General features: G+C 44.8%; 86 protein-coding genes (1 of these 86 only partly in view). 35 read left to right on the top strand and 51 right to left on the bottom strand.

Annotation, left to right across the window (positions count from 1 at the left end; all coding sequences use genetic code 11):
* A protein-coding gene (locus LEP1GSC052_RS01235; RefSeq protein ID WP_040912637.1) for an EAL domain-containing protein crosses the window boundary here: on the bottom strand, positions 1-1260 show its 5' portion. Its footprint begins 339 nt before the window's first position; the window shows 1260 of its 1599 coding nt (coding positions 1-1260); its start codon is at positions 1258-1260; its stop codon lies beyond the left edge, outside the window.
* Between the two features lie 1222 nt (positions 1261-2482).
* Between LEP1GSC052_RS01235 and LEP1GSC052_RS01240 the strand changes: the two genes are divergently transcribed.
* The 6 genes from LEP1GSC052_RS01240 (at position 2483) to LEP1GSC052_RS01265 (ending at position 10557) form a co-directional block, all read left to right on the top strand.
* Positions 2483-3595 carry an AraC family transcriptional regulator gene (locus tag LEP1GSC052_RS01240; RefSeq protein ID WP_010572319.1) on the top strand — a complete coding sequence of 371 codons (1113 nt, stop codon included), beginning with the start codon at positions 2483-2485 and terminating at the stop codon, positions 3593-3595.
* A 359-nt stretch (positions 3596-3954) separates the two neighbouring features.
* Positions 3955-5103, top strand: coding sequence for a helix-turn-helix domain-containing protein (locus tag LEP1GSC052_RS01245; protein ID WP_010572318.1), 1149 nt, complete (start codon positions 3955-3957; stop codon positions 5101-5103).
* A gap of 345 nt (positions 5104-5448) precedes the next feature.
* Positions 5449-7533: a putative Ig domain-containing protein gene (locus LEP1GSC052_RS01250; protein WP_020985375.1), complete on the top strand. Its 2085-nt coding sequence runs from the start codon at positions 5449-5451 to the stop codon at positions 7531-7533.
* A gap of 25 nt (positions 7534-7558) precedes the next feature.
* Positions 7559-8074 carry an Lcl C-terminal domain-containing protein gene (locus LEP1GSC052_RS01255; protein WP_010572316.1) on the top strand — a complete coding sequence of 172 codons (516 nt, stop codon included), beginning with the start codon at positions 7559-7561 and terminating at the stop codon, positions 8072-8074.
* A 557-nt stretch (positions 8075-8631) separates the two neighbouring features.
* On the top strand, positions 8632-9750 hold the full coding sequence (locus LEP1GSC052_RS01260) for a helix-turn-helix domain-containing protein (RefSeq protein ID WP_010572315.1): 1119 nt from the start codon (positions 8632-8634) through the stop codon (positions 9748-9750).
* Positions 9751-9858: 108 nt separating this feature from the next.
* Entirely contained in the window at positions 9859-10557 is a 699-nt protein-coding gene (locus tag LEP1GSC052_RS01265; protein WP_010572314.1) for a TetR/AcrR family transcriptional regulator, read from the top strand.
* 717 nt (positions 10558-11274) lie between these two features.
* Here the strand turns inward: LEP1GSC052_RS01265 and LEP1GSC052_RS01275 are convergent.
* The 6 genes from LEP1GSC052_RS01275 to LEP1GSC052_RS01310 all read right to left on the bottom strand — a co-directional run bounded on the left by LEP1GSC052_RS01275 (position 11275) and on the right by LEP1GSC052_RS01310 (position 19931).
* Complete coding sequence (locus tag LEP1GSC052_RS01275) at positions 11275-11676, bottom strand: hypothetical protein (protein WP_010572312.1); 402 nt, start codon at positions 11674-11676, stop codon at positions 11275-11277.
* Between the two features lie 124 nt (positions 11677-11800).
* A complete protein-coding gene (locus tag LEP1GSC052_RS01280) occupies positions 11801-13519 on the bottom strand; it encodes an EAL domain-containing protein (protein ID WP_010572311.1) in 1719 nt (572 codons plus the stop codon).
* Positions 13520-13834: 315 nt separating this feature from the next.
* Positions 13835-15460 (bottom strand): sensor domain-containing diguanylate cyclase, encoded by a 1626-nt coding sequence (locus tag LEP1GSC052_RS01290; protein WP_010572310.1) that lies wholly within the window; start codon positions 15458-15460, stop codon positions 13835-13837.
* Positions 15461-15827: 367 nt separating this feature from the next.
* On the bottom strand, positions 15828-17402 hold the full coding sequence (locus tag LEP1GSC052_RS01295) for a sensor domain-containing diguanylate cyclase (protein WP_010572309.1): 1575 nt from the start codon (positions 17400-17402) through the stop codon (positions 15828-15830).
* A 586-nt stretch (positions 17403-17988) separates the two neighbouring features.
* On the bottom strand, positions 17989-18729 hold the full coding sequence (locus LEP1GSC052_RS01305; RefSeq protein ID WP_040912695.1) for a FecR family protein: 741 nt from the start codon (positions 18727-18729) through the stop codon (positions 17989-17991).
* Positions 18730-18824: 95 nt separating this feature from the next.
* A complete protein-coding gene (locus LEP1GSC052_RS01310) occupies positions 18825-19931 on the bottom strand; it encodes a helix-turn-helix domain-containing protein (RefSeq protein WP_020985364.1) in 1107 nt (368 codons plus the stop codon).
* A gap of 141 nt (positions 19932-20072) precedes the next feature.
* Here LEP1GSC052_RS01310 and LEP1GSC052_RS01315 point away from each other — a divergent pair, with 141 nt between their 5' ends.
* Positions 20073-21836 carry a C45 family peptidase gene (locus LEP1GSC052_RS01315; protein ID WP_051185340.1) on the top strand — a complete coding sequence of 588 codons (1764 nt, stop codon included), beginning with the start codon at positions 20073-20075 and terminating at the stop codon, positions 21834-21836.
* Positions 21837-21850: 14 nt separating this feature from the next.
* Positions 21851-22234: a nuclear transport factor 2 family protein gene (locus LEP1GSC052_RS01320; RefSeq protein ID WP_020985499.1), complete on the top strand. Its 384-nt coding sequence runs from the start codon at positions 21851-21853 to the stop codon at positions 22232-22234.
* 4 nt (positions 22235-22238) lie between these two features.
* Here LEP1GSC052_RS01320 and LEP1GSC052_RS01325 read toward each other — a convergent pair whose 3' ends face one another.
* Complete coding sequence (locus LEP1GSC052_RS01325) at positions 22239-22943, bottom strand: Crp/Fnr family transcriptional regulator (protein ID WP_040912698.1); 705 nt, start codon at positions 22941-22943, stop codon at positions 22239-22241.
* Positions 22944-23086: 143 nt separating this feature from the next.
* Between LEP1GSC052_RS01325 and LEP1GSC052_RS01330 the strand changes: the two genes are divergently transcribed.
* Positions 23087-24094, top strand: a complete 1008-nt coding sequence (locus LEP1GSC052_RS01330; RefSeq protein ID WP_010572301.1) for an MBL fold metallo-hydrolase — start codon at positions 23087-23089, stop codon at positions 24092-24094.
* Here the strand turns inward: LEP1GSC052_RS01330 and LEP1GSC052_RS01335 are convergent.
* The 4 genes from LEP1GSC052_RS01335 to LEP1GSC052_RS01355 all read right to left on the bottom strand — a co-directional run bounded on the left by LEP1GSC052_RS01335 (position 24091) and on the right by LEP1GSC052_RS01355 (position 26829).
* Complete coding sequence (locus LEP1GSC052_RS01335) at positions 24091-25368, bottom strand: RNA polymerase sigma factor (RefSeq protein ID WP_010572300.1); 1278 nt, start codon at positions 25366-25368, stop codon at positions 24091-24093. The genes LEP1GSC052_RS01330 and LEP1GSC052_RS01335 overlap by 4 nt on opposite strands.
* A 69-nt stretch (positions 25369-25437) precedes the next feature.
* Positions 25438-25776, bottom strand: a complete 339-nt coding sequence (locus tag LEP1GSC052_RS01340; protein WP_010572299.1) for a YciI family protein — start codon at positions 25774-25776, stop codon at positions 25438-25440.
* Between the two features lie 19 nt (positions 25777-25795).
* On the bottom strand, positions 25796-26191 hold the full coding sequence (locus tag LEP1GSC052_RS01345) for a DoxX family protein (RefSeq protein WP_010572298.1): 396 nt from the start codon (positions 26189-26191) through the stop codon (positions 25796-25798).
* Positions 26192-26418: 227 nt separating this feature from the next.
* Complete coding sequence (locus LEP1GSC052_RS01355) at positions 26419-26829, bottom strand: hypothetical protein (RefSeq protein ID WP_010572296.1); 411 nt, start codon at positions 26827-26829, stop codon at positions 26419-26421.
* A 188-nt stretch (positions 26830-27017) separates the two neighbouring features.
* On the opposite strand from LEP1GSC052_RS01355, the gene LEP1GSC052_RS01360 reads away from it, so the two are divergent.
* Positions 27018-27881 (top strand): alpha/beta hydrolase family protein, encoded by an 864-nt coding sequence (locus LEP1GSC052_RS01360; RefSeq protein WP_010572295.1) that lies wholly within the window; start codon positions 27018-27020, stop codon positions 27879-27881.
* Between the two features lie 235 nt (positions 27882-28116).
* Here LEP1GSC052_RS01360 and LEP1GSC052_RS01365 read toward each other — a convergent pair whose 3' ends face one another.
* From LEP1GSC052_RS01365 to LEP1GSC052_RS01385, 5 genes are all read right to left on the bottom strand, one after another.
* On the bottom strand, positions 28117-28614 hold the full coding sequence (locus tag LEP1GSC052_RS01365) for a MarR family winged helix-turn-helix transcriptional regulator (protein WP_010572294.1): 498 nt from the start codon (positions 28612-28614) through the stop codon (positions 28117-28119).
* 50 nt (positions 28615-28664) lie between these two features.
* The gene (locus LEP1GSC052_RS01370; protein ID WP_010572293.1) at positions 28665-29990 is read right to left on the bottom strand and encodes an amidohydrolase family protein; all 1326 of its coding nucleotides are present in this window, start codon (positions 29988-29990) and stop codon (positions 28665-28667) included.
* Positions 29991-30115: 125 nt separating this feature from the next.
* Positions 30116-31333, bottom strand: a complete 1218-nt coding sequence (locus LEP1GSC052_RS01375; RefSeq protein ID WP_010572292.1) for a HupE/UreJ family protein — start codon at positions 31331-31333, stop codon at positions 30116-30118.
* Between the two features lie 10 nt (positions 31334-31343).
* Positions 31344-32183, bottom strand: coding sequence for a peptidylprolyl isomerase (locus LEP1GSC052_RS01380; protein ID WP_010572291.1), 840 nt, complete (start codon positions 32181-32183; stop codon positions 31344-31346).
* Positions 32184-34403 carry a DUF3604 domain-containing protein gene (locus tag LEP1GSC052_RS01385; RefSeq protein WP_010572290.1) on the bottom strand — a complete coding sequence of 740 codons (2220 nt, stop codon included), beginning with the start codon at positions 34401-34403 and terminating at the stop codon, positions 32184-32186.
* Positions 34404-34688: 285 nt separating this feature from the next.
* On the opposite strand from LEP1GSC052_RS01385, the gene LEP1GSC052_RS01390 reads away from it, so the two are divergent.
* The 4 genes from LEP1GSC052_RS01390 to LEP1GSC052_RS01405 all read left to right on the top strand — a co-directional run bounded on the left by LEP1GSC052_RS01390 (position 34689) and on the right by LEP1GSC052_RS01405 (position 39576).
* Positions 34689-36113: an OmpP1/FadL family transporter gene (locus LEP1GSC052_RS01390; protein WP_020985484.1), complete on the top strand. Its 1425-nt coding sequence runs from the start codon at positions 34689-34691 to the stop codon at positions 36111-36113.
* An 11-nt stretch (positions 36114-36124) separates the two neighbouring features.
* Positions 36125-36913 (top strand): hypothetical protein, encoded by a 789-nt coding sequence (locus LEP1GSC052_RS01395; protein WP_010572288.1) that lies wholly within the window; start codon positions 36125-36127, stop codon positions 36911-36913.
* A 21-nt stretch (positions 36914-36934) separates the two neighbouring features.
* Positions 36935-38677: an alkyl sulfatase dimerization domain-containing protein gene (locus LEP1GSC052_RS01400; RefSeq protein ID WP_010572287.1), complete on the top strand. Its 1743-nt coding sequence runs from the start codon at positions 36935-36937 to the stop codon at positions 38675-38677.
* A gap of 83 nt (positions 38678-38760) precedes the next feature.
* Positions 38761-39576 carry a helix-turn-helix transcriptional regulator gene (locus tag LEP1GSC052_RS01405; protein WP_010572286.1) on the top strand — a complete coding sequence of 272 codons (816 nt, stop codon included), beginning with the start codon at positions 38761-38763 and terminating at the stop codon, positions 39574-39576.
* 60 nt (positions 39577-39636) lie between these two features.
* Here LEP1GSC052_RS01405 and LEP1GSC052_RS01410 read toward each other — a convergent pair whose 3' ends face one another.
* Positions 39637-40803: an adenylate/guanylate cyclase domain-containing protein gene (locus LEP1GSC052_RS01410; protein ID WP_244265263.1), complete on the bottom strand. Its 1167-nt coding sequence runs from the start codon at positions 40801-40803 to the stop codon at positions 39637-39639.
* A 235-nt stretch (positions 40804-41038) separates the two neighbouring features.
* Here LEP1GSC052_RS01410 and LEP1GSC052_RS01415 point away from each other — a divergent pair, with 235 nt between their 5' ends.
* From LEP1GSC052_RS01415 to LEP1GSC052_RS01430, 4 genes are read left to right on the top strand one after another with little or no spacing between them, the layout of a single operon-like run.
* Positions 41039-42079 carry an MBL fold metallo-hydrolase gene (locus tag LEP1GSC052_RS01415; protein ID WP_040912704.1) on the top strand — a complete coding sequence of 347 codons (1041 nt, stop codon included), beginning with the start codon at positions 41039-41041 and terminating at the stop codon, positions 42077-42079.
* Positions 42080-42084: 5 nt separating this feature from the next.
* Positions 42085-42510: a YeeE/YedE family protein gene (locus tag LEP1GSC052_RS01420; protein ID WP_010572283.1), complete on the top strand. Its 426-nt coding sequence runs from the start codon at positions 42085-42087 to the stop codon at positions 42508-42510.
* On the top strand, positions 42507-42944 hold the full coding sequence (locus LEP1GSC052_RS01425) for a DUF6691 family protein (protein WP_010572282.1): 438 nt from the start codon (positions 42507-42509) through the stop codon (positions 42942-42944). The genes LEP1GSC052_RS01420 and LEP1GSC052_RS01425 overlap by 4 nt, the downstream gene beginning before the upstream one ends.
* A gap of 12 nt (positions 42945-42956) precedes the next feature.
* The gene (locus LEP1GSC052_RS01430) at positions 42957-43763 is read left to right on the top strand and encodes a sulfite exporter TauE/SafE family protein (protein WP_020985446.1); all 807 of its coding nucleotides are present in this window, start codon (positions 42957-42959) and stop codon (positions 43761-43763) included.
* Positions 43764-43769: 6 nt separating this feature from the next.
* Here LEP1GSC052_RS01430 and LEP1GSC052_RS01435 read toward each other — a convergent pair whose 3' ends face one another.
* Positions 43770-44693, bottom strand: a complete 924-nt coding sequence (locus LEP1GSC052_RS01435; protein ID WP_010572280.1) for an NAD(P)/FAD-dependent oxidoreductase — start codon at positions 44691-44693, stop codon at positions 43770-43772.
* A 166-nt stretch (positions 44694-44859) separates the two neighbouring features.
* On the opposite strand from LEP1GSC052_RS01435, the gene LEP1GSC052_RS01440 reads away from it, so the two are divergent.
* A complete protein-coding gene (locus LEP1GSC052_RS01440) occupies positions 44860-45777 on the top strand; it encodes a LysR family transcriptional regulator (protein ID WP_020985377.1) in 918 nt (305 codons plus the stop codon).
* Between the two features lie 22 nt (positions 45778-45799).
* On the opposite strand, the gene LEP1GSC052_RS01445 is transcribed toward LEP1GSC052_RS01440, so the two are convergent.
* The 3 genes from LEP1GSC052_RS01445 to LEP1GSC052_RS01455 form a co-directional block, all read right to left on the bottom strand.
* Positions 45800-46360, bottom strand: coding sequence for a heme-binding beta-barrel domain-containing protein (locus LEP1GSC052_RS01445; RefSeq protein ID WP_010572278.1), 561 nt, complete (start codon positions 46358-46360; stop codon positions 45800-45802).
* A 129-nt stretch (positions 46361-46489) separates the two neighbouring features.
* The gene (locus LEP1GSC052_RS01450) at positions 46490-47968 is read right to left on the bottom strand and encodes an adenylate/guanylate cyclase domain-containing protein (RefSeq protein ID WP_010572277.1); all 1479 of its coding nucleotides are present in this window, start codon (positions 47966-47968) and stop codon (positions 46490-46492) included.
* 80 nt (positions 47969-48048) lie between these two features.
* Positions 48049-48678, bottom strand: coding sequence for a TetR/AcrR family transcriptional regulator (locus LEP1GSC052_RS01455; RefSeq protein WP_020985389.1), 630 nt, complete (start codon positions 48676-48678; stop codon positions 48049-48051).
* A gap of 86 nt (positions 48679-48764) precedes the next feature.
* On the opposite strand from LEP1GSC052_RS01455, the gene LEP1GSC052_RS01460 reads away from it, so the two are divergent.
* Positions 48765-50348, top strand: coding sequence for a phytoene desaturase family protein (locus LEP1GSC052_RS01460; RefSeq protein ID WP_020985425.1), 1584 nt, complete (start codon positions 48765-48767; stop codon positions 50346-50348).
* A 135-nt stretch (positions 50349-50483) separates the two neighbouring features.
* On the opposite strand, the gene LEP1GSC052_RS21575 is transcribed toward LEP1GSC052_RS01460, so the two are convergent.
* Positions 50484-51221 (bottom strand): hypothetical protein, encoded by a 738-nt coding sequence (locus LEP1GSC052_RS21575; protein WP_010572273.1) that lies wholly within the window; start codon positions 51219-51221, stop codon positions 50484-50486.
* 279 nt (positions 51222-51500) lie between these two features.
* On the opposite strand from LEP1GSC052_RS21575, the gene LEP1GSC052_RS01470 reads away from it, so the two are divergent.
* From LEP1GSC052_RS01470 to LEP1GSC052_RS01485, 4 genes are all read left to right on the top strand, one after another.
* Positions 51501-51845, top strand: coding sequence for an ArsR/SmtB family transcription factor (locus tag LEP1GSC052_RS01470; RefSeq protein ID WP_010572272.1), 345 nt, complete (start codon positions 51501-51503; stop codon positions 51843-51845).
* Positions 51842-52360, top strand: a complete 519-nt coding sequence (locus tag LEP1GSC052_RS01475) for an SRPBCC domain-containing protein (protein ID WP_010572271.1) — start codon at positions 51842-51844, stop codon at positions 52358-52360. Before LEP1GSC052_RS01470 ends, LEP1GSC052_RS01475 begins: the two co-directional genes overlap by 4 nt.
* 33 nt (positions 52361-52393) lie before the next feature.
* Entirely contained in the window at positions 52394-53152 is a 759-nt protein-coding gene (locus LEP1GSC052_RS01480) for a helix-turn-helix transcriptional regulator (protein WP_020985383.1), read from the top strand.
* A 70-nt stretch (positions 53153-53222) separates the two neighbouring features.
* Entirely contained in the window at positions 53223-55112 is a 1890-nt protein-coding gene (locus LEP1GSC052_RS01485) for an AMP-dependent synthetase/ligase (protein WP_020985487.1), read from the top strand.
* Between the two features lie 653 nt (positions 55113-55765).
* Here LEP1GSC052_RS01485 and LEP1GSC052_RS01490 read toward each other — a convergent pair.
* The 6 genes from LEP1GSC052_RS01490 to LEP1GSC052_RS01515 all read right to left on the bottom strand — a co-directional run bounded on the left by LEP1GSC052_RS01490 (position 55766) and on the right by LEP1GSC052_RS01515 (position 77577).
* The gene (locus tag LEP1GSC052_RS01490; protein WP_010572267.1) at positions 55766-58960 is read right to left on the bottom strand and encodes a SpoIIE family protein phosphatase; all 3195 of its coding nucleotides are present in this window, start codon (positions 58958-58960) and stop codon (positions 55766-55768) included.
* Between the two features lie 40 nt (positions 58961-59000).
* Positions 59001-64979, bottom strand: coding sequence for a carboxyl transferase domain-containing protein (locus LEP1GSC052_RS20645; RefSeq protein ID WP_051185348.1), 5979 nt, complete (start codon positions 64977-64979; stop codon positions 59001-59003).
* A gap of 21 nt (positions 64980-65000) precedes the next feature.
* Complete coding sequence (acpS, locus tag LEP1GSC052_RS01500) at positions 65001-65405, bottom strand: holo-ACP synthase (RefSeq protein WP_010572264.1); 405 nt, start codon at positions 65403-65405, stop codon at positions 65001-65003.
* A gap of 18 nt (positions 65406-65423) precedes the next feature.
* A complete protein-coding gene (locus LEP1GSC052_RS01505; protein ID WP_244265264.1) occupies positions 65424-75377 on the bottom strand; it encodes a type I polyketide synthase in 9954 nt (3317 codons plus the stop codon).
* A gap of 144 nt (positions 75378-75521) precedes the next feature.
* Positions 75522-76661: an acyl-CoA dehydrogenase family protein gene (locus LEP1GSC052_RS01510; RefSeq protein WP_010572262.1), complete on the bottom strand. Its 1140-nt coding sequence runs from the start codon at positions 76659-76661 to the stop codon at positions 75522-75524.
* A gap of 64 nt (positions 76662-76725) precedes the next feature.
* Complete coding sequence (locus LEP1GSC052_RS01515; protein ID WP_010572261.1) at positions 76726-77577, bottom strand: 3-hydroxyacyl-CoA dehydrogenase NAD-binding domain-containing protein; 852 nt, start codon at positions 77575-77577, stop codon at positions 76726-76728.
* A 349-nt stretch (positions 77578-77926) separates the two neighbouring features.
* On the opposite strand from LEP1GSC052_RS01515, the gene LEP1GSC052_RS01520 reads away from it, so the two are divergent.
* Entirely contained in the window at positions 77927-78718 is a 792-nt protein-coding gene (locus LEP1GSC052_RS01520) for a helix-turn-helix transcriptional regulator (RefSeq protein ID WP_010572260.1), read from the top strand.
* Between the two features lie 374 nt (positions 78719-79092).
* On the opposite strand, the gene LEP1GSC052_RS01525 is transcribed toward LEP1GSC052_RS01520, so the two are convergent.
* The 7 genes from LEP1GSC052_RS01525 to LEP1GSC052_RS01560 form a co-directional block, all read right to left on the bottom strand.
* On the bottom strand, positions 79093-80328 hold the full coding sequence (locus LEP1GSC052_RS01525; RefSeq protein WP_156892083.1) for a hypothetical protein: 1236 nt from the start codon (positions 80326-80328) through the stop codon (positions 79093-79095).
* 83 nt (positions 80329-80411) lie between these two features.
* Positions 80412-81737: a hypothetical protein gene (locus tag LEP1GSC052_RS01530; protein ID WP_010572258.1), complete on the bottom strand. Its 1326-nt coding sequence runs from the start codon at positions 81735-81737 to the stop codon at positions 80412-80414.
* 52 nt (positions 81738-81789) lie between these two features.
* Positions 81790-82452, bottom strand: coding sequence for a hypothetical protein (locus tag LEP1GSC052_RS01535; RefSeq protein ID WP_156892084.1), 663 nt, complete (start codon positions 82450-82452; stop codon positions 81790-81792).
* A gap of 83 nt (positions 82453-82535) precedes the next feature.
* Positions 82536-83486 (bottom strand): spermine/spermidine synthase domain-containing protein, encoded by a 951-nt coding sequence (locus tag LEP1GSC052_RS01540; RefSeq protein WP_010572256.1) that lies wholly within the window; start codon positions 83484-83486, stop codon positions 82536-82538.
* 23 nt (positions 83487-83509) lie between these two features.
* Positions 83510-83935, bottom strand: coding sequence for an adenosylmethionine decarboxylase (speD, locus tag LEP1GSC052_RS01545; RefSeq protein WP_010572255.1), 426 nt, complete (start codon positions 83933-83935; stop codon positions 83510-83512).
* A gap of 1310 nt (positions 83936-85245) precedes the next feature.
* Positions 85246-85959, bottom strand: a complete 714-nt coding sequence (locus LEP1GSC052_RS01555) for a class I SAM-dependent methyltransferase (RefSeq protein ID WP_010572252.1) — start codon at positions 85957-85959, stop codon at positions 85246-85248.
* Positions 85956-87296: a hypothetical protein gene (locus LEP1GSC052_RS01560; protein WP_010572251.1), complete on the bottom strand. Its 1341-nt coding sequence runs from the start codon at positions 87294-87296 to the stop codon at positions 85956-85958. Before LEP1GSC052_RS01560 ends, LEP1GSC052_RS01555 begins: the two co-directional genes overlap by 4 nt.
* 108 nt (positions 87297-87404) lie before the next feature.
* Between LEP1GSC052_RS01560 and LEP1GSC052_RS01565 the strand changes: the two genes are divergently transcribed.
* The 4 genes from LEP1GSC052_RS01565 to LEP1GSC052_RS01580 all read left to right on the top strand — a co-directional run bounded on the left by LEP1GSC052_RS01565 (position 87405) and on the right by LEP1GSC052_RS01580 (position 93693).
* Complete coding sequence (locus tag LEP1GSC052_RS01565; protein WP_010572250.1) at positions 87405-89417, top strand: methylmalonyl-CoA mutase family protein; 2013 nt, start codon at positions 87405-87407, stop codon at positions 89415-89417.
* A gap of 23 nt (positions 89418-89440) precedes the next feature.
* Positions 89441-90394, top strand: coding sequence for a P-loop NTPase family protein (locus LEP1GSC052_RS01570; protein ID WP_205872861.1), 954 nt, complete (start codon positions 89441-89443; stop codon positions 90392-90394).
* A 129-nt stretch (positions 90395-90523) separates the two neighbouring features.
* Complete coding sequence (locus LEP1GSC052_RS01575) at positions 90524-92344, top strand: transglutaminase-like domain-containing protein (protein WP_020985498.1); 1821 nt, start codon at positions 90524-90526, stop codon at positions 92342-92344.
* 116 nt (positions 92345-92460) lie between these two features.
* Positions 92461-93693, top strand: a complete 1233-nt coding sequence (locus LEP1GSC052_RS01580; RefSeq protein WP_010572246.1) for an ankyrin repeat domain-containing protein — start codon at positions 92461-92463, stop codon at positions 93691-93693.
* Between the two features lie 253 nt (positions 93694-93946).
* Here LEP1GSC052_RS01580 and LEP1GSC052_RS01585 read toward each other — a convergent pair whose 3' ends face one another.
* The 3 genes from LEP1GSC052_RS01585 to LEP1GSC052_RS01595 all read right to left on the bottom strand — a co-directional run bounded on the left by LEP1GSC052_RS01585 (position 93947) and on the right by LEP1GSC052_RS01595 (position 96077).
* Positions 93947-94507, bottom strand: coding sequence for a hypothetical protein (locus LEP1GSC052_RS01585; RefSeq protein ID WP_010572245.1), 561 nt, complete (start codon positions 94505-94507; stop codon positions 93947-93949).
* 227 nt (positions 94508-94734) lie between these two features.
* Positions 94735-95247, bottom strand: coding sequence for a VOC family protein (locus LEP1GSC052_RS01590; protein ID WP_010572244.1), 513 nt, complete (start codon positions 95245-95247; stop codon positions 94735-94737).
* A gap of 179 nt (positions 95248-95426) precedes the next feature.
* Complete coding sequence (locus LEP1GSC052_RS01595; RefSeq protein WP_040912714.1) at positions 95427-96077, bottom strand: NADPH-dependent F420 reductase; 651 nt, start codon at positions 96075-96077, stop codon at positions 95427-95429.
* 251 nt (positions 96078-96328) lie between these two features.
* Between LEP1GSC052_RS01595 and LEP1GSC052_RS01600 the strand changes: the two genes are divergently transcribed.
* Positions 96329-96838, top strand: a complete 510-nt coding sequence (locus tag LEP1GSC052_RS01600; RefSeq protein WP_010572242.1) for a hypothetical protein — start codon at positions 96329-96331, stop codon at positions 96836-96838.
* Positions 96839-97056: 218 nt separating this feature from the next.
* Complete coding sequence (locus LEP1GSC052_RS01610) at positions 97057-97878, top strand: acyl-CoA desaturase (RefSeq protein ID WP_020985438.1); 822 nt, start codon at positions 97057-97059, stop codon at positions 97876-97878.
* 167 nt (positions 97879-98045) lie between these two features.
* Here LEP1GSC052_RS01610 and LEP1GSC052_RS01615 read toward each other — a convergent pair whose 3' ends face one another.
* Together LEP1GSC052_RS01615 and LEP1GSC052_RS01620 are read right to left on the bottom strand one after the other, a co-directional pair.
* Positions 98046-98537, bottom strand: a complete 492-nt coding sequence (locus tag LEP1GSC052_RS01615) for a hypothetical protein (protein WP_020985405.1) — start codon at positions 98535-98537, stop codon at positions 98046-98048.
* Positions 98534-99454, bottom strand: coding sequence for an ATP-binding protein (locus LEP1GSC052_RS01620; RefSeq protein WP_010572240.1), 921 nt, complete (start codon positions 99452-99454; stop codon positions 98534-98536). Before LEP1GSC052_RS01620 ends, LEP1GSC052_RS01615 begins: the two co-directional genes overlap by 4 nt.
* 211 nt (positions 99455-99665) lie before the next feature.
* On the opposite strand from LEP1GSC052_RS01620, the gene LEP1GSC052_RS01625 reads away from it, so the two are divergent.
* The 3 genes from LEP1GSC052_RS01625 (at position 99666) to LEP1GSC052_RS01635 (ending at position 103470) form a co-directional block, all read left to right on the top strand.
* Positions 99666-102065 carry a SpoIIE family protein phosphatase gene (locus LEP1GSC052_RS01625; RefSeq protein WP_010572239.1) on the top strand — a complete coding sequence of 800 codons (2400 nt, stop codon included), beginning with the start codon at positions 99666-99668 and terminating at the stop codon, positions 102063-102065.
* A gap of 164 nt (positions 102066-102229) precedes the next feature.
* The gene (locus tag LEP1GSC052_RS01630; RefSeq protein WP_010572238.1) at positions 102230-103129 is read left to right on the top strand and encodes an NAD(+)/NADH kinase; all 900 of its coding nucleotides are present in this window, start codon (positions 102230-102232) and stop codon (positions 103127-103129) included.
* Positions 103126-103470: an STAS domain-containing protein gene (locus LEP1GSC052_RS01635; RefSeq protein WP_010572237.1), complete on the top strand. Its 345-nt coding sequence runs from the start codon at positions 103126-103128 to the stop codon at positions 103468-103470. The genes LEP1GSC052_RS01630 and LEP1GSC052_RS01635 overlap by 4 nt, the downstream gene beginning before the upstream one ends.
* An 11-nt stretch (positions 103471-103481) precedes the next feature.
* On the opposite strand, the gene LEP1GSC052_RS01640 is transcribed toward LEP1GSC052_RS01635, so the two are convergent.
* The gene (locus LEP1GSC052_RS01640) at positions 103482-105119 is read right to left on the bottom strand and encodes a PhoX family protein (RefSeq protein WP_020985416.1); all 1638 of its coding nucleotides are present in this window, start codon (positions 105117-105119) and stop codon (positions 103482-103484) included.
* Between the two features lie 126 nt (positions 105120-105245).
* Here LEP1GSC052_RS01640 and LEP1GSC052_RS01645 point away from each other — a divergent pair, with 126 nt between their 5' ends.
* Entirely contained in the window at positions 105246-105743 is a 498-nt protein-coding gene (locus LEP1GSC052_RS01645) for a hypothetical protein (protein WP_020985490.1), read from the top strand.
* On the opposite strand, the gene LEP1GSC052_RS01650 is transcribed toward LEP1GSC052_RS01645, so the two are convergent.
* From LEP1GSC052_RS01650 to LEP1GSC052_RS01690, 9 genes are read right to left on the bottom strand one after another with little or no spacing between them, the layout of a single operon-like run.
* Positions 105724-106305 carry a hypothetical protein gene (locus tag LEP1GSC052_RS01650; protein WP_010572234.1) on the bottom strand — a complete coding sequence of 194 codons (582 nt, stop codon included), beginning with the start codon at positions 106303-106305 and terminating at the stop codon, positions 105724-105726. The two genes, LEP1GSC052_RS01645 and LEP1GSC052_RS01650, sit on opposite strands and share 20 nt — an antisense overlap.
* Positions 106306-106321: 16 nt before the next feature.
* Entirely contained in the window at positions 106322-108151 is a 1830-nt protein-coding gene (gene htpG / locus LEP1GSC052_RS01655) for a molecular chaperone HtpG (protein WP_010572233.1), read from the bottom strand.
* Positions 108148-109812 carry a BatD family protein gene (locus tag LEP1GSC052_RS01660; protein WP_010572232.1) on the bottom strand — a complete coding sequence of 555 codons (1665 nt, stop codon included), beginning with the start codon at positions 109810-109812 and terminating at the stop codon, positions 108148-108150. Before LEP1GSC052_RS01660 ends, htpG begins: the two co-directional genes overlap by 4 nt.
* Positions 109806-110528, bottom strand: a complete 723-nt coding sequence (batC, locus tag LEP1GSC052_RS01665; protein WP_020985458.1) for a TPR repeat-containing protein BatC — start codon at positions 110526-110528, stop codon at positions 109806-109808. The genes LEP1GSC052_RS01660 and batC overlap by 7 nt, the downstream gene beginning before the upstream one ends.
* 22 nt (positions 110529-110550) lie before the next feature.
* Positions 110551-111594, bottom strand: a complete 1044-nt coding sequence (gene batB, locus LEP1GSC052_RS01670; RefSeq protein WP_010572230.1) for a VWA domain-containing protein BatB — start codon at positions 111592-111594, stop codon at positions 110551-110553.
* Positions 111591-112529 carry a VWA domain-containing protein BatA gene (gene batA, locus LEP1GSC052_RS01675; protein ID WP_020985395.1) on the bottom strand — a complete coding sequence of 313 codons (939 nt, stop codon included), beginning with the start codon at positions 112527-112529 and terminating at the stop codon, positions 111591-111593. The genes batB and batA overlap by 4 nt, the downstream gene beginning before the upstream one ends.
* Positions 112526-113413, bottom strand: coding sequence for an LB_053 family protein (locus tag LEP1GSC052_RS01680; RefSeq protein WP_020985493.1), 888 nt, complete (start codon positions 113411-113413; stop codon positions 112526-112528). The genes batA and LEP1GSC052_RS01680 overlap by 4 nt, the downstream gene beginning before the upstream one ends.
* Complete coding sequence (locus tag LEP1GSC052_RS01685; RefSeq protein ID WP_010572228.1) at positions 113410-114240, bottom strand: DUF58 domain-containing protein; 831 nt, start codon at positions 114238-114240, stop codon at positions 113410-113412. Before LEP1GSC052_RS01685 ends, LEP1GSC052_RS01680 begins: the two co-directional genes overlap by 4 nt.
* 23 nt (positions 114241-114263) lie before the next feature.
* Positions 114264-115253 carry an AAA family ATPase gene (locus tag LEP1GSC052_RS01690; RefSeq protein ID WP_010572227.1) on the bottom strand — a complete coding sequence of 330 codons (990 nt, stop codon included), beginning with the start codon at positions 115251-115253 and terminating at the stop codon, positions 114264-114266.
* Positions 115254-115343 lie beyond the last annotated feature (90 nt).

Here is a 115343-nt window from a genome sequence, read left to right on the forward strand (position 1 = left end):
TTCGATGATGAGCGCCGTTTCTTCGTAACGACTTTCCGTCATTTCCAAAACGATCGAGTTCGGAATCAGATTCAACTTTGAAAAATAAGAAATCAAGTTATCCGCAAATTCCGGATTCTTCAACTGAAACGGAGAAACATTGATCGAGATCAAAGGATTGGAGGACAAGGATTCGTTTTTTCGAATCTGCGAAAGATCCCAAAGCGCGTTTTGAATCACCCAAGCTCCGATGGAGCTGATCAAACCCGATTCTTCCGCTAAAGGAATAAAAACGTCCGGACTGATCATCCCCTTTGCGGAATGATTCCAACGGGAAAGAGCTTCCAAAGAATGAAGTTCCTTCGTTTTCGCGTGAACGATGGGCTGATAATACAAAAGAAGTTCTTTTTTATGAACGGAATTTCTAAGAGACAAATACGTAGCGATCAAATTGGAAGAATCGTTTTGGTTCTGTGTCGCATAACGGCTGAACGGATAATCGATCACCTTTTTCAGGTTCGCTCGCAGACCTTTCAGAATGTAAAGCGGGCTTATGGCCGTTTCCGCCGTATGAAATCCGCCGATCGAAAGTTTGAGATGAAACTCGTGGTTATCGATTTGAATCGTATTCTTCATATACGAAATCAAACTCGAAGGAATCCAATTGATATCCACGTCCGGTTTGTTGATCTGATATGCGAAAAAGATCTGATTTGTGGAAATACGAAGTCCCACGTTTTGGCTGTTCGTAATCGTTAAAAACTCGGTATGAAGATCCAAAAATACGGCTTCGTAGATCTGCGTTTCGTATTTGTTCAGAAAGGGATGATTGTAAATTTCGATGTTTACGAGATAAAAATACGTCTTTTCCAGTTTAAGAGTGCGCACCAGATCGTGTTTTAAGGACCGAAATCTTTGGATTCGATTCTTCTCCGTGTGGGAAAGATTCCGAGTCGTAGATTCGATATGCGCGAGAACATAACCGCCCTTCGGGTTGATTTCAAAATTAACCTTGTAGATCAGATCATTCTTAGATCGGACCATCAATTGAATTTTTCGATCGTTTTTGAATTTTCGAAACGCAGAGATATTGGAATGAATATTGCCGTAATCGATGAATCGTTCGACCGTTTTCTTGAGTTTCGGATCCGAGTCCAACAGAGGATTGTAATGCGGTTCCGAATACAGTTGTTTCCCGTCAAAGTCATACAGAGAATAACTGAACACGTCCGCGGGATGCGGTTTATTCTCTATATAAAGATCGCTGTATTCGGAGATCATGGACTCATTATATAGTAGAAGTTGATTCTTTCTTTTCATCTTATAACCTAAATTTCAAAAGAATTTTAGGATAAATTTTCACCTTATAATACTTACGTTTTATCGTTTTCACTTTTTGCATAAAGGAGAATGAAAAGAAAGAATTGAAGGATTCAAAACGAAGGACTTTTGCGTCTTTGTTTGAACGTTTCTTTCTTTGTGAGTGTGGATCACTCACCCAAAACGAGTACGTAGATAAGTCTTACTCACTAGAATTTTTCAAACATCGTCCTTCGAATCGACTTTTTTCTAAGATGAAAACTTTTTTGAGACCCTTCCTAAGCAGAATCGGTCGGGACCTATGCGGAACTCGAGATCGTCAGCCTCAGCATCAAGGGACCAACAAAATCGAAACGCTTTCATCGATGTCTTTTTAATTTTATACAACTTACAAAGTATAGAAGAAATTCGATTCTTCTTTCCGACTCTTTCATTTCAAATTTTAAAAGTAGGACTCATTCTTGCTTTTCTTTGTCGCAAATCGGCTTCGTTTCAAAATTAATTTTAGAACGTTTAAAAAATCAGCCGATATCTTCTTACCAAAATATAACCTGAAATAAGCGGATTCTTTAATTCGACATGATTCTGTGTATTCAGCTATAGAGTTTTTGAAAATGAAAAGAAATCATTTTTCTGCAATTCATTTAACAATAGAACGTTATATACAACTTCTCATCATTCTTTGTCGGAAGATCTGCACTGTTTTCCAAGTTCGTTTAACATTTTAAGAAATTCTAAAATAAATTTTGAAAGCATGAGAATTGAAAACACTGAGTTTGTTGTTCGCTTTTGAACATCAATTTAAAAATTAATTATTATTTTTTACAATACATTGATTTTATATTATAAATCGGATAATTAGAAGCAATGAGAATGCTACGCTTGCAAATATTTTACATACAAAAGAAACGATTTATCTCTTGATTCGTTCTTATATCGATCCGTCATTAATAAGAATAAAAGTATTCAGGAATATTCAAAATTTCTTTTACAATTTAGATGTCAATTTCACTCTCGCATATAGAATGATTCATTTGTTATGAATTTGAATGGACCAAATTGAATTCAGTTTAAAAATGAATCTATTGATTGGAATATGGTGAGTTCACTTGACTATTAATGAGAGATGAGCTTTAGTTTTCGAAACAAATAAACAAAGAAAACATAAAGTGAAGAATGGATTATGGTGAATATTTTAGATTCAATGTTAAATGAAGAAATCTTATTGAGCTTAATAAGATTTGGAGCGGGCTTTTCTTTAGTCCTAGGGATTGGAAGTTGGATACGCGCGAACAGACAAATCGACTATCTGGTATCGTTGGTTTTAATACTAACCGCGATTTTTCAGTTTGTGGATGAATCCAGTTTGAGTTTATTCACACAACCTTGGATTCGAAAGTTCCTATTTTTAGTCGATATCGTAGCGTTAGCCGCGAGCGGAACCCTCGTGTTTTTGATTTCCACGATGATTTTTAAGAAGTATTCCGAACTTCCTTTGATCTTCTATTGGAATCTTGTGGGACCGTTTATTCTCGCGTTGCCGATCGCAACTTTCTACGAACAACAGGGCGGCAAAGAACTGGAATTCTTTCTATTTGCGGCCGATTTGTTCGTTTTCGTCTATTTCGTGATCGCGGTCGCAAACGTGTTTATCGATAAAAAATACGAGGCTTCTGCGATGAGCTTCCGAACGATTCTCACTTTGGTGATTTTGATTTCTCTTTGTATTCCCTTGGAGATCCTCGGAATCGTGCTTCAAAGCAAATCTTTGATCCTATTGTCCAGCGTTCACACTTCGTTTGCGGTGGTTTTCTATTATTTCCTTACTTTGATTTACCCGAATCTATTGGATTTTCTTTCCTTAGAACCCGGTAAAAACCTAGTAAAACGTTCCCTTCTCCACGACGTAGACATAAACGCGCTGGAAGAAAAACTGGCCCGCATCATCAAGGAAGAAAGAATTTATTTAGACGAAGACATCCGTCTTCCCGACGTTTCCGAAGAACTCGGGATCTCCGTTCATCAGCTTTCTTTCTTTTTGAACAATCACTTAGGAAGTAACTTTAACAATTACATCAACCGGTTCCGAGTGGAAGAAGCGAAGTCCATGCTTCTCAACGATCCTTCCCGCTCCGTGGTTTCGGTGGGAATTGCGGTCGGCTTCAATTCGAATTCTTCCTTTTATAAGGCTTTTCTAAAAGAGACCGGAATGTCTCCGAAACAATTTAGGGAAACACAACCCAAGGTGATTCACTTTCAGTCTTCTACTACGGCGGATATTCAATTTAGAAGCTGAGAATTCTTTCCAAACAAAAATTCCATCAATCTTCATCGGCGACGGAGCGTTTCCCTCCGTCCATTCTTCCGTTTTGTCCTTCTGATCTTCGCATTTTTGAAAAATCGATTCGTCTTGGGACCGTTCGGCGATGATTTTACTTCAGATTAATTTTAATTCTAAAATAGAATATAGAAAATTCATGATATTTATAATTTTCCGTCTTTTAAATTATATTTGCCGATGACCTCTCGAGAATTTGGAGGTTATAATAAAAATGAACGGAAATAAGGCAACGTTTGAAACCTTATTTTCGCAGAAATTCCATAAACTCGACTTCAAAGTTTATAAAACTCCTCTAATGGAAGGAAACAATTCGAATGTTCAATTCAAATCTACTCGCTGATATTCTTCTTCATACGCTCTTTTCGGAAACAAATTTATTCTACGTGCACGCCGCCGGGGTCGGAACGGGAATCGTAATGGCGATCGCCAAACTTTATTCCGGAAAACGGGACGAGTTCAGCAAATCCTACGGAACGATTCTTCTCAGCGTAAGCGTTTTCTTGATGGCAAACAACCGAGTGATCTTTCCGCAGGAAACGGACCCGAGACTCACGCAAGATCCGGTGTTTTTAGGAATTTATTTCGGATTGGTTCTTTACGCTTCGTCCGCGGTTTTGATCTGCACGATGTTCATTCTGGATCGTCTTCAAAATCCTTGGCAGTATTGTAAAAAGATTCTCGCGATCATTCCGATTGCGATGATCGCTTCGTTTGCGATTCCCGGAACGATTTACATTTGTATCTGTGATTCCATCGCGATTTTGATTACGCTTTATACCACGGCTTGGTCGATTCGCGAAATTCTGTCTTCGAAAGGAGAAAGAGTTTTTTTCAATTTTCCGTTTATTACCGCGATGATCACCGTTTCTTTGATTTTGGATCTGATCGGAACACTCAAGAACTCCACGAGAATGCTTCTATTTTCCGAGCTGATTCCCGGAATCATGATCGCGTACATCACGTTGATCGAACGATTCTACCCCGTTCTTTTCAGCCGGGCGTACGGGGGAGAATCCGCCAAAACCTTAATGGACAGCCAGGCGTTTTTGGATTCTCCCGTGGATGCGCTCATCGAGTCCGAGGGTTTGACCGAATCCGGAAGAAACATTCTAGAAGGAGTGGAATTGGAAAAGATCGAGGAAAGAATCAATTCCTTTCTGCAAGTTCGGGGTTATGCGGACGAAGAGCTTCGTTTGCCGGATTTCGCCTCGTATTTGGGACTTTCCACGCACCAAGCCTCGTATTATCTCAACAAACATATGTCGATGAAGTTTGCAGACTTCCTCAATATGAACCGAATCGAAGACGTTAAGCGAAACCTCCGCAATAAATCGCATATGAATCTTTTGCAAATCGCCTTAGAATGCGGGTTTAACTCGGCTTCTTCCTTTCACCGCGCTTGCGTAAAATTTACAGGAAAATCTCCGAGAGAATTTAGAAAGTTGATCAATTCTCAAAGCTGAGTAACGTGTCTCCGTTTAGGATGGGGTTCTTGAAGCACTTATGCCAAATAAAATCCATCAATTTATAACACGGGCAGAATTGAATCCGATTTTAAGATAAGGTTCTTATTAGAGAGAAAGACAGTGGTTGGATACTTCGTCGTAGAACGCAAAAACGACGAGTGAAATTGAAAACGATCTCAAAGCGATGTTCGACGGGCTTTGTATCTTCGGAGAAAAATTCTAAATTTGGAATTCTTTGTCGGACGTTCTTGCGTATTTTCAGAAATTCAACCGCGCGCCTTTGCTTTTTCGAATCGTTGATTGAGTTCGTATCTTTTTGAGGCAAACGACGTGAGGAATTTTATGAAACCAGAAAAATACCGATTCAGCAAATCGAAAGAATTGACTGAAGTCGTTCTAGTTTCGTTTTCAAAACCGCTTCCGCGAACGATTCGTCGTAGTTTCATTTCCATTCTTCGCTTTTTTGTTTTTATTTCTTTTACAGGTTGTATCGGAAACGGAAATCATTCTTGGGGTTTTAAGGGAATCTTCGGTCCGATGAATCTCTTTCAAACTTCCAATGCGCCTCTGTTTCTCAATTATTCTTCGAGTCCTTATGTTCTGACCAAGGACATTCCGGTTGCGACGATTCAACCGACAACAAGCGGTTCCATCGATCAATGTTCGTCCAGTCCCGCGCTTCCGACCGGGCTTTCTTTGGATTCTGAAACCTGCGAAATCTCGGGAACGCCTACGGTCAACCAGCCCGCGACCAGCTATACGATTACGGCTTCCAACGCGTCGGAAACTAAGAACAGTTCGATTTTGATCACGGTGAATATGAATCCGCCGGCCGCCTTAAACTTTGCGGCGAGTCCGTTTACGTTTACGGTGAATTCGGCTCTTACGACTATCCATCCGACTTACACGGGCACGATTACAAGTTGTACTTCCAACATCGCGTTGCCGACGGGACTTTTTTTGGGAGGCTCCGATTGTTCTTTATATGGAACTCCTTCGCTGATACAAGCCGCTTCGAATTACACGATCACGGCATCCAATCCGTTTGGAAATACGAGCACGACGATTTCGATCGCAGTCAATGCGGCTCCGCCTGCGGCCTTGAATTATGCGGGAACTCCTTTTGTTTTGACCCAAAACGCGACGATTGGCACGGTCACTCCTACTTACACGGGAACCGTAACCGCTTGCAATTCGGACATTGCTTTACCTGCGGGCCTTTCTCTCGACTCGGTTTGTCAAATCACGGGAACGCCGAACACGATTCAAGCGGCGACGGATTATACGATTACGGCGAGTAACGCCTATGGAAACACCAGTTCTACGATTCGAATTACGGTCAATCTCGCTCCACCTTCGGCTTTGAATTACGCCGCGAGCCCTTTTATTCTTACGGAGAATTCTACGATCACTCTCACTCCAACGGTAACAGGAACCGTCACGAGTTGTACGTCGGACATTTCTCTTCCGACCGGACTTTCCATCAACGCGACCACGTGCGCGATTTCGGGAACGCCGAACGGAACTCAAACCGCGACAAACTATACGATCACGGCGAGCAACGCCTATGGAAGTACTACAAACACGATTTCGATTGCGGTCAACGCGGCGGCGCCTTCAGGACTTACCTATTCACCGACAACCTTGGTTTTTTACAAGGGTGTGAATTCTTCCATTGCACCGACGGTCACTGGAACCGTTACAAGTTGTTCCTCGGGTTCCACTCTTCCCAACGGACTTTCCATCAACACAACCACTTGTGCGATCTCAGGAACTCCTACAAATTTTCAAGCCGGAACGAATTATACGATCACCGCGAGTAATTCTTCGGGAAGCACAAACGCTTCGATCGGAATTCTCATCTACGGCAATCCTCCGATCAAAACGATGCAGAGCACTTGTTGGAACACCGCGGGAACCTTGGACGCGGGTTGCACCGCGGCGACTTCGGACGGTCAAGACGGTAAACTGCAAAAAGGAGTGAATCCGAGTTTCACAAACCAAACCGTAAACGGAAACGAATATATCGTAATCGATAACAACACCGGTTTGATTTGGACGACTTGTCACTTCAACAAGGCGAACGCGGATTGTTCGGGTGGCACCACCGCTTATTACAATTTAACGGGCGCGATCAACGCCTGTCTCGCGCTAAACGCGGGAGCGGGTTATGCTAATCGAACGAACTGGAGATTGCCGAAAATTTCCGAAATCGAAACCTTAGTCAATTTCAACGCGGCGACTTCTCCGAGAGCGTTTACCACCGCGTTTCCCGGAACCTCGGGCGGTTACTACTATTGGAGTTCCACCGTTTATTTACCGGATACGACCAAGTCCCTGGTTTTATACTTTTCCGACGGAGGAACCACTTGGACCGACAGCGCCCCCGTAGGCGCACTGGCTCGTTGTGTTTCTCCGGGGCCTTAAAAAGAATGCACAGGAGTTCCTTGTTATGATCTCGATCCGCACATTCAATCAACGGAAGAATTTTCATTCTTTCATATTTTATAATTTTCTAATGTTATTTTTAGTCTTGGCGGTTCCCGCAATCAGCGCCGCTCCCTTTGTGGACAACGGAGACGGAACCGTAACCGACATAGGCAACTCGCTTATTTGGCAAAAATGTACCAATAACCTTTCCGGAGCCGATTGCACGTTGGGAGGAACCACTCAGTTAAATTGGAGCGACGCTCTCACCTATTGCAACGGTCTCAACTTAGCGGGAAGAGTCTGGAGATTGCCGAACATCACGGAACTTCGAACGATCGTAGATCATTCCTTCGGAGTTTCTCCCGTGATAGACAGCACAACGTTCCCCGCTACCGCGACACAATACTATTGGAGTTCGACGACGTATGTGCTTGCAACGTCGCAAGCTTGGTCGATCAACTTTCAATCCGGATTTACGGCCGGAACCAACGGAAAGAATTACGTTTTGTTTGTTCGTTGTGTTACTTCGCCTCCTTGAAAAAGAATTTAGAATGCTTGTCGTTTTAGAACAATTTTAAACTGAACTCAAATTTATTAGATTCTTATCCCAAACACAAGGCCGATCCGACGAAATTCAGTAACACTCACCTCTTGTCGCATTAAAAAGTCGAAAAACCATACGATTAAAATGCCGATCTGGCATGAAGTAAACTATTTGTCAATTTTTTAGTTTACTTAAACACCCTTTTTCAAGAGATGGCTATTAGAGTCACTCCTTAAGGACGGTTTCTCAAACGAAACAACCAAAGGAGATGAATCGAGTTATAAAGAATCGATGGAACACAATGTCATCTTGTCGCATTAGCAAAACCGATATTACGCACATCATCGGGCTTATGAATCGGGATGATTCATTTCGAAATCGATTTGCAAATTATATATTTCATTTTGTTCAAAACTCGAAAAGACGATTTGAAACCGCTCTCATTCAAATGAAAAAGAAAAACAACGTAAAAAAAGGAAGGGACCGAATCGGAGGTTCCCGATTTGAAAATATAAAATTCGAATCCAACAAATTTAGAGAGCTAGTCGTTTATGAATACACTCATTCAAAATTTTTTAGTCCGTTTCAACGTTTCGAAAATCCGATCGAACTTCGAAAACAGCGCGTCCTATAAATCAAAGATACAAAAACTGATCGAAAAAAACGTCTTTTCCGCGTTCGTTCTGTTCTTCGGTTTATATTTAGCGATTTGGAATATTACGGTTCCTGAAATCACTGGAATCGGAGATTTGCCCAGACTGAAACTACTCTCTCTCATTTCCGCATCCGCTGTTTATTCCTGTCTATTGTTAAGACTTGTCGTACATACGATTCTCGGGTTATCGGTCAGCTGTAGATCCATTCTCAGGAGCGCGGCAATATCGATCGGAATCTCCTTTGCGTTTCTCATGTATTTCGAAGGTTCTCTTCAAATGGTAATCACCGGAGAATTATTGTGCCTCACGATCTGCGGGTTTACAACCTTGGAAACCGGTTGTCTGATCCGTTTTCGCAAACTCAAAAAGGAATATTATTATCTTTTGCCGATTCTGATCGGAGTGGAGATCGCGATCGTCGGGGATCTTCTCGGAATTACGTTTTACAATTCATACTGGAACAGTATTTCATACTATACTTATATACTTTGTATATTCGTTCTTTATCTGATCAAAAGAAGAATGAAGATCCAAAATGGAAACGGCCCGTTCACATTCGCATCGGAGACGACGAATCGAATCCAAGTTCCGAACGCAATTGAAGGTCAAACGTCGATGACCGCAACTCTCGAAACGAACGAAATCCGCCTCGAAGAAAAAAATCTGCTCAAAGAAGACGACTTAAAACGCGCCGAAGAAAGAATCGAGGGATTTATCCGCGAGAAACTATATGCGGACGAGAGCATTCGACTGATCGATCTTTCCGCGTATTTGGGAATCAGCTTACACCAGGCTTCTTTTTATCTGAACAATCACAAGAACATCGGCTTTTCCGACTTCATCAATCAAAACCGGATGAACGACGCGCATAGACTGCTCGTGGAAAAACAGAATATGAATTTGTTGGACATCGCCTTCGAATGCGGATTCAATTCTTATACTTCCTTTCACAGAGCGTGTAAAAAATGGACCGGAAATTCGCCCAAAGGACTTAGAAAAAAAGCGCTTCTATAATAAGTCCTTTGAGAAAACCCTGTTTAAGATTCGGGCTAAAAACCGGAGAATCGTTTAGATTCGACGTCCAATCCTAGTAGCGGAGAGGACGAGCGGAATCCTCTGAATATGATCGAAAGAATTCTTGAAAAAACGTTACACTTGTTTCTTTCATCCGGTTTTGCTAAAACGAACACGGATGAAATTGCCAGGAACATAGGGATCAGCAAACGAACCCTCTATCGTTATTACGACGCCAAGGATAAACTGATCGACGCCGTATTCGCCTTTCTGCGCGAGAAGGTAACGAAACAACACGAAGCGATTCTCAAAGATTCTTCCAAAAGTCCGAGCCAGAAACTCCGAGAAATTCTACTGATCATCGCCGAACTCGGCGCGAGAATGGGAAAGTCCTTCGCTAAAGACATCCAAAACGTGCGCCCCGATCTCTATGCGACGATGAGCGCTTATCGAAGACAAAGAATCGGACGATTGGCCGATATCGTCAAAGAGGGCCAAGCAACGGGAGAATTTAGAAAGGAAATCGACGCCGAACTGACAATCGACGTACTGATTGCGGCCTTGGACGGAATCATCAATCCGACTTATCTTCTTGAATCCACGTTTTCCGTTTCGACCGCGTTTGAAACCGTCTTCAATCTGTTCTTACAGGGAATCGAAAGCGGAAAATCGAATCTGCTCGAGGTAAAAAAGACGATCCCCGACTTCGGATCGAATTCGGATTCTCCCCTTTTGTTGTTTCAAATTTTAAACTTCGACGATCTTACGATCGATTCGACCGATTTCGCGGAACTGCCAAAGCGCTAAAGATAAAAAAAAATCTACCTGGCTAATGAATGCAAACTAGCCAAATAGATTCAGTGCTTTGTTTATGGAGATATAGGAGCTAAATCGATCGTTCGGCATTTTTTAAAGCGAAACGTCTATGTTTATGAGTATATTAGAATTTTCTTTTTAAATCTCCCCTATTTATAAACTGAATTCAAGAATGCAAGAATGCGATTTATACGGGATTTAGTTCGAAAAAACTCGGCCACAAAAAAATAAATTTCTTCCTAAGCGCTTCATTCTTTTTACAAATGAAGACGGAAAACGATCTGTGAAATGATCATTTCATTTTTCTTTTGTTAAACGACAAAGTGAATCATAAAAAGAAGAATGTCCGGAACGGTTCCAGCGCGCGTTTGATCTGGAAACGATCTAAAAAGTCGAAAGAAGAACGGAGAAATGGAAGAGCAAGATCCTAACGCGCGAAAAATCCAAAAAACGTACTCTTACACAGAGAATCAAAGCGGCACGAAGGTTTGTGAAATGGAAACGAAAAGAAAGAAGATCGACGAGGTGAGCGAAAGTGATTCTAAAATTATCTATCTGGCTCGTTATTTCGAACGGAACCAGATAGATGAGTGCAATAGAGTGAGTTCCCTTCTACAAGAATTATAATAACTTATATCCGAAGAGTTATCTCTTCAATATATAAGATGAATAAAATAAAATTGAAACTCTATCCATTCTTACCAAAAATTAAAGACCGAATTCTTGAATCAAAGAATCCAACTCCAAGGCTCTTTTGAGATCGTCAAAGCTCGTCACGGGATCCACTTCTTTGAGCTTATTGTAATTCATTACCCAATTGTAAACCTTCGAATCTTCGGTCATGATAAAATACCGATTGAATTTTTCCGAAATCGTATGCAGAATTCCCGTAAAGGCGCGTATAAATTCCGAATTGAGATTGGCGACTCTTCGAATGTCCAAGACCAACATTCCTTCCATTTCGTAAAAAATGGAACTCAACTTGGCGGGCATTCCCTTTAAGGTTTCGTGATTGACCACGCCCTTAAATTCTATCACTAAAAGTTTATAATGGATCGAATTGACCCGCATTTCCTTCGATTCGTATTCAACAGTTATGGTCTGATTCATTGCAACTCCCGAAACATGAACGATTCTTTGCCTTGACCCGAGCAAAAAGAATCTCTTTGTGTTATAGGAAGTGTAACAAATTACTTAGCAAAAAGCTTTTCAGCTTATAGCCTGAAGAAAAGAATCATACAAGATCCAAAATAGAATCGTTAAAGACAATCTCCTCCGCCGGTTCCATCAGATAATATCCCTGTGAGTAGTCGATGTTAAGCGACATCACTGCCGCCAATTCTTCTTCGTTCGATACGAATTCCGCGACCACTTGAGCGCCGATCGTATGGGCCATTTCCGTAATCGCGGAAGCCAATCGATACGAGGTTTGATTTTCGTGAATTCCACGGATGAACTTTCCGTCGATCTTGATGAAATTCGGTTGGATCTCGATCAACCTTTCGAAGTTGGATTGCTCCACTCCAAAGTCGTCGATCGCGATCTTACAACCGATTTCCTTGAGCTCCTGAAGAGAACGAGTCGAATTGGAAGATCCGTTCCAACGATCATTCTCCAGAATTTCAAAAATCACACGATCGGAAGAAATTCCGTAATAAAGAAGCCGATTCATCACCCAAAGCGGAAAGCCTTTCTTTTCCAGATCCGATTCGCTGATATTGATGGAGAAAGAATAGTCCGGATGTTTGGAAAAATAACGAAACGTTTTTTCGACCATCAAAGGCGTGAGAAGACGAATCAATCCCGTGGACTTGGCGATCGGTATAAAAACGCCGGGATTGTAGATCTGTGTTCCTTCGAGGATTCTCGCCAAACATTCGTATTTCGTAATTTTCTTAAGTTTGTTATCGTAGATGCCTTGAAAGTATGGAACGATGTTGCCCGCAAAAAGAGCCTCGTTGAATTTTTTTCCCAACTTGAGGTTCGCATAAATCCGATCCACCTTATTGGTCGTTTCCGAATAGGAAACGTATTCCACGGAAGAATCGTTGCTCGCGGTCATCATCGCCAATCTCGCCTTGTCGTAGACGTCCGATTGATCCGAGGAAACTCCGATGGAAATTTTGATCTGAAAAGAGATCCCGTCTACTTCGATACATTCGGAGCGCAGAAAAATCCGAAAGGCGCTCAGCAAAGAATGGAACTTATCCTCGTCGATCTTCGTAAGCACGGCGACCATATTGTCGTATATATGAAAGATTTCTCCGCTATGACCCACGAAAGAATGGAGCAAGGATAGGAATTCGCTTAACATTTTGCGGTATGTTTCGATTCCGAAATTCTCCGCGATCGATCCGAACGATTCGATTCTCATCAAAGCCATACTCGAAGATTCTTCGTCCACCAATCTACGATCGATTCTTCGTTTTAAATTTTCGAAGTTCGGAAACAAGGTTTCCCGGTTGAATAGATACGTTTCCTCCAACTTGGAACTGAGTTCGACCACCTTGCAGTTTTGAAAATACGCCTTTACCGCTTCGGTGATCGTAAGAATCAAATCCTCTCGATCCCAAGGTTTGGCAAGATATCGATAGAGATTCGCGTTGTTCAGCGCGTTGCCCAAGGCTTGCGCGGACGCGTAACCAGTGAGCATCACTTTATACGTCTGCGGATATTTTTGATGGATTTGAACCAGAAGTTCGTCTCCGTTGATTCCCCGTAAGAGTTGATCGCAGATGACCAAAGGTACGTCGATCCGAGCTTGTTTATAATGTTCTAATATTTTGAGGGCGATTTCTCCGCTTTCCGCGACTTCGATTTCGTATTTATTCCCGAACGCCGCTTCGATTGCATACTTGACGCTCGCGAGAATCACGATCTCGTCGTCGATCACCAAAATTACGGGTCTGCTATTCAAATTTGAATTTTGCACTTTCTGATGTTTTTCCGTCATTTTTCATTCATCTATAGTTTTGATTTTGTTCCGTTTCGATCCGACTTCCCGTTTCGAAGTAAAACACGAGAATGGTCTTTCGGAAAACTCTTCCCTCGGCCTACGATTTGTCGGAACCGATTTCGCATTTTATACGAAGAGGAAGTTTCAATCAACTAACATTGATTTTAAGATCTCTTTTTTAAATCCGAGATCCAAAAGAGCAGGAAGGATTTTTAATTTGGTGCTTTAAACAAAGGAGATGAATTCAGATTTAATTCTCTGCGGAGTTATAACCTGAAGTGATCGTTGGATCGAAACGAATTGAATGTGCATTCAATATTTATAATATGATTCATTTTTGAATTCCGCAGGAGCAAACGACTTCGGATCAAAAACACAAACCCGATTTCTTCCATCGGACTTCGCTCGATACAGGGCTTGATCCGCGTGGGCAAAGGCTTCTTCCAGATTTTGTTTTCCTTGGGAAATTCCTATGCTTAAGGTCACGGAATTTCCGTCTTCGAGGTGAACCTGATTCTCCACTTCCTTGCGGAGATTCTCCGCGATATGTTCGGAATCTTTCTGAGTCGCTCCGAATAGGAAAACGGCGAATTCTTCCCCGCCCCAACGACAAACCGCGTCGCTTTGACGAATGGAATGACTGAGAACCTGCGCGACCTTCACCAGGGTTTTGTCCCCGGTCTCGTGTCCGAACTTGTCGTTGACCTGTTTGAAATGGTCGATGTCGATCATCAAAATCGTCCAATCCTTTCCGTGTCGAGCTCCGATCGCGAGCGACTTCTGAGTCAATTTTAAGAATCCTCTTCGATTCCAGATTCCGGTCAAAGGATCCGTATGAATCAATGTGGAAACCTGATTCATGGAAGATCTGAGTTTGATATAAAGAATCAAAACGACGGAAAACGTAAACACGAGCGCCCAAAAGGGAAGTAGATTCTTTATGATATAAATGATATATTCCAATATTTGAATCTCGTGTACGAGCCAGATCTCGCCGCTCTTGATCTCGAATCCGATCCAAAAACTTCCCTGATCCACGAAAAAAGATCCTTTGGACGAGATCACCGCGGACGCGACGGACGGAGAAAGTCTATCGTTCAGATTGAAGGCGCCCGGTTTTGCGGCGATCTTTCCGTTTTCGTCGATCAACATACTTTCTCCGATACAATCTCCGCTTTCCAAAATTCTCCGCATCGCATCGAGACCGATGTCGATCGAAGCGACTCCGATAAACCTTCCTTTTACAAAAACGGGTTCGGATACGGTGATCATCAATCCCTTGCCCGCAAGATCCTCGTATAAATCGGTGATGATTTGTCTACCGGTCGGGTTCGCGTCCGGATTGGCTTGCGTCCAAAACGGACCCGTGTACAGTTCTTCCGTGAAATAATAATTTTCGTCTTTGAACTTGGGAGTGATGTAGAGAAACTTTTGTTTCGAAAGATAATAGGCCCATACGACCTCGCTTTGTTTTTCGGTCAAGGATTCGAACTGACCTCTTAAACTCAGAGCGGCTTCCATTTCCTTCAGAAGAGAAGCGTTGATCTGAGAGATCGAACCGACCGCGGTAAGAGTTCCCGCGTCCGCTCCTTCGATGTGTTCGCGGCTGATATGAGGAATTCCGAATCGATTGAGGTTCGGATAACCTTTGAGTTCCTTCAAAAGATTCATGTTGGTCGGAGCGTCTTCGTTGAACGTCAAGTAATCGCTGATCGACAAACCGAGCGCTCTCGTTTGCGAACCGACTCTGCGTATATAATCGTTCATGACTCGGGCTCTCATGCCTACGATACGATCGATTTCCCGTTCCATTCTTAAATTTTCATAGACAAGAAAGAAAAACATCAAAACGAGAATGGCTCCCAAAAGGGAGAATATGATTCTTTTTTTGATTCTTACGTTTTCAACTTGTACGCCAATATGAGTTTTCGACTGCAATGAATTCACCTCGAAACGGAATCGCTAGGACTTGTTTAAGGGAATCATGATACGATTCGATTGAAAAAGAAATCTAAATTCTTTTGGATGCATTCTCAAAATAAAATATGAGAAGTATCTCCATAAAATGCGTAGAATGTGAATCTTTTAGTGTACGGATTGAAGCAAGAAGAAAGAAAAGAAACTATATTTGACAAATTCAAGATCTTTCGCTTATCAAAAGATTCAGATTATATGATGTTTTGCTCATATTTAAGAAAGCGTATACTTGTCGCATAACAAAATGAATTTTAAAAAATCCGATTCGTATCTGCGCAGTTCTGTTTCGTTCCGAGTTTAAATAATTTCAGTTTATAATTAGAAAAGATTAGGTAAGAATATCTTCACCGATATCGAATACACAGACTCGATTTCTTCCCAACGTTTTTGCTTGATACAAGGCTTGGTCCGCGTGTGTGAATGCGCCTTCCAAACTGCTTCTTCCGCCACGACCTTCGGAAATTCCTATGCTCAACGTAACCGATTTTCCGTCTTCCAAGAGAACCTTATTCTCCACTTCCTTACGAAGATGTTCTGCGATGTTGATCGAATCTTCCGGATTGGCTCCGAATAAAAACACGGCGAATTCTTCCCCGCCCCAACGACAGACCGCGTCGGTTTGACGAATGCAAGTGCCGAGTATTTGCGCCACCTTTACTAAGATTCTATCCCCCGCGTCGTGACCGAACTGATCATTGACTTGTTTAAAGTGATCGATGTCGATCATCAAAACCGTCCAGGTTTGTCCGTGACGATTGCTGATCGCAAGAGATCTTTGGGTAAGTTTAAAAAAGCCGCGTCGGTTTGCGATTCCGGTCAACGGATCGGTGTGGATCAACTTGGAAACGTGTTCCATAGAAGCCCTTAACTTGATATAAAGAATGAGCACGATTCCGAGCGCGCATACAAGTCCCCAAAACGGAAGAAGATTGGTGATGATCGAAGCTACGAATTGGATCGCGGAGATTCTATGCACCAAACGAATCTCGTCCTTTTTGATTTCGAATACGATCCAGTAGTAACCTCCTTGTAAAAAGAATCGCTCCGAAGGGCCGTTCGGAACCGCAAGAACGGAATCGTTTAGGTCCATCGGAGGAGCCTTTGCGATCACTTTGCGATTTTCGTCCACGAGATTGCTTTCTCCGATACAAACGCCCACGCTCAAAATTCTCCGCAACGCTTCCAAACCGATGTCGATCGATGCGACTCCGATAAACTTATCCCGATAATACACGGGTTCGGATACGGTAATCATCAAACCCTGCCCGCCTATATCGTCGTAGAGTTCCGTAATGATCTGTTTGCGATCCGGGTTTTTTTCCGGACTTGCATCCACCCAAAACGGTCTTTTGTAAAGACCTTCGTTAAACACGTCCCGATACACTTTCGATTTGGGAGCCACATACAAAAATTTCTGAGCGGAAAGATAATAAGCCCATACGACCTCGCTTTGTTTTTCCACGAGCGTATCGAACTGTCCGCTCAAACTCAAAGCCGCCTCGACCTCTCTCAAGTAAAACGGAGTGATCTGCGTAGAATAAAGCGGAGGCGTGGAGGATTCCGCAGGAGAAGTTTCCTTTTTTTTGGAATTCTGATTCGCGATTCCGAACAACTTCAGACTTGAATAATTTCTAAATTTTCTTAGGACCGTAGCGCTCGGCACGGAGTCCTCGTAATAGATCATCGAATCGGCGATGGATAAACCCAAGGCCCTGGTCTGATTGCTGACTCTGCGAATATAATCCTGAGCGATCTTCGATCTCATCCAAACGACACGATGAATTTCACTCTGCATCTTTTGCGCTTCGTATACAAACGTGCCTATGATTAAAATCGGTATGATCGCCAACACCGTGAGAATGGTTCTTCTTTGTATCCTTACTTCGTTCTGATATACGTTCATCGGGTCTGACTTGCCTTTATCCGAGTGCAGAATTGTACAGAATTTGATTCCACGCAATTGTTTATTGTTTTCTAATGCGATACAATTATACGTTTCTATATTTTGATAATTTTTAGAATCAACCCGTTTAGACAGGAAGAGCCAAGATGATAAATTGAAGATTTTAAGAATTGCTTTTGATCCTCAAGGAGTAACGAGATCGGGAGACAAAGAGTGTGTTATCTGTTTACTAAAAAAGAAGAAAAAGACCGAAAACCACTTAGAAAGATTTCATTTCAAAAACTTGAAACGCAATTTAGACATAAATTCTCATCTTCTAAACCCTCGGAACGGTTGGAAATTTTTTACAAAATCAAATTATAAAAAGAATAATAAAATCAAAGAATCTAACGTCGATTTGTTGATTCTACGGGCGTAAACGTTTCGGACCGAGAAGAAAATCCCCAAGGATCGGAGAATCTGCGAGAACCGCTCGATCCGGGTTTTCCGGGTTTGGAATTTCATCGAATTCCATTCTTTCCAAAAACGCCGAAAACCGAATTCTACGATCGGCTCGACGTTTTTAGAATATTCTATTTTTTGAATGTTATGGAGAAGCGAGTTTCTTTTGTGCCAAAGCGAAGATCACTTGAAATTGTTCCGGCGTCATTTTGTTTTGCGAGCCCACAGGAGAATTTTCGATTTCGCTGTGATTGTGAACGTAAGGAACATTCGATTTTTGTAAATCGTCCGGAGTGATATAAATCGTCTTATCCCCTTTCGTAACCGCGAGATAATCGGATTCGTTGATCTTTTTGGCGTGGCTCTGGACGTTCTCCAGTTCCACCTTCCCCTCACAATGGCAGATAAAGGTCATATCCCCGTAAACCGAAGTATAAAACTTGGTTCCGCGCACGCCCGCCGTGTTGGTCGGTGTGTGAAGACTCATCTTTTCGCCCTTGAGAAGTTTGTTCGTTAGGATCCAAGAACTTCCTTTGTTTTGATAGAATGATTTTTCATCGGGTTCTTCCTTTACTTGAAAACGGGAATCGGATTGGATTTCGATCACGTAAGAATTCTCCCCAAAAGAAAGGGAAGCCACCGACTTCGGTCCGGTTACGATCGTATCTCCGTTTTGAATCGTTTGAGAAACGTTTGCCTTGATTTGCTGATCCCCTCTTTCCACAATAACGTCGCCTTTGACAAAGGTAATCGCACCTTTCGTAGAATCGGTTTTGTTTTTGCCGCAATCATAAACGGATACGACCGCACAAACGACCAGGATCACCGCCGATATTCTTTTCATAAATTCTCCACTATCCTTTTTGGACTTCGAATCGAACTCCATACAATGCGCTTGGATTGCGAAAAGGCAAACGAAATATTTCGTCTTTGATTTGCGAAAAAAAGAATCCATTCCCGAATTATAGAAACGTCGACGTTCTATTCGGATGCGGAATGATTTTTACGATAGAGCGCGGGTGAAAACCCGGTGACTTTTGCGAACTGAGAATTGAACGCAGACTTGGAATTGAATCCGACTTCGTATCCGATATCCAAAACTCCCTTGTTCGGTTCGGAGATCAATCGTTTGCAGGCTTCTTGAACCCGATAGTGATTTACCAATTCGTAAAAGCTCATCTTCTGAACCTCGTTGAGATAACGCGAGGTTTGATGCAGACTTAATCCCAATCCGGCGGCGAGATCCACCAAACGAAGTTCCCCGTCCCGGTAGAAAGCCTGTTTTTCCATGATGTCCTTCAGTCTGAGATTGGCCCTTTCGATCTCTTCGTTTAACAAAATCGTGTTTTGGTATTTCGAATTTCGGATCGCGACCGTCATCTCGTTGAAAAATCCGGGATGATTCTCCTTCAATACGAACATCAACAAAATCACGAGGACGATACAAGACGCGCCGCTTTTGAAAAGAATCTCGTTTTTGATAAAAAACGCCGAACCGATCAGAATGTTCGCGAGAACCGGAAGCAAAAGAACGGCCCATACGAGTTTTAATTCGTAGATTTCGTATTTCCGGGAGATATGCAGATACACCCTCAAACAAAGAATGGAATATGAGGAAACTTGAATACACGCGATCAACGTGGCCGCGTGAATTCTATCCCATCGAAACGTGGAAGCGCTTTGTAGGATCGATTCCCGTAGAACGTTCGGCTCCTGCAAAAAATAGATCATTTCGAAAACGAAAAAGAATACGGAAGGAACAAAATGAAACCAATATTCGGAAATGATTTCCCGAAAGCCGGTCGTTTCCTCGGAAATTCTTTGCAGATACGATTTTACGTAAACGTATACGAGCGGACCGACCAAGGTGATCGAAGTGAACAACAGAAAAAACGAATACGGAATCTCCGCGAAACCGGGTTCAAAATACCAAGCGTATCGAAGAAGAATACTTCCGGTGATACAAAGAATCACGACGAGGGTCGCGTTGATTCGAGTTTTTTTGATCGATTCCAGGAACGAATAGAAGAACGCGTTGGCCGCGCCGAAATAGATCCAGTACGTAAGGCTTGCATTCAAAAATTCCATCTCGTTTTCAACTCCGTCTTTCACGTTCCTTCTTACGTTCGGATGAATCCGTCCGAACTTTAAGTCCTATCCGATCGGATCGAGCGGCCCGACCGATCGGGCGGGTCGACTTGGGTTTCGTTTCGGTTTATTCTTTCCCGTATGAAACGTCAAACACATCCACTTGCGATATTACAATTGAAAGGAACCCAAGAAGAAATGGGACGTCAATTCGGAGAGATCATGAAGACCATCGGTCAATTCGATCCGGTCTTCGATTTTTATCCGGTGATGGCCCGCAACTTACTTTTGGGAAGTCTTCCAAGGAATCGACGCAACTTTCTTGCAAAAGGATTCTTATCCATGTATCTCAAATTCTCTCAGAATCAAATGAGAAAACACAGACCCGATGAATTTTCTAAACGGACAATCGCCGCTCTTGATGCCGCCGGTAAAACGTCCAAGATCGAAAGGGATCTTTTTACGATGGACGCGTTTCAAAACTCGGTCGGTCTCTTGGGTTTGATTCAAATGTTACCCGAGCTCGCGCATTTCGGAGAACCAGGCAAAGCTCAACTGATCCCCGCTTGCACAAGCGCCGCGGTCTGGGGAAATCAAAGCGAAGACGGAATGTTATACCACGCCCGCAACTTCGACTTTCCCGGCGTGGACGTTTGGGATCTAAGACCCGTAGTCGTTTTCTGTACGCCGAATCAAGGTCTTCGTTACGGTTATATCGCCTGCAGAGGAGCGGACGCGCCCGGAATCACCGCGTTTAACGAAGCGGGTTTGACGTTATCGTTTCATACCCGTTTTCACAAAAGAATCGGATCCAAAGGTTTGGGGGTGATCGACTTCGGGCACAAAATTATTTCCGAAGCGCATAACATCGCTCAGGCGGTCGAGATCGCGCAAAAACACAAGATCAACTCGACTTGGGGCGCGATCGTTACGAGTTGCAACGAAAAAGGTTCGAAAGCCGCGGTCATCGAAACCAATTTCGGAGACGTGGACGTGACGTATTCTCAACCGGGCGGAGAATCTTTCGTAAACACGAATCACTATTTCAGTCCGCGTCTTCAAAACGGAGAAATTCTCGCCTCCCCCGTTTTTTACAATCACAGCTTGGGAAGATACAAACGTGCGCAACAGATTCTCGCCGAAAAAAGATCCAAGGGAACGAGCGTAAAGGATCTGCAGGATTTGTTAAACGACACGATCGATCCGAGTAGCGGAGAATCCAGACTTATGGGTTCCACGATTCGTCAAATCACTTCCGTAAAATCCGTTGTGATGAGCCCCGAAGCCGGTAAATTATTTGTTTCCATCGGAGCGGCGCCGACCGGAGGCGGACCCTATGTGGAAATTCCGATTTCTTGGGAAAAAACCCCGGGTTATAAGATCGTAGGCTCGGACGAAATTTCAGAATCGAAAAAGAAAAACAAAAACAAAAACGTAAATGAAAAGGAAAAAACTGCGATATCCGAAACGGCGATCGAATATTATAAAAACGCGATGCTTATCAACGACGATCCGAAACTGGGAGGTATAAACGAAATCTTTTCCGAGTTGGACAAAGCGAAAAAAATTTCCGCAATGGACCCTTCGATCTCGTTTTTACAGGCGATTCTAAAATTGGAAACGGGAGAATGGAAAGAAGCGATCCGTCTTTTGGAAGAATCGGCTTCGCTGGAATCCGGTTTGTTTCGAAAAAATCAGGCGCATCTCTGGCTCGCTCGAACTCATTCCGCGATCGGAATGAAAAAGTCGGCCGATCATTATTATCAAAAAGTTACGAACGGACCGAACACCACGGACGGGCTTGTTTGGAAACAAAAGGCGTATTCGGATAACGGTTCTTATTCGAAACGTAAGTTAAAACAGGTTTCGCCTAACTTTTTACTGGTGGACGTAAACGAACTCTAAATCACAATCAGCGTATGGATCTAAAAGAAGCCGAAGATTTTTGCATACGCTGGTTGTCTTCTTGGACGGGAAATCAACCGGACCGTTTGATTCGATTTTACGACGACGAAGCGTTCTATTCCGACCCGACCGCACGAAAAGGATTTCAAGGTAAGAATAAAATTCTTTCCTATTTTAAGATTCTGCTTCGCAATAATCCGAACTGGATTTGGACGCACGAAGAAATCATACCGAACGAAAAAGGTTTCGTTTTAAAGTGGAAGGCCAAAATTCCCGTCAAAGAAAACGAAATCGTCGAATACGGGATGGATATCGTGGAAGTCGAAAACGAAAAGATCGTGCGTAACGAGGTCTATTTCGACACGAGAAAGTTAATGGAGAATATTCGTAATTCTTGATATTCTAATTCGATTCCTCCGAGAACGCAAGGAGAGCGCTCGGATTCAAAATCGCGATTCCTTTTTTGGAACTTTCTACGAGACCTTCTTTTTTCAAACTTCTGAGTTCCCGGACGATCACTTCGCGGACGGTTCCGATCGAATCCGCGAGTTCCTGTTGCGATAACTTTACGGATAAATACGGAGGAGTTTCGCTACTCACCGCGTTTAAAAGAAGATGACGCGCCAATCTCTGACGAACTCCCGTAAACGCGATCCCGTATACTTCCCGCAAAGCCGCGTACACTCTTTTGGCGCATTCTTCCGCGAAAGCCCATGCGAGCTCGGGCGATTTTTTTCCGAAGTATTTGAGGTCGTCGAAAGAAACGGCCAGCACTTCCGAATCGCTCAAGGCCTGGACGAAGGTTTCCTCGGGTTCTCCGAATTTCGTTCCCACCGCGAGCGCACCCACGATCCCCATCATTTCTCCCTGTTTCGCATAACGCACCGTGGTTTGTCTTCCCGAAGGGGAAAAAAGATACATCCTGAAAATTCCGGATAACACCAAGGCAGCATAACGTGTTTCGTTTGGAGCGTTTTGCTGGATCATCTGTCCTTCGGAGAACTTGACGATTTGTCCCTTTTCCAAAAGAGGCCAATACGATTCTTTTTTTAAAGGGAAGAATATGCTGAGCTCCACCGCCCTCGCGATTTCGTCCGTCAGTTTCATTCCGCCTCCCGAAGAATCCGATCCGAATTTTTTTAATCCGAACTGGAACAAAAGTTCCAGGAGATTCGGATCATGCAAGGTATGCTAAGGCGAATTCGTACCGAGTCAAGAGATTCAGCGCGAATCGGAGGTCACAACAGCTTATGAAAATTCTCAAATACAGCGTTCGGTTTTTATCGATCGTTTCGGTTTTGTCCGCATTCGGATGTTTTTTAGGAGCCCCTTTAAAAAAAGGGGCCAACCCCTGGAATCAAAACCGGCCCCGGGAAATAAGTTTTTCCAGTTGGGAAGAAGTTTTTTCCAAACCGAGCAAACTCGAAGTTAAGGCGCTTTTAACCGGACACGTTCTTACGGGTCCTTCCATTCTGATCGATTCCAAAAATCCAAAAACGCCCGAGGATCAAAAGATCGAACAATGGGTTCCCGCTCTGAGTTATTTGGTTCGTCATCCGGTTCACGGAAATTTTTTGATGGATTCGGGAGTTCCTTCCGTGGACGAAAAAGGGAATTGCGATTTCAGTCTGATCGGTCCGTTGTTCAACGTTCCTTGTCGCTCCGAAAGGGGATTCGATTCAGCAAGTCAGTTGAGTAAATTAAACATTCGGAATGAAGATTTGAAATTCGTTCTGATCTCTCATCTGCACTGGGATCATATCGGAGGAATGGAAGCCCTTAGATCGAGAGGACCGATCCGAGTTTTGATTTCCGAAGAGGAAGCCGAAGACGCTAGCAAGGCGTTTTCCATTTTACACGGATACGCTCCCCGCGCGCTATCGGTCGATTTCGATCTTTCCGTTTTACCGAAGGATAAGTTCAAAGAAATGCCTATATTAGGAAAAGTTTATGATCTTTTCGGAGACGGTTCGGTTTGGATCGTCGCGGCCCACGGTCATACGGAAGGAGAACTGGCCGTTTTGTTAAACGAAGTCTCCGGTCCGATGTTGTTTACGTTCGATTCCTCCCATTTGAAAGCGGGTTTTGAAAACGAAATCGCTCCGGGCGCGACCGTAAACAAGGATAAAAGCGTCGATATCATCCGGAGAATGCGTTCTTTCGCCGCGACCTATCCCAAAGTAAAAGTGATCTACGGACACGAACCGACTCAGTGGAGCGATAAACGGATCGTATCGTTGAGCGGAAACAAACCTTAAGATTTCGATTCGGACCGTCGAGGGGACCCGTTTCCCCTCAATTTTTCGATCTTCTCCTCGATTCCCTTTTTTTCCGTTCGAGTTTTTGCGAGAGAATGAGCTTTACGAAAATGGAATATGGATTTTTCAGGATTTTTCTTTTTATAAAGTTCCGCGAGCAATAAAAAGTAAAAATGATTGTCTTCGAGTTTTAAATTCTCCGCTTCTTTTAATGCGACATTCTCCCCTTTGACCTTATACAACGCGAAAATTCTGTTTAAGGCCACGCTCGGCGAATAATTGATTTTCAAAAGCCGATCGTATGACTGAAGAATTTCCTCCCATTTTTCCTCCGAATCCTCTTTGATACAATGCCAATACGCGATCCGCGCCTCCCAGTGATAGGAACTGATTTCGTTTCCCTTCGCCGAAAGAGCGAGATAACGTATTCCTTGTCCTATGAGTTCCCGATCCCAGAGCTCTTCGTTTTGATCTTCGTAAAGGACGAAAGAATCTTCCTCCGTTCTACGCGCTTCGAACCGGGAAGCGTGAAAACACATAAGAGCGACTAACGCGTTTGTTTTAGGACGATTCGTTTTCGGATTTTCGGAAAGCATCAAAGCCAAACGCAAAGCCTCCAGACAAAAATCCTTTCTCAAAATTTGATTTTGAGTTTTGGAATAATATCCTTCGTTGAACAGAAGATAGACGATGTGCAACACGTTGTCCAATCTGGTTTCGATCTCCGCTTCGGGAGGAAGTTCCATACTTACGTTTTCGCTTCTCAGTTTTTCTTTGGCTCTGAAAAGACGTTTGTTGATCGTTTCCTTATTGGATAAAAACGCTTCCGCGATCTCGTCGATTCCGAAACCGCAAAGAATCCGCAACGCCAAACCGATCTGAGCCTCGCTCGCAATCGCGGGATTACAAACCGCGAAGAGCATTTTCAACTGACTGTCTTGAATGTTGCGCGGAGAAAAATCCGGTTCGGAGTCCGAGGATCGGCTTTCGATTCTTTCGTTTCTCGAAACGAGTTCGGGTATGATTTTTTTAGCGAGAATTTTGTTTCTTCGAAAATGATGCAGCGTTTTTTGTTTCGCGACCACGTAGAGCCACGCGGTCGGATTTTTCGGAACACCTTTGATTCCCCAGTTTTCGGCCGCGACTAAAAACGTTTCGCTGACGATGTCTTCGGCGGTTTCGATATGTTCCAATCCGAATTTGTTGCTGATCACCGCGACCATCTTCGAAAATTCCCTTTGAAACAGATGTTTTAGATCGTATTCTTCTTCCATAAAATTGGATCGGATCGAAGAAAACGGAATATCGTTCTCGTCGAAAACAATATTCCGTTTTTTGAATGTTTATCCGATGACCTGTCTGACTTCCACGCTTCCGCCCGCGTCCAACGCCGGACATCCGTGAGCGAGCGTAATCGCTTCGTCCAAACTTTCCGCTTTGACCACGATAAAACTTCCGAGTCGTTCCCTGATTTCGACGAAGGGACCGTCCGTGATCACCCCGCCCGATTTCAAAACCTTGCCTTCGGTCGCAAGTCTCGGACCGTTGTCCGCGAACTTTCCCTGCGCTACGATTCCGCTCACCCAGTCCTGCCACTTTTTGGAAAGCGCCTGCATCTCATTCGGACTCGCGTTCGTATAATCGTAACTCGGTTGTCTGAATAATAGTAAAAAGTCTTTCATAAAATTCTCCTTCGAACTTTCACATCCATCCCGTTTTCCATTGTCTGTATGAGATCAACACCAAACAAAGAATTACGATCGGCGTAAGAATATCTCCGATTCCCGCTCCCGCAAACGTATGAGAAGCCGCGGCTCCGATTAAGTTGAAGCTGTATCCCGCATACGCCCATTCTTTGAGAGTTGAGAATCGATTCTGTAAGAAGGTGATCCCGCCGAGTATTTTAGCAATTCCTAAAATTTTCAGCACATACGCGGGATAACCCAATGCAGTAACGCCGTCCACGACGCCTTTGAATCCGACCGTATACAAAACTCCCGCGATGATCATAGTGATCGCAAAGAACAACGTGATGGTCCAATAGATCCATCTTGCGGTTCGAATCCACTTTTCTTTTTTATCGATTGCGGTCGTCATATTCTTCCCATCCTTTGAGTGAAACTCTTTTGATTCTTCATTTGATTTCTCCTTCAGATTCGAATCGTTTTTCGAATCACATTCAAATGAGGATCGGGGTTTGCGAAATTGGACATCGGGTGAGAATTTTTTTAAGAAAAAACCGTTTTCGAAACGGCTTTTTTCCGGACCGGGATCGGCCTCGTATCGCGTAACAAAGCCTTTTTTCGAATTTTGTTAAGCGAATTCTATTTTTTCGACGCGAGTTTGCCCGCGATAAAGCCCATGGGAAGATAAGCCCCAACGATATCCACGACGGCGAACCAGATCGGAGAAGGAAGCATCATCACGTTCGCGATTCCTCCCGCAAGAAACAAAACTCCGATTACCATCGCGTAAATCGCCTTATGATTCGCGCTGATCAGAGCCGCAACATACGCTCCTACGAAAGTTCCGAACGCGTGTGCGACAAAGGGGAGAATAAAATGTTTCGGTTGAAAAAGATGCATAGAGGCTTTGAGACCTTCCATCGTGGTTACGTCGGCGCCGTCCGGCGGAGGAATGATGGAACCGCTCACCGTAATGATTCCCATGTTGACCGCGCTTCCGAGTACGGCCCCTGCGATCAACGCGAGAATATTTTTAAGAATTGGATTCATATACTTACCGCCTAAGTTCCGTTCTATCTTGGGTGAAAGAGTTTTCTTTTCCCGAGAATATTGTAAATCAATAAATAATTCCGAATCGACTCGGTAAAAATAAGAAGACGAAATGATTCGATCCGAATTTTATGTTTTCCACAAATCGAGTTCGTTGAAGAAATTAGATAATTCTCACGCGTTAAAACATGAACACAAATAACTCTGAATTTTTCGTAGGCAGTATTCAAACTCGAATCCGGGACGAGATCCAAAATCTTTCCTTTCCGGTTCTCATTCAGTATCCGACTCTTCATTCTCCCCAACCCACTTTGTTCGGTCCTTATTCGATGAATGTTTCGGTTGACGCGGAAATCGCGGATGGAAAGTTTCCTTTGATCGTGATCTCTCACGGGAACGGAGGTTCTCATCTTGTCTATCGAACGATTAGCGCGTGTTTGGCGAAGAACGGTTATATCGTCGCGATGCCCGAACATTTCGGCAACAATCGAAACGACAACTCCCTGGAAAACACGATCGCAAATCTTGTCAATCGTCCCAAACATATCAGCTTGACCGTCGACTCGATTCTTTCCGATCCGAAATTTAACAAATGGATTCAGTCCGATAAGATCGCCGTGATCGGACATTCTATGGGAGGTTATACGGCTCTTGCTCTCGCCGGTGGAATTCCTTGGACCCAAGAAGCGGAAAAAGTCGAAGTGTCATCGGACGCGAGAATCAAAGCGATCGTACTCATGGCGCCCGGGGCCGGATGGTTTATGAATTCGTTGAGTCAGGTTACGATTCCGATTCTTCTTTATAGCGCCGAACACGATCCGATCACTCCGTCCTGGAACGCGGACACCGTCCGCAACGGCGTTTCCGATCCCGCACAAGTCACGTATCGATTTGTTTCCAATGCGGGACATTTCTCTTTTTTAAGTCCGTTCCCGGACTCGATGAAAAATCCGAACTTTCGTCCTTCGACCGATCCGGACGGTTTTGATCGCGAGAAATTTCATAGGGAACTTCCGAAAGAGATCCTTGAGTTTTTGAACGAGAAGTTATGATTGTACGACAATATTCTTCTTTTTTAATATACTAAAATATCCCGCAATTTGCTAATACGAAGACGCTCCGCCTACGATAAAAGCCTTTCCGTTTTGCAACGTATGGGACGTAGCGGAATATCGCCCTATTCTAAAACAGGAAGCTCGGTTCGATTTTATAAATAAAACTTTCAAATACTTGAATATTCTAAAATAATCATTCTCTCCTAATTGGCGCTTAAAACGGTTTCTTTTCTTAGGATTTCTTTTTCTGGTTTTTTTTCGGATTGAGATTCATTCTTGTCTGTTTAGGCTCCGCAGCCATAAACCCCGAAACCTTTCGCAGCAATCGAGCAAATAGAATGCTGTCTTTTTCACCCAGATACTCGGAGATACCCGCGCAGTAATCGTTGAATTCTTTTTGATAACCGAGCATTTTGGAACGGCCGATCGGCGTAAGACGGATTCGAATCACTCTGCGATCGGTTGGATCGGATTCACGAACGACATAACCGAGACGAAACAACGAAGAGGTAGTTTGGGTCAGAGTGGAAAGTGATATTTCAAGTTCTTTTGCGAGATCGCTGATCCTAAGCCCGAGTTCTTTTTCCTTCAATCCGCTTAAGATCATGAGAACATGCGCTTCCGCTCTTCCCAATTCGTCGGGAGCGTGATGACGTCTACCGCCTTGCTTTCTAAACTCAAGCAATGCTTGGGTCAAAACCTCGGCCGCCGAAGCCTCTTTTTTCTTCATAATGTTCCATTAGCGACGTACCGTTTATTACGTTCAACGTATAAAAAATTCTAACGAAGTTGAACTCCGTTGCGCCAAACCGCACGGATCGAAAGTGTATCGGATATTTTAGAAATCGGATCCCCATCGACCAACACGAGATCGGCCAAATTTCCGGGAACAATTCTACCGCGATCGGTAAGTCTGAACCTACGCGCAGGAGTCGAAGTCGCCGCACGCAACGCTTCGATCGGTTTCAAACCGGCTTCGACGAGTAACTGCAATTCGTGATGTAAGCTTGCGCCATGCGCAAGTCCGCCGAGATCCGCGATCGGTTCCGATACGTCGCTGCCCACTAAGATGTCGACCTTTGCTTTATGCAGAGCCAGTACGGTTGCAAACGCGTCTTCCAGTTTGCCTTGCGGATAAACGTTCATGTTTTTGCGTAAAGAATCCAACCACAACTTACTCAGTTTAGAATTTACTCGCTGATCATCGGCAAGCGCATCCGCACTCTTTCCAAAAGCGGAGGAAAGGGTCACAAGCGTAGGAGTCACAAAGGTTCCGGAAGAAGCGATCTCATCGACGAACTGAGGCGTAGGCTTTCGATCAAAGAACAAATGTGCCAAGCCGTCGATTCCTGCGGAAATCGCCCTTTGTCCTCCCTCCACCGTAGTCACGTGAGCGATTGCCAGTTTGCCGTGACGATGAGCCGCTTGAACCGCCGCTCGTATCGTTTCGTCTTTCGTAACCGGAAGCCCCGGAGTACCGACCGTCGAACCGTCTTCGATGATGATTTTGATGTAATCCGATCCGTCCGCAATCTGTTGATCGACGAATCGAACGGCTTCTTCGGGACTGGATACGAACGGATAACGAAAGAATATTTTAATCAATAAGTTATTACTCAGCGCCATGTATTGCGAAGGATGACCTCCGGGAGGAGTAATCCCCATACCCGCCGATCGAACATCGGCAACGTCCGTACGTTCCGCAACTTCTTTTCGTTCGCCTGGAGTCCATCGACCGGTCATTTCCAATTCCGTGGTAACGCCGAACAACAATGCGTCGCGTAGACCGTCCCTATCGGTGTGAACATGAGAATCGATGAGACCGGGCATTAAGGTTCCTCCCTGTGCGTCCACGATAATCGCGTTAGGCGGAATCTCTCCTCCGATCGTTCGGATATGACGACCTTTCAGAACCAGGATCGTTTCACGGATTACGTTTTCCCCATCGAAAATTTTTGCGTTGATGATGGCGATAGGACGGCCTTCGTCGTAAACCTGTTTCTTTTTACAATCGGCAAAAACTATCAGAATGATCGCCATTGTCAAAGTATGCAGAACGACCTTGGATACGATCCCGGATTTATTTCCAACGCTTTTTTGACTCATCCTCTTCTCCTTTGCGGAAGTGCGCCGCAATACTACGTAAAACATATACTACGTTAAACGTAGTATATGTTTTACGTAGTATATGAAAAACAAATCCGAGGTCAAGCTGCAAAAGGACGTTAAAATCAAAAACTGCGTTGCACGAACCAATAGGCTCCCAACGCGGAAAGCAGGAATAAAAGGAGCAAGGGCGCTAGTTTTGCATATCGCGGATCGATTTTTGGGAACAAGGTTTTTCTCAAACAAAAACCGATCAGCAACGCCGAAAGAACCAGAAGAAGCTGACCGATCTCGACTCCAAGGTTAAAACCGAAAAGCGGCTCGATCAGCCGATCCTTCTCCAATCCGGTTTCCAATAAGAATCCGGCAAATCCGAATCCGTGAATCATTCCAAAAACGACCGTTGCGATTCCGAGATAAAAACCTCTCCTCTTCTTTTGGGTCAGATACGGATTGAGTGAAAGATAAGAAATCGTAAAAATCGACATGCCGAGATACGCGAAAAGAATATGCGTCGCCTGTTTGTTCAAAAGCCAAGCGAGAAAACCGACCGTCGAAGGAAGAAGCGCGACTAAGATCGAAATGGAATTCGACGTTCTGGAACGTACGTATTCCGCGGAGATGATCAAGATGGTGAGTCCGATAAAGGCTTCGATTCCGTTCGTATCCGGTTTGATTTTTCCTAAGACCGCGATCGAAAGAGTAAGACTATGCCCGATTGTAAATCCTGTGACTGAGATCAGAATTTCCCTCCATCTCGTTGCGCTTAACAATAATGCTAAGAGAAATGCGATATGATCGATTCCCGTTCCGATATGTTCGATCCCGGCGACAACGAACGAGAAAAATCCCGAGCCGGAACGGGAAGTCGTTTCCGATTCTTGTCGAAAATCCCATTCTACGCTTTTGGATTGAAATAATTTTTCCGCGAGATTCTCCCCTTCAAAACTCAATCTCGCGTAGTGAAGATGCGAGGGAGAATATTCGAATAAACCGGTGTAAACCATTCTACTCGGAGAAGAATTGCGACAATCAAAACGGATCTCCAATCGGACAAAGGAAGAATTGGATCGCAACTTCCGAGGCGGAGAAGAGAGTTCGCACTGCGTTTGATCGGTATAAAACTCGATATGGTTTCGAACGTATTTCGCAAAACGATCCGCCAAAGATTCGGATTCTTTTTTGTTAAAAGGAATTCGTGTCGCTTCCTGAGTCGGCAAGGTGATGACGCCCGTGATCGAACCGGAATTCACTTTCCAAACGGAAAAAGATTCGCTTCGATTGTGAGAATTAACTTCCGTGAAAGCGACAAAGAAAAAGAGAACACAGATCCAAACCTTCATCGAAGACCTTTCAATCCTTGAGATCGCCGATCGTAACTTTCGACTTGGATCGCAACCAATCCAAATATTCTCTCAAAGCCTCGTTTCCTTTTTCTTGAATATAAGAAGTTTCTACTTCGTTTTTGATCGCGGAAAACGCGGGAACGAACCCCGGTTCTATGGCGAGAATCTTAAGAACCAAATATCTTCCGCCGGATAAGATCGGCTCGGAAACTTCGCCCGCTTTCAATCGAATTAAGACCTCCACGCCGTCCGATCCCAAGTAGTCCAAGAGTTTTCGCAAAGGCAAAAAATCGCCTGGAACATCGGCAACCCTGGAAGCGGAGGAAACCGATCCGCCGTCCCGTATCGCCTTCGACAATTGTTTCGCGGCGTCTTCGTTCGATTCCGCATAAACAAGAATCTTATATCTCGAAGAGTTTAAGAACTTATCCTGATTGGAAAGAAAGTAGATTCTAAGTTCCAGCTCGTTCGGTTTTTTGGAAACCTGTTCGGAAAGAATCGATTGAATCACCGTACTCACGATCTTGGATCGTATGGAACGGTCTTCGTTGGCATAACCGAGTTCGAGGCCTCTCTGTACGAGAAGTTCCTCGTCGATCAAACGGTTCAACACCCTCTTTTTTACTTCTTCGTCGATCGGACTTTTTGTATCCGACGCATAACCGGATAAGGCGCGATAATATTCATCTTTTTGAATTTGATTTCCGTTGACTTCCGCGATCGCGTCCGACAATAAAATTTCCCTTTCCGGATAAATCAAACCGATCGCGGCCAGAACGAATCCTAAAACCGCGCCCGCGCCTAAAAAATATTCGGGCTTCCCTTCTTTCCACTTTTCAAAAAACATTTATTTTGAATCGGGATGAACGAGATAAATCGGAGAAGACCAAGCTCTCTCTTCCACGTTGGCGAGACAATCGTCCTTAGGATCCGTGCGATAATCTCCGTGACAAGGTTTAACTTTGACACAACGACCTTGTTCGTCGTATTCGCATCGAAGCTGGCCTCCGTTGACCGCCGGAGAAGGTTCTTCGATCGCCCTCGCGTAGTAGACTGCGTTTCTTCCCGATGACGCATAACTTGTATCTTGGAATTGAATCTCACATCCCGCTGGATCGGGTTTACACTGAAACGTTTTCCAAGGATCTTGGATCAGTTTTGAAACCGATTCTCCCGGAGTCACTTGCGGAAGAATTCGAATAACTTCGATTCTCGTGATGAGTTTTCTCTCCGAAGAAGGATGATAACATTCGCCCCTGCAAAGTCTTTGCAGACGTTCCTTTCCGATTCCGGCGATGCTACTATCGGGACATCCGCTCTTTTGACGAAACGCGCCGATCGCCTTCACTCGAAACAACGGATTTTTAGAAAGAGAAACTTCCGAACCCATCGGAGCGGAAACGGGTTTTTCATTTTCAACGGATGCGTTTTTCAAATCGAACCAAAGAAGAATTCGATCTCCCGAAGTCGCATACACTTCTCTTTGATTCAAGGAATTCCAAATCGCATCCCGATCGCGTCCTTTAGAATGCACCGCAACCAATCCCGCGGTTAGAAAGAATGAGGCTTGTCTTTCCGTTTCCACAACGTCAAAACCGGCAAGACCGCGAGGATTGATCGGAACGGAATAAGAAGTCGGTTTCTTTCGGTTTCTTGCAGGTTCCATAATTCCGAACGCATTCGGTTTTTCGGGACCTGCGGCTTCGGTAAAACCTTTCCGCCAGATTTCCTTATAACCGTTTCCTGCTCTCGCAGTATGGGAATCGCTCGAACCGATAAACCCGAACCGAAAGTTGCGCGGATGATTGGGATCATCAAAATTAGTAATTGCTAATGCATATTGAACCGAGTTTCCGGGTCTGTAATTGAACGCAGGTAAAAAACAATCGGGGCACTGACCCGCATTTCCCCAATCCTCCGGAGTAGCTCCCGGAACGGTTAAGAATCCGGACACGCCCGCAAACGCATGGTTCGCTCTAGCGTCTAACGCTCTTTTTTCGCATTCGGTGATCGATTCTCCGTCTCGGAGACATCTTCCGCGGATGATTTCCCCCGCTCTCCAACAAGAAGGCTCGAAACCGAAAGCGGGTTCGTTGCAAACGGGTTTTCCATCCCGATCAAAACCGACTTCCTGCCAAGGCCTGTATTCTTCCGCATTGCCGTGACCTGAATAGATTTCGACTAATCGTTGTTTGGTTTCGTCGTGGTCCTTTCCCTTCAGCTGTTTGTCGTATGTGATCCCGGGCGGAGTATAAAAACCCCAAGTAGTTCCGTGAGGAATCACCAATGAGGGAATATTCCATTCTTTTAATTTTTGAAAAAGTTCGGAAGGAGTGGAAGCCCATTCCGTACAATCTTTCGGAAGATCTTTTACCGGAACGCCGGACGGACAACGTGGAATCGATAGACGCTCCGAGATAAAATCCGAAAAATCGGAATACGCCTTTCTGTTTCCGCCGGGAGCGACGATCCTAAGAATCGTTCTTTGAATCAAACCGGGACCGGCAAACGCGTCCGCAGTGGGTCCGGCGGCGCCGATCGGCCGCGATGGAACCTTGTCTTCTTCCGTATCTCTGAAGATGACGTTTCTATGTCCGTAATGATTTTGAACGTTGGTCCCGATCTGAGTCCATTCCCAACCGAGAAAGGCTACCAGATCCGGATTCTTAGGATCGCCTGCGCTCGCGTTGCATTGACGGATCGCGTCCTTCTCTTCTTGCCACTGTGCGGGAGTCATTCCTTCCGCGTGATCGTTGATGGACCAAAAATCCAAAGAAGAACAATATCTTGCAAAGTCACAGGCGTCCTTCGGTGGATGAGCGCCTTCTCCGTTCAACATCGGAAGGCTGATCGCAAACGCGTCCGGGGAGAATGTGGTATGAACGTGCAAATCTCCGAAAAGAATCTGTTTTTCTTCGGAAGACTTTTCTTGGATCTCAAACTTCGGGGAAGAATCGGTCGCCGAAGTCAAAAAAGGAAAAGGGGACGAAATCCAATCTCCGTTTGCGGACGCAAAAGCGAACGTGATCAGGGCAAGCACAACTAACGCGGAAATTTTTTTCCTCATTTCCTACCTTCCTTTCTCCTTTTTACGAACTTTGAAAACCGAGTTTGGGATTCTTTTCGCGAAACGTTTAGAAACAAGCTAAAACGTTAGTTATAAAATGCAATATATTTTCAATATAACGGAACATTTTATAACTAAAACAGAAAATTAAATTGATAAGCGAAGTGCGGCGTTCGTTTCTTGAGACAGTTATTTACTATAATGAATAACGTGTTTTCTCCGTTCCCCGTCAAATTCGCCTAAGTTGCAAATAGAACGGGACCGGGTTTTACAAAAAGGAGAGTCATGCAGACCCTATTGAAACAAGGTTCCAAAAGAACGTTAGTTGTCTTACTCATTTTAACCTTATGGATACAATCCTCCAACCTCTGGGCAATCGCAAGCAACGGAAGAAACGCGATCAACGCAAGATACGAAGGTCTTGCGGGTGTGAATTTCGCCTTGGGAGGATCTCCGATCGATGTCGCATTAAATCCGGCCAATCTTTCTCTGATCAAAGGGAAGAAGATCGAGTTCGGTTTGGGAGCGACTTATGCGCAGGTAAAATTTCAGGATCAGTTCATAGACAAGGATCCGAATCTCGATTACACGAATTCTAAAACGAGAAGTTCCGGCGGACCGGCTCCTTATCTCGCTTTAAAACTTCCCGTTACGGAAAACCTCGACTACGGATTTGCGGCGTATGTTTACGGAGGAGTCAACGGAGCGACCGAAAAGATCAATCGAAACACTCCGACCGGAGAATCGGTCAATCAATGGGCGGGCGTGGATTTACCGGGCCCCTTGGGAACGAGTTCTCGCATCCAAGAAACCACTCTCAACCGAGGCCTGTTTTTGAAAGCGGTCAACGGTTTATCGTATCGCATCGGAAAACTTTCTCTGGGAGCCACGCTTGAAATTAACTACGCATCCCAATTCAGAAGCATCCATTACTACGACGCATCCGGAACCGTAGAGTTGCCCGGCCAAGGTTTTCGTTACGACAGCAGACAAAACGCACTCGCACTCAGCGGAATCTTCGGATCCAATTATACGATCGCCGATTGGTTGAGAATCGCATACGTTTATCAAACCAGAACGACCTTCCCTTTCGACGGATCTTATTCGGTGGGTGTGAACAATCCCCGTTACTATAAAACGACGGGCGCATCGTATCAGTTCAATCTTCCCGAAAAACACGGCCTCGGATTTGCGATCGGTCCCGAGAATTTCAAAGTGGGAATCGACTTCGTTTATTCCAACTATGGATCATATCTGAAGAACGTTCATCAAAACTTGGAAGACCCTTGGTATCCGAGTCCGCAAGGACAAACTGCAAACGTAACCGGACATTTGAATTATAGAAATCAATGGGGCGCTTTGATCGGATTGGAACACAAGCTGAATCCGGAATGGACGTATCGTCTCGGATACAGTTATAATTCTCCCGTAGTTTCCAGCAACGGTTTGAACGGAGCGCAAGGAATCGTTCTTACCTTACAACAGGTGATCGCCGCGGGATTCAGTTACGCAAGCGGTCCTTGGAGTTTCGATTTCGGTGCGAGTTATTTTCTTCCCGGGAAACAGATCGAAGGCGGAAAGGGAACGGACTGGGCTCTCACTCATATCGTGAACGGACCGAACAACAGAAATCTTATCGGTTATTCTTACAACACGCAGGCGCTCAATTCCATCGGAATCAATATCGGCGCGACGCGTTCCTTTGAATGAGGGAGAATGGTATGAAGAAGATTCTTCTTTTATTCTTCTTAACGGTTCCCGCTTTCGAACTCTTTTCGTTTCAAGTTTTGGTAACGAAAAATCGGGAGCCGATCCGAGGCGCTATCGAATCGGAAAACGCGGATCAGGTGGTGTTTCAATCCTTGGACGGAAACAGAAGAATTTTTTCCAGAAAGGAAATTTCATTTCTGATCTACAAAGACGTATCCGAGGATGAATACAATAAAATCTTAGAAGGCCTTGCGATTCGGAATCCGCAAGAAAAAGATATTTCCAGAACGATCGAAGAACGTTCCCGATGGGACGTCGTTTGGAGAAGCGCGGTCGTACCGGGTTGGGGTTTGTATCACGCCGGTGAAAAGAGAAAGGCGGCTTTCGCGTTAGGCACCTTTGCCCTTTTTATCGGACTCGAGATACAAGGCCATAAAGACCTGGAATCCAGAAAGGAAAAATACGATCGATCCGGCGATCTTTTAAACGCATATCTTCTTTCCACGCGAAACGCCGATCCTTTCGTTCTTGTCAGTCTCCAGGCGCAAAAAGAAATTCAAAGACTTCATTATGAAAACGCGGAATACAAGGCCAATATCAAGTCCGCTCTTTTGGCGATCAAGTATCTCGTTCAATTGGGCTTCGCCTATTACTACGGAACAAAATGGGAAAAAGGCGAGATCGGTTCCGGATGGAAGTTCGATATCGGTCGAGATACCGCCGGAATTCCGCAGTTGGACAACGGGGCGCTCTTGGGCGTCTCCCAAAAATACAATCTATCGTATTCGTTGAAATTCTGATAGAAACCGAAGGAAAAACAAATGAAATACATTCCATTTTTTAAATATTCTTTTTTATTCTGGATTCTGATTCTGAATTTCGGATGTAAAACGAACCCACACAAAGAAACGCACGAACATTCACCTCTGAAACTGGAGGAGTTCACGAAGGAATTTGAAAAGAAAATCTACGAGGTTACGCCCGGAGTTTACTCCGCGGTCGGCTTCGGAATCGCGAACTCGATCCTGATCGTAGGCAAGGACGGTCTCATCATCGTGGACACGATGGACGATCTTAAATCCGGCGAAGAAGTTTTTAAGGAATTCCGCAAGATTTCCAAACTCCCCGTCGCGGCGATCATCTATACGCACAGCCATCCCGACCATATCTTCGGATCAGCGTCTTTTTTAGACGGCGGTAAGCCGGACGTTTACGCACACGAAAATTTACAACCTACCGTAGAACGTCTTGCTAGTGAAACCACTCCGATCATCAGCACTAGAAGCGCTCGTATGTTCGGTAATTTTTTAAAGGGAAACGATTTTGTAAACGTGGGAATCGGTCCTTATCAAGGGTACAACAGCGAGACTCGTTTGGACTACGTTCCCCCCACCCGCGTCTTTCGTGACAAACTTTCCGTAAAGATCGCCGGAGTTTCTTTGGAATTGATTCACGCTCCCGGAGAGACGGACGATCAGATCTATGTTTGGCTCCCCGAAAAAAAAGTGATCTTTACCGGAGATAATTTTTACAAAGCGTTCCCGAACCTTTATACGATTCGCGGAACCTGGTTTCGAAGTTTAAAGAATTGGTATAAGTCCTTGGACATCGTTCGAGAAATAGAACCCGAACATTTGGTTCCGAGTCACGGCCGTCCCCTTTCCGGTTCGAAAGAAATTTACAACGTGATCACCGATTACAGAGACGCGATTCAATTTGTGCACGATCAATCTCTCAGAGGAATCAATCGAGGCCTTCACCCGGACGATTTGGTCGAATCCGTTCGGCTTCCTTCTCATTTGACGAACTCGCCCTATCTCAAAGAAGTATACGGAAAGGTTTCTTGGTCCGTCCGTTCTTTGTTCAACGGCAATCTCGGCTGGTTTAGCGGAGATCCATCCGATTTACATCCTCTTTCCAAGGATAAAACCTCGGAATTGATATCGGAAATAGCCGGAGGGAAGGAAAAACTCTTAAACATTACGAAATTAAAATTTTCTAATGGAGACTTTCAAAGCGCCCTTCAACTCACCGGGCACATTCTCAGAATCGATCCGAGCGATCGAGAAGCGAAAAAAATACGCATTCAATCTTTGGAAGCCCTCGGAAGAAAAGAAGAGAACGCAAACGCAAGAAATTATTATCTGACGGAAGCCCTGGAACTGAAGGAGAATTTCGTGGCCAAACTTCAGGTGAAACCGAGTAAACAATTACTAAGCAAGTATCCGGTTTCCGTAATTCTCTCCAGTCTTGTCACGAATTTGGATCCTATCCAAAGCGCGGACGTGGATCAAAAGGTCGGCTTTCGTTTCAAAGACACCGGAGAAGAATTTACGATCCACGTTCGAAAAGGTGTGGCGGAACTGAAATCCAAACTTTCCAAAGACGCGGACATCGTCGTCGAGTTGGATTCTCAAGAATGGAAGGAAACACTTTCTAAGATTCGAAATCCGTTGACGACCATTCCCGGATTCAAATATACCAAGGGAAACTTTCTGGCCTTCTCGCAATTTTTGAGTCGTTTTTCCCCGCTTACTCCGAAACTCGCTTTTGAGAAACCGTAACGCAATTACGGATTGTATTTGCCGTCGACGAAAACGCCTTGTATAATTCCCCGAGGTTGAGAAAATACATACAGGCACTCTCAATGGAAATAAATTCTTCCCCGATCGATCGCCCAGAGATGATATGTATTTGGGGAAGTCGTTGTTTGTTCGCGGGTCTTTTACCGGACCTAACCTTGCGTCGCCGAGCCGCCGCGACGGTTTGTATCAGTTTAGACGGAGAATTTCAAGTTTCCTTGAATAACGAGGATTGGATTCCGTTTCGCACCGCATTGATTCCGCCGATGGTCGATCATTCGATTCGATTTTCAGGCGCGTATTGTGTTCTTCTTTTTATGGACTTAAGCAGTCCCAATTACGAATTTCTAAGAGCATCCAACTCGGAAAAAGAAAACGAGAATATCTTTATTTCTTTGAACGAAGAGGAACAACTTTTGGAAAAGGTGGAACAAATTCTTTCCGCTGATTCGAACGATCGGCTCGTGGAATTGCTCAATCAGATGCCGCCCTTATCCGGAAACGAATCGAGAACCATCGACAATCGGATTCAGAAGATCGTTGAATTGATTACGACGATGCCGCAAGAAGATCATTCCGCAAAAGATCTCGCGGAATTAGCGGGAATGTCCGTTTCCAACTTGGAACATCAGTTTAAAAAAGAAGTCGGAATTCCGTTTCATTCGTTTCGAACTTGGTTCAGACTTAAGTTGACCGTTTATTCGTTGTTACACGGCATGACTCATACGGATGCGGCGCATCGGGCCGGTTTTTTCGATTCCGCGCATTTTACGAGAACCTTCCGTTCCACGTTCGGATTGCCTCCTTCCGAAATTTTCAGAAGCACAAGACAGTTAAAATCCTATATAGAAGTTCCCGCGAGTTACGCCGAATCTTGGTGATCGGTCTTCTTGGAAGAATTGAATCGATTCTTACGATGCGACGGCTTACTTCCCTCTCGACTATTCGTAACTTAAGTATGTGGTCATCATACCCTTGCCTTTCACATCCACGCTTCGACTCGTTTCAATCCAAGATTTATCCTTCAATAAATTGTAAGTAGACTCCGAAATTTGAATTCTACCCGATACGCCGTGCGATTCCAATCGACTCGCGGTGTTTACGGCGTCGCCCCAAAGATCGTATGCGAATTTTTTTCGACCGATCACACCGGCAACGACCGGGCCCGAATGGATTCCGATCCGCATCTTTAAGACGTTGCCTGATGGATCCCGTAAAGTTTTTATAAATCGTTGCATCTCGATCGCCATGTGCATAGCGTCTTCGGCGTGATTTTCGTTCCAAATCGGAATCCCCGCGGCGACCATGTATGCGTCTCCGATCGTTTTTATTTTTTCCATTCCGTATCCTTCGGCGAGAATATCGAAGTATGAAAACACATCGTTGAGAAGATGAACCAAGGCTTCCGGAGAAACCTTTTGAGACATCACCGTAAAATTCTCTATGTCTGCGAACAAAATCGAAACCATCGGATAACCGTCCGCAATGGTCGCCGAACTTCGTTTTAATCTTTCCGCGATGGGCGCGGGCAGAATGTTCAGCAGAAGTTTTTCGGCGCGATCGTGTTCTTGTTTGTTCTTGGAGATGAAATAATACAAACTGAAGAAAGTCAGCGTTCCGGCGCCCGTGATGTTCACGACAAAGAATAAAATTCTTAGCTTAGGATCCACGTTTACCGTCGTCAACGGAGGATACATTTCGGCGAATCCGGTTAGAATCAAAACGATCAGAAACAATCCGAACCAAATCAAACCGTGGCGAATCGGACCGAAGGAAAGAGCGCCTAACGGACATAGAATCGCCCAGATGATGACCGCACCCGAGTTTTCAAAGCCGCCCAAGCTCAACTGTAAGAATACGGGAAGAATGAGAATGAAAAGAAATTGCAGAAACCGAAACGCCAAGTATTTACCTGTGAAATAGACAAAGAGCAAACTCAGTAAACTGAGAATCGCGTAACCGCCCGGGATCAAAGCCGCTTGCGGAAAACCTAATATAAAATAAAGCAGACTCCAAAGAACGCCCACGACCGTAAAGGCCTTTGAAAATAGAATCAATCCGTTTCTGTGAAGATTCTCCCGTTCCGAAATTTGTATCGTTGGCGACATTGGTTCCTCGATGGAAGAATGAAAAAAGTTATTTATCATCGGTCCTTTCGTATCATAACCTATAGAAAGAATCCTTCGCTTGTATAATTCTGCAACGGATCTCGAAAAAAATTCTCCCCCGCTTTTGAACTTTTTCAAACCTCTGCAGTTTTATACAAGGCGCGTCGTCTTCGAAACGTTATACTCCAACCCGTGTTCGTTTCGATCGAAAGCGGACTTCAACAAAAAGGAAATCATGAAGGACATTATTTTTTACCAGCTCTTCGAAGTTCAATCTTCCACATATACGTATTTAATCGCCGATCCTGAAACGAAAAAAGCGGCGATCATCGATCCCGTTTGGGAAACGGTCGATCGGGATTTAAAGCTGATTCGAGAACTCGATCTGCATCTGAGTTATATCTTGGAAACGCATATCCACGCGGATCATATCAGCGGAGCCGACGAGATTCGCGAGAATACGATGGCCGAAACTGCGATCAGCTCTTCGGCCGGAATCGATTGCGCTGATATACAACTCGAAGACGGTCACGAACTTTTTCTCGGAAACAAAACGATCACAGCGATCGCGACTCCCGGACATACGAATTCCTGTATGAGTTTTCTTTTTGAAGGAATGGTCTTTACGGGAGATTCTCTTTTGATCGGAGGAACGGGTAGAACCGATTTTCAGTGGGGGTCCGCCTCGAAGTTATATGATAGCATAACGCAGAAATTATTCTCCCTTCCCGAAGATACTCTGGTTTATCCGAGTCACGATTATCACGGCTTAACTTCCACAACGATCGGATTGGAAAAAAGATTCAATCCGAGGATCGGAGGCGATCGCTCCAAAGAAGATTTCAGAAAGATCATGACCGAACTTCAACTCGAGACTCCGAAAAAAATGCATATTGCGGTTCCGATCAACTTAGGATGCGGCAAACTCGAAGCCGTAAAGGTAATGAATCCGAACGCAATCTCCGGAATCCCTTCCGTTTCCAACGAAGACGTATTCGAAAAGATCGGAAAGGTAAGAATCATAGACGTTCGTTATCCGGGAGAATTCTACGGAGCCTTGGGACATATCAACACGGCCCAACTCATAACGTTAGGCGATGATTTAACGAAATTTTTAGAGAACGGTGATCGTTCGGAAGAAATCGTATTCGTATGTCGCAGCGGAAAACGTTCCCGCAAAGCGACGGAAGAAAGCATTCGTTTAGGTTATAAATTCACGGCAAGTATGGCAGGCGGCATGTTGAATTGGAACGAGAGATCACTGCCTAAGGAGTAGGAAACATGACGACAGAATGGGTGATGGGAATCATCGGAGGAACGTTAATCGGCATTGCGGTATCGTTGATGCTTTTGTGGAACGGAAGAGTGACCGGAGTGAGCGGCATCGTATACGGCGTATTGATTCCGCAAAAAGGCGACACGGAATGGAGATGGTATTTTATCGTCGGTTTGTTACTCGGCGGGCTTTCCTTGAAAGCGGCCGCTCCCGATCTTTTAACGGTCGAGTTACAAACAAACACGTGGATCGGCGCGTTAGCCGGAATACTCGTCGGCTTCGGCGCGATGTTGGGAGGCGGTTGCACCAGCGGACACGGAGTTTGCGGAGTCAGCAGATTCTCCGTTCGATCCATCGTAGCCACGATCGTTTTTATGAGCACGGGTATGATGGCCGTGTTGTTTCTTCGGAAAATCGGGTTACTGATATGAAGTATAACTTCGGCGCTTTGATCGTCGGTTTATTGTTCGCGATCGGATTGGGCATTTCGGGAATTTTACAACCTTCTAATATAGTCGGCTTTCTGGACGTTTTCGGAAATTGGAACCCTACCCTTCTCTTTACGATGGCGGGCGCGGTCGGCGTACATTTCGTCACGTATAAATTAATCCGAAAAAGAAAAACTCCCATGTTTACCAAGGAATGGTTTATTCCCACCCGAAAGGAAATCACTCCGGCCTTGGTCGTCGGTAGCGTCATTTTCGGAATCGGCTGGGGATTGGGCGGTTATTGTCCTACCGTTTCGATCACTTCCCTTGCGAGTTTTGAAGCGAGACCGCTCATCGTTTTCGCGAGCATCATTTTGGGAATGTTGCTCTTTCGATTCATCGATCAAAAGATGAATCTTAAAAACAAATTAGAATAATTTGAAACTCTAATGCTCATACTCGGATACGTTGCATCCTTCGTTATGGGAACTTCTCTCGGACTCATCGGCGCCGGTGGGTCCATTCTCATGGTTCCCATTCTTTTTTATTTCTTCGGGCAGGATGCGACACAATCCACGACAAATTCTCTTTTTATCGTAGGTGTGACCGCATCTTTCGGAGCGTTTATGAAGGCAAAAAGCGGAAATCTCAATTTGAAGCTGGCGACTCTTTTTGTGATTCCGAGTTTCGTGGGAATTTATATCGCAAGACGTTTGATTCTCCCTTACCTTCCGGATAGTATCGTCTCCGTTTTCGGCTTCAACTTGACGAAATCTTTTTTGATGATGATCGTTTTCGCGATCACGATGATCTTCAGTTCTTGGGCCATGATTCGTTCGGGAGAATCTTCCGGGGAAGAATCGCCGGAGTTCCGTTTCACTTCGCTTAACGTTTTTTCGATCATACGCAAAGGTCTGATCGTCGGAACGATCACCGGGTTTATCGGAGCGGGAGGCGGATTTCTCATCGTCCCCGCTCTTGTGCTTTTGCTCAAGTTTCCTCTTAAGGTTGCGATCGGAACCTCGTCCGCGATCATCGCGATAAATTCCCTATTCGGTTTTACGATCAGCTTTACTTCGATGCAAATCAAAGATTGTCCCTTACTATTGACCGTTTGTTTCCTCGGGATCGCGGGATTGTTCTTCGGACAGATTCTTTCCCGAAAAATCAAAGCGCGATCTTTAAAACAATGTTTCGGTTACTTTGCGCTTTTGATCGCGGCTTGGATCGTATGGGATCAAAGCTTCCGTTTATAAAAGATATTAATGCGACATCCCTTCGAACTTTTCTCCCAATAACGAGGCGACGGTTCCCGCACCGGCCATCCCTCCGGATGCGGCGGCCAATAAAACGGAATGACCCATACTCACGCTGTCGCCGCAAGCGAAGACCCCGTCCACCGTCGTGGCTCCTCTTTCGTTCACCTTGTAAAGTCCGAACTGAGTTTTTTCGCACCCGAGTTCCTCTCCGATCGTCGACTTGAGTTTAAACGGAAGAATCGGTTGAAAGAATGCGGCGTCCCTTTCGATGATCGTATCGTTTGCAAGAGTGATCGCATTGAGTCGTTCTCCTTCGTGCAAAAAACCAGTGATTTGTTCTTCGATCAATCGAACATTATTTCTTTTTAATAGACTTTTTTGTTCCTCGCTGAAGATCGCTTTCCCGTTCGTAAGAAGAATCAAATCGGAAGCAAGATCGTTTACCAAAGACAACATATGGAACGTCATTTCGCTGTTGGAAATCAATGCGATACGAGAACCGCGAATTTCGAATCCGTGACAGTAAGGACAATGAAAGATCGATTTCCCCCACAATTCTCGAAAACCGGGAACCGGCAAGGGACGATCCTCCACTCCATAGGCGAGAATGATTTTTCGAAAAGAAGCCGTATCACCCGAAGAGAACTTCGCATTAAAACCGAAGACCGATTTTTCAACGGATACGACCGATCCCTCAAAGAAAGAAATCGTTTTGTATTTTTCCAGATCTTTCCGAACCAACCTTCTCCATTCGGCGGGATGAATCCCGTCTCTCGTTGGAAAATTATTCAGGTGAGAAGAAGGCGCGTTTCTCGGACGATTGTCGTCGCAGATCAAAGCGGTCCTACTCATACGTCCCAATGCGAGCGCCGCGCTAAGCCCCGCAGGTCCGCCTCCGACGATCAAAACTTCCGAACCCAATTTCATAACCTCATCTCCTGAAAAGAAGCGCAATCGCGTCCTCTCCGACAATTCTGATTTAAAAGTTGAAGTACGTTTGCGGCTGTAAAGAAGAATACGAAATAGATTCAATTTTCTTGATATTGATACTTATTTGATTGTAATATTGATACCTTTATAGTATCAATGTAATATGGACTTATCGAAACTAAAATCTTTTATCGTATTGGCGGAAGAATTAAACTTCAGAAAAAGCGCGGAAATTTTGGGAATTTCACAACCTCCTTTGACGCGATTGATCTCTTCCCTAGAAGAGGAGCTTTCCACAAAACTATTCGAACGAACTACGAGACAGGTTCAACTTACCGGAGCGGGGATTTTTCTTTTGAAAGAAGGCAAGGAAATCATCGCCCGAGCCGAAAATCTCGAACGGGAAGTCCGTTCCATCGGCAAACTCAAGGCTGGAAAGTTAAACATCGGTTTTTCGACGACTTCCTTTCTCGCAAATCTTCCTCAAATCATCGACGAATTTCAAAATCGTTTTCCGAAATTAAAATTTCAACTGCATCAGGAAACGAGAATTAGAATTCCAAAAGGATTACGATCGGGACACTTCGACGTTTGTTTTATGGAAGGAACCGTTTCGGAAGAAGACTTGGAAAGTCGTTCCGTTCACGACGAAGGACTCGGAGTTTTAGTTCCCAAAAAACATCCTCTCGCAAAACGAAAGGAAATCGAACTTCGAGAACTGAAGGACGAAACGATCATATTACATCCGAAAAAGGAAGCCGGAAAATTTTATGACACGATCTCCCAACTTTTTAAACAAAGCGGAATCAAGCCGAAACTATACGTGAAAAACGATCGGGAAAGTTGTCCCATCTTAGTCGCGACCGGCAAAGGGGTTTCTCTTACGGTATTGGGGGCTCAAAACATCGCTCCTTCCGAAACTCAATTCGTTCCGATCAAAAAATTATTTCTTCCCGTCTCGGTTTTTTGGGCGCCCGAAAACAAGAACCCTTTGTTGAAAACATTTTTGAGTTTTGTGATCGAAAGCGATTCTTTTAAGAATAAGAAGGCGGAATGTCTTATGGATGTGATGCGGCTTTAAGATATTTCGATTCGAAAAAAGTTCAGCTTTGCTTGCGAATCAAAGAATTCTCATCCGTATGAGAAAACACTTTTCCGTAAATCTGGATCTTTAATTCCTGAGAATAAAAAAGATGATCTCCTCGAATGACAAGAATATTCTTAAATTCTAATGCTTTTGCGTTTGCGGTCATAAACGGAGGTTGAATGATTCCCCAATCCGCGCTCCCTTCCTTTGCATTGACTTCCAGATGAATCGGATCGCCCGCCTCCGCGTATATTCCGCCCGCTACGACCGATGTTCCTCGAGGAATGGTAAACGCGTGAAAGACGATTCCCGTTTCGGCTTCCCACATCCAATATCCGGTTTGATCGTGGATCACCTGATCGCTGGACTTATCGCTTACCAACTGGCGATAATAAAGTCCCGTTAAAATCTGTGATTGCGCGTTTGTGGTAGAGCCGATCGGTTCGTAAGTAACGGTTTCATAATATCGTTTTACATCCTTTCCGATTTTTTCCGGCGATATATCAAGTCCCTTATCCCCTTCCCAACGTCCGATGAGATGAACCAGCGGCCCGTACGTTTCGTTTCCTTCGATCATTGCTTCCTGCTTTCTTTTATCGTAGGTTAGACGATTCCTAAAGACTCGATCGCAACGTTTTGCTCATTCTACGGTGACGTTATCGGATTTTTTACAATATAGATTGCCTCATCTAAAGAAACAAAATTCTTATATTTCTTTCTTGCTCAACAGTTCATATCGTCTTTGAAACTCTTCGTTGGGAATCCGTTCCTCACCCTTACGTCGAAGTTCGGGCAAGAGTCCGTTGACAAAATACATTTCAATCTCCCCTTTGTGTTTCGCTGGCACGGCGCCGCGATATTCGCAGTTGAAAAAATCCTTTACTAGTTCGTATGCGGCTCTGGAAATATTAATGCGACCCGGAATACCGGACGACTCGCAGCGACTTGCGATATTGACAGTATCGCTCCACACGTCGTATGCGAACTTCTTCTCGCCGATAACACCCGCTACCAAATCGCCGGAATGAATTCCAAGACGAAGTTCCCAATAAGGAAGACCTTGATTCGCTTTGATTTCCTTCATTTGATTCATAAAGGCTTGAATTTCCAAAGCGGCCATCACGCAGTCGACCGCGTGTGTTCCGCTTGATTCCGGAATGCCGCCTGCGAACATATAACTGTCTCCGATCGTCTTGAGTTTCTCAAGATTGTGTCTTTCCATTACGCTATCAAAATAAGAGAAACAACGATCGAGTTCAGCGACAAGTTCCGTTGGCGACAACGTTTCCGCAATTTGTGTGAAACCTTTGAAATCCGTAAAACATACCGTTGCGCTGCGATGCAAACGCGGTTCGGAAACTCCCTTCTCCTTTAACTCCTGAGCGATTTCTTCCGGTAATATGTTAAGAAGCAACTGCTCCGACTTTTCATGTTCCGCTTGGATCTTGGCTTCCGCTTCGTCACTACCTCGAATGAAAAGATACGCAAGCAAAAGAAGAAACAACTGACTGCCGATCACATCCATAAGAACTTCATCGGCTCGGAGAGTTCCGGGCGCGGGCTCCGCTCCATACAAGGCCTGTCCTCCCAAAATTTTGAAATAGGTCTCGCGTGCGATAAACAGACAAAACGGAATCAAAGCGAGGACGATCCTAGTTACTTTATGTTTGCGAACCACGAGGAGCAAAGGAAGAAGCATTGCTACCGATAGATATAAATGCGCCTGTTGACCGGGAAAAGTGAAGATGATGATCACATCCATCACCCACAATGTGAAACACAAAAAAACCTGAGCCGCTAGTATGTATCCCCTTCTCAATAGAACCCAACTAACGGCGATTGTCGTTAAGAATATAACGGTAAAGACGTTCAAGAATAGAATCAAATCGGAAGGAACGGGTTGCACCCAGGCCATAAGGATCAGCATCGCAAGAATGAAGAGAGTGTTGCCGGTGAGACGAAAGGAACGTCGTTCTTCTTCGGGGAGATCGGCCAATAAGTGACGCCCGAGTATCCAGTGGAAAGCGGATCGGATCCTGGTTATCATAGACGCAACCTCCTGACGGTGCAAAGAATCAGAACTAAAAGACGGGAGAATCTCTCCGATGTAAAGTCGGTTTCCGGTTAGAAATAAATTCCCGAGAAAGAGTATTATATGAAGAGGAAAGAATTGATTTGCAAACAACGGATTTCGTTGTAACCGAAAATGTTAAGCGACAACTGTTACCATAAAATTATCGGATTCTTTAATCCCGGCGGCGCTTCTCACTTTTTATCCGACTTCATTCCGGTATAAAGATAATGGATCAATTCTTTCGTGATCCGTCTCGCTTCCTTCAAATCCACGGAACGAAACATCACCTGCTTCCCCGCTAAAAGAACGGCGATGCCGTGCACCATGGTCCAAGCGGAAGTCGCGGAACTCACCGCGTCCTCGGTCTCAATGACGCCCGCCCTTTGACAATCGCGAATGATCTCGACGATGATTTTAAAAGAATCGTCTTCGGTCTTAACCAAGGACTTGTATTTGGAATGGCTTTCGATCTGATTCCCATACATGATGCGGAAAAGATCCGGAAACTCCAAAGCGAACTCCACGTAACAAACGCCGGATTCTCGAAACAGAAGAAGAGGTTTTTTTCTGTACTTCGACTGAAGTTTTTTTTGCCGTTCGGAAAGCATTCGAAAACCCTCTTCCGCGATGTCCGCGTATAAGGATTCCAAATCCTCATAGTGGCGATAAGGAGCGGATTGACTGACCCCCGCGTACGAAGCGGCTTTTCGAAGACTCAACGCCTTATAACCCTCTTCCTTTAAAATGCGCAGGGAGGCTTCCAATAAGGCTTTTTTTAAGTCGCCGTGATGATACGAATTTTTATCCGAAGAATTTTTCATGTTGACGATTATTACATTCTTGATTCTAGTCGAACTAACTAATGTAATAGCTGTTCACATTGAATAGATTCGGGAGGATTTTGTCAATGAATATCGATCAAATAGGAAACGAGTTTGATATAATATTTGTGGGTTCGGGGATGGGAAGTCTCTGCGCCGCGAGCCTTTTGGCCCAATCATACGGAAAAAAAATTCTTATACTGGAAAAACATTTCCAACCCGGCGGCTTTACGCACGAGTTCCAAAGAAAACAAGGCAAGTATCATTGGGATGTGGGAATTCATTATGTCGGAGATATGCAGGAAGAAGGTCTTTGCAGAAAAATCTCCGATAAGATCACTCGAAAAAAAGTTCAATGGAAACGGATCGCGGAACCGTTCGAAAGATTGATCTTTCCTTCCGTTTCCTTCGACATCTACGGCGAGCCGGAAAAGTTCAAAGCGGATCTCGGAAATAAATTTCCGGAGGAAACGGAAGCGATCGAACGTTATTTCAAAGACATCAAAAAAACTTCGAACCTGTTCGGCAAATCGATCATGATGCGTTTGGCTCCCCCGCCTTTGGATTCCTTATCCGGACTTTTGGGAGAATCCAAAATCTTCACGCTCAAAGAATATTTGGACGCGAACTTTCAAAGCCAGGAACTGAAAGGAATTCTCGCCGCACAATGGGGAGACTACGGCTTACCTCCTTCTAAAGTTGCGTTCGCGATGCACGCGACTCTTGTGCAACACTATCTGCACGGCGGTTATTATCCGATCGGCGGAGCCGGAAAAATTTTCGAAGCGGTGGAACCGATCCTGGAAGAGTTCGGAGGCGCGGTTCTTTCTTCCGTGGAAGTAAACGAAATTCTAATCAAAGAAGGAAAGACCGTCGGAGTGAAAGTCAAAGCGCTTCGAGGAGAAGGATTGGAAAAGAATTTTTTCGCCCCGATCGTGGTTTCCTGCGCGGGCGCATATCCGACTTATATGAAGTTGATTCCCGAGAATTATCCGATTCCGTTTCGAAAAAGTCTAAAAGAATTTTATAATAAAGAAAAGATGACTACGAGCCTTTGTCTTTATCTCGGTTTGTCCGAAAGCCCGGCGAAGTTCGGATTTAAAGGAGAAAACTATTGGATCTTTTCTTCAAGCGATCACGATCAGAATTTTTCGGAAAGAAACGATTGGGTCGCGGCCGACGGAGAAATTCCAAACCTATATCTTTCTTTTCCGAGTCTGAAAAATCCGGACGCGAAAAGTCATACGATGGATGTGATCACTTTCACGGACTACGATCATTTTACTCAATGGAAATCCGAACCTTGGAAACGAAGAGGCGAAGAATACAAACAGCTCAAAGAGAAAATCACGGAAAGAATGTTGACCACTTTGGAATCCCGTTTTCCGGGGATCTCAAAAATCGTGGAATACTCCGAGTTATCGACTCCGATCACGAACGAACATTTCACTTCGCATCCCGACGGTGCGATCTACGGATTGGCCTGCGTTCCGGAACGATATAAAAAGGAAGAATGTCCTTGGTTCAACGTTCGAACTCCGATCGAAGGTTTGTATCTAACCGGAGCCGACGCGGCTTCCCCCGGAGTTGCGGGAGCGATGATGGGAGGACTTGCGTCCGCTCTTGCGATCGCCGGAAACGCGGAACTTCTAAAGGAACTTCGCAACTAAGTTATAAAAGTTGCATATAGATTCTTTGGGAAGAATGGAACGATCGAAACCTCCCTTCTTTCCAAAGAACAAACGGTTTAAAGTGTTCGATTTTTGATATATTCGAAAATCCTAAATTATCTTTTAGTGTCCGTATCAAAGTCGAACACAACCTTCCGGGCTACAACGAAACGAAACGTGCTTTGAATTTCGATCCAGCTCGAAATCCACGTTGAACGTGTGGAACTTTCCCTTCTCTTCGTGAAACTCCAAGCGCAGTTTATATTTTCCCGGCAAAAAGGCAAATTCGATCTCCTCAAAGCGGGAACGTTGAACGTGATATTGATACGAGAGCGTTCGTTTTTCCGAAGCGATATTCAAGGACAAAGGTTCCTGAAAACCTTCCCATGTAAGTAAAAAACGGATCTTGGGAGAATCGCCGATCGATTGAAGTTTTGTTTTTTGAATTTTATCGAGAACATTTTCCCAATTCGATTTCCAATACGGTTGAATCAAACTCATCCCCGAGTCCGATTTGTTATACGTTTCCCGATCGGCTCCGACTTGAACGCTTTCTCCGCCTCGATCATAGATCTTTTCCGTTCGAGTACCGATTCGATCAAAACGATTTTTCAAAACGGTCGCGTATAAATTTCGAAGCACTTCGGGATCGATTTTAAAACAAAGAATCTCTTCCTTTCGATCTTTCTTCTCTTTAACGTGTGAAAGTTCCTTTGAAAAATAGTATTCGGTATGTTCGGGTCGCATTCCGCCGCCCCGATGAAATTCCAAATAAAAATCGGCGGGCATGTCCTTCGGCAAAGCGCTCAAACAGAGCGGACAAAACGTTTGAACCAAGAGTAAGATTAGAAATTTGTTAAAAAATCCGCGCATTCAAAGTTATCCTTTGCATCGCGCGACGAACCGCACGATTTCAATTTCTGTCTTAGAATCCGTGGAATTCCAAACTTCACAACCCGAAAACGAAACGATCCGCATCAAAATACCGTAAGGAACCGATATTTCGGAATCAATTCGCGTATATTTTACATTCTCCCCTTCTTGGAAACCCGATCTCGAAACGAAATAAGGAAGGAACGGACCGAAGGAAAAACCCGGAAAAAAGATTGACTATATTCTCATATAACTACTTAATTATATAAGTATATAGCTATGCAACAACTCGACGCCACCTTTGCCGCACTCGCCGATTCCACCCGTCGTGCGATTCTTATGCGCCTTGCGAAAGGCGATATGACCGTTATGGAGCTCGCAAAACCTTTCAAGATGAGTCAACCCGCGATCTCGCGGCATCTCAGGGTTCTCGAACAGGCGGGCCTGATATCAACGACCGTCCGCGCACAAGAACGACCGCGGAGACTCGAGACGGCGCCTCTAAAAAAAGCCACCGATTGGATCGAAAAATATCGCCAGATGTGGGAAGAACGATACCAAGCGCTCGATGCGTTACTTGTAGAACTGCAAACGATACAAACTCAAGGAGATAAACGAAAATGAAAACGAACCAAAAAGAAGTGAAGATGGAATTGAGAGGCGACACGGAAATCGTATTCACTCGTTATTTTGCCGCACGCCGTGAATTGGTATTCGATTGTCACACAAAGCCGGAATTGATGCGTCGATGGTTGATCGGTCCCGAAGGTATGACGCTTGATACTTGCGAAGTGGATCTTAAAGTCGGAGGCAAATACTTATTCGTTTATGCGGACGCAAAGGGAAACCGATTCGGGATCTATGGAAACTATCGGGAAGTGAATGCACCGGAAAAAGTAACGAATACGGAAAACTATGCCACGGATATGCCGACCTTCAATTTGAAAACTGCGGTGGAAGATCCGAACGCTATGGTTGAAGCGAGAACCTTCACAACGGAAGGCGATTTGACTTTGATGACGCATGTCTGCAAATTTACTTCAGCCGAAGGACGCAAGATAGCGATGGAAACGAACCTCGCCGACGGTATGGGAGAATTTTATCAACCGCTCGATAAACTCTTATCCGAACTTTCGTGACTCGGATAAACTGGCGTACAAGGCCGAAGGACAATGAAGAATTTTTTGATATGGAATGATTTTGCTACGTATCGCGGAGACGGATTTGCAACGTTACGTCACAGTCATTTCTATATTCAAATCAGCTTACCCGATTCGGGCCGAGTTCAATTACGCACCCGCGATGGAGAATGGAAAACATACAACTCCGTTTTTATTCCATCGGGTGTGAGTCACGAGATGATACGAGTGGAAGGGAATCTAACGTTACTTTTTTTAGATCCGATGACCACGGGATATCATCTTTTTTATGAAAGAAGTTTGGCGGCGAACCACTCCGCATTTGAAGTCGGGGATATTTTCACGGACGAAAAGAAGGCTCGGATCACTTCGATTCTCAATCGATCCGATACGAAAGTGCGCGCGGAGATTCTTGAAATTCTCAATCAAGATTTTCCGATCCGAACGAAGGGCGCAATCGACGATCGGATTCAAAAAAGTATTTCCAATGTGGAGTTGGACGAATTCTCCCTTGCGAGCTTAGCCTTTGACGCTCGCTTATCCGTCGAACGTTTTCGTCATCTTTTTAGACAAGAAACCGGCGTTCCTTTTTCCGCGTATCGTCTTTGGTTGAAAACGAAGAAGGCCGTTGATAACTTGGCGAATCGTTCGCACTTAGCGGATGCGGCGCACGAGGGAGGATTTGCCGATCAATCTCATTTTACGCGCATCTTTCGTCGATCATTCGGAATCAGTCCATCCGACTTTACAAAAAAGAAAGAACCCTTTAGCGCGATCTTCTTTTCAAAATAGAAATAGCCGCTCCGTTCAAGACCGCTCTTCCCGAATCTGATATCGTCCCCGATATCGGAAAGGAGAATTCATGAGTTCTAAAATCACGGCGAAAAACTTGGCGGAATTATATTACGATACGGCGCAGAAATACGGCGATAAGCCCGCGTTTGGGACCAGAAATAAAAACAAAGAATTCGTCACCGTAACGTTTCGTGAAGTTTATGAAAGCGGCGTTGCGCTCGCAACTGGTTTAATCGCGGATCTCGACTTGAAGGCCCGCGAACACGTGGCAGTCTTATCGGAAAATAGAAAAGAATGGATCATTGCGAACTACGGCATCTTGTTAAGCGGCGCGGCCGACGTTCCGCGCGGGACGGACGTAACCGACGGAGACATTCGTTACATTCTCCCCCATTCCGACGCGAAAATCGTATTCGTAGAGAATGAAGTTATCCTCAAAAAAGTTCGGAATAATTTAAGTCATCTTCCGAACGTCACTCATATCGTTCTTATGGATGAGGAAGCGCGCATAACGGATGATAATATTATCCGAATGGCGGATCTCATTGCGAAGGGAAAAGAATTGCGGGCTTCCGGTAACCGCAATGTGGAAGAAAGAGTCGCGGCGATTCGACCCGACGATCTGTTTACCATCATCTATACTTCCGGCACCACGGGTGAACCGAAAGGCGTCATGTTGACTCATGCCAATATGATCTCTCAATTACGGAATATTCCGATTGAGATCGGACCTAAAGATCGCTTTCTTTCGATTTTGCCAGTGTGGCATAGCTTCGAAAGAGTGTTTCAGATGGGAACGATCGCGACGGGGGCCGGACAATATTATACGAATATTCGAAACATTAAGGAAGATTTATTGATCGTTAAACCGACATTCATGGCCTCGGCGCCTCGATTGTGGGAAAATATCTTCCACGGAATTCAGTCGAAGATTCAATCCGGATCGACGCTTAAAAGAATCTTATTTAAGAGCGCGTATTTTTGCGCTCTTAAGGTTCAACGTGCCCTCAATTTTTTCAAAGGAAACGAACTCGATTTAGAAGGACGGAATATTCTTAAATCCTTATGTATGTTCGGACAAAGTGTTCTGAACATCGTCATATTCTCGATTCCTTATATGATTTTGGACTTGATTGTTCTTAAAAAAATTCGACAAGCTACCGGCGGAAAATTGCGCGGCACCGTTTCCGGCGGAGGCGCGCTTCCTTTTCATATAGACGAATTTTTTAATGTGATCGGAATTCCTCTGTTTGAAGGATACGGTTTGACCGAAACTTCGCCCGGTCTTGCGTTTCGCACACCGGATCATTTGGTCATCGGGAGCGTGGGCCCCCTGTTTCCCGAAGTGGAAATCCTTCTAAAGGACGTGGAGAACGGAAATATTTTATATCCTCCTCAAAAAGGAGTGAAAGGCGAAGTTCATGTTCGAGGTCCTCAGATCATGAAAGGTTATTATAAACGTCCCGATGTCACTGCCAAGGTGATCCAGGACGGTTGGTTTAATACGGGCGATCTTGGATTGATTACGTATAACAATACTCTTAAGATCGTAGGTAGGACGAAAGAGACCGTCGTTTTACTCAACGGAGAAAATATAGAACCCGTTCCGATCGAAAATAAACTCGCACAATCGCCGTTCATCGATCAAGTGATGGTTGTAGGACAGGATCAAAAATTTTTAACTGCCTTGGTCCTTCCGGTTCTCGATCGGTTTCAGGACTACGGGAAAACTTATCCGGAACTCGCGGCGAATCCGATCGTGAAAGAAAAAATTTTGCGCGAAGTAAAAGACGCGATGAATTCGGAAAACGGATTTAAGAGTTTTGAAAAGGTCGGAGATATTCGTTTGCTTCCGAAGGCATTCGAAGTGGGCGACGAACTTTCCGCAAAGATGTCGATCAAACGTCATGTCATCACGGAAAAATATCAAAAGCTGATTGATTCCATGTATCAGTGAATTGAATGGGCGGGGCGATCGTGGAATATGGGAGATGCCGCAATATAATCACAGTGGGATTTATAGGTGAGACAAAATTACAAACGAATCCTTATCTTTGATAAGAAAATAAAGAATGTATTCTTATAATCTCCGAAAAGGGGGCTTCGAAAACGAAAGAGCCGCTCAACGGTCACTCGACGCTCTCTCGTTCGATACTGAAGTTTCCCTCTCGTCAAAAAAACGCGCGTAAACCGAAACACCGAGGAGATAGCTGGCCTACAACAATTTCGATTTACACACGGACGAAATGGATCAGAGAAGAAAATTTTTACGCTTTAGTACCAAATACGACCCCATCTTCTTGAATACAAATTCATAAAACACTTCAAGGAGACGACCCATCGCACAAAAACGAAAACCGACGTTCTTCTCTACGAGTGGAAAGGTTTGCATTTCTCGAATTGAGTAAAGTCCAATGGATAGACTCATATGGTATCTATGCAAAACCCAAACGCTCTCTAACCGAATACTCTATCGAATCGATAGCGAACTCACTTGAACAAAACGGCTTTCACTGAAGAATTTCTTTGAAAGTAACGGCTATCGATAAACGGTAGACTAACGTCTCAATTCGAAACGATTGCGTTCAAAAGGAAAATCTTCCTTCGGAATCAAATTTGATTCTTATGATTCGTTTCAAAAGTAAACTCGCGATTTATTTTCTGAAGAGTTTCCAACAGACCCAAAATTCTTTGATTGGCCGGTTCTATTTCAAGAGCGTCTTTCGCTATGCCCGCCGCTCTATCGTATTTTTTTAAAATGATATAGATCCGCGACAGATTGACTAAATTCTTAATATGTTTCGGGTTTCGAAGACGTAATCTTTCTCCGAAATCCGCGGCCTTTTCGATTTCTCCTTCCATTCTAAACGCATAAGATGCCACGTAAAACATTTCGTTATCCAAAGGATGGAACTGGATATATTCTTCCGCGTAACGCGCCGCTTCGCGGTACAGGGCCTTCTTCATAAATAAATACGCGAGATATTTTTTAGTGATCGGAATTTTATCGTTCAGCGATTCGATCTCTTCGAAAAGGGTAATCGCCTTTTCTACGTTATTCTCCTTTGCCGTCTCTTTGGCTTGGTGAAAGAGCGTGACAACCTCGTTCGTGTTGAAATTTTGTTTCCGAGGAACTCCACTTAAAAAACATTCGGATTCCTTATAAGAAATCCGGACCAAGGATAAATCGTCGGTCAACCGTCCGGAGGCGGAAATGAATTCGAAGATCGATCCGAGATCCCCTTTTCCTTTCTTAACATATTCCAAAAATCGCGTATGATCGTCGTTGATGAGTTTTTCTCCGTTTTCGTCGATACCGATATGGATATCGTCCTTGCCGTCCGAACTTGCGATCACTATATCCTCCGGCTCTAATTGCAAAGTATGAACGTATATATTTCCGTTCATTCCTCCGGTGCCGAGTTTTCTAAACATCAGATCATTTTCGATAAATGTGGCTTCACCCTTTCTTAAGAGTACCGTCCAGGGATGTTCCGCGTTCAGGTGGTATAGAATTCCAGCTTCGTCGTCGATCAAACCGATCACGGTCGAAACCAACATGGAACCGTCAAAACTTTCAAACACCTTATGCAATTCCATAAAGGCGTTTTTGATCCATCTTTCCGGAGAATAATCTTGAACGAGTTTCGTCATCTTTGTACGTTCGATGATCGCTTCAAAGACCGCACCCAACACAAGCGCGCCGCCCGCGCCTTGCATCGACTTTCCCATCGCGTCGGCGTTTAAGAATACGGTATATTTTCTATCTCTGAGTTGAATCCGATTCGAGATGCTGATATCGCCTCCGATTTCGGAATCGTATTTTCTAAACTTAAACTTCTTCTTTTGATTGGTGAAAAATTCCACCTTTACGTTTTCCTGAGCGGCTCGATTGGCTCCCAAAGGTTTCAGAAGTAAGGACATCAAAAAATAATCTCCGTCTTGTTGATCCTTGAGCGTTTTGACTTCGTCGAGCGTAACCTCCAACTCCTTTGTTCGCTCTTTTACCTTGAGTTCCAATTCTTCCGCATATCTTTCCAAACGATTGCGAGCCGTTAACAAACCTTCCGCCATATGATTAAAGGACTGAGCGATAAACCCGATTTCGTCTTCGACGACCGGGACGAGACGGTATTCTAAGTTTCCGGAATGAACCTCGCGCAATCCGATTTCGACTTTATTCATCGGATCGATCAACGCATACCGAAAGAAATATTGAAATCCGAACGTAACAACGAAGACAACGACGAAGAGGCACAATAATAAAATGAACGAAGGATAATGAACATAAGCGCGATAGGATTTGTAATCGAAACCCACTTCGTAGATCCGTTCGGATTTAATATCCACGATAAAATAGGAAACGAAAAAGATTTGAAAGTCTTGTCCTTTATCTCCGCGAACCCATCGGCTCCGATAAATTCGCTCCCCTTCTTCGTAAATCGGCAGAGTCGAACTTCGGAATAAATTCTCTAAATGAGTTTCCGAAGCGTTTTTCCGAAGCTCCGAAACGTATTCCGAACGGATCACATCCAACATCGGCGAAAGTCGGGAATCTTTTTCCGTAAGTAATTTTGAAATCGCGTTTATATCTTTTTTCTCGGCAGTAAACGTAAATTTATTATTGATGATCTTTAACTTTGCGGCGATCTCCCGAAATAAAGAAATCATATCCTGATCGGTAACGATTTGATTTCCTTTCGTTTGCAGAAAATATCGAACCGCTTCTTTATAACCGTAAAATTCTTTAGGAGCGTTTTCTAATATTTCCGAAGAGCGCTTCCATCGTTCCGTTCCGTTTAAATTTCCGAGACCGCATAAACGATTTCTCAAATTCAGATAGTTCGCTTCCAGATTACTTTCGTGGATCCAAGCTGAATCGAATTCCCCTTGTTTCAGATAAGTGCGACCGCTTCGAGTGTCATAGTAAGTCATATAACTCAGGTTCCGATATTTCTCCGCTTCCTGAATCGCCAACTTCGCTTCTTTGAACTGACTTTCGTCGAACGTGGTTTCAAATTCGTTGATGATGAAATAGGCTACGATCTGAATCACCAAAAAAAACGTAGCCATTGTGATTCCGATAATACGACTTAGAATCGTGGTTTTCTCCTTTGCCACGTTTAAGTATACGACCAGAAGAAGAAAAAATCCGAACACGAACGACAGATCCACCGTCTGTTGATAAGCGATTCTGGAAATCGAACCGTTACGACTCAAAATATTTGTGGCAACGGGTAAAATCGTAAGGATACAAAATGAGGATAGCAGATACAAAACCACCCTTCGATCTCTTCCCGTTTCCAAAATCACTCTCCAAATTCCGAAAGAGATCATGATCAGATTGAAGACCAATATGATCATTGAAAAAAGCATATAGAAAGAATATGTTTGAAAATCCCAATAGTGATTTCCTTTAACAAAAACGCCCTGAGTAGAATACGATAGAAAGATAAAATAGGTTTCCACAAAAACGACGATTATCAGCAGAATCGAATAGACCGCTTTTCCGAGTTTAACGAATTTCGGAGTCGGAAAATAAAACAGTACCAAAGTGAATTGCGCTAAAGTCAACAGCGGCATCGGTATGACGATCCACCTATGATAAACCGCCCACGGCTCCAAGGTGAAAAATCCGACCGCGTATGCGAAATGAAAAAGAGAAGCGAAGACGGAAGCCAAACCCAAATGTACCGCAACCCTGCTTTTCTCTTTGATGATCAGAAAAAAGACCGCGATATACAGACAAAAAAGTGCGGCGAGTATTGAACCGAAGGAATAAAAATTCAAGTACGCAAAATTCATGGGAAAACCTCGTAGCAAAATTATAAACTTCCGCCACTCGCTAAGGCAGAACGCAATTCTCCCAATCGTCCGCTCTTCCGTTCTGTCCGGTCGCAGAATAGACGACACCTTTCGAATACGATTGTCTTCTCTGCGACCATTCGTTCCGCTTTTCTTCGGCGTTTTTCAAACCCGTTACGACGACCGAACGTAGATCCCCGATCGAAGCGAAGACTCCGTCTAAAACTCCGGTGGAACGCGCGTCGTTTTTCGCTTTCGCTTTTTCCTTAAAAGAATCTAAGAATTCTTTCCGAAGAATTTCGATCTCGGCTTCTTTGTTTTCCTTCCGTAAACGAGAAACGTTCGCTCCCTGAAAAAGATCGAATGCGGAATGTGCTCCCATTACGGCTAACGTTCCATCCTGCAACGCATGATACGAAATTCCGGGACGCAAAAAACCGCTGAAAGCGTGAATTTGTCTTCCTCCGTAATTCTGTCTCAATACAACGGAGACAACCGGATTTGCGGATAATACGTTGACGTCCAACGATTCTCCTCCGATCTGTTGAATCCGAAGCCGTTCCTGTTTGGTTCCCGGAACGAAACCGGGAGCGTCCGACAACATCAATAATGGAATATCGTGTTTACTTAAGAATTCCATAAAAACCCTGAATTTTTCCGTACCAAGGGCGTCCGGAGCGCCGCCGTCTTTCGGTTGATCCGCGATGACGCCTATTGTCTTACCTCCGATTCTTCCGAGTCCCGTGATTAAACTTTTACCAGGATCGTCTTTATAAAATTCCAGAAATGAATCCGCGTCCAAAATCTCTCGGATTACCATCGTTTCCATGTCGTATGGATTGCTTGGATCGTTCGGAATTTTCGGATCGGATTGTCCATTCGAGCAATCTTTCAAGTCTCTTATATTCAAAAGATTGAATATAAGAGAAGCCGTGGAAAACGCCTCCTCTTCGCTCGCAACCGTAATCGTTGCGCACTGTTCCGGAGCCGAGAATCGCAAGGATCGTAACGACTTTTCCTTTCCGAAATCCTCTTCGTTGCGAACCAAAATCCAGACGTCCCCCACGGACGACAACTCCGGAAGCGAGAGTCCTTCCGGATGTTTTACGATATGAACGAGAGGACGATCGAAGTCCTGCAATAACTTTTGAAAGTCTCTTCTCGCTCTTAGGGAATTGCCGTTTTCGATATACGCGCTTCGAAACCATTTCGAACAGTAGACGAGCATCAAACCCGAATTCGTTTTTTGCGCGATTCTTACCGATTCCTTCGCCTTGATCAACGCCGCATAGGAATGAAATCCGAACTCGGTTCTTGGTCCGAGCGCCACGATCGGAGTTCCTCCGAAGGAGAAAAGACCCGCGACGAGAGATTCGGATCCAGAATACGTTTCTTTAACGGAAAGAAATTCGTTTCCGTCCGCAATTCGTTTCAGCTTTCTTTCCGATAAAATGTTTTTGAAAAGATCGAAAGAATCTAAATTCTTAAATTGAAAATCACTTCTTTGTGTTTCTCGCCGAGTCAGAATTGATTGGATCCGATACAGATAAGAGATCAAATGAAGTTTATCATTCGCGACAAAGTCGACGGTTCCGGTACCGCGTCCCATTACCTTGGCTCCGCCGATCTCGTAATTCGTCAACTTCTCTCCGGTGACGGATTCGATTACGGAAGATCCGGTAAGAACCCGATACGATTGTTCCTCGTCCAGAAGAACTTGAATCGAAGCCTGAGAAGAACCGTATACATCCAGTCCGGTCGAAGACCCTACCCCGACGGCGATCACAAAACAAAGGTTAGGCCTTTCGTCCGAACGATAGGTTTTAAAATTCAAATCCGGAACGTTCTCCAACTCCATTAGAAAATTAGAAATTACGGAATCATTATGTGCCTCGATTGCGGAACGGAATTCCTGGGCTTTGACTCGGTGAGTCAGAAGCGCGTTGATGAAAAAACCTTCGGAAGCGCGATTCAACGCGACCATACCTTCCTTGATGTTCGCTCCCGCCCCATCGTTCCAAACGTACAACGGAATGTCTTTTCGATACGCGATGTAAGCGGCCGCGAGATATTTCTTCCCTTCCTTGTCTCCGGTCGCACCGCCCGCGACCCTCGAATCCTTCAAAAAGAAAAGAGCTTCTGCACCCGCGATTTTACCGAAGAATATCTTCGCTCCCACCTTCTGCGACGCGGAAGACAAAACCGGATCTAAATTCTCCTTTGAAAAATCCAAACCGGGTATCAAAATCTCACGATAACTGGAAGCGTCGAAGGTTTCTTCTACCCAACGTTCCAAAGGCCATTTTCCTTTTTCGTAAAGTTTGGAATCCTTTGCGTCCTTTTCGATCGAGTAAGGAAATCGGATATCGTTTTCTCCGATCAAGTCCATCCTTAACTTGCCGTCTCTGAAAAAGAAAGAATACGTTTTAAAACGATCCTTACAATGGACCTCTTCTTCGATCTCCAGCGTAAGACTGTCATAAGGACCGTGTAGAAAAAATTCCATCATCGACGAAGCGCTGTTGAATATTTTCTCATACTCAAGAGTTTTATTCAAAGAATCGCTTGAGGTTGCGGCCGGACTCTTGTGAAATGCGATCATCTCCAACCGAAGGGAAGAAACCGGATATAGAACGTTCGCACCTTGCAGAAAAGAAGCGGCGCGAATCGCTTCCGTCTCGAGGCCGTAACAAAAGCTCAATCCTTCTTCGTTTATCACCGGAGTCAAAGCGTCCGAATCCATCAACACGATCAAAAGATAGATCGCTTCCTTATTTTCGTTCCGTTCGATATGATAAAGACAGTGATTCGAAATCGGAGAATACAATCTTCGGATTTTACCCTTTGTCTTCCAATAGGCGATCTTATCGGAGATCCTCGCTTGAACTCGTTCCGATAGATCCGAAAGAACCAGAGCGGGTTCATTTTGAAGAGAAGATAGAAATTCCTTTTTTTCGATTCCCGTTTTAGAGAGAAAGGACCAAGGATCTTTCATAAACGATATGAACGAATTGACATGCCGTTTCGAAAGCGTCTTCACCCCTTCCGGAGCGTTGAAGTTTAGATTCTTGCGTTTGCCGATAATCTTTCGGATCGTAGCTTCCAGCTTCGGCTCGCGCTCTCTTTCCTCCAACGCCAGTAAAACCCTCAGATTCAGATAAGTCGATTTCGCATTCGGCACCAAAGAATTCAGTTTTTCTAATATTTTCGCGTAGGTTTCCCTTTCTTCTCTCTGGGTTTTATACGCACAGACGATATTATAGAACGCCTCTCCTTGGTTCGGCACCCTCCGAAACGGAGTCCAGGGTTTGACTCCGTAAAATGAAAACACTTTTGCAAGCAGCTTGGAAGTGGATTTATAAGGCATAAACCCTTCCGTATCCCAATTCAAAAGCGATCTCTGCAGTTCGCCGAAGTGAGAATGCATGGATCCGATATCGGAAGAGAACAATTTTCGGAGAGAAACGTTGTATTTGATAAAGAATTTTACAAAACTCTTCCATTCATCCGTTTCTTTTTGGTTCTTCAATATCGAATCCACATTCAATTGATTCAATAAGTATCCGATTTTTGAATTCGCCGTCTCTCCTTTGGAATAACCCAAAGTCCAGGAATAAAAGAAACGCAGAATTTCCTTTCTGGCTTCCGGCGTATCGAGTTTCTTTTCAAAAACGGAATTCTCCGTATCCTCTCGCCCCGGAACTAAATTCCATTTTTTTAATATAGAAAATTCTTCCGAAATTGAATCGCTTTCGTCGATATCGGATAACGCATCGGTTTTCGTTTGCTCGGAGTTATCGGACGAAATTCGAACAAGCAACTCGCCTTCCGTAAAACTTTTACCCAGAATCTGACCGGATGCTGTTTTGCCCCTTACGAGTTTATTTACGTTTCCGTTTTCCACGAGATAGTCCAACGTTCCGTCGATCGGGGCCCTCAAAACGGTTTCCATTTTCATCGCGGAGATCATAATCAACGCGTCTCCTTTGGAAACGATTCCCCCCTTTGCCCAAGTTTGATTTGTTTTCGGATCTTCGTAGATCTTTACGAACGTTCCTTGAAACGGAGACCTCAGAAATCCCTTTTCGTCCTGTCCTTCGCTTCGATCCTCGGAGCTGATTTTCAATCTGGCATAATGCAGTTTTCCGTCAGAGTTGCTCGTAAATCGAACGAGGTGAAAGTTCGGTTTCGCGTCGATTCGAACCGATACGGATCTGTTTTCGGATTCCGCAAGAAATTGTTTACCGTCCGCGGACGATCGACTGATTCGAATCCGTTTGAGAGAAATTCTGTCACCGGCGATCCAAAATTCTCCGAGGCCCGTCCTCAACAAAAAACATTGATAACAAGAATCCTGAATCCAGATCTTATAGCGATTGGGAGAAGTCGATTCTTCGTTTGAATAGACGATTCTTGCCAAATCCCTTTCCCGAAACGTTTCGGATACGGCTTCGCCCGTCTGACGAATCGATTCTCCGATACAAGCGTATATCATGGACTCTTCCAGATGATCCGTCTTCGCGATCGTAAGTTCCGTGAACTCGTCGAGTAGACGATTGTCATAGTCGCCTTGACGAAATCGATGATGCCTGAGTATCGCGAGCAACTGTTCTACGTTAGTCGTAATACCTCTTATATAGAGTTCGCTCAAAGCCCGTTCCATTCTTTGAAGCGCTTCGTTTCGATCCTTTCCGTAGGATACGAGTTTCCCCACCATGGGATCGAATTCTCCCGGAATCCGATCCCCCTTTTTGAATCCGAAGTCGCATCGGATTCCGTTGAAGGTCGGCAATTCCAATTCCTTGATTTTTCCGGGAGAAGGAGAATAGTTTTGAAACGGATCTTCGGCGTAGATACGGCATTGGATGGAATGACTTCGTTCTCCGAATCTTTTTCTGAGTACGGTGCCGTATTGGATCTCATCGGGGCGATCGTCAAAAAGAAAGATCTGCCACTTGGCCAAATCGATTCCAAGAGATTGATCGGTTACCGTGTATTCGACTTGAAGCCGAGTGTTCATTTCTAAAAATCCGAATTGGCCCGTTTCACGATCCAATAAAAATTCCACCGTGCCCGCGCCGCAGTCTTCGACATATCCGGAGATTTCGGCTAACTTCTCCGCATTGGAAAGAAGCTGTAATTGAACTCGATGATCCAAAAAGGTTTCACCGGATTCTTCTATGATCTTTTGATTTCTTCTTTGAACCGCGCACTTTCGGATTCCGACCGCAACTCCGTTGAAAATCTGAATTTCAAAATGCGCCGGTTTCTCTATAAATTTTTCAAGATAGAACGTATCGTTCTCGTAAGAATTCTTACCGATCCGAGTCGCGCTTTCGATCGCGGGAGCGAGTTCTTCCGTCGTACGAACGACGAGCATTCCTTTCCCGCCTCCGCCTGCGTCCAGTTTGAGAATGACGGGAAATCCGATCCGTTCCGCTTCCGATTTTGCCTCTTCCAATCCTCGAATGGAACCGGAACCTTGAAAGAGAGGAATTCCGTTTTCGATCGCAAGACGACGCGCGTCTAATTTGTTCCCGACCTTACGCATCACGGAAGCCTTCGGGCCCATGAATATGATTTCACGATTATAAAATTTTTCTATCTCTTGCAATCTTTCCACAAAACGGAAATCTTCGGATAGAAAACCGTAACCCGGATAAACCGCGTTAGCACCGGTTTCGATCACCGCGGCGCAGATGACGGATATGTTTGCGTAGTTGCGAGCCTCTCCGATATAAACTACCTCGTTTGCGAACTCAAACCAGGATTGCCCCTTATCCTGATCCGCGACTACCGCAACGGATTGAATTCCCTCTTCTTGCAACGCGAGAATGAATCGTTTCGCAATCTCTCCGCGATTTGCGATCAATACTTTCTGAAGAATTCCGCTTCGTTTATTAAATTCGCCGTTTCGATTCTCCAGGTTTCTATTTTTATTTCTCAATTCTTCCCTGGACAATTCGATATCTCTAAAGTCGTTCGAATCGGTTCCCTCGGTTTCTTCCGTTTTCAGCATTTCATTTTTCATATAATTTTCCTAATATTGTACCAAAACCTGAGACGCCGCGTAATCCTGCGTATGAGTGATCGTCAGACGTACGGAAATCAAATTGAGATCGGAAACATAGTCCATTAGTATTCCATAATATCGAAAGAACGGCCTTCCGTATTCGTCGTTTCGAATCTCCAGCTCCGCGTAATTGAAATTTAGATCGGGTTCTGCGTGCAAACGGCGCCCGTCCAACGCCTTCAAAAACGCTTCTTTCGCGGCGTATCTTCCGGAATAAAACGAGGCTCTTTGATCGGCGTTCTTGGAATTCGCTTTGGACTTTTCCCATTCCGTAAACGTTTTTTCGAAAAAGAAAGTTCCCCGATCCTTTAAAAAGGATTCAAATTCCGGAATATACACCATATCCATACCGATCGAATACGAACCGTTCATAATGTTTACCTAATGTTCTTATTTCGAAACGAAGTAAGAGGACCGATAAGACGCGTCCAAAAGCGCGGATTCCTCGTCTTCTTCTTCAAAGTAAGAATGGGTTCTGCGTTCATAGAGCTGCGTCCCGTTGCCCAAACGAATTTCATTGTATCGATGGGTCGCATACTTTCCGCGTTCGCGGCATCGATCGATATAGGCTTCTCTTTCTTCTTCGTTCAAAATTCCCCAGAAAAAATTTCTATGAAGGAAAAGACAAAGAACTCCTATATGTCCGAAGCCGAGAGAAGTTAACATCCCCGCCTTCCAATGATTTTTTCCGAAACGAATGGATTCGTCGCTGAATGCGATAAAAGAATACGGGTTCATATCGGAATCGACGTCGTCCAAGTTTCGATTGCCGGTGAGAATTCCCTCTTCCAAAGACTGAATGACTCCGATCGATTGCCACATCGCCGCACCCGCTTTCGAATGTCCCGTCAATGCCTTTTGTGAAACCACTGGAAGATTATTCCCAGGTGTTCTGCCTAACGTAAGCATCAGCTTATGCAGCAAATTGTTTTCGTTCTTATCGTTCGCCTTTGTGGAAGTATCGTGTTTGTACGCGAATCCTATATCGTCCGCCTTCAGTCCGTAAGAATCCAAAGCGGATTGTAAGGGGGAAACTTCCGTTTTAGAATTGGCCGCCAAGGAAAGCAGACCGACGCCCGGAGCGGGAATCGAAGTTTGAATTCCATCAGTACGAGAACCCGCAAATCCGAGAAGACCGTAGAGCGGCAATCCCATCCGCAAAGCAACGTCCCCTCTCGCGAGAAGAACGACGCCGCCTCCTTGAGATTCCACGAAGCCGTTTCTTCGGACGTCGTTCGGACGACATACTTCGGAAGTAAGAATTCCTTGTTCGGCCATCTCACTCGTGTTCGCCGTCGCGTTCATATCGCCGAAGCCGATCATACTTTCTTCAAGTGTGTCGTCGAACGCGCCCGCGATCATAAACTTAGCCTTACCCGCCAGGATCGCGTCCCGCGCAAGTTCGAGAGAAACGCCTCCGGTCGCACAGGCGGCGACCGGAGTCTGCATCGTTCCATAAATTCCCGCATACGAAGTGATCGCCCAAGCGGCGGTAACGTTGATCAACGATTCCTGCAGAGAATCGTGTTGTCTTTCTTCTCCGTGTCTGAAATCCAAAAACATACGTTTGATTTTTTTCATACCGCCCATACCCGATCCTACGCTGGAACCGGCTTGGCTCGGATGAATGTATTCAAACAGTTCAAACGGATCGAGACCTGCACGAAGATACGCTTCGCAAGTACAATACAAGTTATAAACCGTAATCGCATCGACCTGACGAATCAGATCTTTTGGAATTCCGTATTTTTCCGGGTCCCATCCGTCCGGAATCTGACCGGCGATTCTGCGTTGAATCCCTACGGCCTTTTTCACTTTCAAGACGGAACCCTTCTTGCGTTTGATGAACCATTTTTCCGTACTCGGGTTGTTGTATATCTCCGTGGTCTGAGGATCCGCCTTTCTAAATTCTTCCGCTTCCTCCGGTCCGCTGATCGGAATCATCAGATCCTCTTCCAAAACAACGTCCGCAAAAACCGCGATCTCCGTCGGATCGTATCCCGAACTCGTATGATCTACGATTCTGATTCCGGAATGTTCGAGGATCTCCTTCTCGTATTTTTCTTTGATCTGCCATTCGGGAATCGCTTCTCCCGTTTTCGCGTCGGTCCAAACCTTTCCGTTTTGCCCGCTCTGATAACGGATATAACCCATATTCCAAGCGAGTTCGACGCAGGATTCCAAAGAAAAGGTTCCGTTCTTCTCCAATTCCCAACGTGTAAGAGAACTTCCCGCGGGACCTACTTCTGCATAACCCACCACACAGACAAGATCCTGGGGTCGAAGATTCGAAATCGGTTTGAATTCGGCTAACGTTTCTTCCGAAGGAACTTCGGGAAAACGGAGACCTTGTTTTGGAAGAGCCTTAATCTTTCGATGGAACGAGGAAGATACATTCAATTTTTGGAATATACTTTGGATTTCTCCGTTCTTTTTCATCTGCGCGACAAGATCCGTACGGATCTTCGTCAAAATCTCGCCGAGATTTTCAACGTTACCCAACCCGCCGGTAAAATCCGCCTTCACGACATCCGGTAAAAGATTACTTGCGCTCAAAGCGGAAAGACAGGAAATCAAAAGCCCCATTTCCGAACGAGAAAAAGTTCTGACCTCGGTTTTTGATTCTAAAACGGGAGCCAAAAGATCGTTCGCTTCCATCAATCCCGTACCTCTTACCCAACCGATCACTGCGCCCAAAATCCGAACGGAGTTTCCCCAATCCGCGGCTTCGGAATATCTTTTGCGAAAAAGAGTTTCCAATCCGATTTTTGTTTCGGCATACATACCATCCCTGCCGAAAATCCCGTGATTCGGAGAAAGAGGCAGAATGACGTTGAGCTTGGAATTCTGCTCTCCGATATTTTTTCTCAACTTGCCGAGTTCACCGATCAACTTCTCGACGCCGAGGAGCATCACTCGGATGGAAACAAGGGAAGAATCATCCAAACTCGAAACGGAATTTTCTTCTCCGACTGCGGCAAACGGAATCAGGAAATCGGGATTCCACTTTCTTTCTCCGAGCCAATCGGTAAGTGAACGGATATCCGCCAAGGAACCCTGAGAGAATGGAACGATTTCAAGACTCGAATCTTGGGACCCGTATTTTTGATAGAGCTCTCTAAGAATTCGAATCCGCGTAGAAGAATAAGAAGTGGTCGTAAGCAGGACCTCCGCCCCGCCCGAAAGAAAGGCTTTCACGACCTCCCACGCAATCGAACCCGGACCCGCTCCGGTAACCAGAACCTTTTTACCGGAGAACGATATTCCCGACTCGCAAAGCTCGTTGAGAATTTTAGAATATTCTAAAGTTATTTTTTCGTTTTTCGAAAAGCTGGAACCGAAATCCGAACTCGTCTCTAAATGAAAATTCCCCGAAAGAACGGACGCCGGGCTCTTGGAAATCTTTCGTTCTTCACAAACGATAGAGCCGTCCGTTCCTTTTTTTAGTATAGGACTGTGGACGACTTTCGGATATACGAACACAGAAGGTTTGCCTTTCTTGGATTGAATCCATTGTTTCAAATTGGAGAACTGACGACCGGCGTTCAAATACGATTCTTTCTTTTCCGTACCGGAGGAACTTTGAGCCTTGCGATCCAAGTATCCTTCCCAGTAATTCACGATCTCGTAGATCTCCGGGCTTTGATGATTTCCCAAGTAAAGAAAATCCTCGTTTGAAAATTCCCGGATCTCCCCTCTTAAAAACGCGGCCGCTCGAACGAGAATTCGTTTCTTTGCCCATTGTTTCGAGTTTCGAAACGAAACGAACTTCTTCTCCGTAAACGCGGGCGTAATATCGTCGGCCTTTTTAAGAAGAACGGATCGCGCTTCTTCGATCGACTTCAGATCTTGTATTAAGAATTCTGAATATGGATCATCGTCGAGGAGGCGTTTTCTCAGATCGCGCAACGACTTGGCAAAAAGCCCTTCCAGTCCGAAATATTTTCGCTCCAAGGCCTCGAGGGCCGCGGAATCCACTGTTCCCCCTCCGGTAGCGTTTGAAAAAGCGGAACGTTTCGGAATCTGCACCTTTTTTAAAACTGCAAATTGATCGACCGCCTGATCGAGCCAGCGCGCGGCTTCTTTTGCGTTTGCAAGTCTCGCTTTCAGGCCGATCGCGCTTAACTTTCCGCTTCTGAGAGAATCGCCTTCTCTTGCAATCAAAGGAAGTTGAAGGATGAACGCGAACACTCCTTGTTCATTTAACAATCTTTCTTCTTTGAGGTGTTGAAAAATTTCCTTTCTGCCGTAGTCCGGCGGGAAGAATTTTTTGAGAACTTCTTCGAACGCGCTTCTTAAGTAAGGCCCCGGTTGTTCATAAGGCATTCTTTCTTCCAAAACTTTTACGAAATCTTTGAGCGGTTTTTCATGCGCCCCTTCCAATGCGTTCGTCTTAAACTCGACTCCGATATCGGCGAGCGCCTGATTTCGTTTGGAAGAATTTCCGCCGAACAAATCGTCGATGGTTTCGGTTTCCAAAATTTCGTCGATTCTGACGCTCGCCTTCAAAGCAAGTAAGGAAAAAAGCGCGTCCTTTCTTTCCAGAGAAATCGAAGGAGAATCCAAAGATTCGGACACGTTACGCGCGCTTTCATCCGTGGACTTCACTCGAGTCGGCGTAACCGAAACGACTTCCTGCGTTTCCGGAGAATCGATTCGTTCCTCTTCTTCCGATTCGGGAATCGAAATTTTCCAAACCGCTTCTTCCACATCTTCTTTTTCGTAAAAAACTTCGTTTCTGTTTTCTTCGATATGTAGAACTTGATAAAGGGATGAATCGCTTTTGTCCTTGAGGGTCTGTCTCGCCATTCCGGCCAGATCTCCTCTTGCACCGATATCGATGAGACGTCTGGTTCCTAAGCGGTCGAAAAGAATTTCTTGAGATCGGATCCACTGAACGGGCATTGCAAATTGAAAGGCAAGTAGCTCGATCAACAAGAGACGTCTGGTTTCGTTGTTATCTCTTTCTTTATGAGAAAGTTTTAACAGATCGGATGCGACCTGACTTCCCGCCGTTTGAAAAACCGATTGCAAAAATTCGTCCGAAAGCCCGAAGGGAAGCGCCACCAAATTCGGAATATATCTTCCGTCCAAATCTCTGAGCGGAAGATCCGGGCCTATATTCGCTTCCAAAGTTTTTCTAAACTCGGGAACTCCGGAAATCAGCACGCGAGAATGAAACGGAACGTCGATTCCTTCCAGACGAATCGTGGTCTTTTTGCCTCTTGCGAATTTTTTGCACTTTTCTTCCAATAACTCGAGAGCCTGAATATTTCCGGTCACCGAATATTGCTTATCTCGAATATTATAATTTACTACTTCTAAGTGAAGTCCGGATTCTTGTTTGGCTTCTTCCACGAGTTCGAGAATCTTGTTTTCATACAAACCTACGTGTCTGTTTCCGAGTACGACGCTCATGGCATACGAACTCTTACCCTGTTCGTCTCGGGGGACCAAACTCTGCATCGTCAATCCGCGGTTGAATACGATTTTGAAAACGTTCTCGGGATGGATAAACTCCCGCGCGGATAACGCGGAAAATTCTCCGAGAGAATGTCCCGCAAACGGAGATCCGACCTTGAGATATCCGCGTTTTTTTAAGATCGCCCAGTCCGCCAAGGACTTCGCGACTAACGCGACTTGAGTAAACTGAGTGAGGTTCAAAACGCCCTTCGGATGCACCCAATCTTTTCCTCCGCAGCGAATGGAAGTGGGATTGTTCTTTACCACTTCAAGAAGAGAAAACCCGAGTTCCGAAACCGCGACCTTTTCCGCGGATGCCCAGACTTCTTTCGCTTCTGAAAATTCTTCCAGAAGTTTCATTCCCATTCCCTGAGATTGGGAACCCTGTCCCGTAAATACGTAGGCGGTTTTCGGAGGACGAATCCGTGCGTTCGCGCGCAACTTCACGTCTTTATTCCGATTTTCTAATGTGATTTCGAGAACCATGTCACCCGAATTCTGCGCGACGTGATACGCTTCCAATTTCAATTCTTCTCCCGGAAAAACCGGACCTTCGAAGTACTCCCGAAAGGAGATCATTCTGGAAGAATCGCCGTCGCAAACGTATCGAATCAATCGATTGACAACTTGAGAGGACGTCCAAAGTCCGTGAACGATCGGACGTTCCCAACCTCCCATCTTCGCGAAACGAATATCGGTGTGAATCGGATTCGCGTCGCCCGACGCGGCGGAATAGGAAGTCATGTCTTCCGGCGCTTGAAACACGTCGGAAAGAATTCTATATTTTTTTTGTAGAGGAATCGTAGGATCGGCTTCCTGATAGACCTTAAATAACCGATCAAACGAAGAATCCGCTTGCGGAGAAGTTTTTTCGTCTATTAGAAAACTGCCATATAATATTTCACTCATACGGCTGTTGGAACGAAAAATTCTTCCTTGAATTTTATGAATCGTTTGTTTTTGGTCCGTGATCAGAATTCTTTTGTCCGTCACAAAACGAATCCGATCGCCTACTTGAATCGCGGGCGTCTCCGATTTATTTTTAATCCAGGAAAGCTGACCGATTACTTCCGCTTCCGCTTGAGAAACGATTTCGATACTTCGTTCGACCGCATCCGTATCGAAACTCAAAGAGTTCCCTTTTTCTCCTCTGAGTAAGAATCCGGTTTCAAATCCCGCGATTTCGATTTCTCCGTTCCACATTTTTCCCGAGACATAGAGGACGGTTGCATCGTCCATCTTTTCCACGCGGGAGATTTTGGATTTGGAAACTACGGAATCTCCGGCCTTTAAGTCTGCGGCCTCCGGCTTCCAGTGAAATTCCTGCGAAAGATGTAACAGACGGAATAAATCCGAAGCGGTATATGCAAACAGAGGTAACACCGTACTCTCCCAGGAAAATACGACGCCCATCGATAAGGGAGAAAGACTCGGCTGATCGTCGGAAAGATCTTTCCGAAAATAATCCTGAGTCGCCTTTCTAAAACGTATGATCGATTCCTCGGTTAAAAGAATTCGAGTCGTCCATTCCTTTTGAAAATCCTCGGAACGCTCCAAGGATTTGTAAGAATTGATCACATCGGGAATGTTTTTAACTTTCCAAACCTGAGCGTAAAAGTTTCGGATTTCGGAAGTGAAAAAATTTTTATCTTCCGATACGATACAATCCGGACTTTCACCGGCGATAAAACGTCTTCGAAACGGAACGGAATTCTTTTCGCCCGGATGATCGAAGAAGAGAATCAGTTCCGCGGAATTATGATTCAACAACTGCAAAGACGCGGCGATATTCTTTCCGTCTTCCTTATAAGAACAGATCTGAACGAACTCTCCGGCGGCTCCCTTTTCCCAACTGAACTTGCGAGATAATCTTGGAGAAAACCAAGTCCTCAAATCCGATCCGTTCCCGCCCAATCGATCGCTCGCCAATAAAAGAGAAAGAAGCCCATCTCCTTGATTAGACAAGTATTGGATCCAACTTTTATCATCGATCGTATCCGCGGATGGAATCGAAACTTCCGTGATATTTTCGGAACCGGAAAGTATGATTTCTTCCGGAAGATTCGAATTCGGTAATGAAACAAATTCTTTCCAAGAAATATTCCCGTTTGAATTCCGCTCCGTTTTGGAGCCGTCAACGAATTCCTTTAAGATTCGTGCGACGGGTTCATTCACTTTTTCTAATCCTTGCACGGCTCTCGGCCCCGGGATCCAAGCACAGGCGTTCGGATCCATTCCCACACAATGAGAATACCAAAGAGAATCGGATTTGATCCAACGAACCAAATCTTCGTCGAGCACCGGAACGAAATTCACAGGTTTGCCCGGACGTTTGCAAACTTCCAAGAAAAAATCCCGATCTTCGGGTAAGAGCAGGAGCCGGTCGCCGATCGGATAACGTTCCTTCCAGAGTTTCAGAAACACATTCTGATTATCTAATACGTTTGATTCTTCCAGAATCGAGTTCTCCTCCGTTTCGGAAGGAAGCATTCTCCCTTCGAATCCGAGAATCAAATCCTCCAATCTGGTTCTATAGCTCCGATCGATAAAGGGATGATCCGGCCATTCTCCTTCGCCCCATTGCAGTTTCTCTCCCGGACAGACGAGAGAAACGAATCTTTCCAATACCTGCGTATAACTGAGAGAGGCAAGATCGCCGAAAAACGGCTTTGCGGTCCGATCCAAAAGAGAGATCAGCTCTTCTTTTTTTTCCGATACGTTCTTTCTCGCCTCCGAAGGTTCCTTACCCTTCGTAATTTTTTCGGCGAGATCCGAAAGTTTTGTCCAAGTGTTCGACGCGTAGTAGATATCCGCTCCCAATCCCGACCTGCCGGAGATCACTCCGCCGACTTCCTTTCCGTCCTTTGTTTTTTTCCAATCGACGTCTCCGGCAAGTTTCACCAATTCTTCCTTGATCGGAAGCGAAGTCTTACATTCCAAAGCGGCCATCAGCCTTGTTCCTAAAAATACGGCGTCGACGGGCATTATGATTTTCGGGTTCCATTCTCCCGATAACCAAAGCGCGGAATCTTTCGGAGATCCGATTCCTCCCCCCACAGCAAGAACGATATTGGATCGTTTTCTAATTTCTTCGTATGTCGCGGAAATCAATTCCTCCAAATCCTCCCAACTATGATGTCCGCCTGCGGCTCCTCCCTCCACCTGCATTAGAATTTTAGAATGTGGTAATAAATCGGCGATCTTCAGTACTTTTCCGATCTGTTCTACGGTTCCGGGTTTGAACGAATTCAGCCAGATGCCCGCGGAGTTCCATTCTTGTAAAAGACGGACCGCTTCCTCCGGCTCGGGAATACCCGCCGAGATCGTAACTCCTTCGATCGGCGCCCCTTCGGCTTTAAATTTTTTGATCAGAGGAAGATGAAGGTTCCACAGATAAGCGTCGAGATAAAGCAGATTGATTACGATACCTTTGCCCGCCGGAAGCTCCTTCGAAATTTTTTCCATTCTTCTTCGAAAGATTTCTTCGGAAACCTGCCCGCCTCCGGCCCACTCTACAATATAACCTTCCTTTGCGGCGGCGATGACGATATCGGGTTCGGCGGTACTGGGAGTCATTCCTCCTCCGAAAACGGGAGGACGTCCCGTCCAAAGAGAATAACGATTCTTCGGAAATTCTTTTCCGTTGGGAAGAGTGACGAACTCCACCGCATATTCTTTCCATTCTTTCGGAAAGGAGAACGTTTTGGTTTTTACAAAAGCCTGATACCGTTCCTCTTGTGTTAGGTTGTAAATCAGTAAAGAACGTCCTTTCAAAAAAGGAGAACTGATCTTTTCTATAAAATCACCGGGACCGAACGATAGGAGCAAATGTTTGCCATCTTTCTCCACCAGAGATGAGAGCGTAACGTTCCAATCCAAGAGATCGTTACAAACCATGGATACCAAATCAGATGCCAAATCCCTATCGGATTCTCTGAGATCTTTTCCGGTTCGCGTATCATAGAGCGGTATTTCCAACTCGTAGGCTTTTGGCGAGAATCCTATCCTTTGAAAATCGACTTGAACGTTATGCTCCACTTCGGAAAGAAACGGAGAATGGAAAGGCGTGGAGGAAGCGATGAAGTTCCAGGTTTTCACTCCTTCAAAACCGGATCTTGAAAGTTCTTCTCTGAATTTCAATAGAGCTTCCGGGGCCCCGCAGAAAACGCGGCTGTTCGGACCATTGACGAGTCCGATATGAACTTGTTCTCTGCGACTTTGAGATTGATTGAAGCGGATTAAAATTTCGGATAATGTTTCCTTAGTTTCATAAAAGTACATCTGAGCCATCGGCGAAGGCGACTCTTCCTTTTTGGCATAACGGCGCAGAACTTCAGGATCCAATTCCATTTCAGGAAATTCGGACTGACTCTGAATCCCTAGGAAAAACAATGCGGAAAACGTTTTTTCAAAGTTGTCCAGGAAAGAAGTTTTATCAGGAGAACTCGAAAGAAGAAGCCCTGCAAAGATTCCCTGAGAATGTCCGTAAATTCCTCCGATCGCTTTTCGGATGGAATTCCAATTCTCTTCGTTGCGTGCAAAACGATATAGATTCGCTGCTTGCGCGGCGAAAACCAAAGGACCGCTGTAATAGGACGACTTCAGAATCGCTTCCGTCGGTATGGAAGACGGGTCGATGAGCCACCCACGCAGAGAAAAACCTTTTTTAAAATACCAATCCCGTCCGTCGGAACGAACCTGATCCATACAAACTTCGATCGCTTGAAACAAACGTATAAAAAAAGGCGAAAATTCTCCTTCTTCCTCGAACAAGGCCATCAATTCCGAAAGAGGATTGCTTCCTTGCCCGGCAAACAAAACGCTCACATGAACTTCGCTTAACAATCGTTCGTTGAATACATGAATATCATTCGGTTCCATTACCCGACTTCCATTCCCTCCGACGTTTAACTCTTTCATGTTTTTCACCTTTTCCTTTTATATTCAGTTAGTTTATGTTTTTATAATTTATTTAATAAGGACGATCCGTTTCAAAAGAATTACATTTGTCCTTAATTCCGAAATTCATTGTAAAAGCATCTTTGAAATCACAACTCTTTGGATTTCGCTGGTGCCTTCGTAGATCTCCGTGATTTTCGCATCGCGATACATTCTTTCGATTTCATATTCCGTGATGAATCCGTAACCTCCGTGAATCTGAATCGCTTCCTTTGTAACGAAGGTTGCCATCTCTGAAGCGGAGACCTTACACATAGCGGACTCCATCGCATAATTGGGAACGTTGTCCTTAGCCCAAGCCGCACGATACGTAAGCATCTTGCTCTGTTCGATTCGAGTGTACATATCCGCGAGTTTGAATTGAATCGCCTGTAGCTCGGCGATCGGTTTTCCGAATTGTCTTCTTTGTTTCGCGTAGGCAATCGAACGTTCGAAAGCGCCTTCCCCGATTCCAAGGGCTTGCGCGGCGATTCCGATCCTTCCACCGTTCAACGTTTCCATACTGATCTTGAATCCTTGATGCTCCTTACCCAAAAGATTCTCGATTGGAATCTTAACTTCATCCAAAGCGAATGCGGTCGTATAACTTCCGCGGATTCCCAACTTGCTTTCGTTTTTTAAAACGACAACGCCCTTCGAAGTAAGATCCAATAGAAAGGCGCTGACTCCTTTGTGTTTCAAATTCGTATCGGAAGACGCGAATACAATGCCGGTCCCTAAGAAAGCTCCGTTCGTAATAAAATTTTTACCTCCGTTTAATACGAAATAATCGCCTTCCCTTCTATAAGTGGTGCTCAAACTGGAAACGTCGCTCCCGGCGTCCGGCTCCGTCAAAAGAAAGCATCCGATCTTCCTTCCAAGAGTGAGATCCGGCAGCCACCTACGTTTCTGTTCTTCCGTACCGAAACGATAAATCGGGTCGCAGGCAAGCGAAGTGTGTCCCGAAATCAAAACTCCGGTAGACGCGCATACTTTAGAAATTTCTTCTATAATGATAATATAAGAAAGGATATCCAATCCCGTTCCTTCGTATTCCAAGGGAATGTAACTCCCCAAAAATCCCAACTCCGCGATTTTAGAAATGAGTTCCTTGGGAATAGAGTGTTCTTCGTCGATCTTGGACGCGATCGGCCGAATTTGTTGCTCCGCAAACTTACGGACGCTTTCCCTCAACTCTACGTGCTCTTCATTCAATTCAAAATTCATAATATTATAACCTTATTTTATTCTGTTCTAATTCGTTTCCGGATTTCGGCGGGTATTTCAAATTTTATGCGTCCCGGTATCGATAAAATCCGATCCCGCTTTTGCGCCCGAGATGTCCCGCTTCCACCATTTTCACTAAAAGAGGACAAGGACGATACTTAGGTTCCTTAAAACCGCCGAACAGGACGTTCATGACGGCCAAACAGGTATCCAATCCGATAAAGTCTGCAAGAGCCAAAGGCCCCATCGGTTGATTGGTTCCGAGCTTCATTCCTTTATCGATTTCTTCCGGCTTACCTACGCCTTCGAACACAGCAAAAATCGCCTCGTTGATCATCGGTATCAATACTCGATTTACGATAAAGGCGGGATAATCTTCTGAGACGCAGTATTCTTTTCCGAGATTCATCACGAGGTTCTTCGCGGTTTTGAAAGTGCTTTCGGATGTGTTGTGGCCTTTGATAATTTCTACGAGTTTCATCAAAGGAACCGGATTCATAAAATGGAGCCCGATGATTTGCTCCGGGCGATTGGTAACGGACGCGATTCGAGTAATGGATATCGAAGAAGTATTCGAAGCGATAATGGCCTCCTTCTTCGCGATTTGATCCAATTGGACGAATAGATCGATTTTTAATCTTTCATCTTCGCTTACCGCTTCGATGATCACGTCGTTGTCTTTAAAGGCGCCCAGATCTTGAACAACAAGAATTCTTGAAATGGTATTTCTTATTTCCGATTCGGAAATGCTTCCCTTCTTTACAAGTTTCAGCAGGTTTTGTTCGATTCCTTTCAACGCTTTCTCGAGTTGTTGCTCCGAAATGTCGAACAACACGATTGGATAACCGGCTTGGGCAAAAGTCTGCGATATACCCGAACCCATTTGCCCCGCGCCTACAACGCCTATTCTTTCCATTTTGTTTCCCCGCTTGCGTCGCCGCATCGACCGATGGATGTTCCATGTTTTATCCTATCGTGATCGAGACATTCGAGTTTGAAGATTGAGAAAACGTAATGTCATTCTTGTGAAACAATTCTTCCCGCAAATTCCGAACTTACGTTATGCAAAATCATGCAACATCCGAACGTCTAACACGATACTCGGCTTATTCGATCGCAGCTTGAACGTAACGGCTCGCGGAAAAAAATTCTTTTGTATGAATCGGCTACGTGTTTACAATTAATTTCGACCTTAAGCATTTTCGCTTTCAATCGAGAAAGGAAGATAAGATCCTGGCGTTGTATTTGAAAGAGTTTGAAGGAAAATGAAGAATTCTCTTTATATTTGGGATACACAGATCTTATATGCTGCATGGGAAGAGACGACCGCGATGCACAGCCTTTACTCCGCTTCCATCTATTTTTCCGTAGAGCGACCTTCAGAGCTTTTCTTGCCGGACGGAAGCATCATTGAATTCTCGGGCGTATTTATTCCGCCTAACACGGTCCATAGGCAAGTCGCCAAACAAACGCATATTCTAAATCTGAACATAGATCCTGATTCTCCTTTCTTTGATCGCATCGCCGGTTATACGCATAGCGGTCTTCAAGTTTTTGATTCCGGAAAGATAGAAGGTTTGAGTGAAACTCTTGCAAAGGTCTTGAAGGAAGAAACCACGGACGAAGAAGCTCTGGGTATATTACAAACTCTTATCGATTCGGTGTTCGGGCCCATTCTTCCTCCTAAAACGGCAAAGACGTTGGACAAAAGAATCTCCACCGTTGCGAATCATCTGCGTTCCCTTGCGTTTTTGCCCCAACCCGAAGAAATTAAACTTGGTTATTTAGCAAAGCTTGTGAATCTATCGGAGGATCGTTTCCGTCATCTGTTTAAGGAAACTCTTTTTACGTCGGTTAGAAAATACATTCTTAGCTTAAGATTGAAGATAGCCGCTCGAAACATTCACCGCTGTGTAAATCTTACCGAAGTCGCACACGTAGCTGGATTTTCGGACTCGGCTCATTTTAGCAGAACGTTTCGAGCTACCTACGGACACAGACCTTCCGTTGTTTTTAGAAATTCCAAAAGGGCGAGAATTCGATTTATCGAAAGATAAGATCGGGTTCTTTTTATATTTTCAAATCCTACTCGGTTCTTTTTCCTGATAGAGTTCTTCCATACGATCCTTATTTGGATCGGCAATCGAAGCGCGTTTCACCTCGAACAGATTCGTCGATCCTCTCCGGCCTCGAACGGCTTGGAAAGCAAGATTATGATTTCCCGTTTACAAATGAAAAAATCAACAAGTCTCTCGATCAAAATCATTCAACGATTGCTCGGAATCGCATCCTTAGATCTTGCATTGGCGCGGAACTCTGACGAATCTGATTATTGTCTATGATATAGAGTCCCGTCCAAAGAAAGCTGAGAATCCATCCGCAATGGATTCTCCACAAATTTTAGAAATAACATTCGAAGTAGCCCGTTCTCCTAGAACTTTTTAGCATAACCGAAACTGAAATATACGAAATTCGTAACGATTCTCTGTTGATTGTATCTTTCTTTCAAATATTGTCTTACGTTCGGATCCGCAAATGTAGCGTTGATCTGATCGTATACAAAAGTGTTGTCATACCCGTATAACTTGGAAGGATCCTGAACGTGACCGTCGTGGACGAGACGAGTCGCTCCGTCGAAATAATTATTGTTATCGTAGAGATGAACGTCGGGGCGATTCACGTGATTTCCGGAGACGAAAAAATTTCCAAAGTGAAATTTTATAAAACTCGAAATATCGGAAAAACCGGAAGTTTTGTTTCTCGGGTTCGCTTGATACATATAACCGATGTTCGTTCCTACATCGATTTTAAAAAACTGGTCCTCTCTAAAAGTGTATTTGAATTCCAGAGGAATGTATAAAGAAGAACGATTCAAACCCGTTGCGGGAGTACCTTGGTTTCTGAAATTGACCGTCTTGTAAACCGAGAGTTTAGGATGTAAAAATTCCAAGAACGGCAATTCCCAACTTACGTAACCTTGCGTTTTGGAAAGCCCGCCGCTTCCGTTTGTGGGAAAAATCGCATAACGAAAAGCCCCCACCATAAATCGGCCGTATTTCGATTTTTCAAAATCGTAGAACAACGTAAATTCTCCGGCGCTATTTCTCGCCATCCCGTTTTGATTTACGTATTTTCCGGCAGACGTATAACAATTATTAGGCGAAGGACAAATATTTCCGGTATCGATATCGTGTTGAGCGCGAAAGAATAATTCGGGACCGCCGGATTTACTCTGCAAGATTCTTTGTTCGTTGTCCTTGTCCGCGCGATCCGACATCCAGATATTCAAAAAAAGTTCTCCGTATAAGTGTTTGATCGGAGTCGGAAATTCGATAGTAGGCTGAAATGCCCAAACGGGTTGAAAGGATTTATACGGAGTATTGTTCATACGAGAAGCGTCCTCCGTCCCTAAAGCCCAACCTCTCCGGATGTAATCGGTCGCAAATTCTATTTTTACCTCGGTATGATGCTCGTTCCCGTGTCCTTTCTTATCCTTTTTAGAATGCGGGTCTTCCGATTTCGAATCTTCTCCCTCCTTGGAAGAAACTTCCGTTTCGTTTATTTTTGCTTCCTTTGTCTGAATCTTTGACTCTTGTGAATACAGATCTATATTCATAAATACGAATATTCCGAATAAGATCACCGTGTGCGACGTCGTCCACTTCATAAATTTAATTCCTCGTTCGATCATAATACAAAACCTTTTCGTTTTTCTCCCTTTAACATTCCTTTTACCATTCTCCGTTTCGCTTAAATACCTTTCGAATATCCGAAGGAGAAATAATAGATTTCCCTTTTGATATGTTGACTTTGATAATTTTCGAGTATGAATTTTTGAACGAGAGGATCGGAAAAATTCCGATTGATCACGTCTCGTACCGAATTATTCAAAGCGCCGTACTGCTTTGAAGGATCGATTGTGCGGCCATCCCTCATCGAATCCGAAGTGGTTATGTTATCGAAAAAATAACTACTATCATAGATCTCTAAATTGGGCCGATAAGCCATGTTTGCCGTTAGATAAAAGCCGTCGTATTCCAACTTCAAATTCGAAGTTATATCGGAAAATCCGGAAAGATTATCCTGAGGATTGTTGCGGATGATATAACCCGCGGAAGTTGTCGGCGTGATCTTAAACTTTTGAGTGATCTTAAACTCGTGACTCAACTCGAAAGGAATGTATCCCCATCCTTTGTTGATGCCGGTCGTGGGAGAATCATTGCCCGGGTCCGTCGTTTTGAAAAAAGATAACTTCGGATTTAAGTAGGTAAGAAACGGAATTTCCCAAGCGATATAAACTTGAGTCCATGAAAATCGATTCTTAGGAAGAAACGCATTGTAAGAAAAAAATCCGGTTGAAAACTTTCCGAATTTCGATTCCGATAATTTATAATCCGCGAGAATCTCTCCCCCGTCGTCCCACTTAAGACCGTTCTCTTCTTTGAATTGGTGAACCGATCTTGGATCGAAAGGTAAAACTCCCTGATTCAAATACGGTTGATAGTAGTTCAGCAATTCCGGTTCGCCCGGACCCGCTTGTAAAAATCTTTGATCCGAATCGCGATCTCCCTTATGAGTTAAAAAGAGATTGAACCAAAATTCGAGGGTAAGTCGTTTCGTGATCGGGATCTCGATCGAGGGTTGAAACGTGTAAGCGGGAAGAAAGGAACTGTATTTTACGTTGTCTCTTTGACTGATCGATTCGCTTCCGAACGTATTACCTCTAAAAACGAAATCGGACATCAACTCGACGTTCACGATGATCTCTTCGTCCTCATCCTCGTCTTCCGATTGATTTCGTTTTGTTTCGGTCATACTTGTGTCTTGAAGCAAATCCGCTTCTTCATCATCGTCGTCGTCGTTCGAAAAATCTTTCGAATTCCCCGCCAAACGAACGCCTCGGTTTCCATCTATTTTATTTTTCTGAAGAGGAGTTCTCTTTTGATTCCCTTTCGTATTTTGATCCGAAGACTCGATGAGTTTTTCTTTTGGCTTTTTATGCGATTCTCCGTTCTGCCGAGAATCCGTTCTTACCTGAGAATCGGATGAAGAAACACAAAGTAGAATTAAAATCATATATAGACAAATTTTCATGGTAGTACAAAATATATATTTATAATATACTAATTTACTTTAATATAAAGTCCATGATTTCAATGATCAATTCCAATAAAATGAGAACTACGATCGTGTATTCGGCTATCATTTCCCAAACTAAGAATTTCTTTTCGGAGACTCTTTCGGAAAGAATGGTCAGAGTTTCCTGAGTATGCCCCCAAGTATCCAGAAGCGCGGTCAGTCGATCCGTTAAGAACTCGGATTTTCTAGAATTAGAATCCGCCAATTCTTTCCAATCCGGGTTTGGAATGCCGAAAAATAGTGAACGGATGATTTCTATTTTCATAGACAACGCAAGACTCTCGTCGTGTTTTCTTCTGATTTCGTCCGAGTGAAGAAGTTGAACCGTCTTCACCTTGGAATACTTGTTCAAAGCGTTCAAAGTCCATTGCGACAATTCGTTTAAATAGGAAGCCGACATTTCGTAATACGCTTCGACCGCGATTTTGGAAAGCATCGTCGTTGCGGATTCGTGTTTTTCCTTATTGTTTTTTTCGATCTGCGCTATCGAAATCCAACGGGATTGATTGACGATGCTCCAATTATTTCCCCTTAAGGGGGAATATTCGCTTAACGTTAAGTGAATGTCGTTGATTTTGGTCCCGTTCCCTTCGATCACGATACAATCGAAAGGAAAACCGAGATACCAGCCTTTGATTTTTTCAAGAAACATCGGAGAACATCCTTTCGGCATGACCAACGACGCCCCTTCTTCGAATGACAAAAAATAAACCTTATAGAGTTTCGAATGTTGAATCACTTCGCGGTCCCTTTTCTATAATTTCGATCTTTTGGAAAGAAAGTTAGAGGCTTACCGTCCTCTATGATCGAGCCGTTCAGATCCAGATACTTGCGAAGATCCTTTGGTAATGAAAAAAGCCCGCCGTGAGTCACCTCGTCGTACGCGAATAACTTTCCGTTCAGATCCCGTTCCATAAGTCGTTCCTGAATCAAATCGCAGGACGGAAACGAATCCTCCGAATTGGAAGCGATGATGAATCCCCAGCTAGAGGTGAAAGAAGGAATATATATATTATAACTTTCTACATTAGCAAAAGATTTACGTATTGTTCTCCGCAAGGTCGCGTGTTGTTCCCAAACTCCGGGAGATAATTCCAGAGCTTGTAATGCCAGGATCCCGCCGATTCCAAGACGCCAAGAACACAGTTCGTAAAATTCTTTCGTATACAATCTGGTCGCGGGACCATCCAACAATATATCCGTAATATCGGTGATGATGATATCGAACGTAAGATTTGTATCTTCCAAATACTTTCTTCCATCCATATGAATCAGCTCGGTTCGAGGATCTTCAAACGCTTCCTTGTTCCAGTCGGGAAGAGCGACCTTACAGAACTCCACAAATTCCTCATCGATATCGACCATTACAGCCAATTCGATGGAAGGATGTTTTAACACTTCTCGCAAAGTGGCCCCTTCTCCTCCGCCCAGAATCAAAACTTTTTTCGGATTCGGATGAGTCAATAATGCGGGATGAACCAGACATTCGTGAAAGATATGTTCGTCGGCTTCCGAAGATTGAACCGCTCCGTCTAAAACGACCGTTCTTCCAAACGCGTTCAATAGATGGAATTCAACTTGTTGAAACTTTGTTCTAAAGCTCGTGGATTTTTTCTCCTTCAGAAATTGGTGCATCTCTCTGAAGTCCACTTGTTCCGTAAACCAGGAATGAGTAATAGGATCCATTTCGATTCTCCTCTTCTACGAGCTTACGCGCTGCGTTCCTCGTAACGATTGATTACTTTGGACGGCTTCCAAAGATATTGTAAAAACGATCCGAACGGAATGACCTCTATGGTCTTTCCGCAGGTGAAGATATCGAGAAAACAGGAATTGAATTCCGGGTATGTGTGAATACTCGCGTGCGATTCGGAAAGCAAGTATAGAATCGTAACCCCGTGCGGTTCGAATTTATGTTCTACTTTATTGAGAATGTTCGCTCCGATCTCTTTGATCGCCGATTCGATATCCCGGGCTAATATTTCACGATCGTTCAGATCCACTCTACAACCCACAAAGTCGGTCATGAGATGCCGTCCGTAAAATTGATATCCGAGTTGATCGCCCGAACCCTTGGGTGAAATTATTTTTGTATGCGTAGATTGTAATTCCACGCCCGTTTCTGCAATGGACATAGGAGATAACCTCATTCTTCTTTAGATAAAAATGTGATTCGAAAGTATGAACTAAACGTATCTATCGAAATCAATAGATAGGCGTAGCCGACCCCTGATCGTTAAATTAAGTTTAACTTAGGCTTTGAAAGAAGATGTCGGCGGGGGTAAGGAAATCAGAGAATGGTTTAATAATTGAAGGGAATGATTCTTCCTAGATTCGGTAAAAAATTGGACGAGAGCCTCACTTGGAATCAGTTGAAAGACGAAGAACGGTAGAAATTCTACTTCAAAGTCGCCGTTTGTCTGCGCTTCAAAATAAGATCCAGTAAATAAATCGTCGTGCTCCCTCACATTTTGAAATGGGGAAACGGGATTGATCGTAAGTTTCTTATAAGACCAATCTCCATTGCATATATCAACCGTATCGATAACGGTGTCCATACCAATGCAAAACAATAAGAGAGCCATTACGGAAACGTGGATCAGTTTCCATATCCGCTTTTTCTTATTTTTATGCCCGAAGATTTTCACGACTCACTCAGGCTGTTCGACGTAAGATTTCAAGTCAATAAATAAAAATAATTAAGATCTTTTTACGCCGTGATCGCTATTCTATGCTTCATCGATTCGAATTCAGAAAAGAGAAACAAAGAAAATCCCTTCGAGAATTCTTAACTCTGCACAATTTCAGTATTTGATGCGAAGAAGAATGCACGCTTAAACGGCTCTTTTTATTTCAACCCTCATATTCCTATTCAAACAATCGAATATGTCTTTGTTCGATTGCATTCCAATTCCAAGAGTTTACGAAACAATAAAAAACGAACGATATAGATTGGGAAATATCTCAAAATGCGGGAACTACGTATGCCGTTATTTCATAATTTTCACGGTCAGCCTTTTCAATGTTTCCATGAAAGAGTTTTTGGAAAACACATTGCTTCTAATGAGCGTCGATTGTAAATCAATCCATTCTGATTTGAAATCCGTTCTTCGACTTCTTATCACTCATAAAAAGTGAATCTTGGACTTTAGATTCAAACCGTATAACTTTTCTAGGTTTTACTTCGTTGTCTTTGTATCCGCAAAGTGGTTCCATCTTCCTTTGTTACCGAGAATCAATCGAGATCCGTTCAATTTTAAATTTTCGAAAGTGTTCGTTTAAAAATCCTCTATTTCAACTGATTGTTTACATTCTTAAGAATAGAATCGAAAATGTCCGCCCACATTCATAGGTTTCAATTACTCTGCTCGGATCTCTTACTGATCCATAGAGACCTTATGTTTCTACCACGGTGAGGAAAGGTGGGAAGGGATGATCCTATCCCTTACTCGATAAACATCTCATCGGTAAAACGAGAAGCCTCGCCGATCAACCGGCTTTCCAAGAGATTAAAGCCCACTCTTCTGAAATACGGTTCGATCATCTTAAGATATTGTTTTTTGGTCCGCACGTGCGCGTAAGGATCTTCAAAATAAATATCTTTTTTCATACGGACATAATCGGCCTTGGTCGGAACGGAAAAATAAAGATACTTAACGATTTTATGAAGTTTCTCAAAGACCGGTTTGAGATCCCCGTCGATGTATTGAACGACCGAGTTGCAGATTCCTAGATCGAAAGGAAGATGAACGAAATACGAAAGATCCAAATCCTGAACGGTCGTGTTCAACACGGACATATTCCAAGCTCGAATCCATTTTTGGGAAAGAAGTTCGTCGAGCATCTGTTCCGAAGGATCGATCGCAAGCACCCGGCCCGGTTTAAAGATCTTTACCATTTCCTTAAGAAGAATGGCCTTACCGAAACCGAAGTCGGCGATCGAGTTCACCGGGATTTCCATCAGATTCAAAATCGATTTCGCATAACGCGCGTGTTCTTTGGCGTTGAAAGTGGCGTCCACGTCCGTACCCGAACCGTAGATGTCCCTCCAATACGCGGCTTCGAACGGAAGACCGTTGGCGCCTAACGTCAATTCTTCGTCGTCGGAAATCGCGTCTTTGTTTTTGGAGTTTGGTTTTTTATTCCAGATGGACTTCAAGGAATCAGTTCCGGACTTAAGGAAGAGGAGGAAAACATCCCGGTAAGAAAACGATTCAATCCCTTTTCCCCGTTGCGGGAAGGAAGTTGAGACTTCGCTTTTTCCACTTGGATCTTGATCTGAGTGTTTTCCTTTTCACCGGAAATCACTTTCGTCAAAAAACCGGTGATCAAAATCTGTTCTCCCGATAAAAACACGAACTGAGGATTCTTAAACTTATAACGTTTCAACATTTCCCGTTTGTCCGCGAGCCAGACTTCTTCGAGGAAAAGATAATCCCGATTCTTCCATTCTTTCGGTTGAATCGGAAACAATCTCTGTTTGGAATGAAAATACACGTAAGACGAAACCGCCGGGCTCGCGTAGATTTTTTCGTCGGTCTGAATCACTTCCCTGCTCTTTAAGTTTACGAGATCCTTGGTAAACGCTGAAAGTTTCGTCGCGTTGATTCCCGATGTCGGTTTAACGGAAAAATAAACGGACACAAGAAGAATCACGATCAAAGCCGCGCTCGCGGAAATCGTATTGAGTTCCTTTTCGGATCTTAAAAGAAAATTCCCGATGTAAAGAATCAAAAACAAAGGACCGAAGTTGGCTACGTAACTCCAAAGAAGTTTATAAAAAGTCTCGAAGGAATTCTCCCCGTAAAAATTCGTAGTGATCAAAACGGTAAGAAGCGCGAGAAACGCTCCCATATAAACGAGAAGAACGAGTTGAGGAATGTTTCTTCTTTTAAAAAATACGGACTGATGTTTTTTTCTTTCTCGGATTCCCACGGTTCCGGCCTTCGTAACGAAAATCGTCATTCCGACTAAGAACACGGTGAAATGCGAAAAGAAACTTCCTAAGATACAAACGACGAGCAGGAATATGTCGCCCAACGTCTCCATTCTAAACGCGAGAAAAAGAATCAAAAGAAAAAACAAACTGAACAACTCCGGATAAAAAACCAGAGGCATGGAATACGTAAGCGGAGTGATCGCGGAAAGATAACAGAGAATATAGTGGTTCGGTTTCCACTTCTCCCTTTGCAAAGTCACGCCGATCAAATGAATTCCGAGCGAAAAAATAAATGCGGAAAGCGAAAAGAAAGCCGTGGTATAGTTGAGTCCTGTGATCGATTTCCAAAGATTCAGGACCAAAAACGGAAGCGGAGCTTCGTCCGAGAAAAACTTTCCTTCTTCGGTCAGCGACCGGAGGTTTGCGAGAATTCCCATCGCTTCCGGATTCAAAGGTTCTCCGAACCAGTTATAAAGCACGGAAAGAACGGTCGCAAGACCGATCGAGGATAGGAAAAGGAAGATTGGGTTGGCTTTATTGCTTCTTTCTAAGTCCATGGGGGCCGTAGGGTTTTTGCGGAAATCAGAGCAAGGATAAAAATTTGGGTGAAATTCTACCAACACATTTTGAAGTAACAATGAGAACCTCGAATCGGGACAGAATTCATGGAAAACAAAGATCATATCCTTTACGACAAAACCGGAAAACCATCCAAAGAACCGGCCTGGATCTTCAGAACCTACGCGGGACACACAAACGCGAGAGAATCCAACGAACTTTTTAGAAAAAACCTCTCCAAGGGACAAACCGGACTTTCCATCGCCTTCGACCTCGCGACCCAGTGCGGTTACAGCTCCGATCACGCGATCGCAAGACCGGAAATCGGGAAAGTGGGAGTTCCGATCAACACTCTGGAGGATTTTAGAATCCTATTCAACCAGATCCCGATCGAAGAAATGAACACTTCGATGACGATCAACGGGACTTCCATGTATCTTTTGTCCCTTTACGTCGCCCTCGCCCAGGAACGCGGAGTGGACATCGCTCTACTCCAAGGAACAACCCAAAACGACATCATCAAAGAATATCTCGCGAGAGGAACGTACATCTTTCCTCCGGCTCAGTCCATCCGAGTCATCGTGGACATGTACGAATACTGCCTGAAGAATATTCCGAAATGGAACCCGTCTAACATCTGTTCGTATCACTTGCAGGAAGCCGGAGCGACTCCGGTGCAGGAACTCGCGTTCGCGCTCGCAACCGCGATGGCGATCCTCGACGCGATCAAGGAAAGAAATTGTTTTACCCCCGACGAGTTCGAGCAGTGTGTGGGAAGAATTTCATTCTTCGTAAACGCCGGAATTCGTTTCGTGGAAGAGATGTGCAAGATGCGCGCCTTCACCGATATGTGGGACGAGATCACGAGAGATCGCTACGGAGTAAAACAGGAAAAATACCGCCGCTTCCGTTACGGCGTTCAGGTGAACTCTCTCGGTCTTACCGAAGAACAACCCGAAAACAACGCATGGAGAATTCTCATCGAAGCGTTAGGCGTCACCATGAGCCGCGACGCGCGTTGTAGAGCGCTTCAACTTCCCGCTTGGAACGAAGCCCTTTCTCTTCCAAGACCTTGGGATCAACAGTGGTCCTTACGATTACAACAGGTTCTTGCGTATGAAACGGATCTTCTCGAATATCCGGATCTATTCGAAGGTTCTAAAGTAGTCGAAAGCAAAGTAAAAGAACTCAAAGAAGAAGCATACAAAGAGATTCAGAAAATTCTCGACATGGGCGGAGCGATCAAAGCGATCGAGAACGGATACATGAAATCCCAGCTCGTTAAGTCGCAAGCGGAACGTCTCGCGAAGATCAACAACAACGAACTCATCATCGTCGGTAAGAACAAATGGACCGAAGGAACTCCTTCTCCATTGATGACCGATCAGGACGGCGGGGTTTTCAAAGTGGATCCTAAGTCCGCGGAAGAAACTCTCGAAGTTCTCGCAAAAGTAAAATCAAAACGCGATCCGAACGTCGTCAAAGCCGCGCTGGCAACTCTCGAAGCGGACGCAAAAGCGGGTAAGAATTTGATGCATGCATCCATCGAGTGCGCGAAAGCCGGAATCTCCACGGGAGAATGGGCGGACGTACTCCGATCCGTTTTCGGAGAATACAGACCCGCAACCGGAGTGGAAGGACAAAAACTCAATCTTGAAACCGAAAAGGTCGTTCGCGTTCGCGGAAAAGTCGAAGCGTTCTTAAAAGCGAGCGGCTCGAGACCGAAGATCGTAGTCGGCAAACCGGGGTTAGACGGACATTCCAACGGAGCGGAGATGATCGCCGTTTCCGCAAAACACGCGGGATTCGACGTGATCTATTCCGGAATTCGTTTAACGCCGGAAGAAATCGTTCAAACCGCTGTGGAAGAAAACGCGGACGTCATCGGAGTTTCCATTCTTTCCGGTTCGCATCTCGAACTTGCGGAACAGATCTTCTCCGAATTGAAACACTATAAAGCCGATATTCCGGTCGTGTTCGGGGGAATCATTCCTCCTTCCGACTTCGACGCGCTTACAAAACTCGGAGTGAAGGCGATCTTCACGCCGAAAGACTACGACTTGATGGACGTGATGGAAAGAATCATCGACATCATTTCCAAAACCGTCAAAGCCGCATAACGCAACATACGTTCGTTTCGGATATGGTCGTGAAACACAAAGAAGAACTCGCGGATCTAATCGAAGGAGCGCGGGAGGGAGAAAAATTTCCTCTCGCAAAACTCATTTCGGGCGTGGAAAGACCGGATTCTTTCTCCTTTCGAAAGAATCTTTTCGAAGCTCTTGCGGAACGCGGCCTCAGCGGAAACGATTCTTTGACCGTCGGTTTTACGGGAACTCCGGGCGCGGGTAAATCCTCTTTGCTCGGAGAACTCGCGACTCAATTCTTAAAGGCGGACAACGGAGAAACGATGGCCATCGTCGCCATCGATCCTTCCAGTCATATTTCCGGCGGTTCGCTGTTAGGCGACCGAACGCGATTGTCCCTTCCCGCAAGAGAAAAAAGAATTTATTTCCGTTCTCAACCGAGCCAACTCGAACTCGGAGGAGTCAATCCGTATACATATCACGTAATCCGTTTGCTTCGTTGTTTTTTTAAATACGTTTTTATCGAAACAGTGGGAATCGGTCAGAACGAGATCGAGGTTTCCAAACTCACCGATCTTTCCTTTCTCGTTTTACAACCGTTAGGCGGCGATCAGGTTCAGTTTATGAAAAGCGGAATCATGGAAGTTCCGGATTCCTTCATCCTGAACAAATGCGACGAAGAAGTTCTCGCCAATTCCAGTTATCACATGTTGATCACCACTCTGGAATTTCTAAAAGACATTATGCCGGGTAAGAATCTTCCTCCCGTTTTTAAAACCTCCACTAAAACCAAACAGGGCATTTCCGAACTTTTGGATTTTATCCGAAACGCGAAACCGAACTCGGACCGTTCCAAAGAAACCGATCTGCAACTCAAAAAGTGGATCAAAAACGAATTCGGCAATTTCGGTTTAAAGATCGTGGAAGCGCTTCCCCGCTCTTCTTCTTTGAGTTTCGAAACACTCGAAGGAAAAGCTCTCGAAGAAATTCGAAAGAATTTAAAATCGTAAGAATTCGTTTAACAACGAATCCTGCTAATACGACAATTCTCAAATCCGTTTCGCTGCGACCGTAGAAATATCGCCTCTTTTTGCCGCGTAAACGCTGGATTTCCGACGTTGTCCGCGTCGAATTCTCGCATGTTTTCACGAATTTCATTCTCACTTGCATTTACCCTGATCGTCTTTGCGTTTAGTTCCCTTTGGGCCGACTCCGCCTATCCGCGGTTAGATTGGGAGATCGTAGAAAAGGACGATTTTTCGACGCTTGTTCCGCCGAACGCGGACGAAAAGGTCCGCAGTTTTCAAGGAGCTTTGATCGCGGGAAACTGGCTTTTATGGCCCGCGATTCTTCCCGGTGCGAACGACAAGGAAAGCCACGGAATTCTTTTTAGAAATCTAAAAAACGGAGAAGCCAAACGAATCGATTTGGGAGAGCCCGTGCGCGGTCTCGCCTGGGATCGCGAAAACGAACTCGTTTACGCAAGACTCAAAAAAGAAATCGCGTTGATCGCCCCTTCGACCTTGGAAATCAAAAAAAGAATTCCCTTCGTTCCCACGAACAGCGGTTGGACCTCGATCGGAATCTTTCAGGGAAAACTTTTTTCCATCCAAGGAAACACATTCAGTTTTTATGATAAAGATTCGGGCTCCGAAATCGAAAACAAGGAACTTCCGGTTTCCAAGGTTTCGAACGCGTATGTATGTTCGAATAAGGAGATTTTTCTCTGGTACTCCGAAGGGGATTTCAATCTCCATTCCTACAATCCGATTTTGAATTCGATCAAAAATCATCTTGCGGTTCGGATCGATTCCAAGTCGGCCCCTAAACTCGCGTGCAATCCGGAAGGACAAAGCCGTTCGAATCCGATCGCGTTTGTCTTGATGGACCCCGAGAAATCATTTTATAAAAATCTAATACGAATCGGAGATCAACTGTATCCGGTTTCCAAGGAGAATCAGATTCTCAAGGGAAATCTGAGTTATCGCTTTTCTCCTAGAACCGATAAGATCGTTTATACGGCTTCGATCACCGCAAAGGAAAAGGATTCTCCCGAAACGGAAATCGCGATCGCGATTCCTCCCAAAGAAACCGCGTCTCAGATCCTCACCGAGGAAGTATTTTCAAAAAACGGAATATTCCAAGAAGACGCGCAAAACAACAGAACCTTGATCGTTAAGGTTCCCGCTCTTTCCGCGGGTCAGTCCTGGACCGAGGTAGTGTATTCCGCGAAACTCACTCGTTTCAATCTGGACTCGGGGCTTTCCGAATTCAAAACGTCCTGGGACGATTGGAAGGTTTCGAAAGAATGGAAACAATTTTTGGAGGACAAACCCGTTTACAAGATAGACGATCCCGGTATCGTTTCCGTTCGCGATCAACTCAAAGCGGATTCGAACAGCGTCGAAGGTTATATACAAGCGGTCTACAAACATATCACGAAGACGTTGGTGTATAAACAGGACGGCAGATTCGATCCGGCTCCGATCGTTTTGCAGAACGGCCACGGCTCCTGCACGGAACACAGTTACGCGCAGATCGCCTTACTTCGAAGCGCGGGGATTCCGGCAAGGCTTGCATGGAATTGGCTTCCTGTAAGTCCCAAACCCGAATTGAATCATAAGATCGCGGAGGTTTGGCATCCTTCCTTCGGATGGATTCCGATGGAGCCGCTTTCGTATCCGAGGATCAGAGCCGGCCTGACACATGCAAAACATATTATATTCGCAGTTTTGAATTCTCCCTCGCATTCGATCATAAAAGGCGGAGACGTTTTGATCGGTTTTACGAAACCTTCGGGCGGAGCTTCTCGTTCTTTGAATATCGATCTTCTGCCGGACGAATCGGTCGCGTCGCGAAATCTTTCCGTCGAAAATCCGATCTTGGAGGATTCTTTTCCGAAAGTAAAACCGATCCGCAATAAGATTTTAGAGAAGGAAGACGTTCGAAGCGTGGAATAAAGGATCAAGCGGCGGCCGATTCCGATTCGGCCGTTTCCTTTTTTTACGGCGGTAAATTTAAACGGACATTACTTCTTCTTGACATTTAGAATTTTTTTTCTTAGTCTATTCTCCCTATGAATCCGACAAAGACCTTTCTCCTATTCTTAGTTCTGTTCCCTCTTCTTTTACAAGGAGCGGATCATCCCGATCACGCGATCGGAGAATCCTTGCTCAAGATTTCCAAACGCGCGAATCTTCCCGATGCAACCGTTTCCGGCAACGGCTTTAAAGCGGTCTTACTCGTCGGCGATGTGGACGGCGATAGCGGACCCGGAACCTTGGGGTATATTAAGAATATGCAGGATGTCGCAAAGGTTCTTAGAGCGAGAGGCGTTCAAGTTATTGAATACTACAGTCCCAAAAATTCATGGGATCAGATCAAACAATCGATCCAAGGAGCCAAACTCGTTTTATACGCGGGTCACGGAGTCGGAAGCAATCTTACGGATTCTCCGTATCATCAAAAATACGTGGGCGGTTTTGCGTTGAAGGGTAAGTTCGTTTCGAACGACGACGTGGAGAACGCTCTCAAACCCGCGCCCGGCGCCGTAGTATTGTTCTTAGGCGCTTGTTTTACCGCGGGCAACATGGCGTACGATATGGGAGTGATCGACGCTGAAGAAACAAAACATAGAATCTCCATGTACTCCGCTCCGTTCTTAAAGGCGGGCTTTCAAGGTTATTATGCGACATGGGCTCCTTGGACCGCCCAGAGTCTCGTCGCCGAACTTTTTACCGATAAGACATACGGCTCCATCTATGACACACAAACCAATCTTTCCGAAGTGACTAAGATCGACCATCCGACGTATTCGAACGGAAAGTTGTTTTTTCACAAGGGCAAACAAGATGCGAGAGTCGTTTTTGATTACGCATTTGCCGGAAATCCGAACGCTAAAATTTCCTCTTCTTCCTCGACGCCTTCCAAGGACGATTCTCAACCTTCGACTAACAACACACAGACGAACCTGAGCCCCGAGGAACAAACCGCCAAGAACAACGCGCTCATTAAAGCGACTTACAAAAAGGATTTGAAAACGGCGGCGAAATTGTTAAGCGAAGGCGCGGATCCGAACGCGGAAAGTAAGGGCTGGAGAATTCTTCATCTGTCCGTGTATTTCGATCTTCCCGAGCTAACCAAACTTCTTTTGGATAAAAAAGCCGATCCGAACTTTCAAGTGGACGGATATACCGCGCTTTCTTTGGCGACCGCGTATGAACGCACTTCGATCATTCCCCTTCTCGAAGCCGCGGGCGGAACCAAGTCGAGAGCCGCGACGATCAAACCGAAACCGGAAAAACCCTAAAAAGATATTGGGAAATCGATGCGAGCCAAATCGACCGAAGCACATCGTTCGTCGAATAACGAAAGAGTCTCCTCGACGTTACGGCCGCAAGCGCTTTCGCACGACGCGGTTGGCACGAGGCTCGAGTGAGCCTTAGCGAACGTCTTGCGAACCGAAGTGACAAAGCAATGTGCGGAGCCGGAGTGAGGGTTTGCATTAGCAAATCCCGAACGGAGCGAGGAGACGAAGTTAGGCAACGACCACTTCTTCTAATTCATTTTGGGCTGAATTTTAAATTCAAAGCCGCTTCCTGAATTTCAGATTTAACGGAATCAAAATCATCGAATAGAAATATTGTATAAAGATCAGGTAAATCCTTCTTATGAACTGCTGTCACTATTGAATATTTAAACCCTCGACCGAATTCAGAAGTTGCTTCAACGTAAAAATTAGCACCCCACTCTGCATTAAACAATGCAACTGTATCCATAGATAAGTCGTTTGTCCGAATTCTATCCATGCACTGGCAAACGTTTGCAGCCGTTGTCAAAGCTTGTTGTTTATATAGTTCAGTTTTTTCGAAATCAATTCCGTCAATTTTCGGTGCAGGTAAACCAATAAAATATCTAATTTCCAATTTTTTACTTTTGTGTTTAATAGCATAATCATAATACAAATTTGGATTTTCTTTGACTTTCGTTGATTTGAAATCTTTGCCGAAACTAAATTGGAAATTGTAATCTTTTAATATTTTTTCAAATGGGTCGCCTTTCCAAGCATGAATTGAAAGAATAGGGATTACAAACAAAATTATAGGTTTAAGAATTTTAATCATTGTATTACACTCTTTTATGAGCCATATAGAACAATAATAATTTAGTCGTTATCGCCTAACACATATTAGACAGCTTTACTGCAATGGGGAGTCATAGAATTCTCCTTTAAAAGCCTTTCAAGAATTGCGATTGAAATCATCGATAAAATTTTTTAAAGAACGATTCGAAAGAAATAAAGTATGCTTCTTAAGACGGTCGATTCTTGATTCCGTTATGATTTTGCGTTTTATTCGACTGCGGCCTTGAGCGCCGCGATATCGATCTTTTGCATTTTGAGCATAGCTTGTGTGGCGCGTTCTGCCTTTTCGCGATCTTTGTGCGACACAAGCTGTAAAAGAATTTTAGGAGTTACCTGCCACCACATACCGTATTTGTCCTGAATCCAGCCGCACATACTTTCTTTGCCTCCTCCGGAAAGAAGGGCGTGCCAATAATAGTCGATCTCTTTTTGCGTTTCCACGCTGATCATAAACGAAACACCCCAATTGAACTGAAACTCAGGTCCGCCGTTATAGGCAAAAAACTTTTGTCCATTCAGTATGAATTCGGCCCGCATCGGATTCGCTACAAGTATTTTAGATTTTTTGAATATCGATACGTAGAACTTTGCCGCTTCTTCCGTGTTCGCATTAAACATGAGAAACGGAGTGATGCTGTGAGTCGGAGCGCTCACGAATTCGATTTTCGTCCCGTTTGATTTCGGCTTTTTCGGGCTGCTTTTCTTTTTTGATACCGCCATATTCTTCTCCTTTTGTTGCGTTTGATTTTTATTCTATCTTTTTCAATGCCCGCATTCCGAAATTTCGATCACTGCACAATCCATCAAATTAGGCTCTAAACCGACGGTCTTAATTCGGGACATTGAAAATGATTTCGATTCAACGCCTACACTTCTTAGCTTGGACCCTCTCCCCCGCCTCACTTCAAAAGTTTAAACGCGTGCGTCCAGGATTGGGACAAAAATCCGGGAATACACCAAAGAATACAAAGCGGTTCGATCGCCCTCGCCGCTTCGACCTTCCCCATATCCTCCGTGTCCCATCCGAACGTATTCAAAATATCTGATACGATTTTTTTGGAAGAATCCTCGTTCCCGCAGATGAACATACTCGGCTTTCCGTCCTTCAACTTGGGGTCCACCATCAGAGTGCTACCCACCGAACTGAAACACTTTACGAAGTGCGCCTTCGGCGCCTGTTTTTGAAGTTGTTCCATTAAGGATTCATTGTATGAAGTGAAAAATTTCAGGACCCCGTTAACGGGAGCTTCTTCGGAAATCGGATTGGTGGTGTCGATGATCGTTTTTCCGTTTAAAGAATCGATTCCGGCCAACTTCAAAACTTCGGAAGCGATGTTTCCCTTAGAACACAAGACTAAAATCTCTCCGAAACTCGCGGCCTCGGCGAACGTTCCCACGGACGCGGACGCTCCGGCTTTCGACAACCAATCTTTGAGTTTCGAAGGATCTCTGGTTCCGATCTTTACTTCGGCTCCGTATTTTAAAAATCCGTTCGCCAACGTTTGGCCGACTACGCCGGAACCCAATACTCCGATCTTCTTTCCTTTCATGTTGTTTCTCCAGAAACAATTTTTAAAGACTCGTCCGGAAACGATCAAACAGGATTTATAGATTCGGCTTTTATTTTTATATGCGACCCGACCGATAAAACGGACAATATCGATCCCGATCGCGAAATTTATGAAAATATTTGTTTCCTAAATCGGGACGGGCTCTATCTTGATTCCTTAATCCGATCGGCAAGGTCCGGTCTTTAACAGAAAACCCTAATTAAGAGTGAAACTTTGACAAGGAGTCAAAAATGAAAAAAACTTTCCGTTCTGTAAGCGCGACGTTTGCGATCGCTTTCTGTATCAGCCTTCTACCTTCTTATCTTTTTGCGGAAGAAGACGCGCACTACATTCAACCGGACGATTTCTTTATCACTAAGGAAGAATTCAAAAACCAAGCTTGGATTCACGTTCATCTTGCGAAACAACTCACGGCGCCTTCTTCTAAAACGAAAAACGAAGGAGAATTTCTTCAAGTTCACGACGGCAACAAGGTCTGGACGAAATTCTATTACGCAACCGAAATCGCGAAACCGAGCGATCTTAAGATCGGAACCGTGGTCATCATGGCCGATATCGGAACCGAAGACGGGTACCGCGCTCCCGAGAACAAGGACGAATCCCGCAACGGTTCTTGGTTCATCGCTAAGATTACGGACGTCTCCGATCTTTACAAAGGAATCGTAACGGTTTCCGGCGGTTACAAAGTTAAGGTGGATGCGATCCGCGTTTCCGTCAAACCGGTTCACAAAGGTAAGTAATCGTTCGATTCTTCCCTTGATAAAATCGAAAAACCGAACTCGGTTCTGTAAGTCTGGTTCGGTTTTTTGACATACTCTCGCCCTTGTTTTCGGAATTCTTACAAGTCCGAATTCTTTTTTCGAACTTTTTCATTGCGTTTTTTTTTGTTCCGCCCGCAACTTTTCTGCAACCTACCCCGGATCTTTCGCTCGTATTTTTCAACAGGGGTTAAAACTAAATGGCGATCATTCTATCGTTCTTCATTGCACATTGGTTCTTATCGGCTTTTGCGCAATCTTTCTTCCTTCACAGATACGCGGCGCACGCGATGTTCAAGATGAACAAGTTCTGGGAAAAGTTTTTTTACATCTTTACCTGTGTGGCTCAGGGTTCTTCCTTCCTGAATCCGCGCGCTTACGCGATCATGCACAGACAACACCACGCTTACAGCGATACCGGCAAAGATCCGCATTCTCCGGTCGCTTCCAAAGGATTTTTGGATATGATGTGGAAGACCGCCTTGAATTACGAAGCGATCTTGGAAGAAACGGCTAACGTTGAAAAAGAATTCAAAGGCAACTATCCGCAATGGCCGACGGTCGACGCTCTCAGCAATTCATGGACGTTCAGACTTGCGTTCGGAACCCTTTACACGTTATTCTATCTTTACTTTGTTCCTGCGGGTCAATACGGTTGGTATCTTCTTCTTCCGGTTCATTGGTTGATGGGACCGATCCACGGAGCGATCGTTAACTGGTGCGGTCATATGTATGGCTACAGAAACCATAAAGAAAATTCGGACAACTCTAAGAACACTCTATTCGTGGACTTTTTGATCGGGGGAGAATTGTATCAAAACAATCACCACGCTCATCCGAATTCTCCGAACTTCGCGTTCCGTTGGTTCGAATTGGATATCACGTATCAAGTGATGAAGGTTCTTCATCTATTGAGAATCATCAAAATCCAAAGAGCCGTTTGGACCGAAAAGGGGAAAAAAGTTCTTCGCGGTTCGGACGTGATCGTAGAACCTACTTCGACTTCCACGGTCGCCGCTTAATTTAGAAACTCCTAATATATAAAAAAGCCCGTAGCTTAAAAACAAGCGCGGGCTTTTTTGTTTTTGCGGCGAAGGCCGCTGCATAAACTTCTTTTGAATTTAGATTTTAGAACTCGAACTTCCGCGCGCAGTCGAACGTTTGACGAGCGAACCGAGCCCGACTTCGATCAATCCAAATTTTCCAGATCCTTTAAAACTTCCTCTTCGTAATTCTTTTTAAGTCGATCTAAAAAATCTTCGGCGAGGGAAATCCGATCGTTCAGAACGAGGGAGAACAATTCGTTTAACAATTCTTTTTCGTCGAACCCGGTAAACAACCACTCGAGGAGTTCGAGAGCGAGATCCATTCTCCCCTCGGTCGCGATCATCGTTTTGAATTCTTTTTTGATTTCCTCTTTCTTTCCGGTTTTCAAAAAGTTTCTGATCTTTTCGGGATAAAGATTGAGCAAGGTTTGTTTTTTTGCGTTGGGAGTGAATACGAAATTCTTTGAATCGGAGGAAAGATGCGAAAGCACGGCCTCTTCCGCGGACTCGGAGGTCACTCCGGTTTCCAGCAAGGTTTTGAGTAGGACTTCGCCTAACAAAAAGTCCTGGAACGGATGAAACGGAAATCCGGCAGAACTTCCGCCCGCGCCACCCGATGCGGAATCCGAACTCATTCCTTTTCGATCTCCACTTGTTTGCGGACCTTTTCAAAAAGATTTTCAAGCTCGGACGGTGTGAATTCTTTCGTAGGTTCGAAGGAACAAAACACGGCTCTGTAGTATTTGTCCTTGTGTACGAGATAAAAACCGGATTCTTCCATCAACGTTCTGAGTTTGGTTTCTCTCGAAGATGCGACGACGATCGTCACCGAGGACAATTTGCTCTTTCTGTGATCGATGTGAAAGTAACAAAGGGCTTCTTCCGGATCGAGTCGATCGATCTCTTCCTTGATTTCGTCGAAGCTCGTAACGTCTCTCGGGCCTTTCGGATCCCGGTAATTGATGAGCACCCGTTTGAAGTAATGGACCTTGTTGCCTTCGGGAGTGATTTCGACTCCGTTTAAAACCCGGCGTTCGTCGGCGAGTTCCTTCATGAGAAATTCTCCCCTACCCCTTGAACTTTCTATGTCGAAAAGTTCGGAGGAGAAGTCGCCCTTCTTTACGTTTTCGTTGATCTGCGACAGGGTATATTTCATCCCGGGTTGCATCTCGTGTTTGAAGGACATCTTAAAAAACGGATTCACAACTTCATTATGTAATTCTAATTCGATTTCGGCGTATTTTCCCTGGCCGTGTTCCACGATATTCTGCGTGGCTTCGGTCGCTATGATTCGGATCGTATCGGGATCGAGACCGGCTAACGAAGAATAACGATGTACGAAGTTCTTGATTTCGTATAACGTTCCCAAACTTTCGTCGATTCTTCCCCGGATTTCGTTTTCTACGATTTCCTCGCGGAAGATTCGGGCGTAATAACGCACGCTCGCCATTCCCTTTTTCAGATAAGGGGACTGAGCCGTGTTTTCTATCTGCCGTTTGAGTCTTTTGTTTTCATCTTCTAATTCTTGAATTCGTTTCTCTTCTGGGGACATAAAGCTCTTTATTTCTGTAACGAGATTTTCACATTCCCGATCTGAAAACCGGGGGATTTCTAAACTACCTTTCGATGCTATGGGTTCAAGTGATAATTCGTTTTTCATGCTGAAAAAACAAAACGAACCTTCCGGTCCGGGAGCGATTCGAAAAAAATACAGATCCTTTGATACCCGATTCAAGATACCATCCGATATCCAGTGAGTGTTTATGAGCTTTCGTCAAAAAATATTTTTAATTTTAAGTGCAAGTCAGTTGTTTTTGGTTTTGATTCTCGCGATCACTTTCATCCAGATGATCGACCGAGTCAAAAACGAGCCGCAGGATAAACGGGCTCTCGACAAATCGGTGGATTTTCAAAAGGAACTCAGACACAAAGAAGAAACGATCCGCTTTATGCTCAAGGAGTTGGAGCGAAATTCGAAAACGATTTCGATTCTCGAAGCGGGTTCAAACAACAGAGGTCTTTTGGATTCTCAGAGAGAATATTTTCTCGGGATCATGAAACAATACGACCTCTCGATCTTCGAAGTCATCTCCTCTTCGGGCAAAGTGGTGTATCGTTTCCACAGGCCCGGAGATTTCGGAGACGATAAGTCTAAACAAAAAATCGTTCAGGAAGCGTTGAACGGAAAGATCGCCTCCACTCTCGAACTCGGCCACAGCGGTCTTGGTCTTCGAGTAACATCGCCTTTGCGAAACGGCTCTTTAGTATTGGTCGGTCAGGTTGTGGATCAGAAATTCACCGAGATCATCACCGGCTCGAGCGACGTTCACATGGCGATCTACGAAAAGGAAAAACAAATTTCCACCTCGGGTCCGATGATCCAGGAATATCTGAAAAATCATCCGATCCAATCTTTGAAGAGCGGTTCCCGATTCTCCTTCAACGGAAAGCATTTTTATCTGACTCGGATTCCGTACGAAAACAAAGGGCTTACCAATCTCGCTCTTGAATTCTTGCTTTTGATCGACGAAACCGAACTGCACAACACGACCCGAAATCTCTGGATCTACTGCGGCCTTTTGGCGCTTTCGATCTTTATCGGAATTCTTCTCGTTTCGTATCTGTTCTCGCGAGATATCATCAACGCGGTCAAGGCGTTGAACTTCGCGATGAAAAATCCTTCCGAAGACGAAACGACCATCATCGATTTGGACCGCACGGACGAACTCGGTCAGATGGGAGAAGTTTTCGTAAACATGAAGAAGGAACTTCTCGATCATCAACTTTTCTTGGAAAGAAAGGTGGAGGAGAAAACCCAGGAGCTTCAGGAAACGTTAAACGAAGTCCAAGCTTTAAAGGAAAAACAGGACGGGGATTATTATCTCACTTCCCTTCTCATTCAACCTCTGACGTCTCTTCGTTACGCGGACGAGAACACGAGAATCGAATCCATTCTCAAACAAAAAAAGGAATTCCGGTTTAGAACCAAGAACTCCGAAATCGGAGGAGATCTTTGTTCCATCCAAGAGATAACTCTGATGGGTAAGAATTATCTCGTCGTATTAAACGCGGACGCGATGGGCAAGTCCATCCAAGGCGCCGGCGGCGCGCTCGTGATGGGAACCGTCTTCAAAGCGATCGTAACCAGAACTCAGCTTTCCCGTTCCAATCAGAAAAAAACTCCCGAGAAATGGTTGAAGGATTGTTATACGGAACTTCAAAACGTGTTCGTGACGTTCGACGGAAGTATGCTCGTCTCCGCGGTCATCGCGCTCATCGATCACGAAACCGGAGCCTTGTATTCCATCAACGCGGAACATCCTTGGATGGTTCTTTACCGGGACGGAAAGGCCACATTCTTGGATCCAGAATTGCTTCTGCGTAAGATCGGGTTTACGGAGAATGCGTCCGAGCCGATCATCCGCGTTTTTAAACTCGAACCGAACGACTTTTTGTTCATCGGTTCGGACGGAAGAGACGACATTCTCCTCCGCAAACCGGGTTCGGAAGAAACGTTTATGAACGAGGACGAAACGCTTTTTTTAAGACTTGTGGAACTCGCAAACGGAGACCTTCAGGATTTGGAAAAACTTCTGAACCACGCGGGCGAGGTCACGGACGATCTTTCTATTATGAAAATTGCATATAAAACCCCCGCCGAACTTCCTCTTCAGAAAATTCCGTCCGCCGGGGACGAATACAATCTTCTCGTCAAGGAAGGAATCCAACAGATCCGCAAGAAGAATCTCGTGCGGACGAGGGAACTTTTCGAAAAGGCTCTCGCGATCAGCTCCTCCGATCCGGGTTTATACAAACAACTTGCAAGAATCTGCATTCACCAAAAGGAATATCCGACCGCGGCGGGTTATGCGGAGAATTACATCGCGAAGTTTCCGTTCGACAACGAATTTCTATATTACACTTCCTTTACGCTTCGTAAAACGAAGGAATACTTTAAGGCGATCGAATATTCGGAACGTCTTCGTTCGAGAGAACCGGGGAATATCCGAAATCTGAAACATCTCGTGGAACTCTATCGTCTCGTCGGAAATCGTTCCAAGTTTAGAATGATCATGGCGACCTTAAAAGCGCTCGTGGCCGAAAAAGAATCGAGGGACGAAGACCGGGATCAGGACGTTTCCTCCGAGCCGATCCACGCCTAATCGAAGAAATCGAAACGATCGATTCGAAAAAACGGTTCGACTCTTTTTCGAAATCTTTCGTTCCCGCAAAACGCGCCGGACCTAAAAATTCCGAGCGCCGAAAATTCTTCCCGCCCGAAAAATGGGTTTCTGTTTTCAAACCGATCTTGTATTTGGATCATTCAATGTCCTTGGAACGGTTACAATCTGCAAGACGGGTTCTCATTCTCGGGAAAAGAACCAAGTTCGAATTGGATCTGGAAGAATGGGGTTCTCTCGAAAAAATCCAAAGGATCTATAAGATCCAAAACGATTCTTTCCCGAGAATCCACGAATCCCATCTGAGACAACTGGAGAACCGGGAAACTCTCAAAAAACTTTTTCCCGAAAGCACTTTTATCTTTAGAAAGGACATGGACAAACATCCTCCTTCCGGTTTCGATCTCGTGATCGCGCTCGGTGGGGACAATCATTTTACGTTCGTGGCGCATCACGCAGTGGACACTTTGGTTATCGGTTGTAATTCCGACCCGCCCACTTCCGTCGGAGCGCTTCTTTCCTTTCACGTGGACGATCTCAAAAAGGCCCTGGAAACCGGATGGGAGAACGCGGCCATCGAAGAATGGCCCCTGATCGAAGTGAAGATTCATTATCCCGACGGGAGAAAGGTCAGCACCTTGCAGGGGATCAGCGAGATTTCGATCCGAAACAACAGCCCCGATTTAACGAGCCGATTTCTAATCTGTCACGGCGATGAAATGGAGGAACAGAAATGTTCCGGGCTTCTCGTGTATACGGGCGCGGGTTCCACCGGTTGGGTTATGTCCTGTGAGAACACGGATACAAGTTTTGACAAACAATCTCCGTTTTTTAAAGTCTATTGTAGAGAGCTTCGTAAAAAGGAACATACTCGGTATACTCTGGATCATTTTACGGTGGCTGATACTTTTAGTTTGATTTCGGAAATGAAAGGCGGAATTTCGATCGATTCGCTTGCGGAAACGATTTACGATTTTCCACCCGGCGCAAAAGCTGAATTTAGCCTCTCCCAAAAAAAATTACACGTAGTGGTTCGTAAGTTATGAGTCAATTGAACATCAAAAAGAAAGAAACCTCGGCCGGAGTTTTTGTGTATTCACTCGACGGAAGATTGGATGAAAGCAGTTTTACCGATTTCAAAAGCGAGATCATCGATCCTCCGCACCCGGAAGTCGTGATTCTCAACCTGAGCGAACTCAAATACATTTCCAGCTCCGGAATCCGCGCGATCTTCGAGTTAAGAAACAAACTCACAAACGACGGTAAAAAACTTCTTCTTACGGAAGCCTCGGAAAAGGTGATCCAAATCTTCAATCTTTTAGGACTTTGGAAACCGTTCACTCATTTGACCACGGAAGCCGAAGCCATCGAAATCGCGGCCAAGTAAGGCCGCACCAATCACTTTAGATAAATTGCAACTACTCCCGGTCTCGGCATGGAATTTCCTCCGTGCGGCCAGTGGCTCGTAGGATTTTGATAATCCTTCGTATTCTCCCCCGGATGTTGAACCGAAAGAAACAATTCCTTTTGATCCGGAGTAAACCAAAGCCCCGTAAACTCCGCCCCGATCGGGGAAGAACCGAACTGAAACGCACGTCCCGCGTCGTCTCCTTCCGTAGGAATCACGAACAAACCGTTGTTGCCGAATTTCTTATATACGGATCTGTTTAAGTTCTTCTGGGAAATATCGGTCACCATCCAAAGATTTCCGGACGCGTCGAAAGCCATGTTATCGGGAGAAGCGAAACCGGAACCCTTTCCTCCCGCGGCAAACACCTCGAAGTCGAATTCCATTCCCGCGTGATCCCCCGATTTTTCCTGGATGCGGAGAATCTGTCCGAATAAATTTCCGTGTTTGTCGTTGTTGGTCATCGCGATAAAAACGGTTCCGTCCAAAGGATGAATTTCTATATCCTCGGGACGATCCATCGGAGTCGCTCCGCAGAGTTTTGCGGCCTCTCTGCAATAAACCAGAACGTCCGCTTGTGTTTGGAAACGTCTATCACCGTTTTCTTTTTTAGCATTCTTTAATGTTTCGTTGGTTTCCAGATCCAGAGGAATCCAAATCCCGCGATCGAAGTCTGCGGCGTAAAGAATCCCCTCTTCCAAAAGCGCGGAGTTGCCCGCGCCCGCGGAAGCGTCGTATGTGTTTTTGGAAACGTATTTGTAGACGTATTCGTCCTTTGCATCGTCTCCCATATAAACCACGAGTTTGCCCGAGGGGGACAAAACGAGGGCCGCGTTTTCGTGTGCGAATCTTCCGAGGGCGGTGTGTTTTACCGGAGTCGACTTCGGATCGAAAGGATCGACTTCGATGACCCAACCGTAATGCGTTTCGTGCGGAAGTTTACAAGGTTCGATGACCCATTCCACGTTTTCTTCGCAGGAAAGAATCGTGTTCCAAAAAGTGACTCCGCCCGAACAATTTGCGAAGGTTCCGAAAGCGCGATTCGTGTTGGCCATCGCGGGACTTCCGGCGGCCGGACCCGTTAGACGAAATTCCGTAAGACCGTTGATCCTTCTACCGTATTTAGAATCGGGTGACAAGGTCCATTCTCCGTTGTTCTTCGCGATTCGAATCACGGAACCGCCGAGAGAATAAAGATATTGTTCGATCTGTTTGTCCGTTCTTCTGTTCGGTCCCGGTTTGAGAACGTCGTATCCGTTGACGTAGTATTCCAAAATTCCGAGAGTTTCGTGATTGTTCCAAAGAAGACCCGTGTCCTTCTTATTCGCAAACGGAAGAAAACAATTGAAGTCGGAGTTATATCCGAACGTATCTCCCTGCGGATTGATTCTATCGCCGTAAAGAGCGATCGTATTGTATTTATAACCGTTGGGAAGAATCAGCGCGTCCCTTTCGCTCGAAGAGATCGGTTGAAATTTCGGGAAAGAATTTTTTTTAGAAGGAACGGACGTTTCCAACTTTTGCTTCGACGGCTTTGTCGAGCCAAGGAGAGAACCGGACTTTGCGATCGCGAGCGCGGCGGCGCCCTTCCCTAAGTATCGCAAGAATTGGGATCTGGAGAGATTCATACGTCGAACTTTTCAGGAATGAAAAACGTCGCCATCCTGAATTTCCGCGTTCGATTCTATTTTATCTGGTTGTAATAATCGTAAGCGTTGGAAAACTAACGGTTTAGAACCGGATCGTTCTTATACATGAACTCGTCGTACACCACTCCGTTTTATAAGATCCTTTTAACGATCGGATGTAGTTCGATTCTTTTTTTTCTTCCTTTTTATCTCATCGTCTCCGGCGAAAACAAACATCTCGACCAAGTCTATCAAAGTCTAAGAGAACCCGGTCCGACCGTTTTCGGAACGCTCACGGAATCCGTTCGCGTCGAAAAATCGGGTAAAAGAGCCTATCTCGTTTCGTATCGCGTTCCCGACGAATTGGGAAAGTTATACGAAATCACGGAACAAGTGGACGAGAATCTTCATCAAAGGCTTAGGGTGGGAGACAGTATCGAAGTGCGAAGACTGACCTTCGAGACGTTCGGTAAAACCAGGGTTCTGGCGAGGATCAAAAAGAATTCCCTGTTTATCAACGACTTCGACTTTTTGGAAACGTTCGCGATGGCCGGACTTTGTTTTTCCGGACTTCTTCTATTCTCGGGAATCTATTACTGGATCTTCAAGGATCAGGCAGCTTGATAAAAAACGGATTTTCCTTTTGGAAAATCAACTGAACCTGATACGGCTCCATCACGTAACGCGAAGGATTCATCTCGTAGGATATATACAAAAAATACTTATCGTATATTACGATATACATATATTCCTGAAATCGAATGTGTTGCATTTGATTTCGGATTCCGCGCATCCAGATCGAATTCCCCTGAACCCTTTCGTAGCGAATGCTCGCCGCTTTGATCTGTTTGAGATATTCCGGCGTTACGGAAGGTTCTCTTCTTCTCAGTTCGAGTTTGAAGGAACGGATGAGATTGTATTCTAATTTGGCCTTTTCGAGCGCGTCCACGTCCGGGATCGTACGGAAGTAATATTCGTAGTATTCCTTATCGAGCGTTGCGGCGTCTTTTTTGTGAACGTCCCCATTCTCCTCCGGATTGGCCGGTTGGGATACGGGAGCCGACGTCGGCGCGTTTTGAGCGGATAAAACGTTCGCCGAAGTTAGGAGAAGAATCAGAAACAGTTTTGTCCGAAGTCGATCCATAAAACGCACAATATATGTATCGGACCAACTTCGGAATTCCAAGTCTTTTTTCCGGTTTTTAGGAGGCGCTCAGTTCCTCCAAGGTCTCCGTGGTCCGTTTGATATACTCTGCAAACTCCGCTTCTCCGAAAATTTTAGAGGACAAAAGCGCCATATCGTATACTGTGCGGACCAGCTTATCGGCCTTAGACGAACCGACTCCCTTCGATAAGGAAAGAATGTTCTTCACAAGAGAGGATTTCGTGTTGATTACGAGCGTATGATTCTTGAGAAGATCGAGAGGTTTCTGCCCGCCCATCATGTTCATCTCGCTGAGTCTTCGTAACTGCTCGGACAACAGAACCACCGCGGGAACTCCCTCCGCCTTGAGAGGTTCGGCCTTGATTTCCAAACCGTCCCGTTTTAAGGTCTTTTCGAAAAGTTCGCGCACACGATCGGCTTCGGTCTTATTGTCCCCGTCGACGATCTGGGAAGAATTTTCCTGATCCACAACCCCGTCCGCAAGTTCGGCGTCCACTCTCTGAAACTTCATGTCCGGGTTTTTGGATTCTAAAAATTGAACGAAGTGAGAATCGATTCTCGTGTCCACAAGGATCGCCTCAAGTCCTTGAGACTTTAAAAGATCCATATATACGGAAGAAGTTTCGGACTCGTTCGCGTAAAAGACCTTGCCGTTGTTCTTTTCCTTGTTCTTATTCCAATAGTCTTCGAGACGCGTGATTTCACCGTTCGAAGTTTTAAAGAACACGAGATCCTTCGCGGCTTCGTAGAACTTGTCGTCGGTGAGCATTCCGTATTTTACGAAAATCGAAATCTCGTCCCAGTTTTTCCTGAAGTCCTCTTCGCTCTTTTTGAATTCCTCGTTCAGACGATCCGCGATTTTTTTCACGATATGCGCGGAGATCTTCTTCACCAAAGGATCGCTTTGCAGATAAGAACGGGAAACGTTGAGCGGAAGATCGGGAATGTCGATCGTTCCCTTTAGAACCGTGAGGAATTTCGGAACCAGATCGTTCGCGTCGTCGCTTACGAACACGTGGTTGCAATAGAGTTTGATCCCCGATTGGTTTACGTCCAGCTCGTGCTTTAGTTTAGGAAAGTATAATATTCCCTGAAGACGAAACGGATAATCCACGTTTAGATGGACGTGAAACAGAGGTTCTCCCGAAAACGGAAAAAGATAATTGTAAAACTCTTCGTATTTTTCCTTGGTAACGGAAGACGGAGTTTCGGACCAAAGAGGGGTTTGTTTGTTGGCTTGTTCGTTTTTTACGAAGATGGCGACCGGCAAAAAGTCGCAGTATTTGCGGATCAGTTCCTTGAGTTTCCACTGATCGAGATATTCTCCCGAATCTCCGTCGAGAAACAAAGTGATCTTGGTTCCTCTTGTGGTTTTATCCGAAGAGCGTAAGGAGAATTCCGTACCGGATTCGCTTTCCCAGATCACACCGGTGGAACCTTTTTTATAAGATTTGGTTTCGATGATTACCTTTGTGGAAACCATAAAGCAGGAATAAAAACCCAAACCGAAATGACCGATGATTTCGGGTTTTGCGCCTTCTCCTTGAAATTTTTTTACGAACTCTTCCGCACTGGAGAATGCGATCTGATTTATGTATTTCTGAACCTCGTCGGAGCTCATACCGATTCCGTTGTCTTCGATCGTAAGAGTTCTTTTTTCCTGATCGAATTCGAGATCGATTCTATAATCCGTGCCGCCTTCGAACTCTTCGGAGAATGCGATCTTTTTCAGCTTCGTGATCGCGTCGCTTGCGTTGGAGACGAGTTCTCGAATAAAGATGTCTTTTTCCGAATAGAGCCATTTTTTGATGATCGGAAAAATATTCTCCGTCTCGACGGAAATTCTGCCTTTGATTTCTTCGCTCATAGATCTTCCTCTTTTTTACTTTTCAAAAGGCGGTTCGCCGCGTTGATCAGATGTTTTCGATCTTGAAAGTTTAACCGAACCGCAAGTTCCGCAAAACCGGATTCTCCCTTGGATACTTGAACCAAAAAGGAAACGTCGGATTCGGAAACCCCTTTCGCAAGCAGGGACTGCCTTAATACCAAGCCTCTTTTGGTCCCCACTCGCAAGTCAAGTTCTTTTAGAATGGGAATTCCCCAGATCGGAAATAGGATCGGAAACGATACGATCGCGCCTAAATCCGCGTCCGTTTTTTTCATCCGCGTCCAAAGAAGAATTCCCGCGAACACGACGAACAAAACCGCGAATGAAAACAATAAAAGTTGAATATTCCATTCTTCCGAAATCGGACGGATCGAATTCGCTTCCCGAGAATGTTTTTTGTTTCGAGTCGGGGGCAGAACGTTCACCGAGGGAATGTCCAACGAAATCGTTTTATAACTTCCCGCGTCGGGATCGAAAAACGTAAAGCTCCGTTTTTCGTCCTTCCAAATTCCGATCGTACGCATCGGAATTCCGTATTCGAATCTCGCGGTCGAATAAAAACCGTAACCCGAATTTTCCAATTCGGTGAATTTCCAAGTTCTTGCGGTGTCATACAACGTGATTCCGGAGGAGCAATTTTTTTCCTCCGTACAAACCGGAATCGGTTCGATCACCGAGGAAAGATTCCCCTCCCCTTCGATCGTAACGCTGAGATACAAAGTGTCGCCCGCTTCGATCGAGTTCGGATCGTTTTTGATTCTCGCTCGCGCCTTGAACTTTCCGACCGCGCCGCTGAAGTTTCCTTCGAACTTGGGAAGTTCCTTCACTCGAATCCGATTCGGAGTCGTGGAAACCGTCTTTACGTTAAAGTAGGATTGAAGTTGGCCTTCGAGAGAAAACGTGGTTTTGCCGAGATGAAATTCTCCCGCGCGAAGCGGAATCAAAGAATAAATTTCCTTGTTGTAAACCGCAATGTCGTAGATGTTTCCTTCGTATAAAACCTGATCGGGAATTTTCACCGCGACACCGGTAAGAATTTCGCTTCTGAAATACGGAAATTGAATCGAGTCCGCGGGGTTGCGATCGAAGTACGGCTTGCGAACGTCCCTGTAATACAACGTAAAATAACCGATGATAGGTTCTCCGATCCACGCCTCTTTTTTACTCGTTTGAAAGATCACTTTTAAGTCCGCGTTTTCGGGAAGATCCTCTCCTTCAAACTGAAAGAATCGATCGAAGAACGAACCGCCTCGGCTCTTTGCGGTCTGCGATCTTGCAAGAACTTGAATCTGCAAAGGACCGGGAACGAATTTTTTTCCGTTCACTTCGATGCTAACCGGCGGAAGAGAAAACACTCCCTGTCGCAAGGCTTTGATTCTGAATTTCAAAAGACGTTTTCTAAAAACCTGAAAGTTGATGATCGTCGTGTTCTCTTCCGAACCCGCGTAAAAAACCGTGACGTCTCCGTTCGAAACCGAATTTTGAGGAATGGCGAACTTGGCCCCCACGTCCATTTCAAAAACCGCATACGATTCTTCGCCGAGATGAAACATGTTTCGCGTAACGTAGAATTTGGTTTCATCCGCAAAGATCGGAAACGCGCAAAACAAAAAGGATAAAAGAAGAATCCGTTTCACCAAAAAACCTCTCGATCCCGACTCTTTCTACTTTTTCTCCGGATCTTATTCAAGTCCAGAGAATCCATGATTCTTTTTGTTTCCTCGTCCGTAAGACGATCCCTCGGATCTTGAGAACCGTCCTCTTTGTTTTTCTGTTCCTGAGAATTTCCGTTGCCCGAGAAAGCGCCGCCTTGGCTTTGCGGAGAATTGTTTTGCGACGGAGAATTTTTCGAATCCTTCGGTTGTTTTCCGGAGTTTCGACCTCCGTTCGGCGAACTTTGATTCGGCGGCGGATTTCGACTTAGATATTCCAGATTCTTTCTCGCTTCAGAAAGATTCGGATTGAGCTTTAGGGCTTTGATGTATTCTTCCGCTGCCTTTTTCCGATCTCCCGCGCGCATATAACTGTTTCCCAGATTGAATCGGGACTTCCATTGAACCTCGGGAGAGGACGAGGGAGAATTTGCGGATTTTTCGAAATGGCGGATCGCCTTATCGATGTTACCCGATTTGAACTCCGCCGAACCCCGATTGAATTCCAATCTTGAATCCTCCGGAAAATATGACTCCGCTTCCTGGTACATTCTCAGGGATTCGAGATATTCCCCCTGATTGTAGTGTTCCAAACCCTCGCCGACGCGGCTTCCTCCGGGATCGAGCTCCACCGAAAACAAAGGCGCGACCGAGCATAAGAATATTAAAATGATCGAATATTTGAATGTACGAATCCGTTTCACGTCGCGACTCCCGTTTTTTCTTTCATGCGACCGATCCCGATTTTCTCTTTGAAAAAAGAAAGGATTCCACAAAAATCCAATCCGTCAAAAGGAGAAGAATCGCCGCGAACAAAAACTTTCCGGAACCTTCGGCGCGTTTCAGATCCTTTTTCCTGGAGTATAAATTCTCCTCCAAAACCAGAATCTCCTTTTTGAGAGTTTCGAGATCGGGCGGATTGGTATCCAAGGTATAAAAGGATCCGTCGTTTTTACTCGCGAGATTTCTCAAAAAGTTACGGTTCATCTTGGAATGGATGATTCCCGCCGAATTGACGTTAGGTGTAAGAGTTCCATCCTTCAGAAGAAAACCGCTGAGCCCAGATTCTTCGTCGCTGTATGCGATCGGCCCGCCTTCAGGAGTTCCCGCAGCCCAAACTTGAAAATCCGCCGGAAAAGAAATCGGATCGGGATCGTTTTGATCCTCTCCGTCCGTAACCAAAATCAGAATCCGATTTCGAAAAACTTTTTCCGATTTGAGAAGAGTGTCCGCCTTTAAAAATGCCTTGTTCAAATCCGTTCCCCGATCCCCCACCATATCGACGTCCAAACCGCGCACGTAATCCGAAAACGCGGCTATGTCCGAAGTCATCGGGCAGTATAAAAACGGGCTGGCCGCGAATACGATCATACCGAATCGATTTCCGGAAAGTCCGGGCAACATACGCAAAAGAATTTCCTTAAACCGCGCCAATCGATTGGGTTGGTTGTCGATCGCCTGCATGGAAAGGCTTACGTCCACGAGAAAGAGTATATCGACTCCTTTGAAAGATTCCTCCCTTTTTTCATCCTTGTAATCGGTTTTCAAACCGGAAAAAAAGATGCAGGCCAAAACCGCAAAGATCAGAAGAATTCTCGCAAAAACAAGACGCGTATCGGGAAAGGAGGAAACGCGTTCCAAGCCGGGATAAAAAATTCTCCATTCCTTTATTTTATAAACAACGAATATTCTAAGAAAGGAATATACTATCCAAACGACCGTCGCGGCGAGGAAGATGTTTTTCAGATACGCGGAAAATTCGTGGTTCATACGTAATACCTGAAAAAGAAGGATCGCAACATCAGATCCAAAAACAAAACCGCAAGCGCGCGATAGAGCCATATCTCGTATTCCGTTTCGCGGACTTCCTTGGGAGGAGCCTGCAAAGGATCTTTTTCCAGAGTGTCGATCGACGCAAGTACGGCCCTCATCTCTTCCGGATCTTCGGCGCGAAAGAATTGACCGCCCGTATTTGCGGAAAGTTCTTGAAGGATTTCAAAATTGATCTCGTAAGAACTATCTTCCTTTCCGATTCCGATCGAATAGATCTTCGCTCCGATATGTTCGGCGAGATCGGTGGCGGTCACGGGATCGATCTTGCCCGTATTGGAAACTCCGTCCGTGATGAGAACGATCAATCTCGAACGCGCCTGCGAAGTCCTCAATCGATACGTGGAAAGAATGATCGCGTCTCCGATCGCGGTTCCTTGTTCCGCAACGGTTTCTTCTTCGATCGTTCCTAAGATTTCGTTGAGAGATTCGCGATCGCCCGTTAACGGAGCCTGCAGATATGCCGCGCCCGCAAACACAACAAGACCGAGACGGTCGTTCGTTCTTTTTTCGATAAATCTTCTGAGAAGTTTTTTGGAAACGCCGAGTCTTGTTTCGGGAAGAAAGTCCCTGCTTCTCGACATGGAACCCGAAACGTCCAAGGCGATCATGATGTCGATCCCCTCTTTTTCATCGGGAAGAAAACTGGTTTTTTTACCGGGACCCGCGAGCGCCACAACGATCAAGCTAATCGCGATCGGACGCAGCAAAGGAAGAAAGATTCCGAGATTTTCAAACTTGGAAAGAACTCCTTCTCTTCTTCCGGGGAGACGGACTCCCATTCTCCTTAAGTACATTTTATTTTTATAATATACGAACGTCCAGATCCAAACCGGGGCCAAAAGAAAAAGAGCGTACGGATATTCGAAATTCATTTTTTATCCCAGATCCCTTTCCAGTGTGAGAATTTTTCCTCAGCGTCTTCCTTTGTCAGAAACGCGTCTCCCGGTCTGAATTTTTTTTCGGTTAGAAATTTTCTCCAGGATTGAAGTTCCCTTTCCTCGAAAGGAAACTGATCGTATAAAAATCGAAACAACTCCGCTTCGGTAAAAGCGGACGTTTTTCTTCCGGAAAGATTCGCGGATTTTTCGCGGATATAACCGGACAACAAACGCGCGAAGTCACGCGCGGGAATCGGTTCTTTTTTTAAGAGTTCGTTCAACCGGATCTCAAAAACTTCGATTCTTTCCAGAGTCGGCTCGGCTTGAATGATGGCGTCTAACGGAGAATTTTTCGATGAATAGATGCGATACGCATACGTCCCGAAGGCAATGAGCAGACCCGCAAGAATCAAAAACACGAGAAGCCTTCCCCAATACGAACCGGAAAAGGTCATCGGAGGAAGGATATCCGCCGGTCCCGTATCCGAATCGGGAATCGAAGAATCGATAAAAACTTTTTCTTTGGAAAATTCTTTTTTACCGTTTGCATCGGTCCAGGAAACGGGGATCCAATATTCTCCCGTAACGTAATACGCGAAGTCGACGACGAGTGAATTCTCCTTTTTTTCGGAATACAAAACCTCGAACCAAGGAAGATCCGGCGCCTGTTCCGAAAAGTGAAGACCGGGCTCTGGAAACTGAACGTCCTTGACCTCGCTTCCGGTCCATTTGAGTTCGTAACGGATTTTTTCCCCGATCAACGCCTTTTCCGGCACGATCGTTTCCACGGTTCCGGCGTCCAACTCCGCGACTCCGGCCGAACCCGCACAAAACATTACAATCCAAGAATATAATAAAATCCGAATTTGTTTTCTCATTTTGAAAAATACCGGATCAGATCCTTGGATTTCAAATCCTGTTCGGTCAGATCCAAAAAGGAGGATTGAAAATAAGAACGCAAGGATTTGAGTTCGTATTCGGGAGAAAAACTTTTCCCCAAAAGCCCGCCGGTTTTTTCTTCGGGGTCGCGCGTATAAAAAAAGGACATTAATGATTTCGGCGGATCGACTTCAAGCGGGTCCCGAAATCGAACCGCGTGCAGGGAATAATGTTTTTTCAAACCGGAATATTTTTTTAGACTTCGGATTCCGATGAAGTCGCTTAACAAAAACACTTCCGCGTGTCTATGAACCCGGTTTTTCAGATATTGAAACGGTAAAAGAGGATCGGAAGGGCGCGCTACGAGGTCCTTTGCGGAAATCTTTTTCAAAACGGGAAGCAATTCGTCTCTCGACTTTAAAAAATCGGTTTCCCATTCCACCTTGTCGCAATAAAGAACGATCTTAACGCGATTCCCCTTTTGAACATAAAGCAAGGAAACGAGCGCGAGAACTTGAAACGCGTTTTCCGCGCGGGAAAATTCTCCCGAACCCCATTCCATCGAAGAGGATATATCGTAAAAAAGAATGGCCTGTCTTTCCTTCTCTTCGTAAAATTCTCGGACGTAAAGTTCTCCGAAACGGGAGGTCACGTTCCAATCGATGAGACGCGTATCGTCTCCGAAACTGTAAAGACGAACGTCTTTGAAGTCGAGACCTCTTCCCCGTTTGGAACTTTCCGCGCTTCCCGTCTTTTCCTTTAAGGAACGGGTTTTGCGTCCGAGCTCCAAACTCGATAGAATCGATAAGAATTCTTTGCGGATCATAAGATCGTCCGGAAAACTCGGGCTTAAGGAACCGGAGTCGCCTCCACAACGGTTTGAATCAGGGATTCAACGTTCAATTCCTCGGAGATCGCCTCGAAGGTAAGAAGAATTCTATGTCTTAAAATTTCCACGAGAGAAACCTTTACGTCCTCGGGGATCACGTATGTTCTTCCGTTTAAAAGGGCATTCGCTTTAGAACTTTTTAATATACTCAAGGACGCGCGCGGAGAAGCTCCGTGACGGATATAAGGAATCAACTCGGGGACGGTTCTTTCCTCCGGTCTCGTATTGCGAACCAAACGAACGATATACGATTTGATCTTCTCTTCGATGAACACGTCGTCGAGCAAAGAGGAAAGTTTTAGAATCTCTTTGGCGGTGACCACCTTTTTGATCTTTCCGTTTTCGGCGTTGAGTTTTCCGTGTTGATCGAGGATCGCGACCTCTTCTTCCAAAGCGGGATAACTTACGTTGACTTTCATAAAAAAACGGTCCATCTGCGCTTCGGGCAAAGGATACGTTCCGTCCTGATCGATCGGGTTCTGCGTCGCGATCACGAGAAAGGGTTTATCGAGTTTATACGTTTTATCGCCGATCGTGATCGTCTTTTCTTCCATACTTTCCAGAAGAGCCGATTGAACCTTTGCGGGCGCGCGGTTGATTTCGTCGGCAAGAAGAACCCCTGTGAACACGGGTCCTTTTCTCGTTTCGAATTCCGTTGTCTTTGGATTGAATACGACTGTTCCGACAAGGTCGGCGGGTAAAAGATCGGGTGTGAATTGAATTCTTTTAAAGTCCAGATCGAGGGCGCCCGCGAGAGATCTTGCAAGCAATGTTTTTGCAAGACCGGGCATTCCTTCGAGCAGAACGTGACCCTGACATACGAGACAAACCAGGACGTTTCGAATGACTTCGTCTTGTCCGGTGATTTCTTTTCCCAATTCTTTTTTGAGAGTTTCCAGTTTGATTCTGGCAAACTCCACGTCTTCTGCGGAAAGCAGATCTTTTTCCATAAGGTAAGAATCGGACGACCTACGATCCGATTCAAGCATTCTTCGAACTGCGAAACCTGTGTTGCGAAATTCAGATCGCTCCGGAGTTAG

Origin of the sequence: Leptospira kmetyi serovar Malaysia str. Bejo-Iso9, assembly GCF_000243735.2 — a bacterium.
Lineage (GTDB): Bacteria > Spirochaetota > Leptospiria > Leptospirales > Leptospiraceae > Leptospira > Leptospira kmetyi.

What these genes read in the sequence shown, in the direction of transcription:
- LEP1GSC052_RS21575 (WP_010572273.1), bottom strand. Translation starts at nt 51,221, where the DNA reads ATGCGCGGATTTTTTAACAAATTTCTAATCTTACTCTTGGTTCAAACG.
- LEP1GSC052_RS01515 (WP_010572261.1), bottom strand. Translation starts at nt 77,577, where the DNA reads ATGGAAAGAATAGGCGTTGTAGGCGCGGGGCAAATGGGTTCGGGTATA.
- LEP1GSC052_RS01590 (WP_010572244.1), bottom strand. Translation starts at nt 95,247, where the DNA reads ATGGCGGTATCAAAAAAGAAAAGCAGCCCGAAAAAGCCGAAATCAAAC.
- LEP1GSC052_RS01245 (WP_010572318.1), top strand. Translation starts at nt 3,955, where the DNA reads ATGTTCAATTCAAATCTACTCGCTGATATTCTTCTTCATACGCTCTTT.
- LEP1GSC052_RS01640 (WP_020985416.1), bottom strand. Translation starts at nt 105,119, where the DNA reads ATGAATCTCTCCAGATCCCAATTCTTGCGATACTTAGGGAAGGGCGCC.
- LEP1GSC052_RS01635 (WP_010572237.1), top strand. Translation starts at nt 103,126, where the DNA reads ATGAGTCAATTGAACATCAAAAAGAAAGAAACCTCGGCCGGAGTTTTT.
- LEP1GSC052_RS01360 (WP_010572295.1), top strand. Translation starts at nt 27,018, where the DNA reads ATGAACACAAATAACTCTGAATTTTTCGTAGGCAGTATTCAAACTCGA.
- LEP1GSC052_RS01410 (WP_244265263.1), bottom strand. Translation starts at nt 40,803, where the DNA reads ATGTCGCCAACGATACAAATTTCGGAACGGGAGAATCTTCACAGAAAC.
- batA (WP_020985395.1), bottom strand. Translation starts at nt 112,529, where the DNA reads ATGAATTTCGAATATCCGTACGCTCTTTTTCTTTTGGCCCCGGTTTGG.
- htpG (WP_010572233.1), bottom strand. Translation starts at nt 108,151, where the DNA reads ATGAGCGAAGAAATCAAAGGCAGAATTTCCGTCGAGACGGAGAATATT.
- LEP1GSC052_RS01335 (WP_010572300.1), bottom strand. Translation starts at nt 25,368, where the DNA reads ATGGAAGAAGAATACGATCTAAAACATCTGTTTCAAAGGGAATTTTCG.
- LEP1GSC052_RS01315 (WP_051185340.1), top strand. Translation starts at nt 20,073, where the DNA reads ATGAAACGTCAAACACATCCACTTGCGATATTACAATTGAAAGGAACC.
- LEP1GSC052_RS01505 (WP_244265264.1), bottom strand. Translation starts at nt 75,377, where the DNA reads ATGGAACCGAATGATATTCATGTATTCAACGAACGATTGTTAAGCGAA.
- LEP1GSC052_RS01610 (WP_020985438.1), top strand. Translation starts at nt 97,057, where the DNA reads ATGGCGATCATTCTATCGTTCTTCATTGCACATTGGTTCTTATCGGCT.
- LEP1GSC052_RS20645 (WP_051185348.1), bottom strand. Translation starts at nt 64,979, where the DNA reads ATGCTGAAAACGGAAGAAACCGAGGGAACCGATTCGAACGACTTTAGA.
- LEP1GSC052_RS01240 (WP_010572319.1), top strand. Translation starts at nt 2,483, where the DNA reads ATGGTGAATATTTTAGATTCAATGTTAAATGAAGAAATCTTATTGAGC.
- LEP1GSC052_RS01630 (WP_010572238.1), top strand. Translation starts at nt 102,230, where the DNA reads ATGTCCTTGGAACGGTTACAATCTGCAAGACGGGTTCTCATTCTCGGG.
- LEP1GSC052_RS01575 (WP_020985498.1), top strand. Translation starts at nt 90,524, where the DNA reads ATGTTTTCACGAATTTCATTCTCACTTGCATTTACCCTGATCGTCTTT.
- LEP1GSC052_RS01255 (WP_010572316.1), top strand. Translation starts at nt 7,559, where the DNA reads ATGATCTCGATCCGCACATTCAATCAACGGAAGAATTTTCATTCTTTC.
- LEP1GSC052_RS01645 (WP_020985490.1), top strand. Translation starts at nt 105,246, where the DNA reads ATGAACTCGTCGTACACCACTCCGTTTTATAAGATCCTTTTAACGATC.
- LEP1GSC052_RS01455 (WP_020985389.1), bottom strand. Translation starts at nt 48,678, where the DNA reads ATGAAAAATTCTTCGGATAAAAATTCGTATCATCACGGCGACTTAAAA.
- LEP1GSC052_RS01420 (WP_010572283.1), top strand. Translation starts at nt 42,085, where the DNA reads ATGACGACAGAATGGGTGATGGGAATCATCGGAGGAACGTTAATCGGC.
- LEP1GSC052_RS01275 (WP_010572312.1), bottom strand. Translation starts at nt 11,676, where the DNA reads ATGAATCAGACCATAACTGTTGAATACGAATCGAAGGAAATGCGGGTC.
- LEP1GSC052_RS01250 (WP_020985375.1), top strand. Translation starts at nt 5,449, where the DNA reads ATGAAACCAGAAAAATACCGATTCAGCAAATCGAAAGAATTGACTGAA.
- LEP1GSC052_RS01510 (WP_010572262.1), bottom strand. Translation starts at nt 76,661, where the DNA reads ATGAATTTTGAATTGAATGAAGAGCACGTAGAGTTGAGGGAAAGCGTC.
- LEP1GSC052_RS01570 (WP_205872861.1), top strand. Translation starts at nt 89,441, where the DNA reads ATGGTCGTGAAACACAAAGAAGAACTCGCGGATCTAATCGAAGGAGCG.
- batB (WP_010572230.1), bottom strand. Translation starts at nt 111,594, where the DNA reads ATGAACCACGAATTTTCCGCGTATCTGAAAAACATCTTCCTCGCCGCG.
- LEP1GSC052_RS01475 (WP_010572271.1), top strand. Translation starts at nt 51,842, where the DNA reads ATGAAAACGAACCAAAAAGAAGTGAAGATGGAATTGAGAGGCGACACG.
- LEP1GSC052_RS01305 (WP_040912695.1), bottom strand. Translation starts at nt 18,729, where the DNA reads ATGGAGTTCGATTCGAAGTCCAAAAAGGATAGTGGAGAATTTATGAAA.
- LEP1GSC052_RS01415 (WP_040912704.1), top strand. Translation starts at nt 41,039, where the DNA reads ATGAAGGACATTATTTTTTACCAGCTCTTCGAAGTTCAATCTTCCACA.
- LEP1GSC052_RS01520 (WP_010572260.1), top strand. Translation starts at nt 77,927, where the DNA reads ATGAAGAATTCTCTTTATATTTGGGATACACAGATCTTATATGCTGCA.
- LEP1GSC052_RS01330 (WP_010572301.1), top strand. Translation starts at nt 23,087, where the DNA reads ATGAAAATTCTCAAATACAGCGTTCGGTTTTTATCGATCGTTTCGGTT.
- LEP1GSC052_RS01365 (WP_010572294.1), bottom strand. Translation starts at nt 28,614, where the DNA reads ATGAAGAAAAAAGAGGCTTCGGCGGCCGAGGTTTTGACCCAAGCATTG.
- LEP1GSC052_RS01325 (WP_040912698.1), bottom strand. Translation starts at nt 22,943, where the DNA reads ATGAAACTGACGGACGAAATCGCGAGGGCGGTGGAGCTCAGCATATTC.
- LEP1GSC052_RS01320 (WP_020985499.1), top strand. Translation starts at nt 21,851, where the DNA reads ATGGATCTAAAAGAAGCCGAAGATTTTTGCATACGCTGGTTGTCTTCT.
- LEP1GSC052_RS01560 (WP_010572251.1), bottom strand. Translation starts at nt 87,296, where the DNA reads ATGGACTTAGAAAGAAGCAATAAAGCCAACCCAATCTTCCTTTTCCTA.
- LEP1GSC052_RS01535 (WP_156892084.1), bottom strand. Translation starts at nt 82,452, where the DNA reads ATGTTTCTTGAAAAAATCAAAGGCTGGTATCTCGGTTTTCCTTTCGAT.
- LEP1GSC052_RS01445 (WP_010572278.1), bottom strand. Translation starts at nt 46,360, where the DNA reads ATGATCGAAGGAAACGAAACGTACGGGCCGCTGGTTCATCTCATCGGA.
- LEP1GSC052_RS01625 (WP_010572239.1), top strand. Translation starts at nt 99,666, where the DNA reads ATGAGCTTTCGTCAAAAAATATTTTTAATTTTAAGTGCAAGTCAGTTG.
- LEP1GSC052_RS01310 (WP_020985364.1), bottom strand. Translation starts at nt 19,931, where the DNA reads ATGGAATTTTTGAATGCAAGCCTTACGTACTGGATCTATTTCGGCGCG.
- LEP1GSC052_RS01435 (WP_010572280.1), bottom strand. Translation starts at nt 44,693, where the DNA reads ATGAAATTGGGTTCGGAAGTTTTGATCGTCGGAGGCGGACCTGCGGGG.
- LEP1GSC052_RS01680 (WP_020985493.1), bottom strand. Translation starts at nt 113,413, where the DNA reads ATGAGAAAACAAATTCGGATTTTATTATATTCTTGGATTGTAATGTTT.
- LEP1GSC052_RS01260 (WP_010572315.1), top strand. Translation starts at nt 8,632, where the DNA reads ATGAATACACTCATTCAAAATTTTTTAGTCCGTTTCAACGTTTCGAAA.
- LEP1GSC052_RS01525 (WP_156892083.1), bottom strand. Translation starts at nt 80,328, where the DNA reads ATGAAGTGGACGACGTCGCACACGGTGATCTTATTCGGAATATTCGTA.
- acpS (WP_010572264.1), bottom strand. Translation starts at nt 65,405, where the DNA reads ATGAACGGTTCGTATTCGATCGGTATGGATATGGTGTATATTCCGGAA.
- LEP1GSC052_RS01565 (WP_010572250.1), top strand. Translation starts at nt 87,405, where the DNA reads ATGGAAAACAAAGATCATATCCTTTACGACAAAACCGGAAAACCATCC.
- LEP1GSC052_RS01490 (WP_010572267.1), bottom strand. Translation starts at nt 58,960, where the DNA reads ATGAATTTTGCGTACTTGAATTTTTATTCCTTCGGTTCAATACTCGCC.
- LEP1GSC052_RS01530 (WP_010572258.1), bottom strand. Translation starts at nt 81,737, where the DNA reads ATGATTTTAATTCTACTTTGTGTTTCTTCATCCGATTCTCAGGTAAGA.
- LEP1GSC052_RS01440 (WP_020985377.1), top strand. Translation starts at nt 44,860, where the DNA reads ATGGACTTATCGAAACTAAAATCTTTTATCGTATTGGCGGAAGAATTA.
- LEP1GSC052_RS01685 (WP_010572228.1), bottom strand. Translation starts at nt 114,240, where the DNA reads ATGATCCGCAAAGAATTCTTATCGATTCTATCGAGTTTGGAGCTCGGA.
- LEP1GSC052_RS01395 (WP_010572288.1), top strand. Translation starts at nt 36,125, where the DNA reads ATGAAGAAGATTCTTCTTTTATTCTTCTTAACGGTTCCCGCTTTCGAA.
- LEP1GSC052_RS01620 (WP_010572240.1), bottom strand. Translation starts at nt 99,454, where the DNA reads ATGTCCCCAGAAGAGAAACGAATTCAAGAATTAGAAGATGAAAACAAA.
- speD (WP_010572255.1), bottom strand. Translation starts at nt 83,935, where the DNA reads ATGTCCATTGCAGAAACGGGCGTGGAATTACAATCTACGCATACAAAA.
- LEP1GSC052_RS01375 (WP_010572292.1), bottom strand. Translation starts at nt 31,333, where the DNA reads ATGAAGGTTTGGATCTGTGTTCTCTTTTTCTTTGTCGCTTTCACGGAA.
- LEP1GSC052_RS01485 (WP_020985487.1), top strand. Translation starts at nt 53,223, where the DNA reads ATGAGTTCTAAAATCACGGCGAAAAACTTGGCGGAATTATATTACGAT.
- LEP1GSC052_RS01425 (WP_010572282.1), top strand. Translation starts at nt 42,507, where the DNA reads ATGAAGTATAACTTCGGCGCTTTGATCGTCGGTTTATTGTTCGCGATC.
- LEP1GSC052_RS01345 (WP_010572298.1), bottom strand. Translation starts at nt 26,191, where the DNA reads ATGACGACCGCAATCGATAAAAAAGAAAAGTGGATTCGAACCGCAAGA.
- LEP1GSC052_RS01400 (WP_010572287.1), top strand. Translation starts at nt 36,935, where the DNA reads ATGAAATACATTCCATTTTTTAAATATTCTTTTTTATTCTGGATTCTG.
- LEP1GSC052_RS01595 (WP_040912714.1), bottom strand. Translation starts at nt 96,077, where the DNA reads ATGAAAGGAAAGAAGATCGGAGTATTGGGTTCCGGCGTAGTCGGCCAA.
- LEP1GSC052_RS01470 (WP_010572272.1), top strand. Translation starts at nt 51,501, where the DNA reads ATGCAACAACTCGACGCCACCTTTGCCGCACTCGCCGATTCCACCCGT.
- LEP1GSC052_RS01385 (WP_010572290.1), bottom strand. Translation starts at nt 34,403, where the DNA reads ATGAGGAAAAAAATTTCCGCGTTAGTTGTGCTTGCCCTGATCACGTTC.
- LEP1GSC052_RS01380 (WP_010572291.1), bottom strand. Translation starts at nt 32,183, where the DNA reads ATGTTTTTTGAAAAGTGGAAAGAAGGGAAGCCCGAATATTTTTTAGGC.
- LEP1GSC052_RS01690 (WP_010572227.1), bottom strand. Translation starts at nt 115,253, where the DNA reads ATGGAAAAAGATCTGCTTTCCGCAGAAGACGTGGAGTTTGCCAGAATC.
- LEP1GSC052_RS01480 (WP_020985383.1), top strand. Translation starts at nt 52,394, where the DNA reads ATGAAGAATTTTTTGATATGGAATGATTTTGCTACGTATCGCGGAGAC.
- LEP1GSC052_RS01295 (WP_010572309.1), bottom strand. Translation starts at nt 17,402, where the DNA reads ATGAACGTATATCAGAACGAAGTAAGGATACAAAGAAGAACCATTCTC.
- LEP1GSC052_RS01580 (WP_010572246.1), top strand. Translation starts at nt 92,461, where the DNA reads ATGAATCCGACAAAGACCTTTCTCCTATTCTTAGTTCTGTTCCCTCTT.
- LEP1GSC052_RS01340 (WP_010572299.1), bottom strand. Translation starts at nt 25,776, where the DNA reads ATGAAAGACTTTTTACTATTATTCAGACAACCGAGTTACGATTATACG.
- LEP1GSC052_RS01615 (WP_020985405.1), bottom strand. Translation starts at nt 98,537, where the DNA reads ATGAGTTCGGATTCCGCATCGGGTGGCGCGGGCGGAAGTTCTGCCGGA.
- LEP1GSC052_RS01370 (WP_010572293.1), bottom strand. Translation starts at nt 29,990, where the DNA reads ATGAGTCAAAAAAGCGTTGGAAATAAATCCGGGATCGTATCCAAGGTC.
- LEP1GSC052_RS01390 (WP_020985484.1), top strand. Translation starts at nt 34,689, where the DNA reads ATGCAGACCCTATTGAAACAAGGTTCCAAAAGAACGTTAGTTGTCTTA.
- LEP1GSC052_RS01460 (WP_020985425.1), top strand. Translation starts at nt 48,765, where the DNA reads ATGAATATCGATCAAATAGGAAACGAGTTTGATATAATATTTGTGGGT.
- LEP1GSC052_RS01355 (WP_010572296.1), bottom strand. Translation starts at nt 26,829, where the DNA reads ATGAATCCAATTCTTAAAAATATTCTCGCGTTGATCGCAGGGGCCGTA.
- LEP1GSC052_RS01430 (WP_020985446.1), top strand. Translation starts at nt 42,957, where the DNA reads ATGCTCATACTCGGATACGTTGCATCCTTCGTTATGGGAACTTCTCTC.
- LEP1GSC052_RS01585 (WP_010572245.1), bottom strand. Translation starts at nt 94,507, where the DNA reads ATGATTAAAATTCTTAAACCTATAATTTTGTTTGTAATCCCTATTCTT.
- LEP1GSC052_RS01540 (WP_010572256.1), bottom strand. Translation starts at nt 83,486, where the DNA reads ATGGATCCTATTACTCATTCCTGGTTTACGGAACAAGTGGACTTCAGA.
- LEP1GSC052_RS01600 (WP_010572242.1), top strand. Translation starts at nt 96,329, where the DNA reads ATGAAAAAAACTTTCCGTTCTGTAAGCGCGACGTTTGCGATCGCTTTC.
- LEP1GSC052_RS01265 (WP_010572314.1), top strand. Translation starts at nt 9,859, where the DNA reads ATGATCGAAAGAATTCTTGAAAAAACGTTACACTTGTTTCTTTCATCC.
- LEP1GSC052_RS01405 (WP_010572286.1), top strand. Translation starts at nt 38,761, where the DNA reads ATGGAAATAAATTCTTCCCCGATCGATCGCCCAGAGATGATATGTATT.
- LEP1GSC052_RS01280 (WP_010572311.1), bottom strand. Translation starts at nt 13,519, where the DNA reads ATGACGGAAAAACATCAGAAAGTGCAAAATTCAAATTTGAATAGCAGA.